General features: G+C 41.7%; 89 protein-coding genes and 2 pseudogenes (2 of these 91 cut by a window edge). 60 read left to right on the top strand and 31 right to left on the bottom strand.

Translation table 11 applies throughout. The features are described from left to right. From JZY04_RS11595 to JZY04_RS11530, 14 genes are all read right to left on the bottom strand, one after another. Positions 1-1,410, bottom strand: partial view of a DUF5687 family protein gene (locus tag JZY04_RS11595; RefSeq protein ID WP_122142876.1) — the 5' portion only. 72 nt of this gene lie to the left of the window's left edge; the window shows 1,410 of its 1,482 coding nt (coding positions 1-1,410); its start codon is at positions 1,408-1,410; its stop codon lies off the left edge, out of view. A gap of 163 nt (positions 1,411-1,573) precedes the next feature. After that, entirely contained in the window at positions 1,574-4,393 is a 2,820-nt protein-coding gene (locus tag JZY04_RS11590) for a pitrilysin family protein (protein ID WP_122142875.1), read from the bottom strand. Between the two features lie 154 nt (positions 4,394-4,547). Next, complete coding sequence (kdsA, locus tag JZY04_RS11585; protein ID WP_122142874.1) at positions 4,548-5,351, bottom strand: 3-deoxy-8-phosphooctulonate synthase; 804 nt, start codon at positions 5,349-5,351, stop codon at positions 4,548-4,550. Between the two features lie 15 nt (positions 5,352-5,366). Beyond that, the gene (locus JZY04_RS11580; protein WP_005810037.1) at positions 5,367-6,293 is read right to left on the bottom strand and encodes a diacylglycerol kinase family protein; all 927 of its coding nucleotides are present in this window, start codon (positions 6,291-6,293) and stop codon (positions 5,367-5,369) included. 290 nt (positions 6,294-6,583) lie between these two features. Continuing rightward, complete coding sequence (miaA, locus tag JZY04_RS11575; protein WP_181996440.1) at positions 6,584-7,504, bottom strand: tRNA (adenosine(37)-N6)-dimethylallyltransferase MiaA; 921 nt, start codon at positions 7,502-7,504, stop codon at positions 6,584-6,586. Between the two features lie 219 nt (positions 7,505-7,723). After that, positions 7,724-8,929, bottom strand: a complete 1,206-nt coding sequence (locus JZY04_RS11570) for an ABC transporter permease (RefSeq protein WP_122142872.1) — start codon at positions 8,927-8,929, stop codon at positions 7,724-7,726. After that, positions 8,926-9,570: an ATP-binding cassette domain-containing protein gene (locus JZY04_RS11565; RefSeq protein WP_122142895.1), complete on the bottom strand. Its 645-nt coding sequence runs from the start codon at positions 9,568-9,570 to the stop codon at positions 8,926-8,928. The genes JZY04_RS11570 and JZY04_RS11565 overlap by 4 nt, the downstream gene beginning before the upstream one ends. Before the next feature lie 10 nt (positions 9,571-9,580). Next, positions 9,581-11,134 carry a DUF4836 family protein gene (locus JZY04_RS11560; protein WP_122142871.1) on the bottom strand — a complete coding sequence of 518 codons (1,554 nt, stop codon included), beginning with the start codon at positions 11,132-11,134 and terminating at the stop codon, positions 9,581-9,583. Between the two features lie 26 nt (positions 11,135-11,160). After that, the gene (locus JZY04_RS11555; protein ID WP_005775763.1) at positions 11,161-11,850 is read right to left on the bottom strand and encodes a 16S rRNA (uracil(1498)-N(3))-methyltransferase; all 690 of its coding nucleotides are present in this window, start codon (positions 11,848-11,850) and stop codon (positions 11,161-11,163) included. Positions 11,851-11,855: 5 nt separating this feature from the next. Beyond that, positions 11,856-12,425, bottom strand: coding sequence for a bifunctional nuclease family protein (locus JZY04_RS11550; RefSeq protein WP_122142870.1), 570 nt, complete (start codon positions 12,423-12,425; stop codon positions 11,856-11,858). Positions 12,426-12,427: 2 nt separating this feature from the next. Continuing rightward, positions 12,428-13,687 carry a nucleoside permease gene (locus JZY04_RS11545; RefSeq protein WP_005775766.1) on the bottom strand — a complete coding sequence of 420 codons (1,260 nt, stop codon included), beginning with the start codon at positions 13,685-13,687 and terminating at the stop codon, positions 12,428-12,430. 339 nt (positions 13,688-14,026) lie between these two features. Beyond that, complete coding sequence (locus JZY04_RS11540) at positions 14,027-15,205, bottom strand: class I SAM-dependent rRNA methyltransferase (protein WP_122142869.1); 1,179 nt, start codon at positions 15,203-15,205, stop codon at positions 14,027-14,029. Positions 15,206-15,232: 27 nt separating this feature from the next. Then, entirely contained in the window at positions 15,233-15,880 is a 648-nt protein-coding gene (locus JZY04_RS11535) for a 3'-5' exonuclease (RefSeq protein WP_005775769.1), read from the bottom strand. Between the two features lie 6 nt (positions 15,881-15,886). After that, a complete protein-coding gene (locus tag JZY04_RS11530) occupies positions 15,887-16,522 on the bottom strand; it encodes a DUF5063 domain-containing protein (protein WP_122142868.1) in 636 nt (211 codons plus the stop codon). Positions 16,523-16,634: 112 nt separating this feature from the next. On the opposite strand from JZY04_RS11530, the pseudogene JZY04_RS21505 reads away from it, so the two are divergent. The 4 genes and pseudogenes from JZY04_RS21505 to trxB all read left to right on the top strand — a co-directional run. Beyond that, positions 16,635-17,367 (top strand): annotated as a pseudogene (locus tag JZY04_RS21505) (DNA translocase FtsK 4TM domain-containing protein); the annotation flags it as partial. A 119-nt stretch (positions 17,368-17,486) separates the two neighbouring features. Continuing rightward, positions 17,487-19,124, top strand: a pseudogene (locus tag JZY04_RS11525) (DNA translocase FtsK); the annotation flags it as partial. Between the two features lie 24 nt (positions 19,125-19,148). Beyond that, a complete protein-coding gene (locus JZY04_RS11520) occupies positions 19,149-19,790 on the top strand; it encodes a LolA-like putative outer membrane lipoprotein chaperone (protein ID WP_122142866.1) in 642 nt (213 codons plus the stop codon). Between the two features lie 56 nt (positions 19,791-19,846). Beyond that, entirely contained in the window at positions 19,847-20,794 is a 948-nt protein-coding gene (gene trxB, locus JZY04_RS11515; protein ID WP_005775774.1) for a thioredoxin-disulfide reductase, read from the top strand. A 335-nt stretch (positions 20,795-21,129) separates the two neighbouring features. On the opposite strand, the gene JZY04_RS11510 is transcribed toward trxB, so the two are convergent. The 3 genes from JZY04_RS11510 to JZY04_RS11500 all read right to left on the bottom strand — a co-directional run bounded on the left by JZY04_RS11510 (position 21,130) and on the right by JZY04_RS11500 (position 27,058). Continuing rightward, a complete protein-coding gene (locus tag JZY04_RS11510) occupies positions 21,130-23,574 on the bottom strand; it encodes a beta-N-acetylhexosaminidase (RefSeq protein WP_122142865.1) in 2,445 nt (814 codons plus the stop codon). 45 nt (positions 23,575-23,619) lie between these two features. Next, positions 23,620-24,321 (bottom strand): Crp/Fnr family transcriptional regulator, encoded by a 702-nt coding sequence (locus tag JZY04_RS11505; protein WP_005775777.1) that lies wholly within the window; start codon positions 24,319-24,321, stop codon positions 23,620-23,622. 547 nt (positions 24,322-24,868) lie between these two features. Beyond that, complete coding sequence (locus JZY04_RS11500) at positions 24,869-27,058, bottom strand: glutamine synthetase III (protein ID WP_005775778.1); 2,190 nt, start codon at positions 27,056-27,058, stop codon at positions 24,869-24,871. Positions 27,059-27,269: 211 nt separating this feature from the next. On the opposite strand from JZY04_RS11500, the gene JZY04_RS11495 reads away from it, so the two are divergent. The 7 genes from JZY04_RS11495 to JZY04_RS11465 all read left to right on the top strand — a co-directional run bounded on the left by JZY04_RS11495 (position 27,270) and on the right by JZY04_RS11465 (position 35,323). After that, a complete protein-coding gene (locus JZY04_RS11495) occupies positions 27,270-29,489 on the top strand; it encodes a DUF5686 family protein (RefSeq protein ID WP_122142894.1) in 2,220 nt (739 codons plus the stop codon). 209 nt (positions 29,490-29,698) lie between these two features. Further along, the gene (locus tag JZY04_RS11490; RefSeq protein ID WP_122142864.1) at positions 29,699-30,814 is read left to right on the top strand and encodes a retron St85 family RNA-directed DNA polymerase; all 1,116 of its coding nucleotides are present in this window, start codon (positions 29,699-29,701) and stop codon (positions 30,812-30,814) included. 141 nt (positions 30,815-30,955) lie between these two features. Continuing rightward, complete coding sequence (rpsA, locus tag JZY04_RS11485; protein WP_005775782.1) at positions 30,956-32,749, top strand: 30S ribosomal protein S1; 1,794 nt, start codon at positions 30,956-30,958, stop codon at positions 32,747-32,749. Between the two features lie 123 nt (positions 32,750-32,872). Beyond that, positions 32,873-33,787, top strand: coding sequence for a ribonuclease Z (locus tag JZY04_RS11480; RefSeq protein WP_005775783.1), 915 nt, complete (start codon positions 32,873-32,875; stop codon positions 33,785-33,787). Positions 33,788-33,859: 72 nt separating this feature from the next. After that, positions 33,860-34,411, top strand: coding sequence for an RNA polymerase sigma factor (locus JZY04_RS11475; protein WP_005810008.1), 552 nt, complete (start codon positions 33,860-33,862; stop codon positions 34,409-34,411). A gap of 17 nt (positions 34,412-34,428) precedes the next feature. Beyond that, positions 34,429-34,842: a hypothetical protein gene (locus tag JZY04_RS11470; RefSeq protein WP_005810006.1), complete on the top strand. Its 414-nt coding sequence runs from the start codon at positions 34,429-34,431 to the stop codon at positions 34,840-34,842. Positions 34,843-34,870: 28 nt separating this feature from the next. Further along, the gene (locus JZY04_RS11465; RefSeq protein ID WP_005775786.1) at positions 34,871-35,323 is read left to right on the top strand and encodes a hypothetical protein; all 453 of its coding nucleotides are present in this window, start codon (positions 34,871-34,873) and stop codon (positions 35,321-35,323) included. 168 nt (positions 35,324-35,491) lie between these two features. Here the strand turns inward: JZY04_RS11465 and mazG are convergent, their stop codons facing one another. After that, a complete protein-coding gene (gene mazG / locus JZY04_RS11460) occupies positions 35,492-36,277 on the bottom strand; it encodes a nucleoside triphosphate pyrophosphohydrolase (protein WP_005775787.1) in 786 nt (261 codons plus the stop codon). Between the two features lie 2 nt (positions 36,278-36,279). After that, positions 36,280-37,344 (bottom strand): DUF3810 domain-containing protein, encoded by a 1,065-nt coding sequence (locus JZY04_RS11455; RefSeq protein WP_122142863.1) that lies wholly within the window; start codon positions 37,342-37,344, stop codon positions 36,280-36,282. Between the two features lie 116 nt (positions 37,345-37,460). Between JZY04_RS11455 and JZY04_RS11450 the strand changes: the two genes are divergently transcribed. Continuing rightward, positions 37,461-40,091 carry a valine--tRNA ligase gene (locus tag JZY04_RS11450; protein ID WP_122142862.1) on the top strand — a complete coding sequence of 877 codons (2,631 nt, stop codon included), beginning with the start codon at positions 37,461-37,463 and terminating at the stop codon, positions 40,089-40,091. 116 nt (positions 40,092-40,207) lie between these two features. Beyond that, complete coding sequence (locus JZY04_RS11445; RefSeq protein WP_122142861.1) at positions 40,208-42,103, top strand: ATP-binding protein; 1,896 nt, start codon at positions 40,208-40,210, stop codon at positions 42,101-42,103. A 23-nt stretch (positions 42,104-42,126) separates the two neighbouring features. Here JZY04_RS11445 and JZY04_RS11440 read toward each other — a convergent pair whose 3' ends face one another. Continuing rightward, positions 42,127-42,708, bottom strand: coding sequence for an RNA polymerase sigma-70 factor (locus JZY04_RS11440; RefSeq protein WP_005775793.1), 582 nt, complete (start codon positions 42,706-42,708; stop codon positions 42,127-42,129). Between the two features lie 104 nt (positions 42,709-42,812). On the opposite strand from JZY04_RS11440, the gene JZY04_RS11435 reads away from it, so the two are divergent. The 5 genes from JZY04_RS11435 (at position 42,813) to JZY04_RS11415 (ending at position 51,200) form a co-directional block, all read left to right on the top strand. Next, positions 42,813-43,835: a FecR family protein gene (locus JZY04_RS11435; RefSeq protein ID WP_122142860.1), complete on the top strand. Its 1,023-nt coding sequence runs from the start codon at positions 42,813-42,815 to the stop codon at positions 43,833-43,835. Between the two features lie 251 nt (positions 43,836-44,086). After that, positions 44,087-47,392 carry a SusC/RagA family TonB-linked outer membrane protein gene (locus JZY04_RS11430; RefSeq protein WP_122142859.1) on the top strand — a complete coding sequence of 1,102 codons (3,306 nt, stop codon included), beginning with the start codon at positions 44,087-44,089 and terminating at the stop codon, positions 47,390-47,392. A gap of 13 nt (positions 47,393-47,405) precedes the next feature. Further along, a complete protein-coding gene (locus tag JZY04_RS11425; RefSeq protein ID WP_122142858.1) occupies positions 47,406-48,926 on the top strand; it encodes a SusD/RagB family nutrient-binding outer membrane lipoprotein in 1,521 nt (506 codons plus the stop codon). Between the two features lie 88 nt (positions 48,927-49,014). Then, positions 49,015-50,043 carry an endonuclease/exonuclease/phosphatase family protein gene (locus tag JZY04_RS11420; RefSeq protein WP_122142893.1) on the top strand — a complete coding sequence of 343 codons (1,029 nt, stop codon included), beginning with the start codon at positions 49,015-49,017 and terminating at the stop codon, positions 50,041-50,043. 83 nt (positions 50,044-50,126) lie between these two features. After that, positions 50,127-51,200, top strand: a complete 1,074-nt coding sequence (locus JZY04_RS11415) for a metallophosphoesterase (RefSeq protein WP_022013001.1) — start codon at positions 50,127-50,129, stop codon at positions 51,198-51,200. A gap of 203 nt (positions 51,201-51,403) precedes the next feature. Here JZY04_RS11415 and JZY04_RS11410 read toward each other — a convergent pair whose 3' ends face one another. Beyond that, on the bottom strand, positions 51,404-51,979 hold the full coding sequence (locus JZY04_RS11410; protein ID WP_005775800.1) for an RNA polymerase sigma-70 factor: 576 nt from the start codon (positions 51,977-51,979) through the stop codon (positions 51,404-51,406). Positions 51,980-52,114: 135 nt separating this feature from the next. Between JZY04_RS11410 and JZY04_RS11405 the strand changes: the two genes are divergently transcribed. The 5 genes from JZY04_RS11405 to JZY04_RS11385 all read left to right on the top strand — a co-directional run bounded on the left by JZY04_RS11405 (position 52,115) and on the right by JZY04_RS11385 (position 61,635). Next, entirely contained in the window at positions 52,115-53,122 is a 1,008-nt protein-coding gene (locus tag JZY04_RS11405) for a FecR family protein (RefSeq protein ID WP_032531813.1), read from the top strand. Between the two features lie 167 nt (positions 53,123-53,289). Continuing rightward, the gene (locus tag JZY04_RS11400; protein ID WP_005818675.1) at positions 53,290-56,670 is read left to right on the top strand and encodes a TonB-dependent receptor; all 3,381 of its coding nucleotides are present in this window, start codon (positions 53,290-53,292) and stop codon (positions 56,668-56,670) included. A gap of 6 nt (positions 56,671-56,676) precedes the next feature. Continuing rightward, positions 56,677-58,317 (top strand): RagB/SusD family nutrient uptake outer membrane protein, encoded by a 1,641-nt coding sequence (locus JZY04_RS11395; RefSeq protein ID WP_005775803.1) that lies wholly within the window; start codon positions 56,677-56,679, stop codon positions 58,315-58,317. 16 nt (positions 58,318-58,333) lie between these two features. Beyond that, a complete protein-coding gene (locus JZY04_RS11390; RefSeq protein ID WP_122142857.1) occupies positions 58,334-59,899 on the top strand; it encodes an arylsulfatase in 1,566 nt (521 codons plus the stop codon). Positions 59,900-60,075: 176 nt separating this feature from the next. Further along, the gene (locus tag JZY04_RS11385) at positions 60,076-61,635 is read left to right on the top strand and encodes an arylsulfatase (protein WP_181996438.1); all 1,560 of its coding nucleotides are present in this window, start codon (positions 60,076-60,078) and stop codon (positions 61,633-61,635) included. A 93-nt stretch (positions 61,636-61,728) separates the two neighbouring features. On the opposite strand, the gene JZY04_RS11380 is transcribed toward JZY04_RS11385, so the two are convergent. The 5 genes from JZY04_RS11380 to JZY04_RS11360 form a co-directional block, all read right to left on the bottom strand. After that, positions 61,729-62,175 carry a hypothetical protein gene (locus JZY04_RS11380; protein ID WP_005775807.1) on the bottom strand — a complete coding sequence of 149 codons (447 nt, stop codon included), beginning with the start codon at positions 62,173-62,175 and terminating at the stop codon, positions 61,729-61,731. A 64-nt stretch (positions 62,176-62,239) separates the two neighbouring features. Beyond that, the gene (locus JZY04_RS11375; protein WP_005818678.1) at positions 62,240-63,340 is read right to left on the bottom strand and encodes a DUF6340 family protein; all 1,101 of its coding nucleotides are present in this window, start codon (positions 63,338-63,340) and stop codon (positions 62,240-62,242) included. Between the two features lie 120 nt (positions 63,341-63,460). Continuing rightward, positions 63,461-66,790 (bottom strand): preprotein translocase subunit SecA, encoded by a 3,330-nt coding sequence (gene secA / locus JZY04_RS11370; RefSeq protein ID WP_005775809.1) that lies wholly within the window; start codon positions 66,788-66,790, stop codon positions 63,461-63,463. A 107-nt stretch (positions 66,791-66,897) separates the two neighbouring features. Next, on the bottom strand, positions 66,898-68,472 hold the full coding sequence (locus JZY04_RS11365; protein WP_122142855.1) for an alkaline phosphatase family protein: 1,575 nt from the start codon (positions 68,470-68,472) through the stop codon (positions 66,898-66,900). Then, a complete protein-coding gene (locus JZY04_RS11360; protein ID WP_122142854.1) occupies positions 68,469-69,695 on the bottom strand; it encodes a DUF4105 domain-containing protein in 1,227 nt (408 codons plus the stop codon). Before JZY04_RS11360 ends, JZY04_RS11365 begins: the two co-directional genes overlap by 4 nt. Positions 69,696-70,240: 545 nt before the next feature. On the opposite strand from JZY04_RS11360, the gene JZY04_RS11355 reads away from it, so the two are divergent. The 19 genes from JZY04_RS11355 to JZY04_RS11265 all read left to right on the top strand — a co-directional run bounded on the left by JZY04_RS11355 (position 70,241) and on the right by JZY04_RS11265 (position 90,840). Further along, positions 70,241-70,972, top strand: a complete 732-nt coding sequence (locus JZY04_RS11355) for a type III pantothenate kinase (RefSeq protein ID WP_005775814.1) — start codon at positions 70,241-70,243, stop codon at positions 70,970-70,972. After that, positions 70,959-72,233, top strand: coding sequence for a hypothetical protein (locus JZY04_RS11350; RefSeq protein ID WP_005818680.1), 1,275 nt, complete (start codon positions 70,959-70,961; stop codon positions 72,231-72,233). The genes JZY04_RS11355 and JZY04_RS11350 overlap by 14 nt, the downstream gene beginning before the upstream one ends. 45 nt (positions 72,234-72,278) lie before the next feature. Next, positions 72,279-73,604: a hypothetical protein gene (locus JZY04_RS11345; RefSeq protein ID WP_005775816.1), complete on the top strand. Its 1,326-nt coding sequence runs from the start codon at positions 72,279-72,281 to the stop codon at positions 73,602-73,604. 4 nt (positions 73,605-73,608) lie between these two features. Next, complete coding sequence (lptC, locus tag JZY04_RS11340; RefSeq protein WP_005809955.1) at positions 73,609-74,226, top strand: LPS export ABC transporter periplasmic protein LptC; 618 nt, start codon at positions 73,609-73,611, stop codon at positions 74,224-74,226. 2 nt (positions 74,227-74,228) lie between these two features. Further along, positions 74,229-75,485 (top strand): hemolysin family protein, encoded by a 1,257-nt coding sequence (locus tag JZY04_RS11335; RefSeq protein WP_005809954.1) that lies wholly within the window; start codon positions 74,229-74,231, stop codon positions 75,483-75,485. A gap of 120 nt (positions 75,486-75,605) precedes the next feature. Beyond that, positions 75,606-77,744 (top strand): peptidylprolyl isomerase, encoded by a 2,139-nt coding sequence (locus tag JZY04_RS11330; protein WP_005775820.1) that lies wholly within the window; start codon positions 75,606-75,608, stop codon positions 77,742-77,744. Positions 77,745-77,921: 177 nt separating this feature from the next. Further along, the gene (gene rlmN / locus JZY04_RS11325; protein WP_122142853.1) at positions 77,922-78,956 is read left to right on the top strand and encodes a 23S rRNA (adenine(2503)-C(2))-methyltransferase RlmN; all 1,035 of its coding nucleotides are present in this window, start codon (positions 77,922-77,924) and stop codon (positions 78,954-78,956) included. 75 nt (positions 78,957-79,031) lie between these two features. Further along, complete coding sequence (locus JZY04_RS11320; RefSeq protein WP_005775822.1) at positions 79,032-80,078, top strand: DUF4837 family protein; 1,047 nt, start codon at positions 79,032-79,034, stop codon at positions 80,076-80,078. A 4-nt stretch (positions 80,079-80,082) separates the two neighbouring features. Continuing rightward, positions 80,083-81,180 carry a 4-hydroxythreonine-4-phosphate dehydrogenase PdxA gene (pdxA, locus tag JZY04_RS11315; protein WP_005775823.1) on the top strand — a complete coding sequence of 366 codons (1,098 nt, stop codon included), beginning with the start codon at positions 80,083-80,085 and terminating at the stop codon, positions 81,178-81,180. A 24-nt stretch (positions 81,181-81,204) separates the two neighbouring features. Beyond that, the gene (locus JZY04_RS11310) at positions 81,205-82,431 is read left to right on the top strand and encodes a sigma-54-dependent Fis family transcriptional regulator (RefSeq protein ID WP_005775824.1); all 1,227 of its coding nucleotides are present in this window, start codon (positions 81,205-81,207) and stop codon (positions 82,429-82,431) included. Beyond that, on the top strand, positions 82,418-82,939 hold the full coding sequence (gene lptE / locus JZY04_RS11305) for an LptE family protein (RefSeq protein WP_005775825.1): 522 nt from the start codon (positions 82,418-82,420) through the stop codon (positions 82,937-82,939). The genes JZY04_RS11310 and lptE overlap by 14 nt, the downstream gene beginning before the upstream one ends. A 5-nt stretch (positions 82,940-82,944) precedes the next feature. Further along, positions 82,945-83,709: a hypothetical protein gene (locus tag JZY04_RS11300; protein WP_005809945.1), complete on the top strand. Its 765-nt coding sequence runs from the start codon at positions 82,945-82,947 to the stop codon at positions 83,707-83,709. A gap of 4 nt (positions 83,710-83,713) precedes the next feature. Next, positions 83,714-84,094: a preprotein translocase subunit SecG gene (secG, locus tag JZY04_RS11295; RefSeq protein WP_005775827.1), complete on the top strand. Its 381-nt coding sequence runs from the start codon at positions 83,714-83,716 to the stop codon at positions 84,092-84,094. Positions 84,095-84,264: 170 nt separating this feature from the next. Then, entirely contained in the window at positions 84,265-85,653 is a 1,389-nt protein-coding gene (locus JZY04_RS11290; RefSeq protein WP_005775829.1) for an MFS transporter, read from the top strand. Between the two features lie 6 nt (positions 85,654-85,659). Then, positions 85,660-86,013: a PqqD family protein gene (locus JZY04_RS11285; RefSeq protein ID WP_005809943.1), complete on the top strand. Its 354-nt coding sequence runs from the start codon at positions 85,660-85,662 to the stop codon at positions 86,011-86,013. A 957-nt stretch (positions 86,014-86,970) separates the two neighbouring features. Beyond that, positions 86,971-87,621: a DedA family protein gene (locus tag JZY04_RS11280; RefSeq protein ID WP_122142851.1), complete on the top strand. Its 651-nt coding sequence runs from the start codon at positions 86,971-86,973 to the stop codon at positions 87,619-87,621. A gap of 18 nt (positions 87,622-87,639) precedes the next feature. Next, a complete protein-coding gene (locus JZY04_RS11275; RefSeq protein WP_122142850.1) occupies positions 87,640-88,287 on the top strand; it encodes a DUF47 domain-containing protein in 648 nt (215 codons plus the stop codon). Between the two features lie 13 nt (positions 88,288-88,300). Further along, positions 88,301-89,317 (top strand): inorganic phosphate transporter, encoded by a 1,017-nt coding sequence (locus JZY04_RS11270; RefSeq protein WP_122142849.1) that lies wholly within the window; start codon positions 88,301-88,303, stop codon positions 89,315-89,317. Positions 89,318-89,487: 170 nt separating this feature from the next. Then, positions 89,488-90,840 carry an NAD(P)/FAD-dependent oxidoreductase gene (locus tag JZY04_RS11265; RefSeq protein ID WP_122142848.1) on the top strand — a complete coding sequence of 451 codons (1,353 nt, stop codon included), beginning with the start codon at positions 89,488-89,490 and terminating at the stop codon, positions 90,838-90,840. Positions 90,841-90,999: 159 nt separating this feature from the next. Here the strand turns inward: JZY04_RS11265 and JZY04_RS11260 are convergent, their stop codons facing one another. From JZY04_RS11260 to JZY04_RS11245, 4 genes are all read right to left on the bottom strand, one after another. Next, positions 91,000-91,527 (bottom strand): hypothetical protein, encoded by a 528-nt coding sequence (locus JZY04_RS11260; protein ID WP_181996436.1) that lies wholly within the window; start codon positions 91,525-91,527, stop codon positions 91,000-91,002. Positions 91,528-91,752: 225 nt separating this feature from the next. Next, on the bottom strand, positions 91,753-92,808 hold the full coding sequence (locus JZY04_RS11255; RefSeq protein WP_005775831.1) for a DUF4831 family protein: 1,056 nt from the start codon (positions 92,806-92,808) through the stop codon (positions 91,753-91,755). Between the two features lie 73 nt (positions 92,809-92,881). Continuing rightward, the gene (locus tag JZY04_RS11250) at positions 92,882-94,393 is read right to left on the bottom strand and encodes an NAD(P)H-hydrate dehydratase (protein ID WP_122142847.1); all 1,512 of its coding nucleotides are present in this window, start codon (positions 94,391-94,393) and stop codon (positions 92,882-92,884) included. Positions 94,394-94,436: 43 nt separating this feature from the next. Further along, positions 94,437-95,777: a DUF5690 family protein gene (locus JZY04_RS11245; RefSeq protein WP_122142846.1), complete on the bottom strand. Its 1,341-nt coding sequence runs from the start codon at positions 95,775-95,777 to the stop codon at positions 94,437-94,439. 247 nt (positions 95,778-96,024) lie between these two features. Here JZY04_RS11245 and JZY04_RS11240 point away from each other — a divergent pair, with 247 nt between their 5' ends. The 18 genes from JZY04_RS11240 to JZY04_RS11155 all read left to right on the top strand — a co-directional run bounded on the left by JZY04_RS11240 (position 96,025) and on the right by JZY04_RS11155 (position 114,714). Next, on the top strand, positions 96,025-96,660 hold the full coding sequence (locus JZY04_RS11240; RefSeq protein WP_005809936.1) for a class I SAM-dependent methyltransferase: 636 nt from the start codon (positions 96,025-96,027) through the stop codon (positions 96,658-96,660). A 700-nt stretch (positions 96,661-97,360) separates the two neighbouring features. Further along, a complete protein-coding gene (locus JZY04_RS11235; protein ID WP_122142845.1) occupies positions 97,361-97,879 on the top strand; it encodes a UpxY family transcription antiterminator in 519 nt (172 codons plus the stop codon). Between the two features lie 169 nt (positions 97,880-98,048). Continuing rightward, a complete protein-coding gene (locus JZY04_RS11230) occupies positions 98,049-98,432 on the top strand; it encodes a UpxZ family transcription anti-terminator antagonist (RefSeq protein WP_122142844.1) in 384 nt (127 codons plus the stop codon). Positions 98,433-98,508: 76 nt separating this feature from the next. Continuing rightward, positions 98,509-99,951, top strand: a complete 1,443-nt coding sequence (locus JZY04_RS11225; RefSeq protein ID WP_122142843.1) for a lipopolysaccharide biosynthesis protein — start codon at positions 98,509-98,511, stop codon at positions 99,949-99,951. Continuing rightward, on the top strand, positions 99,948-101,294 hold the full coding sequence (locus JZY04_RS11220) for a Gfo/Idh/MocA family oxidoreductase (protein ID WP_122142842.1): 1,347 nt from the start codon (positions 99,948-99,950) through the stop codon (positions 101,292-101,294). The genes JZY04_RS11225 and JZY04_RS11220 overlap by 4 nt, the downstream gene beginning before the upstream one ends. A 1-nt stretch (position 101,295) precedes the next feature. After that, positions 101,296-102,018: an SDR family NAD(P)-dependent oxidoreductase gene (locus JZY04_RS11215; RefSeq protein WP_122142841.1), complete on the top strand. Its 723-nt coding sequence runs from the start codon at positions 101,296-101,298 to the stop codon at positions 102,016-102,018. 11 nt (positions 102,019-102,029) lie between these two features. Then, the gene (locus JZY04_RS11210; RefSeq protein ID WP_122142840.1) at positions 102,030-103,211 is read left to right on the top strand and encodes a CDP-glycerol glycerophosphotransferase family protein; all 1,182 of its coding nucleotides are present in this window, start codon (positions 102,030-102,032) and stop codon (positions 103,209-103,211) included. Beyond that, on the top strand, positions 103,198-104,391 hold the full coding sequence (locus JZY04_RS11205) for a hypothetical protein (protein ID WP_122142839.1): 1,194 nt from the start codon (positions 103,198-103,200) through the stop codon (positions 104,389-104,391). Before JZY04_RS11210 ends, JZY04_RS11205 begins: the two co-directional genes overlap by 14 nt. After that, positions 104,388-105,542 carry a glycosyltransferase gene (locus JZY04_RS11200; RefSeq protein ID WP_122142838.1) on the top strand — a complete coding sequence of 385 codons (1,155 nt, stop codon included), beginning with the start codon at positions 104,388-104,390 and terminating at the stop codon, positions 105,540-105,542. The genes JZY04_RS11205 and JZY04_RS11200 overlap by 4 nt, the downstream gene beginning before the upstream one ends. Then, positions 105,532-106,650, top strand: coding sequence for a CapA family protein (locus JZY04_RS11195; protein WP_122142837.1), 1,119 nt, complete (start codon positions 105,532-105,534; stop codon positions 106,648-106,650). The genes JZY04_RS11200 and JZY04_RS11195 overlap by 11 nt, the downstream gene beginning before the upstream one ends. Then, a complete protein-coding gene (locus tag JZY04_RS11190; protein WP_101602845.1) occupies positions 106,647-107,504 on the top strand; it encodes an ATP-grasp fold amidoligase family protein in 858 nt (285 codons plus the stop codon). Before JZY04_RS11195 ends, JZY04_RS11190 begins: the two co-directional genes overlap by 4 nt. Positions 107,505-107,509: 5 nt before the next feature. After that, positions 107,510-108,787: a nucleotide sugar dehydrogenase gene (locus JZY04_RS11185; RefSeq protein WP_181996434.1), complete on the top strand. Its 1,278-nt coding sequence runs from the start codon at positions 107,510-107,512 to the stop codon at positions 108,785-108,787. Continuing rightward, complete coding sequence (locus JZY04_RS11180; protein WP_122142836.1) at positions 108,774-109,907, top strand: glycosyltransferase; 1,134 nt, start codon at positions 108,774-108,776, stop codon at positions 109,905-109,907. Before JZY04_RS11185 ends, JZY04_RS11180 begins: the two co-directional genes overlap by 14 nt. Next, the gene (locus JZY04_RS11175) at positions 109,900-110,679 is read left to right on the top strand and encodes a polysaccharide deacetylase family protein (protein ID WP_122142835.1); all 780 of its coding nucleotides are present in this window, start codon (positions 109,900-109,902) and stop codon (positions 110,677-110,679) included. The genes JZY04_RS11180 and JZY04_RS11175 overlap by 8 nt, the downstream gene beginning before the upstream one ends. Before the next feature lie 54 nt (positions 110,680-110,733). Then, on the top strand, positions 110,734-111,957 hold the full coding sequence (locus JZY04_RS11170; protein WP_022012990.1) for a glycosyltransferase family 4 protein: 1,224 nt from the start codon (positions 110,734-110,736) through the stop codon (positions 111,955-111,957). Between the two features lie 16 nt (positions 111,958-111,973). After that, complete coding sequence (locus JZY04_RS11165) at positions 111,974-112,738, top strand: glycosyltransferase family 2 protein (RefSeq protein WP_122142834.1); 765 nt, start codon at positions 111,974-111,976, stop codon at positions 112,736-112,738. Then, the gene (locus JZY04_RS11160) at positions 112,735-113,754 is read left to right on the top strand and encodes an NAD-dependent epimerase/dehydratase family protein (RefSeq protein ID WP_122142833.1); all 1,020 of its coding nucleotides are present in this window, start codon (positions 112,735-112,737) and stop codon (positions 113,752-113,754) included. Before JZY04_RS11165 ends, JZY04_RS11160 begins: the two co-directional genes overlap by 4 nt. Before the next feature lie 3 nt (positions 113,755-113,757). Beyond that, positions 113,758-114,714 (top strand): glycosyltransferase family 4 protein, encoded by a 957-nt coding sequence (locus tag JZY04_RS11155; protein WP_122142832.1) that lies wholly within the window; start codon positions 113,758-113,760, stop codon positions 114,712-114,714. 133 nt (positions 114,715-114,847) lie between these two features. On the opposite strand, the gene JZY04_RS11150 is transcribed toward JZY04_RS11155, so the two are convergent. Continuing rightward, positions 114,848-115,343, bottom strand: the 3' end of a protein-coding gene (locus JZY04_RS11150; RefSeq protein ID WP_122142831.1) for a PepSY-associated TM helix domain-containing protein. It continues 1,019 nt past the right edge of the window; 496 of the gene's 1,515 nt are visible here — the last part of the coding sequence; the start codon falls outside the window, past its right edge — the gene reads right to left on this strand; the stop codon is at positions 114,848-114,850.

Here is a 115,343-nt window from a genome sequence, read left to right as displayed (position 1 = left end):
CCACATAGGGGAGGTCAGGGTGAAGCCTAATCCGATGATTAATATAACAATGTAGGCCCATGTTTGTCCCAGCAGCATGGGGAGCGTACCATAGAGTGTGGTTGGTACGATGAAAAGTCCGAAACTGATTAACATCTGCATTCCGGTATTCATGCTTTGTTTGCCTGTGATGCTTTCATTGAGTGGTACGGTTTTATGGTTGTATACCGCCAGTTGGAACAAGATGCAATAGACAGGACCTGTTGTCAGAAAGATTAGTGCGACAGCACCCAGCAGGCTGGCTTTTCCCATCACAAAAGCCGGTATCAGCAGGATCAGCGGAATGATTTCCGCCAAGCTATAGATATAATATTTGGCTGTCAACAGGCTTTTGATAGATTCTTTGCGAGTCATCAGTCCGTCGATATAGTTTCCTTCAAATCCCATAAGTTGTATCAGAATCACCATACCGAATCCAAGGAAAGAGTATACCAGGACAAAACTCTTCATGTGGTCATACGTACTGCTGAAACTCAGTATGATGGAGAAGATGATTACGAGCATTGCTACCGATCGGAGTGAGGCCTTACAGCGTTTGTTTCGTAGGAGCATTTTCAACTCCAGGCGCATGTATTCGCCCACCTCTCCGTAACGTTCCAGAAAACGGTATTCGGATACGGTTTTTACTTTTGTGTCTTCTACTTTATTGATTTCGTTGTATATTAAACCGGTCATCACTTTACGGTTGATACACCATATCAGAACAGTGGCTGCCAATGTACCCAGGTAAGCAAGTAGATTTCCTTCGATATAACCTTCTCCCAGATTCATGAAAAAGTCACTTATAAATTCCGTTTTGGGAATAAAAATAGCGATGGCAATTCCACTGTAGACAACGATGGGAAGTAACACCCACCAAATATGTTCGTTAATCAGCGTACGGCAAAGCAGATACCAATATCCGTTGAAAACCATCAGTAACCAAATGCCGATGCTGTAAGTGAGAACTCCTGATATTCCATAAAAAGGAAAGACTGTGAGTGCTGCGAACGGCACGAACAGGAACAGCCAGATAAGATTGAAAGAGCTGAGTCCGTGGCGGAGAAGCAGAAAGTCGAGTATACGGCTTCGTTTTACCGGAAGTAGCAGGTAAGGCTTTACTTCTTGTGTAGGAGTTTTTTGGAAGGGGAAACGTATTACAAAGTCCAGGGCAAGCGCAAATATCAGTCCACTATTCAAAATATGATAGGCTTCCATATTGGGAACTTCTGTGCTGATGGCTTTTGCCAGACCGATGCCAATAAATATAAAGTAAGCACCCCAGAAAATAAAGGAGGCATACATGATGTATTTGCCGATTTTATTCTTTTCGTACATCGGATGCCGTTTGGCAGCAAGTTTACCGTGTCGACGCAATTCGTTGAATAGCATAGTTTGTTATAGTTTAAGGGAGGAGGGGGGAGAGCAAAACCACCACAGATTACACCGGTTTTCATTGTCTGAGTTTCATTCTCGGATTTTGAATGACTGTGATTCTAATCTGTGAAATCTGTGGTGGAAAAGATTTTTTGATGCTCTTTGCTTTTAGGATTGATTATTCATTTTCCGCACTGACCATTGTCACTTCCACCTCGTTCTTTTGTTTGAACAGGTCGTCTGCGAATTTCCGGATATCATTTACCGTAATGCTGTTGACTATCTTTTCGTAGTCATTCACACGGTTAACGCCGGTATACAGGTATTCGTCGATACTTCCCAACCAGTAGCTATTCTCTTTCAGGTCCTCGGTATGCTTTTTCAGCATGTACTCTTTCACCTTATTCAAGTTGGTTTCTGACGGACCGGTTTTCGCTATGTTGGTTATCTCGTCAAAGATGATTTTCATCAATTTCTCTTTCTTATCGGGGGCTGTATCGAAGATAATCTGCAAAAATATTTTTTCTTTGGGATATTTTTGTAACCTTCCACCTACGTATACTCCATAGGTACCTCCCTCGTCTTCACGTACTTTTTCTGTGTAAACCAGATCGAGTATCTGGCTTGTCATGCCGAGCAGAAGGTTGTTTCTCAGATCATATTTGCAGTCTCCGCTATAGTAAACGAATACCGAAGCTTTGGGCGTTTCCTGCTTCTTGGTGAATTCGTTCTTGTAAATGCCCTGACGCACTTCTATTTTGTTATCTTTAAAAGTCTCCTGACGATTGATGGCAGGGAGTGCACCCAGATATTCTGCAATGACTGGTTTCATCTTTTCTACATCTACGTTACCGACAAAGATGAATGTGAAGTCGCTTGCATCTTTAAAACGATCCTGATACATAGACAGAATCTTATTGTAATCCATCTGATCCACCATATCGGCTTTTATGCGTCTGGCTCTCGGATGATTCATATAAATACCGGCTTGTATAGAGTCACTGAATGTCACATCCGGATTCAGTTCTTGATTCTTTAACGTGGCTTTACTACGACTTTTATAAGATGCAAATGCATCGTTGTCTCTGCGCGGGGCGGTGAATGTGAGGTAAGTGAGCTGCATCATCGTTTCAAAATCTTTGGGAGAGCAACTTCCTGAAACGTTTTCGGTCGTGAGTGAGATATTGTAATTAACCGATGCTTTCTTTCCGGCAAGCACTTTCTCAAGATCTACTGCACTGAAGTTACCTAAACCACCGGCGCCGACAGCATCCAGACCACTTATATTAATGATTTCCGAATCGGGGAATAAAGAACTGCCTCCCAGACTGACACCTTTCATACGGATTTCGTCTGCTTTGAAATCGGTCTTTTTTATAATTACTTTTACTCCGTTGGATAGAGTCAGAGTAGTTGTTCCAAAGATATCATCTTTCGTTTCGGAAACAATTTTCCCCCCTTTCGGAGCTTCGGCCATCAAAGGTTCGTCTGATACCTTGTCTACATAAGCAGTCAGTTTCTCCGCTTTTGCATCTTTCAGCAGTTTGTTTATGGTCGCTTCGGAAGGCAGTTTCAGACCTTCTTTTTCAGGAGCGAAAAGAGCTACTACCTGATTATTGTCCGTAATAAGCCCTTTCATCAATTGGTTGATTGCTGCCACCGGAATATTTGGAGCTATCTGATTGATAAAAGTATATTCGTTTTCAATACCCGGTATTGGTTCGTTATCAAGGAAGTGACGGACATATTCGTCCACATATTTATTATTTTTCTGTTTATCCCGTTCGTTGTAAGCCGATTCCAATTGGCGTAAGTATTCTGCACGGGCACGGTTGTATTCTGTTTCGGTGAAGCCGAACTGGCGGGCACGTTCTATTTCGCGCAGCAGGGTGGCGATACCATTATCTATACTGTCTTCTTTGCAGACCACAACTCCGAGAAAGGCATCCTTGGTTTTGGATACGAAAAAGTGACTGTCTTCCGTTCCGGCATAGATATAAGGCGGGTTAGCCGTTTGTGCCAATTCATTTAAACGTGCGTTCAGCATACTGCTGATCAGATCCTTGGCATACTGCTGTATCAGGTAGTCCACATTGCCTTTCTGATTGTCAGGAATTGCTTCGTGCTTATTGAAAAGAAGAACCTGTACATAAGGCTGTTCCTTATCTTTCAGGATACAGATGATCGGTTCTTTATTATCGGCAACCGGATAATAGATACGTTCGGCGGCATTCGGCTGTGCCGGAATATCAGCGAACATTGTTTTGATCTTGGCTTCTACGGCATCTACGTCGATATCACCGACAATGACGATTCCCTGTAGGTCCGGACGGTACCACTTTTCATAGTAGTCTCTCAGTGTTTGTGGTTTGAAGTTCATCACTACGTCCATGGTTCCAATGGGGAAACTGTTGGCATATTTGTCGCCCGGATACATCATCGGTAGAAGTTTCTCTTGCATACGCATCATGGCACTCATACGAGTACGCCATTCCTCATTGATGACACCTCGTTCTTTATCAATTTCCTTCGGATCGAGGGTCAGGTCATTGCTCCAGTCGTGGAGGATCAGTAAACAAGAATCTACTGCTCCGGGAGTGTTGACCGGTACATTGGAGATGTTGTAAACCGTTTCGTCGATGGCAGTATATGCATTCAGATTCTCACCGAACTTTACTCCGATACGTTCCAGATACTGTTTCAGCGCATCACCCGGGAAGTGAGTGGTTCCATTGAAACACATATGTTCCAGAAAGTGTGCCAATCCACGTTGGTTTTCTTCTTCTTGGATAGAGCCCACTTTCTGGGCAATGTAGAAGTCGGCACGGTTGGCGGGCAGATTGTTCTTACGGATGTAGTAGGTCAGACCATTGTCTAACTTTCCGATACGTACGTTCTTGTCGATAGGGATGGGTGGCATTTGCTGTGCAAAGGCCTGCTGGAAGTTGCAGCACAGGATGACTGCAACGAAAAGTAAACCACGGAATAAATGTTTCATTGCTATACTGTTTTTGAATTCTATCTACCGCAGTATACACTGATTACACTCTCGTTTTGATGTTTTTATGTACAAGATTCTGTGCTTTCAGTGCGTTCTGTGGTGAATAATCTTGTTTCTGTTTTTTCTATCAGTCGCATTGCCGGGAAGTAAATCACATAATCGCTTCTCTAATTTTCACCAGTTTAGTCAATAATCCTTCCAATAGGTCAAGCTTCAGCATATTGGCACCGTCACTCTTGGCTACTGTGGGATTTTCGTGCGTTTCAATGAAAAGTCCGTCGACACCGACAGCGATACCGGCTTTGGCCACCGTCTCAATCAATTGCGGCATTCCTCCCGTTACTCCATTTGTCTGATTAGGTTGTTGCAATGAGTGGGTTACATCCAGAATGACCGGATAACCAAAAGATTGCATTTCCGGTATACCCCTGTAATCAATCACCAAGTCCTGATAACCAAATGTTGTTCCACGTTCAGTCAGCATCACGTTCTTGTTTCCGGCTTCTATCACTTTGTCGGCTGCAAATTGCATGGCGAGTGGGGAGAGAAACTGTCCTTTTTTGATGTTAATCGTTTTTCCGGTTTTAGCTGCCGCTACCAGCAAGTCCGTCTGTCGGCACAAGAAGGCCGGGATTTGCAGAATATCTACATAACTGGCCGCTATGGCCGCTTCGTCGGCAGCGTGAATATCTGTTACGGTAGGTATTCCGAAGGTTCTGTGCACTTTTTCGAGAACCTTTAATGCCTTTTCATCACCAATTCCCATGAATGAATCCATGCGTGAGCGGTTAGCTTTGCGATATGAACCTTTGAATACATAAGGAATTCCCAGTTTATCGGTGATGTTTACTATTCTTTCGGCAATTCGCATGGCCATCTCTTCACCTTCGATAACGCATGGTCCGGCCAATAGGAAGAAGTTTCCCGTCTTATTGTTTTTCAGTTGTTCTATCATAACATTTATATTTTATCAATTGGGTATAATCAATGTGGTTGCTTCCGGAATAATTCCTATTTCGATGGGAAAATGACGTGGCAGGAGACGTCCGTCAAGGTCGACTGCGGCATTTTGTGCACGCAATACCTTTACTTTCCGGGTGCGATAAGACTTCACGACTTTATGATTCAGGATACGTCCCTGGATAAGCATCCAAAGTCCGGATATTATTTGCAGGAACTCAGGACGGTAGATGACTGATACATCTAACCAGCCATTATAAGGAACAGCGCTTGGAGTTTGTCCGTATCCGGTAGCGCTTCCTACACAGACTGTCATGATCCGGCCGCGTATATGTTCGTCGTTAATCTTGAGATGTGAGCGATATAGCTTACGTTCGAATATCAACAGGAAAAGAGCTGCCAGGTAGGAGAGGAACTTTACGCCCCAGAAACGTTTGGTTTGATCGGTGATTTTTACGATACGTGCCCCTAACCCTATGTTAACGGCATTCAGGAAATAACGTCGCCGGTGCTTCTCGCCATCGTAAAAATTGCAGTAACCTACATCTATTTTCTTTCGGCGGTTGTTAATGATCCAGTCCACTGCCTGCTTATATTCCAGGTTCAGTTCCCAATATCTGGCAAAGTCGTTTCCAATTCCGTTAGGGATGATACCAATGGCTATTTCGTCTTTTTTTTCTGCATTCGAGCTCATAATGCCGTTGATGGCGTCATTAAGTGCACCGTCTCCCCCCACAACTACGATGGTTCGGTAACCATTGTTGGCCAAAATTCCGGCAAGTCGTTCTACTGAACCGAAACCTTCGGACTGCACATAGTCGTATGACACCCCTTTAGAGTCCATGTACTCTTTAATTTCTTTCCATCGTTTCTGCACTTTTCGTGTGCCTGCTTTGGGATTGTAGATTACACCCCATTTTCCAGGTTCTACGCTCATGGATTTTACATTTATTATTTCGTACTTCTAATTCAATCTCTCTGTCAGCGAACCGGTTTCTTGCTTAAGCGGTAGATCATTCGTTTATTAACAACGGACTTACCGTACTTTAACCGTCTGACATTGGTTATTTATTAGCTTTTCCCTCGTCCTTTAGCTCGTCCCGCATACGCGGACTCATCGTCCCGCCTGCCTGGGCTCATTAGCCCGCGTACGCGGGCTAATGAGCCCAGGCAGGCGGGACGAGTTGATGAACAAAGCAAAGGCTGTTAAGAACTTCGCCAAAGTTACTAAAACTCTTTGAGTTTCTGCTTTACAAAGTTAATCTTTTCCTCCATCGGAAGTGAAGCATTTACCCAATGAATGGTAAAGCCCCTTCGTTCCATTCCCCTAAACCAGGTCATTTGCCGTTTGGCAAACTGATGAATGGCAGTTTCCAAGCCCGTGAACATTTCCTTATACGTCATTTTCCCGATAACATGCAGAGTCAGGTATTTGTATTCCAACCCATAATAAATCAGGTCATCCGGATGGATTCCTTGTGCCAATAAGCGGCGTACCTCTTCTATCATGCCGTCATCCAGCCTTTGCTTCAGCCGGCGGGTGATTTTTTCCCGTCGTAACTCCCGGTCGATGTCCACTCCGATAATCAGGCTGTTCAGTTGTGGAAACTCCCTTTCTTCTATCGGCGTCTTTGCGTAATATTCTTCAATTTCGATGGCGCGGATTGCCCGTTTAACGGTATCTACATCTGTCGAGTTATGAAGTGTCTTATACTGGCTTAATATGCCGGTCAGTTCTTCCAATGGTTTTTCCGCCAGACGTGTGCGCAATTCTTGATTTTCGGGGACGGGAATCAGGCGATATCCTTTCAGTACCGATTCCAGATACAATCCCGTACCTCCACATAGAACGGGAAGGCGCCCTTTTTGTTTAATAGTCTCGTAAGCTGTCAGGAAATCACGTTGATACTCAAAAACATTGTATTTATAACCCGGGTCGGCAATATCGATCAAGTGATAGGGAATTTGCTGCCCGTTGATGGTGTAATCTTCCAGATCTTTGCCTGTTCCGAGGTCCATTCCCCGGTAAATCTGGCGTGAATCGGCACTGATGATTTCAGTATCTAAGTCTGCAGCTAATGCGGCAGCAAAAGGGGTTTTACCTGAAGCGGTGGGGCCAAGTATGGCAATCATATCATAGTCCGGCATGGTCATAACTTTATTAATGATTGGACAAAGATATGAAAAAGGAAGTGAAAAGCAGATGTTAAACTCTTAAATGGTGTTATAAAACATGCTTTTTTTCTTGTATTATTTGCAGATAACCAAAGAGTGCGTATCTTTGCAATGTGTTTTTCATAGTATTAGATTTAAGGTTAACAAAGGTTGGAGCAAGGCGTTGCTCCTTTTTTTATGTCCTGATCTCTCTTATGCGTTGTGCATCCATATAGATAACATCTTCTTTTTCAAAACAATAATATTGATGAATGATACCAGTAAGAACAGCAATATGCCGATAGTGAATGTGGGCCAAAGTGATCCGGAGGGTATCTGTGGGAAAAGTGAGTTTAGTGTTTCGAGATAAGATGCACGTGTCCACGAAACAATTCCTATGGATAATAACATCACTACAATATTAAGTCCTACTGTCAGGGTCTGATAGGGGAGTGCCACTTTCGAAGGGCTGTATCCTATCAGAAGCAGGCTTTCCAGCTTGGTGGTGTTTTTTTGCAGTAACAAGAAAATGCTGAGCATCAATATATAGAAAGAGAGCAAGCTGATGAACAGTCCCACAGCCAGAACGATACCCACAATCAGTCTCAGGAAATAAGTCGTTTTACCGGCATCCAGTTTCCCGTCTTCCGTTTCATAACCTTTCTGCTGAAAATATTTTGCGATAGAGGCGTCAGTCGGGTTGTTTACTTCAACAATCAGTCGTGAAGGATCTGCCTGACGATCCGGTGCGAAGTTCTTGTTAGCCCAATCCATGAAAGACTGTGGAACCAGAATGGTGTTCAACCGGTTGGAAAAGCCGACGATATTCCCCTTGTATTGCTCTACCCGTCCATTCCCCTTCATCAGGATGTCCATCTGGATCAGACTCATCAGGCCTTCCGAGAGTTTAGGCAGGTTTCGGCTTTGGGCAAAACCAAAGTTATACAGGTTCAGATAATTGCGTGGAATGATGATGGGGAGGGTATGGGTATTTTTATCGAAGTACCATTTGTCGAGGTTGACGTCTACGAATTCGTCAGGGACGGCTTCGAAAAACATTTCCGTAGAAAGGTGTACTCCTGCTTCCTGCATTCCCAGACCGGCGGATACTTTAAATTGCGAAGGGGTGAAAGCGCCTACTGTTCGGGTGAATGACTGTTGTTTCAGTTCCTCGATTTCTTTGGGGGAGAAGGTATTATTCTTACCTGCGAAAGTGCCTAATGTGCTGATTTTCTTGCTAGCAATAATATAATCTTTCTTCATGAAACTATCCCCTTCGGTAAAGATGGGAAGTACATCTTTGTAGAATTGTGCGCTGAGCAACACAATGACCATCCCGAAAAGGTTGGCAAAAAAGAAACCGGTCAACTGACCGATGCTGATATGCTGGCGGAGCAGCTTCCAGACTAAGTTGTTCATAATTTTAATATTCTGTCATACTTTAACTCGATATGCTTTCCGATGGACGTCACGATGATACCCGCCCCTTGTTTCTCGGCTTCTCCCGTCACTAACTCTTCCATGATATGTGCGTTGTCATCGTCAAGATGGCTGATGGGTTCATCCAGGAAAATAAAGTCGAAGGGTTGACAAAGTGACCGGATGAACGCCACTCTTTGTTGTTGTCCGAAAGATAGTTTTCCTGCTTTTACATTCAACTTGTCCGAAAGTCCCAGTGCTTCGAACAATGCCAATATCTCTTTCCGGGTTTTATATCCGGTTAGGTTATTCTTTAACCGGATATTTTCGATGGCAGTCAGCTCTGTGAAAATGCGCAAATCCTGAAATAGCATACTCAGTGAATGCTTCCTGAGTTCAACCCATTGCTTCACCGAGTATGCTTTTATATTGGTTTCATCGAAATTGATAATTCCTTGATAGTCGTTTCGGTAGCCATAGATATAGCTGCATAGCGATGATTTTCCGGTACCGGATGCTGCTTCGATCAGGTAAGATTTTCCTTTATGGAAAAAGAGGTCCTGATGCCATACATCCGAAATGACCGAGTTACGGTCAGCAAACACTTGGGGAAGTGTTTGCTGTAAGTGAATGCTGTTCATACGCTGAAGGTTACATGCCGGCAAATTGTTTGGCAAAGTCTACTATCTGTTTTAAAGCGTTGACATCTTTGTTTTTCAGGAGAATGGCTGTTTCAGTCTTACCTTCGCTGTCACTGAATGCTTCAATATAAGAAATCTGTGAAGCAAGTTTATAGTAAGTCTGGTATTCTTCGCCACCGAAACCGGTTATCATTTTCACGACAGGAAGATCTAAAATGGCATCCATGTTGATAACAAAGAACACATTTTTGCCCTTCATATCCGATACATATCCGGCATCTTTGATTGATTTGTCTACCGGCTTACTGATATTCTTGTAGAGGAGCTCGTCGTTGGTGGCATACATTTGTTTGTTACGGATGCCAAAGAACACATTATTGGTGTTGGACTTATAAACGTATTCATTTTCGCCCAGTTGGATGATGTCTTCATTTCTACCTAATTTCAATTCTTTCTTTTTATCGTACAATGCTTTCAGGGCATTTCCGTTCTTTGCGTCGGCATAAGCAGCGAAAGTGGGTGCACTGTTCATGGTTACGTTAATCAGACCGATAGAGATATCACCATCGAAAGATGCGAATAAACTTTTCACCTCCTCGGCTTTTGCAAGGGAAACGTTTCTGCGGAATTCTTCGTTGTTGAGCAATAGGTCATAGAATGCTGCCCCGTTGACTCCTATGTTTAGAAAGGCAAGAGTCGATTCCGGGAAATTCTGGAGGAAAGTTGTATTTAGTTTTTTCACAGCTTGAGCCTGCTTCTTTAGCAGTGCGTCTGTTTCGGCGTTATCCGAATAAGTTTCAATCTGCAGAGCTATCTTTCCTTTCTCAAAGTTGAGATTGCCTACGGCCATTACTTCGCTTAGATCGAGTTGTGAAGAAAGTCCCATACTGATTTGTTGTGAGTATATCTTAGGAACAGCATCCATTGAAGCAAAGAAGTTAATGTCCCCTTTTTGATTTTGCATCTTTTTGAAACCGCTGTTCTTCATGATACTGTTCTCTTCCGTCTGTTTTAGTAAAGTAGAGATGGTTTGTTTGGCAACATCCATTTGTGAAGTTCCGTAGGCTTCTGTCAAGACTGCTGCGTTTTCATTAAAAACCAACAAGCTGTTTTTTTGCAGAGTAGTGAAACTGTATCCGTCTTCTTCTGCTATCGGCTGGCAGATTCCCTCTTTGGCCATTAAGTCAAGAGAAGCACGCAAGTCGTCGATATTGCTAATCTTGGCAACCATAGCGGGGGTAATGAACGTTTTGGAAGTAAACACAAAGACGGGGGCCTTGATATCGATACCCGATTGGGAAGGATCCTTCATTATCTTTTCCAATTGCTGGAAGGCGGCCGCGTTCATTCCGCTTTTCAGGGCTTCCATCATTTTTTGTTTCATTCCTTCGTTTTCTTTATCATTCAGGCCGGCTTTGTCGGCAAGCGTATTCAGATTGACGGAGGCAACAGCCGAAGCGTCAGCAGGAATCACATGGATATATTCCGCTTTCTTTGAGCAGGCTGCCATGAAAACAATCAGTACTCCCAGTACCGAAAGTCGGGAAATCATTCGTTTTACCATAATTACTATATATTTAGTTCTGTAAATTACATATTCATTGTATGGCAAGCCACTAATGCCGCCGTTTCTGTTCGTAGTCGTGATTTGCCTAAACTGATCGGGATGAATCCCTTTTCGATGGCTTTTTTCACTTCCTCTTCGCTGAAGTCGCCCTCCGGCCCGATCAATACTAATGTATCTTCTCCTTTTTTCAGTACATCCTTCAGGAGAGGTTTCTCTCCTTCATAACAGTGGGCTATGAATTTTTGTCCTGAGAAGTCTTTTTCAATGAACGAATTGAAGTCAGTCATTTCGTTCAACCGGGGCAAGCGTGCCTTTAATGATTGTTTGATGGCCGATACCAATATCTTTTCGATACGTTCCGTCTTGATCACTTTTCGTTCGGAAAAGCGGCAGTTCAGAAACGTCAATTCATCGAAACCTATTTCTGTCGCTTTTTCAGCGAGCCATTCATTACGGTCCATGTTCTTGGTCGGTGCCATGGCAATATGCAGATGGCCCTCCCATAAAGGCTCTTGATGAATAGTTTCTTTAATATTCACCAGGCAACGTTTATTGGTTGCTGCACTGATCTCTGCCCGATAGAAGTTTCCTTTACCGTCGGTCAGGGTGATTTCGTCTCCGGCTGTCAGACGGAGCACACGCACACAATGCTGTGCCTCCTCTTCCGGAAGCTCAGCATTGGTTTGTATATCAGGGGTATAAAATACGTGCATATCTTTTATTTATATCGGTTTATCTCATCACGCAGTCGGGCGGCAAGTTCATAATTCTCTTCTTGAATGGCCTTGCTTAAGGCTTCTTCAAGGGAAATAATGCTGACTGCCTCCGTACGTGAGTTATCATCTTCTTCCGGTGAATCAGGACGTTCAGCACCGTCTGTCATCCGAATGCATTCGCGTTCAAGGATAGATTCGTATATAAATATGGGGCAATCTGCCCTCACGGCCAATGCTACCGCATCCGAAGTACGTGCATCTATCCGGATAATCTCTTCGTCTCTTTTAAAGTAGATATACGAATAAAAGACACCTTCTTTTGCTTTATAAATCAGTACCCGGAGCAAAGATGCTCCCAGAACATTCAAACACGAGTAAAATAAATCGTGTGTCAGCGGGCGAGGGGCTTTTATTCCTTTCAGGCAAATGGCTGTGGCTTGCGCTTCGGCTGGTCCTATTATGATAGGTAACTGCCGTTCGCCATCTACTTCTCCCAGTACCATTGCATAGGCACCCACCTGCGCCTGGCTGTTAGAAATGTTCAATACCTGTAGTTCTACTTTCTTATCCATTGTTAATTATTCACTTTCTTAAGTTCTCCCGGTTGATGTTTGTATCTGAAAACAACGGCAAATAAAATGCCGATGGCCAGTGCGTATGCTGCAAATATAAACCAGATGGTCGGCCAATCTCGGCTTACCAACATTCCGTTTTCGTATACGGAGAATGCGTCCACTACAGCACCGCTGGCATATCCTCCGATGACGGCTCCAAGTCCGTTTGTCATAATGAAGAACAAGCCTTGTGCGCTGGCCCTTGTCTCAGGTTTTGTTTCCAATTCAACAAATAAAGAACCGGAAATGTTGAAGAAGTCAAATGCCATACCATATACTATCATGGATAAAATCAGCATCCAGATGCCCGCACCCGGATCACCGAATCCAAACAGCCCGAATCGGAATACCCAGGCGAACATACTGATCAGCATGACACGCTTGATTCCGAAGTGTCTCAAGAAGAAGGGGATGGCCAAGATAAACAGGGTCTCGGACATTTGTGAGATAGATAGTAGAATTACCGAGTGTTTGACACCAAAGGAATCTGCAAATTCGGGTATTTTGGCGAAACTACCCAGGAATGCATCACCATAGGTATTTGTAATTTGCAATGCCGCACCCAATAGCATAGAGAAAAAGAAGAAAATAGCCATCTTTTTTCTTTTGAACAGGCTGAGGGCATCAAGTCCGAAAGAAGATAATAAAGTTTTATTTTCATTCTTCGCCGGTGGACAGGGAGGCAGCGTGAAAGAATATATCCCCAAAAGTAAGGCTGAACTTGCTCCTACATAAAGTTGTGCACTGGAGTTCTTGAATCCTGTAAGGTCTACTGCCCACATGGCACAGATGAAACCGATGGTTCCCCATACGCGGATAGGCGGGAAATCCTTTACTAAATCACATTTATATTGTTCAAGTGCGTTATATGAAACTGTATTGGCAAGGGAAAGGGTAGGCATGTAAACCATCAGGTTGAGTAACATGGCCCAATACATTTGATTATAGTCGGTAGCGGTGGATGCGTAAAACAAACAGCCGGCTCCTAATAAATGACAAATACCATAAAGACGTTCGGCGTTGAACCATTTATCGGCAATAATACCTGTTATTCCCGGCATGATGATAGATGCGATTCCCATTGTAGCGAAGATAGCTCCGATTTGTCCACCTTCGAAATGGAGGCCTCTTTCCATATAGCCACCTAATGAAATTAACCACGACCCCCATACAAAGAATTGCAGGAAGTTCATAATAATCAAACGATTTTTTATATTCATAACTTTATTGATGTGTTTCCCGTCGTGCCAATATATGGCAGATCAGCTGCAAATATAATATTTTTAGTTGACAGAGTGGAAAAAGCACAGGATAAAAGGGAGGAAGAAAGGGAAAAATAGCAAAAGAAAATTGGAAATGCAAAGAAGGAAAGGGTATATAAAAAAAGAAGGCTATCTATCCCAGACAGCCAATCTTTATTAACCTTAAATCTAATACCATGAAAAACACATTGCAAAGATAAAGGGTTTTATGTTATAAAACATAACGATTTGGTGAAAATCTTCTGTTTGTTAACTCATCTTAACTTTGTGGCTTCTGTTTTTATGCTATTAAGGCGGTTATTCGACATACAGTACCAATCCTTTGAGATATTCTCCTTCCGGATGATAGATATTTACCGGATGATCTGCTGGTTGAGTCAACTGATGCAGTATGCGTACACTTCTACCGGACATGGCTGCTGCTGTGAATACAGCAGTACGGAAATTATCTTTGGTCACTACCTGTGAACAAGAGAAGGTGAACAGGATACCGCCCGGTTTGATTTTCTCAAATGCTTTGGCATTAAGTTTGCGATAACCTTGGAGGGCGTTGCGCAATGCGTCTTTGTGCTTGGCGAATGCCGGCGGATCGAGGATGATCAAATCGTATTGGTCGCCCATGCGGTCGAGATATTTGAAAGCATCTTCTGCAAAAGCCGCATGACGGGTATCACCCGGGAAATTTAATTCTACATTTTTATTAGTCAAATCAATGGCCTTGGCAGAACTGTCTACCGAATGTACCTGTTTGGCACCTCCACGCATGGCGTAAAAGGAGAATCCGCCAGTGTAGCAGAACATGTTTAATACCGAACGGTCTTTGGCATAACGTTCCAACAAAGCACGGTTTTCGCGTTGGTCTACGAAGAATCCCGTTTTTTGTCCTTTCAGCCAGTCTACATGGAACTTTAATCCATATTCCTGAGCGATGTTTTCGTTACTTCCTCCTTTGAGGAAACCGTTTTCCGGAAAAAGGTCCGCTTTGAATGGCAAAGTCGTTTCCGATTTATAGTAGATGTTTTCAATCTGCTTGCCCATCACTTCGGACAATGCTTCGGCAATGGCCATGCGGTCTACGTGCATGCCGGCAGAGTGTGCCTGCATTACGGCGGTCCGGGCATAAACATCGATAACAAGTCCTGGCAGGTTATCGCCTTCTCCGTGTACCAGGCGGTAAGTGTTGTTAGTCGGGTTGGTAGCGATGCCGATGCTGCGTCGCATGTCATAAGCCACTTCCAACTTGCGCTTCCAGAAGTCATGGTCGATCTCTTCTTGTTTAAAGGAAAGAACACGTATGGCAATGCTTCCGATTTGGAAATGCCCTTTAGCTATGAATTCTTTTTTTGAGGTATACACTTCCACTACTTCTCCTTCTTCGGGTTCGCCGTCGAAGTGAGCAATGGCCCCGGAGAAAATCCAGGGATGGAACCGTTTCAGTGAGTCTTCTTTGCCGGGTTTAAGATATACTTTATGCATAAATTTATTATGTTGTTTTTATTTTTATCATTGATCCGAACCTGCTTTCACCGTCTCTACGGTTTCTTCTTCCGGGGCCAGTTCGTAGTTACCCGTACGCTTTAGGTCTTGCAGCAAGTGGTATATGTTGAGGCAAGCCCATGCGTCTGTAGCTGCATATTGCTTTTGGGCATCCGTCAGTACATCTGCTTCCCAATTGGAAAGACGTTGTGATTTTGAGATTTTTTCCCTGAATAGGATGCCGTATATCTTTTGCAGGCTTTTATCCTGAATGCCGAACGGACGGACATACTCTTGCAACTCGATGCATGCCTGCTGGTTGAAAGGAGCCCGTTTATGCAACATCATAAAGTCGTCTTTCAACGAGAGTCCTACTTTGATCACTTCCGGATTTTCAAGCAGCTCTATGATGGGTTGGGTCAGCCCGGTCATGTTCAGGCGGAACAGGAAGCAACACTCGTCAGATGAAATCTGGAGCAATGCTACTTTATGGGAATGTCCTTTGGTGAATGAGGGACGGGTTTCGCTGTCGATGCCCAGAATTGCCTGGGATTGCAGATAAGCCACTGCTTTTTCCGCTTCACTTTCAGTTTGTATTACATGAATCCGTCCGGGGAATGCTGCTTTGGGCATCTCCTTCACCTCTTCTTTGCTTATGGTTCTTTTTAAAATCATATTCGTTTATTCATCGTCGTGGCAATGACAGCCATGATCGTGACAATGGCAGTCGTCATCTTCACAGTGACAGTCTTCATTGTTTTCGGGTTCGTATTCATCCTCCTCTTCGTCTTCTCCCCGGGCCTTCGGACTATATTTCACGTCATGCAGGGCACGCATGGTATTTACCAGTTTTTGTCCCCACAAGAGTCCGAAGTTTTCCTGGCAAATGGCAAGGGAGTCATTCATCGTCTCGTTCAATCCCAGTTGAAATACAAAGATAAAATCTTTAATATCCTGATAGATATCGGCCAGGTCTTCCGAAATATTCTTTTTGATGGGTTCATCGCTGTAAGCCATGTCGGGCAGGAATACTTCCAGATAGTCGTCCTTTTCTGCCAATACGGATGCCAGGTTGATGCGCAACACTTCGTATATTTCTTCCGTCACATATATTTCCGGTGCTTCGTCGCCTATCATTTCGCATTTCGGAAGCATGGACGCTTTTAGATAAAGTAAAGGAAGAATTTTCAGGGTGGTGTCAACAAACATACTACGTTTCATGCCTTCGGCACGTTCCAGAAAAGCGCAGAACTCGGCAGCTACCGTAACGAATTCTATCACATTCTTATCAAATATTACTTGGCTTTCTTTTTTCATATCAGCTTGAATTGAAACGCAAAGGTAAGAAAAAGTTGTGGGTAGTCCAATGAAATTCTTTTTTTTACTACTTTTGCATCATTAATCATATAGCTTAAGATTCTTCATCCACATGGCAAAAAAGAAATCAGATAAGGAAGCAGAACAGAAGCCGGCTTCCACTAATAAGTACTTGGCTTTCTTCAGAAACGAAACAATCCACTTTGTGATCGGATTGGTATTGGTCATCTTTTCAGTCTATCTGTTGCTGGCTTTTACCTCCTTCTTTTTCACCGGAGCAGCCGACCAAAGTATCATTGATAGCGGGAATGCCCAAGATCTTGCTGCTGTAAATAATCATGTAAAAAACTATGCAGGTTCCCGGGGAGCTCAGCTGGCAAGTTATCTGATCAATGACTGTTTTGGTGTCTCCTCTTTCTTTATTTTGGTTTATCTGGCTGTAGCCGGATTGAAGCTGATGCGTGTGCGTGTGGTGCGTCTTTGGAAGTGGTTCATCGGATGTACGCTGTTGCTCATTTGGTTTTCCGTTTTCCTGGGCTTTATTTTTATGGATCATTATCAGGATTCATTCATTTATCTGGGGGGATTGCATGGATATAATATCAGTAACTGGCTTATTTCGCAGGTCGGTATTCCCGGTGTTTGGCTTATTCTTTTGGTGACAGGCATTTGTTTTCTTATATATATGAGTGCCCGCACAGTCATCTGGTTGCGTAAGCTTTTCACTCTTAGTTTCCTGAAACGTAAACAAAAAGAAGAACATTCAGAGGTGGAGCAGGATTCCGATCCCCGTGAATATGATAATCCGAAACCTCAGGAAGTGGAATTCGATGTTAATCGCACTTTCCGTCAGGAGGTACCGGTGAAGAAGGTGGAAACTCCTACCGTATCCGATCTGCTTGTCGAGTCTCCTTCTGAGTCTCCAATAGTTACGGAAAGCAGAAATACGGCAACCGATGGTGATGTCACCATGACTTTCGAACAGACAACTCCTGATCCTGTGCCCCCTTTTCGGGCAGAGTCGGCAGATAACGGGCCTGAGTTTGAAATAGAGGCTGCTGCCGATGACGAAAGTTATCAGGGAACGGAAACCGAACCCTATAATCCAAAGTTAGATCTGGAAAACTATCATTTCCCTACTATCGATTTGATGAAGCACTATGAAAATAGTGAGCCTACCATCAATATGGAGGAACAGAACGCAAATAAAGACCGTATCATTAATACATTGCGTAGTTTTGGTATTGAAATCAGTACGATTAAAGCTACGGTAGGTCCTACGGTGACTCTTTACGAAATCACTCCGGAACAGGGAGTGCGCATCTCAAAGATTCGTGGGTTGGAAGATGATATCGCTTTAAGCCTTTCTGCCTTGGGTATCCGTATTATAGCTCCTATACCGGGAAAAGGTACAATCGGTATCGAGGTACCTAATTCAAATCCTAAGATTGTTTCGGGGCAGTCCATCATCGGCAGTAAGAAGTTTCAGGAATCGACTTACGATTTGCCTATTGCGCTTGGCAAGACCATTACGAACGAGGTATTCATGGTAGATCTTTGCAAAATGCCTCATGTGCTGGTGGCAGGTGCTACCGGACAGGGTAAATCTGTCGGTTTGAATGCCATCATCACTTCATTGCTCTACAAGAAGCATCCTGCCGAACTGAAGTTCGTTCTGGTGGATCCTAAAAAGGTAGAGTTCAGTATTTATTCTGTTATTGAGCATCATTTTCTCGCGAAGCTTCCCGATGGTGAGGATGCTATCATCACCGATGTGACCAAGGTGGTGCAGACCCTCAACTCAGTCTGTGTAGAGATGGACAGTCGTTACGATCTGTTGAAAATGGCACATGTACGCAATATCAAAGAGTACAATGAGAAATTCATCAACCGCCGCCTGAATCCGGAGAAAGGGCATAAATTTATGCCTTATATTGTGGTAGTCATCGATGAGTTCGGAGACTTGATCATGACTGCCGGCAAGGAGATCGAGTTGCCGATTGCCCGTATTGCGCAGTTGGCACGTGCCGTAGGTATCCACATGATTATTGCAACCCAGCGTCCGACTACAAATATCATTACCGGTACTATCAAAGCCAACTTCCCGGCGCGTATTGCGTTCCGTGTGTCGGCCATGATGGACTCACGTACCATCCTTGACCGTCCGGGAGCCAATCAACTGATTGGGCGTGGTGATATGCTTTTCTTGCAAGGGGCTGATCCGGTGCGTGTGCAGTGTGCTTTTATCGATACGCCGGAAGTGGAAGAAATTACCAAATATATTTCACGCCAACAAGGATATCCTACCGCTTTCTTCCTGCCCGAATATGTGAGCGAAGACAGCGGAAGCGATCTGGGAGATGTCGATATGGGGCGCCTCGATCCTTTGTTTGAAGATGCTGCCCGCCTGATCGTAATTCATCAGCAAGGGTCAACTTCGTTGATACAGCGTAAATTCTCCATTGGCTACAACCGTGCCGGACGCTTGATGGATCAGCTTGAAAAGGCCGGTATTGTGGGTCCTTCGCAAGGAAGCAAGGCGCGCGACGTACTTTGTGTTGACGAGAACGACCTTGAAATGCGTTTGAACAATATTCAATAATCAAACGTTAAATGAGTGTATACAATGAAGCAGATTATAATTAGCATTTGGATAGCTTTACTGACTTTGCCTGTGTTTGCGCAACAACAAATGCAGGCAAAGGTTGTGCTTGATAAAACGGCAGCCACATTTGAGAAAGCAGGGGGGATTCGTGCGGGATTCAACGTGACGGTGTTCAATAAAGGCCGGATGGCGGGACAATCTGCCGGAGTCATTGAACTCAAGGGAGAGAAGTTCGTGCTGAAAACGGACGATGGTACCACGTGGTTTGATGGCAAGACCCAATGGAGTTATCTGGCAGGTAGTGACGAGGTCAATATCAGCAATCCAACCGGAGTCGAACTGCAAAGTCTTAATCCGTACGCACTTTTGCAGATTTATCGCCATGATTTCAGCTATAAGCTTGGAACACTGAAGAATTTTGGCGGCAAATCGATTTATGAAGTGGTGCTGACTGCTGCCGACAAGAAACGGGATTTATCACGAATTGTGCTTTATGTCAGTAAAGACACTTACCAGCCACTCTTCATTCTGATGGAACAACGTGATAAGAGCCGTAGCGAAATCACGGTGACCAGCTATCAGACAGGATTGAAATATGCCGACAGTATGTTTGTGTTTGATAAGAAGCTCTATCCTCATGCCGAGGTGATCGATCTCCGATAGGTCAAGAGGAGTAACTTCGATCATTTATTATAAATCGTAGAATGTAAAATAGGAATATGGAAACAGAAAGAATTAAATGCCTTATTATAGGTTCAGGACCAGCCGGCTATACAGCCGCTATTTATGCAGGACGTGCAAATTTGTCACCGGTGCTTTACGAAGGAATACAACCGGGTGGACAGTTGACCACGACTACCGATGTAGAAAATTTCCCAGGCTATCCTCAGGGAATCAGCGGACCGCAATTGATGGAAGATCTTCGTACACAGGCCGAACGATTCGGTGCTGATATCCGTTTTGGAATCGCTACTGCTTCCGACCTTGGCCAAGCTCCCTACAAAATCACGATTGATGGTGAAAAAGTAATTGAAGCCGATTCATTGATTATCGCTACTGGTGCCACAGCCAAATACTTAGGTTTGGATGATGAAAAGAGATATGCCGGTATGGGGGTCAGTGCTTGTGCTACTTGTGACGGATTTTTTTATCGCAAAAAGGTAGTTGCTGTTGTGGGTGGTGGCGATACCGCTTGCGAAGAAGCCATCTATCTGGCCGGACTCGCTTCTAAAGTCTATTTGGTTGTACGCAAACCCTATCTTCGTGCTTCAAAGATCATGCAAGAGCGTGTGATGAAGCACGATAAGATTGAAGTCCTTTTCGAGCATAATGTAGTCGGACTCTTTGGAGATAACGGCGTAGAAGGTATGAATCTCGTAAAACGTTGGGAAGAACCGGACGAAGAACGTTATTCGTTGCCTATCGACGGATTTTTCCTTGCCATCGGTCATAAGCCTAATTCGGACATTTTCAAACCTTATCTGGATACCGATGAGGTGGGATATATCATCACTGACGGTGATAGTCCCCGTACCAAGGTTCCCGGAGTATTTGCGGCTGGCGATGTAGCCGATTCACACTATCGCCAGGCTATTACTGCTGCAGGAAGCGGCTGTAAGGCTGCCATTGAGGCTGAGCGTTATCTGTCGGAGAAGGGATTGATCTGATAGTCGTAAGATATTGTTTATTAATATACCGGACACAACCATGCTTAATAAGAGAGAGCTGGTTGCGTCCGGTAGTTTTTTTATAACTTCTTATTTCTTTATTGATTTTGCGAGATCAAGCCCCTATGGCACCCTGCAAATTCGTCTTGTTCAATTCTATATGTTGTATCAGAGTCATCACAAGCTTGATTCTGTTTTATATTTATCACTTATCCGGATAGATGAAGTTCTTTTTCCGGTAGTTTTCATTTCACCACCGATTAACAGATTACATTGAGAAGAAGATAATTGGGATTATTTATTTTTATGTAATTGTCAATCGATGGAAAAACAAATTAGTATACTTCAATTTCGTCCAGATACAGGTTTGCTTGAACCACCTCTTTGCTGCCCGGGTCTTTTACGAAGTCGATGCCGTTTCGCAAAGTACCGCCATTCTGAAGGGTGACTTTGAGATAGGTTACTTCTCTCGGTTCGAAGGCTAAGGTGTCTGTAAATGCCTTTCTGCCTCTTTCCGGATAGTTGCGTTTGAAGGAAGCTTCTGCGACTTTGCTGTATTTTTGTCCGTCGGAAGAGGTTTCGATGGTGGCAACACTCGGAGGGAGGATAACTGACGCAGGGTTGTATAGCGAACCGAAGACTACTTTGCTGACAGTAGTGGGCTCATCGAATTCGACGATGAATACCATCTCTTTGCAGTTATCATCCATCCGGAATCCGCTCCACGGAGTCATAGAGGCGGTGTTCCCGCGTTTACCGTTGGTAAGCCCGAAGGTACTTATGTCCGTGCCGAGAACGTCATTTTCACCAAAGATGTCGCCTTTGGCACCTCCAATGGCCGGAGTGACTGTGAAGCTCTTTCCGCTGATCAGGTTACCGTACAGTTTCTTTCCGGTGACCTTGCCCAGCATCTGTCCGTCTTTGAAAGCGGCTGCTTTCACTTCAATTTCGCCCGAGAGGGTGAAAGGGCGGTTGTAGAGGGGCGATTCTACGGTTGGAGTACTTCCATCTGTTGTATAATGAATTTCCGCATTGGGATAAAAGCTTTCCAGTATCACTTTTAGCGTATCACTCTCGTCTACATGAGTATTTATGTTCACGTCGAAGAAATTACGGCAGGCTTTTACATTCTTCACGTCCATTCGCCGGAAATCTTCAACCATGCGCTGGCAGAAGTCATTCCAGTTTTTGTTTGCGTTCAGTGTCCAACCGGTTTCGGCAATAGCTATTGCGCGCGGGAAAGCTTGATAGTCGCGGTTATTGTCGCTCGGCATGTATTCGGTCCAAATGTTGCCTTGTACTCCGATGATGTGTTTTTTTACCAGGTCGTCTGCATCGTCCGGTACCGGGTTATAACTGTAGGTCTTTTTAAGTGTATTATATCCGCCGATAGTAACGGGGGCTATCTCCGGTTCTTCCTGATATTGATCCAGATAAGCATATGGATTCGGAGTCATAATAGCGTTGTGACCGGCTTTGGCTGCATTCATTCCGCCTTCTACTCCCCGCCAGGACATGACGGTAGCATTCGGAGCCAACCCGCCCTCCAGGATTTCGTCCCACCCGATGATGTTGCGTCCTTTGCTGTTCAGGTATTTCTCCATGCGGGTGATGAAGTAACTCTGTAATTTCTCCTCTTTGGTATGCTTCTTCCCGTCAATAACGTTGGGAGTGACATCGTCTTTCAGTCCCAGTTGTTTAATCAGTGACTGGCAATATTCACTTTTGATCCAGGCCGTTTTCGGACATTCGTCACCGCCTATGTGGATATATTTGCTTGGGAAGAGATCCATTACTTCGTCCATCACTCCTTCAAGGAACTCGAAAGTGGTATCCGAAGGACAGAATACCTCTTCGAATACGCCCCAGGTTCCCGTCACATCGCATGTACTGTCCGGTGTACACGAAAGCTCCGGATAAGAAGCGATGGCAGCTATTGCATGTCCCGGCATTTCGATCTCAGGGATTACAGTGATGAATTTACTGGCAGCATAGTCTACAATGTCCTTGATCTGTTCCTGTGTATAGTATCCGCCATGCTCTTTGCCGTCGAATATTTGCGGATAGTTCACATAATAATAGTCTATCAGTGTCTCTTTGCGCTTGGAGCCTATCTCGGTCAGTTTCGGGTATTTCTTGATTTCAATTCTCCATCCCTGATCATCGGTCAGGTGCCAGTGGAAGGTATTCATTTTATGCATGGCCAGCATGTCAATGAACTTATATACATATTCCACTGGAGAGAAGTGGCGGCATACGTCCAGCATCATACCGCGGTATGCAAAGCGCGGGGCGTCTTCTATCTCGACAGCCGGCACTGACCATTCTGCGTTTTTTACTTTCTCTGTGCCATATACGGCGGGGGGAAGCAATTGGTAAAGGGTCTGTAGTGCATAGAAAAATCCCTTAGGGGTGGAGGCGCTGAGAGTGATACTCTGCGGTGTGACTGAGAGTTTATATCCTTCTTCGGGCATTCCGTCCTGGGGGACAAAGCGAATGACGGGCTCGTCCGTTATGTTTTCGAAAGTCTGTTTCATTGTGATTCCGGACGTCAACTTCAATCGGTTGATAAGGCTGTCGGCAATGGTCTGTACTTCCGGTGTGCAAGCAGTAGTGATGACTCTTACTTTTTTACTTATTTCAAATCGCCCCTGTTGGGGAATCATTTGGTTGGGCAACGGAACGATATTGTACTCGTTCACGATGGCTTCTTTTGACTGTTTACATCCGGGGGCGATGAAAAGTAGAGACAAAAGAAGAAGAGTAATTCCTTTTTTCATGGTCTGATAAATATGTGTTAAGTTATTAAATAGAGACGAAGCGTCTTAGCCGATTTTGCTGATCTTCTTAAGCTTTTCTTCGTCAATGATCTTGATTTTTCTTCCGTCGATGGTGATCAGGCGTTCGGTTGCGAAGTTGGACAACGTGCGTATGGCATTGGAAGTTGTCATATTCGACAGGTTGGCCAGGTCTTCACGGGACAGATAGATACTCAGGGTAGAGCCGTCTTCCTCCAGTCCGTAACTCTCTTTAAGGAAGAGTAGCGATTCGGCCAGGCGTCCGCGGATATGTTTCTGGGTCAGGTTCACAGTTCTTTCGTCGGCGATACCGAGGTCAACAGACAACTGGCGAATGAAAAACATGGCCAGGTCGTTGTTTTGGCCGAGCAGTGTCATGATGGCACTCATGGGAATCAGGCAGATAGTTGAAGGTTCGAATGCGGAAGCAGCGGTCACATAGTCTTCTTTGGCAAAATAAGCCCGGTAACCGAAATATTCCGTAGGTTTTATCATGCGGATAATCTGACTTCTGCCTCCTACACCGTCTTTGTAGATTTTAACTTTTCCGCTAAGGAGACACATCAGATAGGCAGGCGATTCGCCTTCGCAATAGATTGTTTCGTTCTTTTTGTAATTCTGAAGAGTGAAATTATTGGCCAGGAACTCTCTCTGCTCTGCGTTTAGAGGAGCCCACATCTCTGCAATACGTTCGGGAACGTTTATTTCTGACAAATTCATCTTTACCATGACTGCTGCAAAACTGTGTTATAAAGCACAAATGTAGAAAGAAAAAATGAAAAACGGAATAGTTTTGGGAAAAGTTTGCCATGTTGGCATTGCAATACCGCAGATTCCACAGATGTATGCAGGGTTTATTTCTTTCATTACAGAAGTAGAGAGGGCACAGTGAAACTATATTTTTGAAGATATATTCATAAAAGATTAAAACCCTGTGAACTCTGTATCCTTTGTACTGCATTCTTTGGCTGTTCCTTGTATGCCTTTTGATCTCTATATCTAAAACATCCGGGTGTTTATAATGATAACATCCCCATGTTGTTGTGCAAAACATCCGGATGTTTTATGGTAAAACATGGGGATGTTTTAAGGTGAAGGAATTAGTGCTTGTAGTGGAGCATTTATAAATAAAAAAAGAAAGTGTGTCGAAACTCACCACAGAGTAACACAGGGTGAATTTTAAGTCATTGATTATCAGTGTTGATAATCTGTGATAATCTGTGTAACCTGTGGTGAAAAGACTTTTGACAGAGTCCTATTCTATTAAGTATAGGGCTTACTTTGTGAATAGTAGTTCTCTATACTTTGGTAACGGCCAGATTTCGTCGTCGATTTCCATTTCCAGATGGTCAATATGATCGCGTATGCTTTCCAGATAGGGACGTACGGTCTCTTCGTAGGCAAATGCTTTTTCCTTAAAGTTCTCTTTATGGTTTGCCACTTTGCGGGCCTCTGTCATGTCGCGTACCAGTACCTTGATGGCAGATACACGGTGCGAGATTTCTTTGATAAGCTCTTTCCGGTCGGCACTCATGATTTCGTATTCTTCTGCTGGGAAGATCTCTTTCATTCTGCAAAGGTTTTCCAGCAAGCGGTTCTGATAGCTGACAGCAATGGGGACAATGTGGTTGATGGCCAAGTCACCCAATACACGACTTTCGATCTGTACTTTCATGGTGTACTTTTCAAGTTCCACTTCCAGGCGGCAGGCAAGTTCGGTTTCGTTGAAGATGCGTTCACCGATCAATACGGCTCTCGATTGGTTGTCCATGTAGTGCATCAGGGCTTCCGGTACATGGCAGATGTTTGTCAGTCCGCGACGAGCTGCTTCCTGCTTCCACTCTTCCGAATAACCGTCCCCTTCGAAACGGATGGGTTCGGAGGCGATGATATTTTCCTTCAGGATGCGGAAGATGGCTTCATCCTTGCTGATGCCTTCTTCCATCAGTTTGTCTACCGATGCTTTAAATTCGTTCAACTGGTTGGCCATGGCAGCGTTGATGGCAATCATGGCAGCGGCACAGTTGGCCGATGAACCTGCGGCACGGAACTCAAAGCGGTTTCCGGTGAATGCGAATGGAGAGGTGCGGTTACGGTCGGTAGTATCGAGCAAGATTTCGGGGATACGTCCGATGCCCAGTTTCAGGGTAGTCTTCTCTTCCGGAGTCATTTTGGAATTGGTCACCTGGCGGACAATTTCGTCCAGAGTAGCCGACAGTTGCGAACCCAGGAAGATGGATAAGATGGCTGGAGGGGCTTCATTGGCTCCCAAGCGGTGGCTGTTTCCGGCGCTCATGATCGAAGCACGCAACAGGTCCTGATTTTTGTGAACCATCATCAGCACGTTGACCAGAAAGGTGAGGAACAACATGTTTCCTTTTGGGTTCTTGCCCGGTGCAAAGAGATTGACACCTGTGTCAGTACAAAGCGACCAGTTGTTATGTTTACCCGAACCATTGACACCGCTGTATGGCTTTTCGTGGAAGAGTACGGCGAAATGATGCTTGCGTGCGATGCGCTTCATCAGATCCATCACCAGCTGGTTATGGTCATTTGCCAGGTTGCAGTTTTCGAAAATGGGGGCCAACTCAAACTGGTTGGGAGCTACTTCGTTGTGACGGGTTTTCACCGGTATGCCCAGTTTGTGGCATTCTATTTCAAGCTCTTTCATAAAGGCTGTGACACGTGGAGGGATGGAGCCGAAGTAATGATCTTCCAATTGCTGATCCTTAGCCGAAGAGTGTCCCATCAGGGTACGTCCGGTCAGTCGGAGGTCAGGACGCGCATTATATAAAGAGGTGTCGACCAGGAAATATTCCTGCTCCCAACCCAGATTGGTAAATACGCGGGTTACGTTTTTGTCGAAAAGCTGGCACACTTCGGTGGCAGCTTTGTCAACGGCGGCCAATGCTTTCAGTAACGGAGTTTTGTAGTCGAGCGCTTCGCCCGTATAGGAGATAAAGATTGTCGGGATACAAAGAGTGGTGTCTACCACAAAAGCCGGTGAGGATACATCCCATGCTGTATATCCGCGGGCTTCGAATGTATTTCGGATTCCGCCGTTGGGGAAGGAAGAAGCATCCGGTTCTTGCTGGATCAGTAATTTTCCGGAGAAGCGTTCGATGACTTCACCGTCTTCGCCAAACTCGATAAAGCCATCGTGCTTTTCGGCAGTTCCGTCCGTTAGTGGCTGAAACCAGTGTGTATAGTGTGTCACGTTGAGCGATTTAGCCCAGCTTTTCATACCATTGGCTATCAGGTCTGCCATCTCACGGCTGATGGGCGTACCTTTTTCGGTAGCGTCTACCACTGCTTTGTATGCTTCCTTGGGAAGATATTCCTGCATCTTCTTGCGGTCGAATACGTGGCTGGCATAATAATCGGATAGTTTGTTTGAGGGAGTGGTAACTTCTAAGGGCTTTCTGTTAGATAGCTCTTGTAATGCGAAAAATCTCATTTTTGACATAATGGTGTCTTTTTTATCGGTTGTTGGGCACAAAATTATGTGTTTTTTCTGAGATAACCCCTATTTTTATAGGGGTATTTTCTATAATTAGTCTCTTTTTTAAGATGACACCCTGTTTTAAGAAGGTAGATCGGATTCGTATAAATCATTAATTTATTAGTCGTATAATCGGATTTTTTTTATATTTGCCTTGAATAAAGGAGATTACTATTTGAGATACAAGATATGGATATGGGTGTTTGGGCTTGTCTTGCTCTCTTTTTCACAAAAGGGAGTGGCTAACGTTGTTCTTGATCCTCAGACCAAACGTCCGATTTCTGCCGATTCCATTTTAAATAATGTGATGACCTTTGCCCCGTTTTATGAAAAGTTGGTGACCGACTACCGAGCCGACCTCTATATAAAAGGTACGATGGACATCAAACGCAAAAATTTTATTCTCCGGTATGTGCCTTCCATGTTCCGTCTTCAGAAAGGAGTGCGCCAGTATATGGTGGAAACATATAGTGACCTGCATTTTACGGCTCCTAATATTTATGACCAAAAAGTGAAAGCCTCTGTAGGTACGGTACACAATAGCCGGGGAGTGCCGGGTATGCTGGAGTATTTCAATATCAACCTCTATTCGTCTACGCTGCTTTATGATCGGTTGCTTTCGCCCTTGGCCCAAAATGGACGGAAGTATTATAAGTATCTGATTGATTCCATTATGGGTGGGACAGATAACCGGCAGTATAAGATACGGTTTATCCCCAAAAGCAAAAGCGACCAGTTGGTGGGGGGGTATATGATTGTGAGCAGTGATGTATGGAGTGTCCGCGAGATACGATTTTCCGGCAGGTCGGAGCTTTTGCTGTTCAGTTGTCTGATAAAGATGGGAGGAGTTGGAGAAGATGATGAATTTCTGCCTGTCAGCTACAATGTCGAGGGACAGTTTAATTTCTTGGGTAATCGTATCAACGGGGTTTATGTGGCATCACTCAACTACCATGACATCGTACTTGAAGAAAACCAGAATGAATGGAAAGAAAAAGTGAGGGCAAGGACAAAAGGAAAAAGTAAATATGATCTTTCAGACTCTTACAACCTGCAATGTGAGACTGCTTCTTATCATACGGATAGTGCCTACTTTGAAACGTTACGGCCTATTCCCTTGTCGGAAAGTGAGCGTAATTTGTACGAGGAAGATGCGCTGCGTAAAGACACCATTCAGCGCAATATCAAGCCAAAGAGTAAGAGCCAGGTGTTCTGGGGACAGGTAGGAGATGTGCTGATCAGTGATTATAAATTGAATCTGTCCAATTTGGGAAGTGTGAAGTGCTCGCCCATAATCAATCCTTTCTTATTGAGTTACAGTGGGAGTAACGGGCTTTCTTACAGGCAATCGTTTAAGTACAACCGGCTTTTTAAGCACGACCGGCTGTTGCGTGTGGTACCTAAGTTGGGTTACAACTTTACGCGCAAGGAGTTTTATTGGTCTGTCAATTCTGAATTTAATTATCTACCCGAGAAAATGGGTACCTTCCACGTGGACTTTGGTAACGGAAACCGGATTTACAGCAGTGATGTGCTCGATGACCTGAAGGCCATACCGGATAGTGTATTCGATTTCAACCAGATTCATCTGGATTATTTCTATGACTTATACTTTAACTTCAGGCACAGTATCGAGATTATTAATGGATTGGAATTGAGTGTGGGCTTTTCCACCCATAGACGAAAAGCCGTGAAACCCTCCAAGTTGGTTCCACTGACCAAGAGCCTGGAGCTTCCCAACGAAGATATTCAGGGAAAAATCAGGAATACCTATTTAAGCTTTGCTCCCCGGGTCCGGTTGGAGTGGACCCCTTGCCTTTACTATTATATGAACGGCCATCGTAAGATCAACCTGCGTTCTAAATACCCCACTTTTTCAATAGACTGGGAGAGGGGTATCAAGGGGGTGTTTGGCAGCACCGGGCAATATGAACGTCTGGAGTTTGACCTGCAACACCATATCCCTTTGGGACTGATGCGTAATATCTATTATCGTTTTGGTTTCGGTATGTTTACTAACCAGAAAGAAATGTATTTTGTTGACTTTAATAATTTCACCCGTAGCAATCTTCCTGAAGGTTGGAATGATGAAATTGGCGGAGTATTTCAGCTTCTTGACCGACGTTGGTACAATGCTTCACGCAAGTACATACGGGGGCATTTCACCTATGAAGCTCCTTTTTTACTTCTAAAGCATCTGATCAAGTATACACGCTATGTGCAAAACGAACGGTTGTATGCAAGTATATTATCGGTACCCCATCTTCAGCCTTATATTGAGCTGGGATATGGAATCGGCACTCACATTTTCGATTTCGGCGTTTTCGTAGGAAGTGAGAACTGGAGGTATACCGAGGTTGGCTGTAAATTTACGTTTGAGTTATTCAACCGCTAATTTTATTCTTGTTATTATTTGTCGGGGAGGAGAAAACCTTTATCTTTGCCCGTAAGAGGATGAGATAAAGATTTAGCAAAAAAGAGGTGCAGTCGCCTCGTGAATTCAGGGCCTTTCTGGATTTCTTTATTAAGATACTCATAATAAAGAAAAGTAATTACTCTCATCCTCTTTTTTACTTGCTTCTATATATTAATTAAGGTATAAGGATGGAACTACTTTTAGCTATTGTGATTGTCGTTACCGGTTGGCTGGTTTTTAGTATCATTCGTTCAAGTAAAGGCCAGGAAGGATATAAAAGATGGAAAGCCGGAAACTATGCCGGTGAGAATCCTTATGCTAAAGAGAAGAAGGAAAGTGTTTCGTCCCTGAAGAATATTTTTGGTAGGAAAGTCGTGGCTTTCGGCTCAAAGCGGTTCGATGCCGGAGCTGTCAGCTGGTGTGCCAGTTTACTTGGAGTCAAAGAAGACACGTTGAGAGAGGTGCTGGATTATGTTCCGAGGCAATACACCCAGTTCTATATAAAGAAGAGAAGCGGAGGAGTCCGGATCATTACAGCTCCCCAAGGTCAGTTGCGAGCTATGCAGCAGACCATTTACCAACGAGTTTTATTGTTAGCCAATGTGCATCCTGCTGTTACCGGATTCTGTCCGGGTAAATCTGTATCCGATAATGCACGGGTTCATTTGGGACGAAAAAATGTGTTGAAAGTAGATCTTCATGACTTTTTCCCTTCCATACGTTCGCCCAGAGTGAGGGCGACATTCAGGGAGATGGGATATTCACATCCTATAGCGAAAGTACTGGCGGAACTCTGCTGTTGTAACAGGTATCTTCCGCAGGGTGCGCCTACAAGTCCGGCTCTCAGCAATATTATTGCTTATCCGATGGATAAAAAAATGATGGCGTTAGCCGATGAATACGGGCTGGTCTATACAAGGTATGCCGATGACCTGACCTTTTCGGGAGATTTTCTGCCGAAGGATAAAGTCTTGTCACGGATTGATCAGGTTATCAGGGAGGAAGGGTTTACGATGAATGTGAAGAAAACCCGTTTTCTGCCTGAGCATAAACGTAAGATAATCACTGGAGTATCAGTTAGTTCGGGTGCGAAGATGACAATTCCCAAAACTAAAAAGAGGGAGATTCGTAAGAATGTGCATTACGTCCTGACAAAAGGATTAGCCAGTCATCAGGAGCATATTGGCTCCACCGATCCGGTTTATCTGAAGCGTTTATTGGGCAATCTGTGTTACTGGCGTTCCATAGAACCGGATAACCGATATGTATCCGATTCTATCGCGGCTTTAAAGAGCTTGATGTGAGACGTACCGATTGTAGCTCTTTTTGATATTTTTTTTGCTATTCTTTTCTAATTCAAGAAAATAGTTCTATCTTTGCGCCCGATTTATATAATCAATATAATGTCTTATTTAATTAAAGAATTACTAAACAATTAATTATTAATGGAAAACTTAAAGAACGTTGCTCCTATTGAAGACTTCAACTGGGATGCGTATGAAAACGGCGAGAGCTTCGCTGGTGCCAGCCACGAAGAACTTGAAAAAGCTTACGACGGTACGCTTAACAAAGTAAATGACCGTGAGGTTGTTGACGGAACTGTAATCGCAATGAACAAACGTGAAGTTGTTGTGAACATCGGTTACAAATCAGACGGTATCATTCCTTTGAATGAATTCCGCTACAATCCTGATCTGAAAGTAGGTGACACTGTAGAAGTATACATCGAAAACCAGGAAGACAAAAAAGGACAGTTGGTTCTGTCTCACAGAAAAGCCCGCGCTACCCGTTCTTGGGATCGCGTTAATGCTGCTCTGGAAAATGAAGAAATTATCAAGGGTTACATCAAGTGCCGCACTAAGGGTGGTATGATTGTTGACGTATTCGGTATCGAAGCATTCTTGCCGGGTTCTCAGATCGATGTGAAACCGATCCGCGACTACGATGTATTCGTTGGCAAAACAATGGAATTCAAAGTTGTTAAAATCAACCAGGAATTCAAAAACGTGGTTGTTTCTCACAAAGCTCTTATCGAAGCTGAACTGGAACAACAGAAGAAAGAAATTATCGGTAAACTTGAAAAGGGACAAGTTCTTGAAGGAACCGTTAAGAATATCACATCTTATGGTGTATTTATTGACCTCGGTGGCGTAGACGGATTGATCCACATCACTGACCTGTCTTGGGGCCGCGTAAGCGATCCGAAGGAAGTGGTTGAGCTGGATCAGAAGTTGAACGTAGTTATCCTCGACTTTGATGACGAGAAGAAACGTATCGCTTTGGGTCTGAAACAACTGACTCCGCACCCATGGGATGCTTTGGATCCGAACCTCCAGGTAGGTGACAAAGTGAAAGGTAAAGTAGTGGTTATGGCTGACTACGGTGCATTTATCGAAATAGCTCCGGGTGTTGAAGGTCTGATCCACGTATCAGAAATGTCATGGTCACAGCACCTGCGTTCTGCACAGGACTTCATGAAAGTCGGTGACGAAGTAGAAGCTGTAGTTCTGACTCTGGATCGTGAAGAACGTAAGATGTCTTTGGGTATCAAACAACTGAAACAAGATCCTTGGGAAACTATCGAAGAAAAATATCCTGTAGGTTCTAAACATACTGCTAAGGTTCGTAACTTCACTAACTTCGGTGTATTCGTAGAAATCGAAGAAGGTGTTGACGGATTGATCCACATCTCTGACCTGTCTTGGACTAAGAAGGTTAAACACCCGTCAGAATTTACTCAGATTGGTGCTGACATTGAAGTTCAGGTACTGGAAATCGATAAAGAAAACCGTCGTCTGAGCCTTGGTCACAAACAACTTGAGGAAAATCCTTGGGATGTATTTGAAACAGTATTTACTGTAGGTTCTGTACATGAAGGTACAATCATCGAAATGTTAGATAAGGGTGCTGTAGTTGCTCTTCCTTACGGCGTTGAAGGTTTCGCTACTCCGAAACACCTCGTTAAAGAAGACGGTTCACAGGCTCAGATGGACGAGAAACTGGAATTCAAAGTAATCGAGTTCAACAAAGACGCTAAGAGAATCATCCTGTCTCATAGCCGCATTTTCGAAGATGTTGCCAAGGCAGAAGAAAGAGCTGAGAAGAAAGCTGCTTCTAACGCAAAGAAATCTTCTAAGAGAGAAGAAACTCCTGCTATCCAAAATCAGGCTGCTTCTACTACTTTGGGTGATATCGATGCTTTGGCTGCTTTGAAAGAACAGCTGGAAGGTAAGAAGTAATTCAAATCTTTCATAGATTGATATAGAAGGGTATCTCATTCAATGGGATACCCTTCATTTTTTTGTATATTGAATCATTGCGCTGAACTTTAATTGTCTATCTTTGCAAATACAGTTTGAAAGATGGAAAAATTTGAATTACATATATTGGGTTGTGGGTCCGCATTGCCTACTACCCGGCATTTTGCCACTTCGCAGGTAGTCAACTTGCGTGATAAACTTTTTATGATCGATTGCGGAGAAGGGGCACAGATGCAATTGCGTAAGTCGCGGTTGAAATTTTCGCGGCTGAACCATATCTTCATTTCGCATCTGCATGGTGATCATTGCTTCGGATTAATGGGGCTTATTTCCACTTTCGGGTTATTGGGACGCACGGCAGAGTTACATATCCATTCTCCAAAAGGATTGGAGGAGTTATTGGCTCCTATGCTTAATTTCTTTTGCCATACGTTGGCATATAAAGTCATTTTCCATGAATTTGACACCAGACAAGCGTCGGTGATTTATGAAGACCGTTCGATGACAGTCACCACCATCCCGCTCCAGCACCGTATTCCCTGTTGTGGCTTTTTGTTTGCGGAAAAGGCCCGGCCGAACCATATTATCCGTGATATGATCGATTTCTATAAAGTCCCGGTCTATGAATTGAATCGGATAAAGAACGGTGCAGACTACATAACTCCGGAAGGAGAAGTGATTGCTAATGCGCGCTTGACCCGCCCCTCGGATCCTCCCAGACGGTATGCCTATTGCTCGGATACGATTTTCCGGCGGGAGATTGCGGAACAGATCTCAGGTGTTGATTTGCTTTTTCATGAGGCTACATTTGCCGAATCGGAACTGGCACGTGCTAAAGAAACGTACCATACTACAGCAGCCCAAGCCGGCCGGATAGCTGTGGAAGCCGGTGTACGGCGATTGGTGATCGGTCATTTCTCTGCCCGTTACGAAGATGAAAATGTTTTGCTGAAAGAAGCTTCGGCTATCTTTCCGGATACTATACTTGCAAAAGAAAACTTGTGTATAAGTCTTTAATTTCGGGAGACCGATTAAACCTTTGTTGAATAGAATTGTCTAAAATAACATATACGAATTACAAACGAACCTATGAACCCTTATAATGAACGAGAGGTTTTGGCACTCCTTCAGGATGAGAGGACACAGAAGCAGGGATTTGAGCAGATCGTTTCGCAGTATAGCGAACAATTATACTGGCAGATCAGGCGGATGGTACTTTCACATGACGATGCCAATGACCTTCTTCAAAATACTTTCATTAAGGCATGGATAAACATTGACTATTTCCGGGCTGAGGCAAAGCTGTCTACCTGGCTTTACCGTATTGCCCTGAACGAATGTATCACTTTCCTGAATAAACAACGGGCTATGAATACAATTGCCATTGACGATCCGGAGGCCGACGTGACTCAGAAACTGGAGAGCGATCCTTACTTCTCGGGGGATCGGGCAGAGTTATTGCTTCAGAAGGCATTGCTGACCCTTCCTGAAAAGCAACGGATGGTGTTCAACCTGAAATATTATCAGGAAATGAAATATGAAGAGATGTCGGAGATATTCGGCACTTCGGTGGGGGCTCTGAAAGCTTCTTATCACCATGCCGTGAAAAAAATCGAGAAGTTTTTGGAGGAGGCTGATTAAACCTTTTAATATGCATAATGTCTAAGAAGAAGAGAGGAGAAGAACGTATGAAAGAAGAAGATAACATATTGAAGAAAGTGGGGAGGGAGAATTCCTTTAAAGTACCTGAGGGATACTTTGAAAACTTGACTTCAGAGGTGATGGGTAAACTTCCGGAAAAAGAGAAGCCTGCTTTTGAAGAAGTGAAGCAACCCACAATGTGGACCAGGGTGAAACCTTTATTCTATATGGCGGCTATGTTCATAGGAGCTGCATTGATTATCCGTGTGGCTTCTTCAAATCACCAGCCGGCAACGGTGGATGATCAACTGACTGCAAATGATGCAGGAACCGAAGTTGTTTCGGATGAATATATTGATGTAGCACTGGATCGCTCGATGCTGGACGATTACTCTTTGTACGTCTATCTCAGTGATGCTACAGCTGAATAAGTAAACTAAACTGATTTAATAAAGCAAAATGAAGAAACTGATTATTCTATTGATTATAGTTTGTAGTTGTATCCCGGCACTGAATGCCATGGGAGATCCTAACCAACATTTGTCACCCGAAGAATTCAGGGCCAAACAACGAGCATTTATAACAGAAAAAGCCGGTCTGACTAAGGAAGAGGCAGCAAAGTTCTTTCCGGTTTACTTTGAATTACAGGACCGGAAAAAACAACTGAATGACGAGGCCTGGAAGTTGCTTCGTAGCGGTAAAGATGATAAAACCACTGACGCACAATATGGAGAAATATTGGAAGGGGTATACGATGCCCGTATCGCTTCAGACCGTCTGGATAAAACTTATTTTGAGAAGTTTAAAAAGATACTTCCGTGTAAGAAAATTTATCTGATACAGCGAGCAGAAATGCGTTTTCACCGAGAGTTGTTGAAAGGGGTTCGTGATAACAAAGGAAAGAAAAAATAGAATGAAAAATTGCTCTCCTGCAAGAGGGAGAATTTACCACAGACTTAACGGATTGCACAGATAAACACTAATTGGGGATATTTATTGATCCGTCAATTACATACTCTGCGCAATCCGTTAGTTTGCAGTGGAATTTTGGTATTATCCTTTTAGAGGAGAGAGGACTTTTTACAGTCCTTTCTTTTTGGCTTCATCCCAGATTGCATCCATTTCTGCGAGAGACATCTCTTTCAGGTTTTTGCCTTCCTTAATGGTGTGTTCTTCCAGGTAGTTGAATCGGCGGATGAATTTTTGGTTTGTACGTTCTAAGGCATTGTCCGGGTTGATCTTGTAGAGACGGGCAGCGTTGATGAGGCTGAACATGACATCACCGAATTCGGCTTCCGCCTTATCTTTGTCCATATGGGCTATTTCTACCTGAAATTCTGCAATTTCTTCTTTGACTTTTTCCCAGACTTGCTCTTTTTCTTCCCAATCGAATCCTACATTACGTGCTTTGTCCTGCATCCGGTAAGCTTTGATAAGTGAGGGTAGGGCAGTAGGGACTCCGCTTAATACAGTTTTATTTCCGTCCTTTTCCTTTAGTTTCAGCTGTTCCCAGTTTTCGGATACTTGTCCGGCTGTGTCGGCTTTTACTTCTCCGAAAACATGTGGATGGCGGAAAATCAGTTTTTCGCAGAGTTTGTCACAAACATCTTTCATGTCGAAATCACCGGTTTCTGAGCCTATTTTTGCATAAAAGGCCACGTGCAGCAATACATCTCCCAACTCTTTACAAATATCTTTTTTGTCATCGCGCATCAATGCGTCGCACAATTCGTAAGTCTCTTCGATAGTATTGGGGCGCAGACTTTCGTTGGTCTGTTTGCGATCCCAGGGACATTTTACCCGAAGTTCGTCGAGTATATCCAGGAAGCGCCCGAAGGCTTCCATCTGTTCTTCTCTTGTATGCATGTTTATTCTTTATTTGATTCTTTTTTCCATTCGTTGTATGAAATCAGCAGACCGATGACTTCCGAATAGTTTTTCCGTCCGCTTTCTATTTTGTTTCCTTTCAGATATAAGTCATATATCCAATCTTGAATATCACCTATCAACGGGCTATATTTAGCCATCCAATACTCTTGATCCTTCCGGGCGAGTTCGATGATTTCCGGACGTATCCGACTGAATAATTCCCGGTATTCATTTTCTGTCATCAATCTGCGGGCATTAGCAAGCACATGTCCCAGGATAGAGAAGTAACCGCTAAAGCGGATTTCTCTATTTGTAGAACGTGTGCAGACCTGATAGGCGTAAAAGTTGGCTTCCGCTTCACTGGTGATACCCAATAAGTGGGCCAGTTCATGCGTATAGGTTGCCGGATATTGTGGAGGTAACAAGTCACCATTCAGCGTGAACTCACAGAAAAACGGTCCCATGCTTCCTGTTACTCCTACCATTGAAATAAGTGGAGTGAACAACATTGTTTTGACCTGTGGCATGGAGTGTGGAGGATGGTGTACGCCGAGACTGTCACTGATCAGACTGTACTGGCTGACTGCTTCTTTACAGATGGTTTCCTTATTGATCCGGGTTATGGGAACGTATGATTCATTCAGTAAATAGATGTATTGGTTTACAAAGTGGTCAAAATTTTCCGGAGTATAGGTAATATATGGTATCCCTGTACGCTCGTAGAAGTTTCTTTGCGAATAGTTGAGTCCCCATGCCAGGTAAAACCATACATAGATCCATGCCAGATATTCCGTATCCCTTCTCAGGATTGTTTTCCAGCTTAACTTTTGGCGGATGCGTGCGTATACCGGATAAAGAATAATCCCTGTAATACTGAATGCAATGAACAGGTCACCCAAAGCAAAAGGAAAGAAATTGGAAAAACCGGACAGGACGTACGAGATAACAGGATAGACCGAGCGTGCATATCCTTCCCCCATTGCCGGGATCGCCTGAGTGACCCAGACAAGGATAATTAAAGTTCCTAAAACAGAGTACCGTATGACTCGCTTTTTGCTTTTCATTGCTACTTCTTTCTTTCGAGGAACAAAAGTACATATTCCTGTCCCTATATTCTACTTATTTTTATTAATTTTGCGCCAATCTTTCGCAATAAACTAATAAAATAGATATATACAACATGGAATTAGCAAGTAAGTACAACCCTGCTGACGTGGAGGGAAAGTGGTATCAGTATTGGCTGGACCATAAATTATTCAGTTCGAAACCCGATGGACGTGAACCTTACACCATCGTTATTCCGCCCCCTAACGTCACCGGTGTGCTGCATATGGGACACATGCTTAATAATACCATTCAGGATATCCTCGTTCGTCGTGCACGTATGGAAGGCAAGAATGCTTGTTGGGTGCCGGGAACCGACCATGCCTCTATCGCTACCGAAGCAAAGGTGGTGAATAAGTTGGCTGCACAGGGTATTAAAAAGACTGATCTGACTCGTGACGAGTTTCTGAAGCATGCTTGGGCATGGACAGATGAACATGGTGGGATTATCCTGAAACAGCTCCGTAAGTTGGGGGCATCCTGTGACTGGGACCGTACTGCTTTTACTATGGACGAAAAGCGTAGCGAAAGTGTGCTGAAAGTATTTGTAGACCTTTACAAGAAGGGACTTATTTACCGTGGCGTGCGTATGGTAAACTGGGACCCGAAGGCATTGACAGCTTTGTCTGACGAGGAGGTGATTTACAAAGAGGAGCATGGAAAGCTGTATTATCTGAGATATAAGGTAGAGGGTGAAGACAGTTATGCCGTTGTTGCGACTACTCGTCCGGAGACGATTATGGGCGATACCGCTATGTGTATCAATCCGAATGACCCGAAAAATCAGCACCTGAAAGGTAAGAAGGTTATTGTTCCGCTGGTAGGCCGTGTCATCCCAGTGATTGAGGATGATTATGTAGATATCGAATTCGGTACAGGATGTCTGAAAGTGACTCCGGCACATGACGTGAATGACTATATGCTGGGTGAGAAGTATAACTTGCCAAGTATTGATATTTTCAATGATAACGGGACTATCAGCGAAGCTGCCGGTATGTATATCGGTATGGACCGTTTTGAAGTTCGCAAACGGATTGAGAAAGATCTTGAAGCCGCCGGATTACTTGAAAAGACGGAGGCATATACCAATAAAGTCGGCTATTCTGAACGTACCAATGTAGTGATAGAGCCTAAACTCTCTATGCAGTGGTTCCTTAAGATGGAGCATTTGGCTCAGATTGCCCTTGAGCCGGTGATGAAGGATGAGATTAAGTTTTATCCTGCCAAATATAAAAATACTTATCGTCATTGGATGGAGAACATCAAAGACTGGTGTATCAGCCGTCAGTTGTGGTGGGGACACCGCATCCCGGCTTACTTCCTTCCGGAAGGCGGATATGTAGTAGCCGTTACTGACGAAGAAGCATTGAAATTGGCTAAAGAAAAAACAGGAAACGATCATCTGACAATGGCTGACCTTCGTCAGGATGAAGATTGTCTGGATACTTGGTTCTCTTCCTGGCTGTGGCCTATTTCTTTGTTCGATGGTATCAATAATCCGGATAACGAAGAAATTAACTATTACTATCCTACCAGTGACCTGGTGACCGGTCCGGATATTATCTTCTTTTGGGTGGCCCGCATGATTATGGCAGGCTATGAGTATGAAGGTAAAATGCCGTTTAAAAATGTATATTTTACGGGTATTGTCCGCGACAAATTGGGACGTAAAATGTCCAAGTCGCTCGGCAACTCACCGGATCCGTTGGAGTTGATAGAGAAATACGGAGCAGATGGTGTACGTATGGGGATGATGCTTTCGGCTCCTGCCGGAAACGACATTCTTTTTGATGATGCACTTTGCGAACAGGGACGTAATTTCTGCAATAAAATATGGAATGCTTTCCGACTGGTGAAAGGTTGGGAGAATGGAATGGGAACAATCGATATTCCGGCGGATGCACACCTGGCTGTACAATGGTTTGACCAAAGACTGGATGCTGCCGCAGTTGAGGTAGCCGATTTATTCAGCAAGTACCGTTTGAGCGAAGCGTTGATGCTGATTTATAAACTGTTCTGGGATGAATTTTCTTCATGGTTGCTCGAAATCGTGAAACCGGCTTATGGACAGCCTGTAAACGGATTTATCTATTCAATGACTTTGAGTGCTTTCGAACGTCTGTTGGCTATGCTCCATCCCTTCATGCCATTTATCACGGAAGAATTGTGGCAGCAGTTGCGTGAGCGTGAGCCGGGGGCAAGTCTGATGGTAGAACCGTTGGCAGAAGTCGGAGAAGTGAACGAGGAGTTTTTGAAACAATTTGAAACGGCTAAAGAGATAATCAGTAGTGTGCGTGCCATCCGTTTGCAAAAGAATATTGCAATGAAAGAACCGCTTGAGTTACAAGTGGTAGGAGTAAACCCGGTAGAGAAAATGAACCCTGTTATCTTTAAAATGTGTAACTTGTCTGCTATTCAGGTAGTGGATGTAAAAGCTGACGGAGCTTCTTCATTCATGATCGGAACGACTGAGTTTGCAGTACCCTTGGGCAATATGATCGACGTGGAAGCTGAGATAGCACGTATGGAAGCCGAACTGAAACATAAAGAGGGCTTCTTGCAGGGCGTTTTGAAGAAACTCAGCAATGAGAAATTCGTGAGTAATGCGCCGGCTGCCGTTATTGAAATGGAACGCAAGAAACAGGCTGATGCCGAAAGTATCATTAAATCGCTCAAAGAGAGTATTGCGTCTCTGAAAAACGCGTAAGAAAATCTTTTTAGAAGATAAATATAAAAGGGCACTCTAAAATAATAGGGTGCCTTTTTCTGTATACGAATAATAATGATACCTTTGTTACCGATTTTAGCAATCGACCGTTACAAATGAAACAAATACAATTCAGATACTTCTGTTTCCTTCTGATTCTGTTGGGAGGAATGAACTGTCGGCTATCGGCTCACAAGGACAGGTCCGGTGGAGATGTGTTGTTTCTGAATTCTATTAACTTTAATCTTCCCTGGGCAAAAAGTATATATTGGTATGTACATCAGGAATTGCAGAAGGAAGACATTTCCGTAACGGCCGAATCTCTGTCTGTACCGGCCCTTTGTAGCCGTAAAGAGGCAACTGCAATTGTAGAACAGTTACGTCGAAAGCATGATATACCTCCTCGATTGGTTGTTTTTATAGGTGACCCGGGATGGATTGTCTGTCGGGAGCTTTTTGATGATGAATGGAGAGATGTGCCGGTCATCATTACTAATGCTCGGGACCGCTTGCCGGCAACACTTGATGTTTTGCTGTCTCACGAACCGCTGACTGAAACCAATACCGTTCCGGCTAAAGAATGGCGCAAAGGATATAATGTGACTACATTGGGGCAAACGTATTATGTAAAAGAGACTATCGAACTGATGCGGCAAGTGATGCCTGGGATGAAACGAGTTGCTTTTATATCCGATGACCGATATATCAGTGAGGCAGTTCGTGGTGATGTTAGTCAGGCTGTGGGCAGATACTTCCCGGAGCTAAGTCTGGAACAGTTGTCAACCAAAAATATTTCTACTGAAATGCTGCTCGATACTTTGAGCGGATATGATAAAAACACCGGATTGATTTATTATTCGTGGTTTGAATCGCATAACCAAGACGACAATAACTATTTGTTTGATCATATTCAAGAGATTATTACCCGATTTGTGCACTCTCCCCTGTTTTTGCTGGCTGCTGAGGATTTATCTAATAACACATTTGCGGGAGGGTATTATGTATCGGTGGAGTCATTCGGAGATTCATTATTGCAACTGATTGAACGTGTGTTGGAAGGAGAGCAACCTCGCGAAATTCCGTCTGCATTAGGGGGTGAGCCGGCCGCTTATCTTTGTTATCCGGCTTTGCAGTCCTACCAAATCCCTGTTTCGCTTTATCCGGAAGAGGCTGTATATGTAAATCTTCCTATGAGTTTCTTCGAGCAATATAAAAAGGAGATTTTACTAACGGTATTTGTCGTGCTTCTGGTAGCAGGTGCCATTGGCTTTTATATTCATATTCTTAAGAAAACTCATCAACGCCTGGAAGAGGCCCGTCTGAAAGCGGAGGAGGCTAATCAATTAAAATCAGCTTTTCTTGCGAATATGAGTCATGAAATACGTACCCCTCTGAATGCTATTGTCGGCTTTTCAAACCTGCTTTTGCAGGTAGAGGATAAAGAAGAGATGAAAGAATATGCCGATATCATTGAAACCAATACAGATCTTCTGCTTCAACTGATCAGCGATATTCTGGACATGTCGAAGATCGAGTCCGGAATGTATGATTTTCATATAACCCGTGCGGATGTCAATCAAATGATGTCGGAGATAGAACAAGTGGGTAAATTGCGTATCAAATCGGAAGAACTCGTTCTAACTTTTGACGAACAATTGCCCCAATGTATTTTATATACTGATAAGAATCGGTTGACACAAGTCATTATTAATTTGTTGACCAATGCGATTAAGTTCACTTCCGGAGGGGAGATACGGATGGGATATCGGTTGAAAGATGCCGCAACATTATATTTTTATGTGTCTGATACAGGCTGTGGCATGTCTACCGAACAGTGTGAGCATGTGTTTGAACGTTTTGTCAAATATAATCCTTTTATACAAGGTACCGGGCTGGGGCTATCTATCAGCCGGATGATTATTGAAAAACTGGGAGGTGAGATCGGGGTTACCTCCGAGGTTGGTAAAGGCTCTCTTTTTTGGTTTACTTTACCCTACCGGACTTCTGTATAGTATTTGCTGAATGCTCCGCTGTTTTAACGCAGCAAGAAGGATAGCAGGACGGGCAGATAATCTTTCAGATCGATGCGCAGTTGTTTCAGTGCCTGCTGAATCCGGTAATCTATCGTTTTGGGAGATACTCCTAAGCGTTCGGCTATTTCGTTGTAGGTCAGATTCTGGAAACGATTGAGCTCGAATGCTTCGCGGATATTTTCCGGGAGTCGTGCCAAAGCTTCTTCTATTTTTTCGGTTAATTCTTGCATGACGTAGAAATCGGGATCATCATACTGTGATTGGAGATTGTCGAAAATCATCTTTTCGATTCTTTGTTTCACTTCGTTCCGATTGATAAGAGTCAGGCAACGATTTTTAACAGCTTTGAACAAGTAACTTTTCAAAGAAGTTTCAAATGCCTGCATCTCTTTATTTTCCCAAAGCCAGACCATTACATCCGATACAATCTCCTGTCCGTCGTCCGGTTCCACAAACAGCCTGGCGTAAGCGCACAAGGCGGGATAGTGCCGGAGAAACAGCGCTTCAAATGCGTCTTCATTTCCCTGTTGTATCTGATAAAAAAGAATTTCGTCGCTTGTTGTATGCGATGTATTGTTGTGCATGTAAACCCTCGTTTTGGGCAAAAATAATATTTTTTTCAAAAAAAATACGTTTTTAGGTTAGGAGATTTCTAATTTCATTCGTCTTATCTATAAAAGCACGAATTATGGATGAATCCTATTACATAAATGAGTCAATTCTTTTAAGCTATTTTGCCGGGGAGCTTCCTGCTGACAGACAAAAGGAGGTAGAAGAGTGGATCGCTACTTCGGAGGAGAATACGAAGACAGCACGGGATATTTTTCAGCTTTACCGGGCAGCCGATACATTGAACTACATGAAGCATGTAGATTCTGTTGGGGCTTTCCATCAGGTAAAGGACCGAATACACAAACATCAACATAGAATTTCATGGATGGTGTGGGGGCAGCGTATTGCTGCTTGTTTAGCTTTGCCGCTGCTTGCCACCACCCTTTATCTGATTTTGAAAAACTCCCCCGTGGAGTATGTGGAGATACGGACAAATCCCGGTATGGTTGCTGAAGCGAATCTGCCGGATGGAACTAAAGTTTGGCTGAACTCGGGATCTTCACTTAAACATCCTACCAGGTTCACAGGAGATATACGTAACGTAGAACTTGATGGAGAGGCTTACTTTGAGGTGCATAGAGATAAGAGTAAGCGATTTATTGTTAATACGCCTTTCCGTATTCAGACTGAGGTTTTGGGTACGGAGTTCAATATAGAGGCTTATCGGACGGACAGTGTGGTAAGAACTACCTTAGTATCGGGCTCTGTGAAATTGTCATTTCTGGGTGAGGGTGACAAGCAACGGACCTTTGTGATGAAGCCTGATGAGGAGTTTATCTATAATCCGAAAACACGTACAGTGAGGACCGACAAACCTTATGTGAAAACTTATACGGCCTGGAAAGACGGTCAGGTGGTATTTAGGAATACCCCGCTGTCTGAGGCTTTGAAAATACTTACCAAGCGGTTTCATGTGGAGTTTATCGTAAAAGATTCTACTCTTTATGGAAATTCATTTACCGGAGTATTCAGCGAACAGCACTTACCTCTGATTCTTGAACACTTCAGGCTTGCTTCGGGCATACAGTATAGATTTATAGAACTGGAACATAACACACAGCAGACAATACAGCAGAAAATGAAAATAGAGCTATATTGACCATTTGAATATTAAACTTTTAAAATCTGATACCTATGACAACACGTCCACCTTAAAACAAAAAAACATACAGGAAAATATTGGCGTATTTTCCTGTATGAAAGTCCACCGTCCGCTTGTTTGGCGACAAGTTGTGCGGTTAATAGAATTTTTTAAATCAAAATCACTACAAATCTATGACAATTTACTTAAACTTCCAATTTTTCGGGAGGCAGAATATCTTTTCGCTTCTGAAAAAAATACCTTTGTGTATGAAACTATCAGCGATCATGTTGTTTGTCTTTGCCAGTATGGCATTTGCGGCTAAGGGTTATAGCCAGTCAGTACGTGTGACATTGAATGTCAGCAACAGCAGTCTTCAGAAAGTGCTGGATGAAATAGAGAAGCAGTCGGAATACCACTTTTTCTATAATAATAAGCAGGTGGATATCTCTCGGAGTGTGACTATTAAAAGTACTCAAAAAGAGATCAGCCAAGTTTTGAATCAGCTGTTTGCCGGTACGGATATCGGTTATAAAATATTGGAGAATAGTATTATCCTGTCTCCTAAACAGATTTTGGAAACGACTGCTGCACAACAGCAGACCACTAAAAAGATAAAGGGGCTGGTTACTGACGAGGCCGGTTTGCCCATTATCGGAGCTAATATTAAAGAAAAGGATTCCGGAAACAACGGGACGATTACAGATGTCAACGGTAACTTTAGTCTTTCTGTAGGAACTAAAAGCTCAATTATCATTTCGTATATCGGGTACATCACCAAAGAAGTTCCCGTGGGTAATAATACTTCACTTACTGTTCGGTTGGCCGAGAACACGAAACTGCTCGATGAGGTTGTTGTAACGGCATTAGGTATCAAGCGCGAAGAGAAGGCTCTGGGGTATGCCGTGCAAAAAGTGGACGGAGATCGGCTGGCTGCTGTAAAAACAGTGAATGTTGCTACTTCGTTAACGGGCAAGATTGCCGGATTGAATGTAAAAAACAGTACAGAGTTCAATACAGCTCCTTCACTCTCGTTGCGTGCATCTGCCCCCCTGTTAGTTATCGACGGTGTACCTTATGGTAATGTGGGATTGAATGATATAGCAGCTGATGATATCGAATCGGTTGATGTCCTGAAAGGAGCTACGGCTTCGGCACTCTATGGTGCCCGTGGAGGTGCCGGTGCAGTGATGATTACCACTAAAAAAGGTAAGGAAGAAGGGTTGAATGTGACTGTAAACAGCAGTACCATGTTTGCAGCCGGATATCTGAGAAAGCCGGAGGTACAAACTTCATATAGTTCCGGGTCACAGGGGACTTATTCCACCGGAGGATATGTATGGGGAGACAAACTGGACATCGGACGTACAGCATTGCAATATGATCCGTATACTCACGAATGGGTGGATATGCCTTTGGTTTCGAAAGGTAGAAATAACTTAAAGAACTTTCAAGAATTGAGTTTGGTGACAAACAACAATGTAAGTGTATCCCAGAAAGGTAAATATGGTAGCGTACGTACTTCATTGACCCATGTATATAACAAAGGGCAGTATCCGAATCAAAAATTGAATAAGATTACTTACTCAGTATCGGGCGATATGAAATGGAAGAAATTTTCTTTTGACGGAGGTCTGACTTATAACAAACGTTTCTACCCCAACGATATGGGAGCCGGATATGGTGGAAGTGGTTTCCTTTATAATTTGTTGGTATGGTCAGGGGCTGAGTATGATATACGGGACTATAAAAATTACTGGATTAAACAGGATGAACAGCAGAACTGGATGGATACCAAATGGTATGATAATCCATATTTCATTGCGAACGAAATTACGCGTTCAAGCGATTATGATTTGATTAACGGATATCTTTCTGCCAATTATGATTTTACTCCTTGGTTGAACTTATCATTACGTTCGGGGCTGGACTCGTATTCACAGAAAAAAGAGTGGCGGAATGCTGTAAGTGCTGTGGGTGGTTGGCATAAACAGGGTTATTATAGTCTGCAACGCTTAGGCGGATATAGTTTAAACAATGACTTGATACTGTCTGCCGATCATAAATTCGGTAATTTCAATGTCGATGGTTTCGTGGGTGGAAACGTTTATTACTGGAAGAGTGATAATATTTTGGCTGAAACACAAAATGGTCTGAAAATTCCGGGATATTACTCATTGAAATCATCTGTAGACCCGTTGAAAACAACCAGTGGTATTACTAAAAAACTGGTGACCAGTGTATATGCAAAAGCTTCTGTTTCGTGGAAGAGTACTTTATTTCTGGATGTAACGGGACGTAATGACTGGTCATCTTCCTTACCGTCGGAGACACGATCTTATTTCTATCCGTCTGTGGCCAGCAGTGTTGTGCTTTCGCAGTTTATCCCAATGCCTAAATTTATTGATTTCTGGAAAGTGAGAGGTGCATGGACACAAACTAAGAGTGACCTGGGAGTATATGATACTAACAATACTTATAGTGTGTCTACCGATTTGTGGAATGGTGAGAGTGCTGCATATTATCCCACATCTATCCGTGGTGTTGCGGTGAAACCTTCGGCTACACGTTCTTATGAAATCGGTACGGCAGTCCATATGTTTAAAAATCGTCTGAAAGTAGACTTTACTTATTATAATAAGCTCTATTACAATCTGACTCGTAGTGCCGGCATCAGCAACTCTTCCGGATTTACGTCTACATTGATCAACATTGATGAAGAATATGTGGGTCGTGGGGTAGAATTGACTCTGTCAGGCGATATTATCAGAACAAGAGACTGGAACTGGGAGTCGGCTTTCAACTGGTCACGTGACCGTTGGTATTATACCAAAATAGACCCGGTATATTCTACACAGAAGCCTTGGGTAGCGGTCGGTAAACGTTGGGATTGGTACGGAATTTACGATTGGGAACGCGATCCTCAAGGAAATATTATCAATTACAATGGTTATCCTAAACAGAGCGATTACCAGTCGGTTATCGGTTATGAATATCCTGATTGGATATGGGGCTGGACGAATACGATAACTTACAAAAATTTCACTCTCTCCTTTACACTTGACGGACGGGTAGGAGGTATGGCACACTCGAAAACCAATCAGGCGATGTGGAACTCGGGGGCACATATTGATTCGGACAATCAGTGGCGATATGATGAAGTGGTGAATAAGAAAACCAATTTTGTAGGTACCGGAGTGAAAGTCGTTTCCGGGAGTGTAGATTACGATTCGAACGGAAAAATTATCCATGACGACCGAGTATTTGCTCCGAACGACGTACAAGTATCTTACGAGTCGTATATGAAGAGTACTAACCCGTATATAGGTACCGTGACACGTCAGAATGTATTTGACGAGACGTTCTTCAAACTGCGTGACCTCTCGCTGAGCTATCAGATGCCTAAGTCTGTTTGCAACAAACTGCATATGAAAGGTTTGACACTGGCCTTTGTCGGACAAAATCTGTTTGTATGGACTAAAGAGTTCCGCTTTACCGATCCCGACAGTGACTCCGATAACCTAAGTTCTCCGTCCACCCGTTATTTAGGCTTTAATGTAAAATTGGATTTTTAAAAGATAGAATAATATGAAACGAATTAATAAATACATATCGTTGTTATTGGTAACTACCTTGTTGGCTTCTTGCGATAAGTTCGATGAAATCAACACAAATCCCGATGCAACCACTAAGGTTACCTCTTCACTGCTGGCGACCGGATTACTTTTGGATATTACATCGTCCAGTGCCAGTAAATCATTTATATATGACGATCTGCTTGCCAAACAAATGGCATGGGGCGAAAGTATGGAAGATTACCAGTATAATGTGTTCGGACGGTCCGGTTTCGGAGGATACACGACACTGATTAATGCACAGAAGATGGTCGAATCTGTTACGGATGATAATGTGAATGCATACGATGGTCTGGCACATTTTATAAAGGCCTACAAAATATTCTATATGTCGATGGAAATGGGAGACCTTCCTTACGAGGAGGCTTTGCAAGGTGAATTAGGGTTGGTACGCCCTAAATACAATACCCAAAAGGAAGTGATGGGGTTTGTTTTGAGTGATCTGGAAAGAGCATACGAACTATTTTCCTCAGCTAAAGATTTTGATGGTGATCCGATTCTGGGAGGTAGTATCAGCAAATGGAAGAAAGCGACTACAGCATTTCAGTTGAAAGTTCTGATGCATCTTTCGAAGAAAGAGAGTGATGTAGATTTGAATGTGAAAGAACGTTTTGCCCGGATTGTGGCATCGGGTAGCTTAATGGAATCAAACGATGATAATCTTCAGATGAAATATGCGGATAAAGCGAATACTGTATATCCTTTCCATAACACAAATACTAAACACGCCGGTTATGCCATGCTTTCTACTATGCTGATTGATAAGTTTAAGGCAACCGGAGATATCCGTATGTTCTATTATGCCAAACCGGCAAAGGCTAAACTTGATGCAGGAGTGACCGCTGACAGTTGGGATGCTTATATCGGGACTGATCCATCATTGCCTTTTGAACAGATAGAGAAGGCTTATGCCACAGAACAATATTCTGGATTCAATGCGCGGTATACTGATTATCCTTCCGGAGAACCGGTTGTCCGATTGGGATATGCCGAACAGAATTTCATTCTGGCAGAAGGCGCCGTGAGAGGATGGATTTCGGGTGATGCAACTATTTATTACAAGAAGGCAATCAGAGCTCACATGGAGTTTATAGCTACTAATACTCCGGATGAAGAGATCTATCATCATGGACATCCGTTGACGCAGGAAGCGATTGCGGCTTTTCTTGAAACACCGGCTATACAGTTAAGTGGTGAGAGAGAGGGAGACCTTGAGAAGATATTGACACAACGTTATCTGGCATCGTTCATGCAACATCCGTATGATGTTTATTATGACTACCGTCGTACAGGGTATCCAGTATTACCGATCAATCCCGCAACCAACCGGAATACGATGAATGACAGACTGCCTATGCGCTGGATGTATCCGAAATCAGAGTCTGATTATAATCTGGAGCATCAGAACGAGGCTTTGCAACGTCAATTCGGGGGGGTAGATGACGTTAATAAACTGATGTGGATTTTGCAATAAAATAGAGTTTTAGAAGAGGTGTGTGCAGAATGGAGAGAAATACTTTCTGTTCGCACCTCCTCTGGTTTTTAATACATTTATTAATATGATGTTGAGATATAGTTTATTAAGTATAGTCTTATGGCTATCTACTGTAATGGCTTATGGCAAGGGAAACGAAGTTAAAGTCCTCCAAATGAATATCTGGCAGGAAGGTACCATGGTGAAAGGGGGCTTTGAGGCAATAGCTGACGAGGTGGCTCGTCTGGAGCCGGATATCGTGATGTTTAGTGAAGTGAGAAACTATCATGGAAAACAATTTATTTCGCGTATACTACAGGCTTTGGAAGAACGTGGAAAGAGATATTATGGTGAAAACAGCAAGTTGGATGTAGGTATTTTATCTAAATATAAAATTGAAGAACAGGCTCCTAATTGTCCCTTGGAAGATGATGCCGGTTCCGTACTGAAAGCCCGCATACGCATTAATGGAAGAGATGTTGTTGTATATTCCGCACATTTGGATTATACACATTATGCCTGTTATCTGCCAAGAGGATATAGTGGCGTTACATGGAAAAAGTTGGATGCACCGGTACTGGATGTAGCGGTGATTGAGAAAGCCAATAATGAATCTTTGCGTGATGAAGCGATTCGTCATGTGATAGAAGATGCCCGGAAAGAAAAGGGGAATATTGTTTTATTAGGCGGTGATTTCAATGAACCTTCACATTTGGACTGGAACGAAAGTACGAAGAATTTGTGGGATCATAACGGAACGGTAGTTCGGTGGGATTGTTCCGTTCTCCTTGAAAATGCGGGATTTAAAGATGCCTACCGGACAAAGTATCCTAATCCGATCACACATCCGGGATTTACTTTCCCGTCTGATAATGAAGGTATAGCTGTAGAAAAGCTGTCGTGGGCACCTGACGCTGATGAACGGGATCGTATTGATTTTATTTATTTCAGGCCTGACAAAAAAATGAAATTGAAGGATGTATCTGTGGTAGGACCTTCAAAATCGATTGTCCGCAGTAAACGTATAGAGGAGAGAAGCAAAGATTTATTTATAACCCCGTTAGGGGTGTGGCCGACAGATCATAAAGCTGTAATGGCCACTTTTCTTCTGAAATAATTAGGAGAATACAGGGGTTATTGCCAGCGAGTATTTATATCTTTGCTACTTAATTTTATTTGAAATATTTAAATGTAATACTTATGAACAGGAAAAACTACTTATTAGCTTTTATTCTTTGTATGCAGACCTTATTTGCTTCTGCGCAAGTTTATCCGGTACGTGCAAAACTTACCGATAAAAATTCTTTTTCAATGATTCTGTTGCCCGATCCACAGAGCTATACAAAGTTCGATGCCAACCAACCTCTTTTTGAGCTGCAGACAGCATGGGTGGCTAATAGCATTGAGTCTCTGAATATAAAAGGAGTGCTTTGTACCGGTGATTTGGTGGAGCAGAATGAAATACGTATTCCGGATGGAGTGAACGGGAATCAGACAAGTGAAGAACAATGGCGTGCCGCCTCGCGTGCATTTGAGCGCTTGGACGGAAAGCTGCCTTATGTGATTTGTACCGGCAATCATGATTATGGATATCAAAAAGCAGAAAATCGTTTGTGCCATTTTCCTGATTACTTTCCTTCAGAGAGAAATTCTTGCTGGAGAGAAAGTCTGGTTGCTGTAGGAAATAACTATCAGGGTATACCAACACTGGAAAATGCTGCTTATGAATTCGTGACTGATACCTGGGGTAAGATTTTAGTTGTTTCTCTGGAGTTTGCTCCTCGTGATGAAGCTTTGGAGTGGGCGAAGAAAGTGGTGGATTCACCTCGCTATAAGGATCATAAGGTGATATTGTTGACGCATTCATATCTGGCATGGACAGGAAAAATAATTGAAAAAGAGAATTATAAAATGACACCTGCCAATTATGGACAAGCTATTTGGGACAAGTTGGTCTATCCTTCAAAGAATATTTGTATGGTGATTTGTGGACACGAATGTGAGATAGCCGATTATAAGGATAATGTCAGTTTCCGGATTGATAAAAATGCATCCGGTAAAAATGTTCCTCAAATGATGTTCAATGCACAGACAGCAGATGGACAATGGTTTGGTAACGGTGGAGACGGGTGGCTGAGAATTATGGAATTTATGCCTGATGGAAAAACGATTAAAATCAAGACTTTCTCTCCTCTTTTTGCTCTCTCTCCTCTGACTTGCGATAAATCGTGGAGAACAGATTCTTATGATCAGTTTGATATTACGATAGAATAAACAGTACATGTAAAGGAGGGTGTGTCGAAACTCACCACAGAGAACATAGAATAACACAGATGTGTCTTTAAGTCGTTGATGATCAATGTGAATAATCTCTGCTACTCTGTGTCCTTTGTGGTGAAAAGACTTTTGACACAACTCCTTCTTTTTATTCGGTAACTCTGCCTCCTTTTATAATGTCTATCTTTCGTCTGTGCGAACTACGCTGCCAGAAAAATTAATGCCAATGATAAGAATTCCTTGAGTTCCTTGCGTAGTAATTTCAGTGCCTGTTGTATACGATAATCTACGGTCTTAGTAGATATATTAAGGAGCTCTGCAATTTCTTTGTAACTCATATCCTTGAAGCGGTGCATGATAAATGCTTCTCGATAAGATTCCGGTAACGCTGCTATGGCTGTGTGAATCCGTTTTGTTAATTCTTCTATCTGATAGAAGTCTACATCGTAAATCATTGCCTGATTTTTTTCATAAAATAGTGTATCTGCGCGATATTTTACCTCTTTCTGCGCGATGCGGTTTAATGCACGGTGATATATCATTTTTAGAAGATATTGGCTTAGTGATGATTCAATAAGTAATATCTCACGATTCTCCCATAGCCAAAGCATCACATCCTGTACAATTTCCTCCGCATCCTCCAAATCCACAAACCGGTGGGCGTATGCACATAACGTTGGATAGTATTTTCTGAACAAGGCGTTAAAAGCCTTTTTATCCCCTTGTTGAAGTTTGGAAAGCAATAAAATCTCTTCTCTTGTCCGGTTTGGCTTCATAGATTTAAGAATTTAATTTATATACAAAGATAGTCTTTTCTTATTAAAACAAAGATTTTCTAAAAAAAAATGGAATTAAGTTTAGGAATCCTATTTTCCCACCTGTCTTATTAATAAAAGAGTTGAGTTATAAATATGAATCAAGAAGATATAGACCATTTACTACCTCGTTATTGTGAAGGACTGGCTACGGAAGAAGAGTGCAGGCAGGTGGAAGCCTGGATAGGAGAATCGGAAGAGAACCGGAAGATGGTTGATCAGATGAATACTCTTTATCTGGCAGTAGATACAGTTAACGTAATGCGTAAAGTGGATACGGAGAAGGCCTTGGATAAGGTTAGGAGTAGAATGGTTGTAAAGAAAACAACTTGGTGGGAGTGGATACAACGTACCGCTGCTGTTTTATTCATTCCTTTGTTTATAGCTTTTGTGGTGCAATACACAAACAATAGTAAACCTGTCTTGAGTCAGATGCTTGAGATTAAGACGAATCCGGGAATGACAACTTCGGTGGTACTACCAGATAGCACGGTCGTTTATCTGAATTCGGAATCTTCTTTACGTTATCCAACTTTTTTTGAAGGTGATACACGAGATGTGGAGTTGCGGGGAGAGGCTTATTTTGCGGTAGCAAAAGATTTAAAAAAGAAGTTTTTCGTCTCTACTCCACATGCATCAAAGATAGAAGTATTGGGTACCCATTTTAATGTGGAGGCTTATGAAGATGAACCGGACGTCTCGACCACGTTGGTAGAAGGACATGTTTGTTTTCATTTTAATGATAGAGACTATCGGGTTAAGAAAGTTGTTATGAAACCCGGACAAAAGCTTGTTTATAGTTCGACAAGCGGTGATGTGCAGCTATATGCTACATCTGGTCTGTCGGAAACCGCCTGGAAGGATGGCAAGATCATATTCAGTAATACGCCGTTGGAAGTAGCGTTGAGAATGCTTGAAAAACGTTTTAATGTAACTTTCATTATAAAGAATATACGTTTAAAGACAAATGCGTTTACGGGTACATTCACCGAACAACGGCTTGAACGGATATTGGAATACTTTAAAATTTCGTCCAAGATACAATGGAGATACCTGGAGAGTCCTGATATTCAGGATGAACGGAGTAAAATTGAAATTTATTAATTAACCATTAAAAGAAATGCTTATGAAAAACAAATCTCCCTGAACTACTAAAAACGTACGGAAAGATATTGGCGTATCCTTCCATACGTAAAAGAGTAAACCTTTTGAGCTTGTTTAGCGACAAGCTAAGATAAACTATTTTTTTAACTTTAAGTCAATACAAAATTATGCAAAATTATTTTAGCATCCAATTATTGCGGGTGGTAAAGTCTTCGCTTTGGCTGACCTCGAATAAAATACCAAGAACTATGCGACTATTTATTCTATTCCTAATTTGCTCTATGAGTTTTGTGCATGCCACAGATGTTTTTGCACAAAAGGTGGAGATCAGTATTGATATACATAATCAAACTGTAGAGAAAGTTCTGAAAGAAATAGAAAAGCAATCGGGCTTTGGCTTTTTCTTTAATAACAAACATGTTAACCTGAAAAGGATGGTTTCCGTTTCAGTTGACAAGAGTGATATATTTAAAGTGCTGGATGAAATCTTTGAAGGGACTAATGTGAAGTATTCCGTTTTGGATAAAAAGATTATTTTATCTACCGAAATGACATCGAAGCAACAACAAACGGTAAGAGTTTCGGGAAGAGTGACGGATGTGAACGGAGAACCGGTGATTGGTGCCAGTGTCGTTGAGAAAGGGACAACAAACGGTATCATAACTAATTTAGAGGGAGAGTTCTCCTTATCAGTGAGTTCGGAGAAAGCGGTGATTGAGATTTCTTATATCGGATATCAGACTCAGGAACTGAAAGTTGTTTCGGGAAAACCATTGAGTGTTACGATGAAAGAAGATACCCGGGCTTTGGAAGAGGTGGTCGTGGTTGGATATGGTTCACAGAAGAAAGTGAACGTGATTGGTTCGATTGCTGCGGTGGATAGTAAGAAACTTGAATCCAGAACCGCTCCCAGCGTTTCGAATATGCTGACCGGACAACTATCCGGAGTAACAATTACACAATCGAGCGGTAATCCCGGACAAGATCAAGGTACAATTCGTGTACGTGGTGTCGGTTCTTTTGGAGCAACCCCCGATCCTTTGGTGTTGGTTGACGGACTTCCCGGTAGCTTGAATGATTTGAATCCAGCTGATATTGAGAGTATTTCAATCTTGAAAGATGCTTCCTCTGCTGCTATTTACGGTTCGCGTGCTGCGAACGGCGTTGTACTTGTGAAAACCAAGGGTGGTCAAAAGGGCAAGGTTACTGTAAGTTATAACGGTTATGTCGGATTTAATCAGGCTACTGAATTACCTGAAATGTGTGATTCGTGGGAGTATGCCGAACTGTACAATAAAGCAATGGGCAAGGAGGTTTATACGGCAGAAGAGATTCAGAAATATAAAGATGGCTCCGATCCGTACAATTATCCTAATGAACACTATCTGGACAAATTATTGGGTAACAAAGGGCTGCAAACCGGACATGAACTGACTGTGAACGGAGGCAATGATAAAACACAATATATGGTTTCCTTTGGCTATGTAAAACAGAACGGATTGATGAAACACAATCACTATGATCGTTATAACGGCAGAGTGAATCTGACGACAGAATTGGCTAAAAACCTTACATTAACCACACGTTTAGGCGGTGTCGTTTCAAAAAGAAGCGAGCCTTCTACTCCGGGTGGAATGGATTCTGCAGGATTTAAAGCTTTTTCAAGCAATGCACTTCGTTTCCCAGGATTGTGGGCTACCAAATTGGAAGATGGTTCGTACGGTTTAGGACCCAAGGTGCTTGGTACACCGTTGGCATGGTTGGATAGTGGTTCTTTTTATGATGAAAACTTTGATAAATTCCGTTCTAATGTAGAGTTGGCGTTTACACCGGTGAAAGGTTTAACTTTGAAAGCTATCGGAGGATATAATTATACCGGTCAGCAGATTCGTCACTATCGTTCGGCTATGGAGATTACAGGCGGTAAAAAGTTGGGTCCTTCTTCTCTGTCGGATACTATGTATAAAACGGTCTATAAAACGTTTCAGGCATTGGCAGATTACAATGTGAAATTCAGCAAGAATGATTTGTCTGTATTAGTCGGTTATACTTGGGAAGATGAATCGCAGAGAACCGTAGGAGGAAGCCGCCTGAATTTCCCATCGGATGAAGTCCCCTACCTGAACGCCGGAGGAGCTGATGGGCAAACCAATTCCGGTGGAGGCTACGATTGGGCCATTATGTCTGTTTTCGGACGTTTGACTTATAATTATGACCAACGCTATTTGTTTGAAACCACGATGCGCTATGATGGTTCTTCCCGTTTCCCGACAGATAATAAATTTGGTTTCTTTCCATCTGTTGCCGCAGGATGGCGTTTATCGGAGGAGCAATTTTTCAAAGAAGCAGAGTCACTGAGCTTTATTGATAATCTGAAGCTGAAAGCATCATACGGTATTCTGGGTAATAACAATATTGGTAACTATCCTTATCAGTCTACTTATGCTCTTGGAAAAGCAATGAACTATGTATTCGGGGGTGTTTATACTCAGGGTGCCGCAGTGACTACCTATGTTGATCCGACTCTAAAATGGGAAAAGACCCGTACTACGGATGTCGGTATCGAGACTGCTTTCTGGAAGAACAAACTGACGTTTAATGCAGCTTATTTCTATCGTAAGACAACAGACATCCTGTATAAACCGAGCGCAAGTTATTCTTCTATTTTTGGTCTTGCACTTTCGCAAGTCAACACAGGAAGTCTTGAAAACAAGGGATGGGAGTTTGAAATAGGGCACCAGAATAAGGTTGGTGAATTTAGTTATCATGTTAACGGAAACTTTTCCATTATCAAGAATAAAGTGATCAGTCTGGGTGTAGGAGATGTGGAGCAAAAGAGTGGAATGATAGGTAATGGTAGCAATCTGTTCCTGGGTTATCCGATGAATATGTTTTACGGTTATAAGACGGATGGCGTATTCTTGACTGATGAAGAAGTAAAAGAATGGCATGATCAGAGTAAGATTGCTCCTAACTCCAAAGCGGGTGATTTGCGTTATGTGGATATTTCCGGTGACGGAAAGGTGGATGAAGCCGATAAAGCTTATTTGGGATCGAAGATACCTCAATATACATTTGGTTTAGGATTGGGTGCCGAATACAAAGGATTCGATTTTAATATATTGCTTCAAGGAGTGGCCAAAGTAAAAGGACAGTTGACTAATTATGCCGGTTATGCTTTCTTCCAGGAAGGTAATATCCAGAAATGGCAGGCAGAAGAGACCTGGACGAATAATCAGTCGAACCGGTATCCTAAGTATCCCCGTCTCGAGGTGATGTCGAATGCGGGTAGCAACAATACGCTGGGCTCTGACTTCTGGATTCTGGATGCCTCTTATCTCAAAGTGAGAAATATCCAGTTAGGATATACATTGCCCAAACATATAACTCAGAAGTTCGGTTCCTCCAACCTTCGTTTTTATATATCACTTGATAATCCATTCTCCATCAGCGGATATCGTAAAGGCTGGGATCCGGAAATTAATACAGACGGTAGTTATTATCCTATTCTGTCAACTTATACATTTGGTTTAACCTTAAAATTTTGATGTAAGATGAAGAGTTTAAAATATATAGTAGCATTGGCATTGGCGGCAGGACTGTTTCAAGCTTGTGATTTAGAGCGCTATCCACTGACAGACTTGTCTGAAGAGACTTTTTGGAATAGCGAATCGAATGCGGAACTGGCATTGACTTCTCTTTATAGAGGAAGCCTGACAGACGGCGTAGAGTATAACCCTTCGGATTGGTGGTCCTATCACGGAATGATTATGATGGAGCATCTTTCGGATAATGCTTTTGACCGTCGGGGGGAGAATAATCCTTTCTTCAAGATTTCAAGTGGCAATTTGACGGCTGATAATGCATTTATTAAAAGATATTGGGAAACGTCTTATAAGAGAATAGGTTACTGCAATCGTTTTCTTGTTGGCATTCAGAATAGTTCCGAATCGGCAAAAAAGACACGGATGATTGCTGAGGCCCGCTTTTTACGTGCAACCCAGTATTTTTATCTTGCCAGCTACTTCAAGGATGTTCCTTTGGTAGAGAATGTGCTGACGGGTGAAGAAGCCAACAATGTGACAAAGACTTCACAGGCCGATATCCTGAAATGGTGTGTAACCGAATTTACTGCAGCTGCGGCCGATTTGCCCCGTTTCTCCGCCATTCCGGCGGGAGAAGCCGGACGTGCTTGTAAACAGGCGGCCCTTGCTTTTCTCGGACGTACCTGCATGTTGCAGAAAGACTGGAAAAGTGGAGCAAAGGCTTTCCACGATATTATGGAATTGGGAGATAATGCGATAAACGCCAACTATCAGGAGCTGTTTTATCCTTCTACCGGAACTTCGAACAAGGAGAATATTTTCTACATCCAGTATCTGGAAAACTATCTGGGTACCGGTCTGCCGCAGCATGCACTATCTGCCAAAGACGGGGGCTGGAGCTTGGTCAATCCGGCTGCTGATTTATACGAATCGTATGAATTTAAGGATGGAACTCCTTTCAGCTATGATGATCCGAGATATGACCCATCTAATTTAGGAAAGGATCGCGATCCGCGTCTGGATTATACAATTTACTATAACGGTGCCATCTTTATGGGTACAGAGTATAAGATGAGTCCTGACTATAGTGCAGCCAAGAAAGAGAAGCTCGATTATACGAGCGAGGCTTCCAGAACCGGCTTTATGATGAGGAAATATTTTGAAGAATCGACACCTATAAACGATGTACAGAGCGCAAACGGACTGACTCCGATTATTCGTTATGCCGAAGTGTTGTTGGGATATCTGGAATGTCTGGTTGAAGATAATCAAACGATCACTCAGGGAACATTGGACGAGACAATCAATGCAGTGAGAGGTCGGGCCAGTGTGAAGATGCCTGTTATTACCGAAGTGAATCCGGCTAAACTTCGTGAGATCGTGCGTCACGAACGTCGCATTGAGTTGGCTATGGAAGGCATTCGCTACTGGGATATCATGCGATGGGGGATTGCACATGAAGTGTTGTCCCAGAAAATATGGGGTGCTCCCTATCCAAATTCAACTCAGTATGCAACAACGACCAAGGAGGTTGATCCGACAGGGAAGTGCCGTTGGTATGTTGGAAAACGTGCTTTCCGCAATCCGACAGATTATACATGGCCGATTCCACAGTCTGAACAGAATATTAATCCTAATTTACGCGACTAATTTAATAGCTTAAGCAATGAGACAATATGTATTATTGGCTTGTCTCTCTCCGGTAGCATGCCTGATGGCTGCTACCGGTCAGAAGGGAGGGAAAGCCCAACAAAAAGTAAACGATCGGAAACTCCCCAATGTTGTGTTTATCTATGCTGATGACCTCGGCTATGGTGATTTGGAATGTTACGGTGCAAAGAATGTGCAGACACCTCATGTAAACCGTTTGGCAGCTGAAGGGATCCGCTTTAATAATGCCCATGCTACAGCAGCTACAAGTACCCCATCCCGTTATTCCATGCTTACCGGAGAGTATGCCTGGCGTCGTCCGGGCACGGATATTGCGGCAGGCAATGCAGGGATGATTATCCGCCCCGAGCGTTATACGATGGCTGACATGTTTAAAAACGCCGGTTATGCTACTGCTGCTATCGGCAAATGGCATTTAGGATTGGGAGATAAGGATGGGGAACAAGATTGGAATGCTCCGTTGCCGACTGCTTTAGGAGATATCGGTTTTGATTATTCCTATATAATGGCTGCAACCGCTGATCGTGTTCCGTGTGTTTTTATAGAAAATGGCAAGGTAGCTAATTATGATCCCTCTGCTCCGATTGAGGTCAGTTATCGTAAACCGATTGAAGGAGAACCATTGGGAAAGGATCACCCGGAGTTGTTGTTCAATCTGAAGTCAAGCCATGGACATGATATGGCTATTGTCAATGGCATTGGTCGTATCGGATATATGAAAGGGGGAGGCAAGGCCTTGTGGAAAGACGAGAATATTGCTGATTCGATAACTTCACATGCCATAGGTTTCATTCGTGAGCATAAGGACGAGCCGTTCTTTATGTATTTTGCGACAAACGATGTTCATGTCCCTCGTTTTCCGCACGATCGCTTCCGTGGTAAAAATCCGATGGGATTGCGCGGAGATGCAATAGTCCAGTTTGACTGGAGTGTAGGTCAGATTATGGATACGCTTGATAAGCTGGGATTATCAGAAAATACCCTCATTATCCTGTCCAGTGATAACGGGCCGGTTGTTGATGATGGCTATCAGGATCGGGCAGAGGAGTTGCTGAACGGGCATAGTCCCGCAGGACCGTTACGTGGTAATAAGTACAGTGCTTTTGAAGGTGGAACCCGTATTCCCGCTATTGTCCGGTGGCCGAAGGGAGCTGCTTCAGCCGAGGTTTCCAATGCTGTAGTTTCACAAATTGATTGGTTTGCTTCTTTGGCTTCATTGGTTGGAGCAGGGCTACCCAAAGGAGCGGCACCTGACAGTTTTAACTTTCTGGATACTTGGTTAGGCAAGAATCAGTCCGATCGTCCATGGGTGATAGAGCAGGCTTCAAATCACACTTTGTCGGTCCGTACCAAAGATTGGAAGTATATTGAGCCGAATGACGGACCTGCCATGATTACCTGGGGACCTAAAATAGAAACCGGTAATTTGAGTACCCCCCAATTATATCATGTAGCAGATGATGTGGCGGAACGGAAGAACGAAGCTTCTTTATATCCGGAGCGGGTTTTTGAATTACAGAATATATTAAGGCATGTCCGGATGAAAAATTTGAAACCTTAGAAAACTTCTTGGCAGAAACAGGATGCCGTCTTAATGATAATATCGTTGAGGCGGCATCTTTTTTAGATGTGCTTTATATTTAATTTCATTATTTTCATGACAGAACAAGATTCTTGCCTATCTTTGTACTCAGGCTCCATTGACCTCATCAGAAATTACTCTTGAACAAATTTAATATGACAAACGAAAAAATGAAGTTGCTAAACTGTACCTTAGGGGTGGTAGCGGGGGTATCTTTGCCGGCTACTGCTTTGGCCGGAGTGCCGCAGTTTGCACAAGAAAAAACAGAAAAACAGCCCAACATTATCCTGATTGTTGCCGATGACTTGGGATACGGAGACTTAAGTTGTTATGGTGCCCATCGAATACAGACTCCGGGCATGGACCGTATAGCCAATGAAGGTATTCGGTTTACACAGGGATTCTGTACCGCAGCTACGTCCACTCCGAGCCGTTATTCGGTCATGACCGGGAAGTATCCCTGGAGCAATGTCGAAGCTAAGATTTTGCCGGGTAATGCCGCGTTGATTATTGATCCACAGAAGATAACATTGCCAAAGCTGATGAAGCAGGCAGGGTATACTACCGGTTCTGTCGGTAAATGGCATATCGGTCTGGGAGACGGGCATGTAGATTGGAATAAGGAGGTACATCCCGGTGCTGCCGAGATCGGTTACGATTATTCATTCATTCAGGCAGCGACGAATGATCGTGTTCCTTGTGTTTTTCTGGAAAATGGAAAAGTGGTCGGGCTGGATCCGAATGACCCTCTTTATGTGGATTATCGGAAAAATTTCCCTGGCGAACCCACCGGTAAAGACAATCCGGAGTTGTTGCGTATGCACCCCAGTGTGGGGCATGCAGGTTCCATCGTGAATGGGGTGCCTCGTATTGGTTTCCAGAAAGGCGGTAAGGCGGCACAGTGGAAAGATGAAGAAATGGCAGGATTATTTCTGGATAAAGCCAAACAATTTGTTGATGAAAACAAGGATAAACCTTTCTTTCTCTATTATGGACTTCATCAACCGCATGTACCTCGTGTGCCTAACGAACGTTTTGTCGGGAAGTCGGGTATGGGGCCTCGTGGCGACGTGATTCTGGAAGCTGATTGGTGTGTAGATCAATTTCTGAAAGAATTGGATAAACTGGGATTGGCAGAGAATACCATTGTGATTCTGACAAGTGACAACGGTCCGGTACTTGATGATGGCTACAAAGATGATGCTGTTGAATTGGTGGGTGATCACCAAATAGCCGGGCCCTTACGCGGGGGTAAAACAAGCATGTTTGATGGGGGAACCCGTATACCATTTATGCTTCGCTGGCCGGCCAGGGTGAAGCCTCAGGTATCAGATGTATTTGTTTGCCAGATGGATCTATTAGCTTCATTTGCTTCACTTCTGGGACAAAGTTATCCGGATAAAGTGGATAGTCAGAATACGATGGATGCTTTTTTAGGTAAGAGTAAAAAGGGGCGTAAAGAGTTAGTGATCGAAGGGATGTTCAATTATGCTTATCGTCAGGGTGACTGGGCGCTGATTCCCCCTTATTATAATCCCTATAGTAAGGAAGACGGTGACTTTATCGGTTTAGGCTATGGCTATAAACTCTATAATCTGAAATCGGATATCGGTCAGCAGGAGAATCTGGCAGAGAAGTACCCTAAGAAGTTGGGTGAACTAATCAATCGTTTTGAATACCTGAAGGCGCATTCGGACAAGGTGACAAGGTATTGATTATCCATATGTCCGTCATGAACCCAATCCAAAAGAGGCTATTCGAATTATTCGGATAGCCTCTTTCAGTTATATCACAAGGAGGGGGCGGAACTATTTTTCCAATAAGTTTTTCAGAAAATCGTCCAGTTCTTTATCCAGCCCTTTCAGAAGTTCATCATTTACTAACAGTGTATCATCGTCTACAAGCAAAAGGTCGGAGATCGTCTCTTTATCTTCGTCTACCAATACGAAAGAATAAGGTTTAAGGATAGTCAACTTATCGAAACTTCCACCTTCTTTCATACGGCAGAGCATGGTGCGGAAGATTCTTTCAGCATCTTCGTAAAAGTCATCTCCCTCGTAGGCTGTCCATTCATCAATGGTTACACTGGATAATTCTTCATCTTCATCATCATAGATGAAGAGCTCACCGGAATTTTGGTTCGGTTGAATATGGATATCTGTGACGATGGTTTGTTCGCATCCACAGGTATATTTGTTAATTGCTTTTTGAATCGCAGATTCGATAATGGCTTGTGACTGCTGACTAAGTTTCATATCTTTTAGCTCTTTTTATTTAGCTCAAAGGTATAAAAAAAATAAGAACCCTTGCATGATTTCTTTAAAAATCATCATTAAATCTACTCATTTGGCCTTTAAGTTTGCCTAATCCCTCGGCCCTTTCCTTCAATTCGTTCACATAAAGGCTGGTCAGGTAGTAGTTGGGAATTCTGCTAAAGTCTATATCACTGCTCTTCAGTGAATCGATTTTATCTATTTTACGTGCAAATTCCTGTGCTTTGATAGCCCATTTTTCTGCTTCTTCCACACTATCTTTCATTTCGTGGTATAGGGCCAGATTGAAAGCTGCACGCATTTTCTTTTTGTCATTTTTAGTTGCTTCGAAAGCTTGTTCCCAAAGTTTTGATGCTTTGTCCCATTCATTTTCTTTCACATAGACGGCTGCATCGCGCATTGCTACCGAGCCACTGATGAAGTAGTAACGATAGGCTGTTTTCCAGTACGGCAGTATCTTGCTTACCGGGATGCTACCGGCAAACTCAGAGGATTCGCGAATCATTTGTTTGTCATCCGGGAGACGTGAGCGGACAAACGCTTCGGTATTTCCGTACTCTTCCCAAAAAATGCTGTCGTTGCTGTTGATCGTTACCATCGGGCTTTTCCGTCCCGGAAGATAAATCTTTACCGTAGGATAGATTTTAGTATCTAATGTACCATAATAGGTGTTCCATTCGGGAATATAGCTGAAAACACGTGTTGATTTCATTTGCAAGTTTTCAAGTGAAATGATGAAATCAACACCTAAAGTCTGTGTCAAGGTCCGGACCTCTTCTTGGCTGAGAGTTGATTCACGAGGTCTGAAGTCCCGTGCGCGCAGAGCCGAATCACAAATAACGACTTCGTTAAAATAATTCTGCTCAGCTATGGCTTTGGCCAGTGCCTCGGTAGTGAGCACGGGCTGGCCGTCGTGATAGGATACTGCCCGGCTGAGTTCATTTTTATCTTTTATTTTATTTTCTTTGGGAGGTAAGGTATTATCAGGTGTGGCACTGACATTATTTACGATTGCCACCCGTTTCAACTCGTTAGGAAAACTGATTTCCGCAGGGAGCATATAATCAATGGAAAGTTGCTCAACAGTCTGGCAGGAACTGAAAGACACAAGGAGCAATACGAACAGAATATACGGATATTTTGTCATAGCCTGTTTTTTTACTTTTCTGAAAGAACAAAAATACGATTTTGATTGAATATAGAAAAGCCTCGAACAGTTTTTAACCGTTCAAGGCTTTTATTAAGGAGTTACGGGTTCTTTATATACTTAACTGTTCCGTCCGTGACAATTTTTATATTTTTTTCCGCTTCCACATGGGCAGGGATCATTGCGTCCTACTGTTTTTTCGGCACGGATGGGTTCACGTTTCACGGCTTCGCGCGTATCTTGCTGGGCAGCGGCTTGCTGATTCGGATCACTCAGATCTTGTTTTTGTTCCCGATATTTGCTCATGTCCTGACGTTGTTCCGGAGCTGCCTGGCGTACTTCTACGCGTCTGGCCGCTTCTTGCTGTTCTTCAGTTGGTTCGGCTACAGGAATCTGACCACGCATCAGGATGGATACAGTCTGATTATTGATCTTGTTTACCATATTATCAAACAAAGTCACCGATTCCAGTTTATAGATCAATAGCGGATCTTTCTGTTCGTAACTTGCGTTCTGTACCGAATGTTTCAGTTCGTCCAGTTCACGTAAGTTTTCTTTCCAAGACTCGTCGATGACATGGAGCAAGATTGATTTTTCGAATGATTTCACTACTTCTTTCGATTCGCTTTCGTAAGCAGCTTTCAGGTTGCAAGAGATATTGTACATACGTTTTCCGTCCGTGATCGGAATCAGGATGTTTTCGTACATATGTCCTTGGTTCTCGTACACTTGCTTGATCACCGGATTGGCTATCTGTGCCAGACGTTCTGTCTTGCGCTTGAAGTTAGCCATTGCCACATCGAATGTTTTGTCTGCCAGTTTATCCTTTTTCTCGTTGCGGAACTCTTCTTCTGTGAAAGGAACCTCCATTGCGAGCGTTTGGAGCAAGTCCAGCTTACATTCTTCGTAGTCTGCATTGTTCTCGATAGCGGCGGCACAACGGTCCCAAATCATATTAACGATATCCATTCCGATACGTTCACCCATCAGCGCATGGCGGCGTTTGGTATAAACAACCGTACGTTGCTTATTCATTACATCGTCATACTCCAACAGACGTTTACGGATACCGAAGTTGTTTTCTTCTACCTTTTTCTGTGCACGCTCGATGGAGTTGGAGATCATCTTGTGCTCGATCATTTCACCTTCCTGGAATCCCAGTTTATCCATCACGCTGGCGATACGGTCGGAAGAGAAGAGGCGCATCAGGTCGTCCTCGAGTGAAACGAAGAAGACAGATGAACCCGGGTCACCCTGACGTCCTGCACGTCCGCGCAACTGACGGTCTACACGACGTGACTCGTGACGTTCGGTACCGATGATTGCCAAACCGCCTGCTGCTTTTACTTCAGGACTCAGCTTGATGTCCGTACCACGACCGGCCATGTTTGTAGCAATGGTTACCGTACCGCTCAAACCTGCTTTAGCAACGATGTCTGCCTCCCTCTGGTGAAGTTTCGCATTCAATACGTTGTGTTCGATCTTGCGCATGGTCAGCATCTTGCTCAGCATCTCGGAGATTTCTACCGAAGTAGTACCCACCAATACCGGGCGTCCTGCCTGTACCAGTTGTTCTATTTCTTCGATTACGGCTTTATACTTTTCGCGTTTTGTTTTGTAAACGCGGTCATTCATGTCTTTGCGGGCAATCGGTCGATTGGTCGGAATCACGACTACATCCAGTTTGTAAATGTCCCACAACTCACCGGCTTCTGTTTCGGCCGTACCGGTCATACCCGAGAGTTTATGATACATACGGAAGTAGTTCTGCAGAGTGATGGTGGCAAAAGTTTGTGTGGCAGCTTCTACTTTCACACCTTCCTTCGCTTCGATGGCCTGATGCAGTCCGTCTGAGTAACGGCGGCCTTCCATGATACGTCCTGTTTGTTCGTCAACGATCTTCACTTGTCCGTCGATTACCACATACTCATCATCCTTTTCGAACATGGTGTATGCCTTCAGCAACTGGTTGATGGTATGTACACGTTCTGACTTGATGGCATAATTGGTCAGCAAGGCATCTTTCTTTTCAAGCTTTTGTTCGTCGCTCAATCCATGTTCGTTTTCCAATTCCGAAAGTTGGGCGGCTATGTCCGGCAATACGAATAAAGTCGGATCTTCCGAGTTACCGGTGATCAGGTCTACACCTTTATCTGTCAGGTCTACGCTGTTCAACTTTTCGTCAATCACGAAGTACAATGGATCTGTTGCTTCATGCATGCGTTTGTTGTTTTGCTCCATGTAGATCTCTTCCGTTTTCAGCATACCGGCTTTGATTCCCTGTTCACTGAGGAATTTGATCAATGCCTTATTCTTAGGCAGTGCTTTGTGGCTGCGGAACAGAGCGAGAAATCCTTCTTCCACTTCTTTCTTATCATTCGAGTTGATAAGTCTCTTAGCCTCCGATAAGTATTTAGTTGCTAACTCTTTCTGTTTCTCCACAAGGCGTTCTACCAATGGGCGGAGTTGCTCAAAGAGCTGGTCTTCGCCTTTGGGCACGGGGCCTGAAATAATCAACGGAGTACGCGCATCGTCAATCAATACAGAGTCCACCTCGTCGACGATGGCATAGTTGTGCTGGCGCTGTACAAGGTCTTTCGGGCTGATAGCCATATTATCACGCAGATAGTCGAAACCGAATTCATTGTTCGTTCCGAAAGTGATGTCTGCCAAATAAGCCTGACGGCGTGCGTCAGAGTTGGGTTGGTGACGGTCGATGCAGTCCACGCTGAGTCCGTGGAACATATAAAGCGGTCCCATCCATTCGGAGTCACGTTTAGCCAGATAGTCGTTCACGGTTACTACATGTACGCCGTTTCCGGTCAGGGCATTCAGGAATACGGGAAGCGTAGCTACAAGAGTCTTACCTTCACCGGTCGCCATTTCGGCAATTTTCCCTTTGTGCAGTACTACACCGCCAAACAACTGTACGTCGTAGTGAACCATGTTCCATACCGTGTCATTTCCACCGGCATTCCAATGATTCTGCCAGATGGCTTTGTCACCTTCGATGCGTACGAAGTCTTTGGTAGCCGCCAGGGTGCGGTCGAAATCTGTAGCTGTAACTACTATTTCTTCGTTTTCAGAGAAACGTTTGGCAGATTCTTTCACGATGGAGAAAGCTACCGGCAATACTTCGTCAAGTGCTTTTTCGTATATCTCTAATATTTCTTTTTCAATTTTGTCGATCTGAGCGAATACTTCTTCGCGGTCTTCCAGTTCCACGCTTTCGATGCCTGCTCTGAGTTCGTCAGCTTTAGCACGTTCTTTGCTTGCCGAGTTGCGGATGTATTCTTTAAGTTCCTCTGTTTTTGCACGGAGGCCGTCATTGTCAAGCTTAGCAACCTCTGGGTAAGCGGCTTTGATCTTGTCTACCCAGGGTTGAATTTCTTTCATGTCTCGTGTGGATTTGTTTCCGAAAATCGAGCTTAAAAATTCATTAAATCCCATTATCTATTATTTATGTTTATTATTTACTAAATTGAATCAACTGCGCAAAGTTACATTAAAATGCTGATTTATTTGCGCTTTGCACACTGTTTTTTGTGTGGAAAGTGTCACCGGATGTCGGTAATCGGAGTTGCAGTGCATGCGTTCGGAGCCCGTATTCTCAGGATGTGAGCTACGGTAGGAGCTATGTGGTCGACGGTTACGGGCGTGTTGATTACGGCCGGTTTTACGCCACTGCCCAGAAAAATAAGCGGAGACGGAATATGTGCTTTCCGGACCACTTTATGGTCGGATGTATTTTCATTGACGATGGTCCAGCCCGGCAATACGTCGATCAACAGATCGCCCGAGCGTTTACGGTGGAAACCATTCCGTATCATTGAGATGTCCGGTGTCCAGGCCCCCAATAACAGGCGTCTACCCGAATAAACCTCATTTACTCCACTAAACTGGATCAGGAATTCAGCGGCTTTTTCCTGAATATCTGCCAAATCCAGTTGTTTTTCTTCTATCAGTTTATGGTTGAGATAAATTTGCTGGTCGTAGTAGGCTTCCACGTATTGTCCCTGACCGTAAGTAGCCATCAGATACATGTTCAACAGGGCCGCACAACGGTTCAAGTGAAACTCTCCGGTCGGAACCCGGTAGAGTCCCCGGTCTGCCGATTCAGTATCGGTATATCCGGTGGAAGTGATAAAGAAGACAACGTTCTGTAAGCCTACTTTCTTGTCGATGATATCCAGCAAAGAAGCAATGCTGCGGTCGAGGCGAACGTAGGTGTCCTGCATCTCCATAGCGCATTCCTGTACGCTCTTGTGAGCATAATTGCCGGCGTAATAGGTGAGTGAGAGCATGTCGGGAGTATTGTCTTTTCCCATTGTGCTCTTATCCAGAAGCTCCTCGGTCAGCAAGTTAACTTCATCGTTGATAAAGGGGCTTGTAATCAGCCGTTTGTATTTATTGATGCGGTCATCGTCAAATTTATATTTAAAGGCTGCGTCCCTCCATTCGGGTAGGAATGTGTAATTTTGCATGGGGTGGACAGGAGTCCACGTCATATCGGCAATGCGGAAGTCTACGGCATTCCGATCGTTATATTGGCTCACCCACCATGGAAATTCACTATAATAAGTTGTTCCGCACCATTTTCCGGTAGTATTGTTGAGCCAGAATGCGCCATTTCCGGCATGTCCGGCTGCAAGAATGGCAGCGTCACGGAAGGGGGCGATGGCATATACTAATCCCTCGTTGCGGGTAGCTATTTTGAGTTCGTCGGCAATTGTTGAGGTCAGGAGATGTGAAGGAGAAGAACTTTCATTCGTGTAATTACCCATGAATGAAGGATCGTCTACACAACTCACGGTGCGCAGGATCGATACATCCATCCAGCGTTTACCGATGATTCCGTTGACCGAAGGAGTGGTGCCTGTATAAATGGCTGCGATGGCCGATGCGCGGTCTGTGCCACAGAAAGTATATTCGGCATTCCGGAATACGCGTCCTTCTTTCCAAAGCCGCCTGAAGCCTTTGTCGCCATACAAAGTTGAAAAAGCTTCCAGATAGTCCGTACGTAACTGGTCGATTGTAAGTCCCACCACTAATTTCGGAGTAGTGGGAAGTGGCTGGGCTTGCAGCCCGGTAAAAGTAAGTACGGTCAGTATGGAGGTTAATAGTCCTTTCATTTAGCTTTTTTGTATGTCAGTATAAGGTTGCTTGCAGAACGTATCAGCAAACTGAGTGCCAAAGGTAATACTGCTAAGTCGAAATTTTGTGGTATTACAGGGAAAAACGCTATAAAAAGTGTTAAAACCATGCAATTCAGCAGATGATACCTGCTTTTGCGCTGCTTTCGTTCATCGTTTATGAAGAAAGGGAGACAGAGCAGATGTCCCGGGTGAAAGACAAATAACAAATAATTGGCTCCCACCGTAGGATGCTCGGAGAAAAGAGCAAGGAAAGCAATAATGCATCCTGCGATACCTGCTGCGGCGAATACTGCTATATCCAGCCCCCAAAGACTTTTCTTTTTTCGCAGGCCATAGACCGTAGCTATGCCGATGCCGATGAAAAACAGAAGAGATAGGCGGATGGGTGTAAGTGTATCCCAGATATCACTTTCTGCAGGTGTGGATACATCCGGTTCGCAGTCGATAATTTTTTTTGTGGCGGTCACTAATGGTCTGTTTTCGGATGCGTTAACGATGCGCGCTTTGTCAAAAGCATCCATCAGATAGAATGGTGAGAACATCATTTGTCTTTCGCTGATGGGGCGGTCGGCTTGGCTGCCAATGCAGAAGTCGATTCCGAATTGTGCCCAGGGGTGTCCTTTCGTGTATTGGTGAACAATATCCCGATAAGATTTAGTTTCGTTATTTTCGGTATATGTATTGCTGAAGAGCAGTTGGCTGCCACTTTTTTGCAGGCTCTCTTCCACTTTGTCCCGTGGTCGGGTAGCACAATTATCGTAGAAAAAATTATAGCGGTATATCCGGTTTTCCGGGCGGTAATTTTCTTCCAGAAGGGTGATTAACTGTTGTTGTTCTTCGGCTGTCAGATTGAGCGTCTGCTGCCATACACTGCGTCCGAAGTATTCATATTCGACGGCAAAATGGCGGTAATCTTCCACTCCCAACCGGTAGTCGGCATTGCCGAGTGCAAAACGTAGCGTAAAGTTAGGAGTGTTGAAACTGAACAGGCCGTAGTTGTACACCCTATCGATACCCCGTGCCGGTTCTTCGTAGCGGATGGCAGTATGTCCGAATAACGAATAGATTTCTTCCCCCGGAGCGCACGTCAGCAGGCTGATTCGGACAGAATCAGGCGAGGATGGACTCTCTGTTCCCCATGTCAGGATGGTGAAGAAAGAAAAAAATATCAGGAGCAAATGTCGCAACTTTGAGTTCATGTGGCAAAGATACTGCTTTTGTGGGATAAAATACTCGATTAAGTGAATAAATCTGTCACTTTTTCCCGACCGCCGGGCTGTTTGTGTCGGAGCGCCGGGCTACAGATTGCGGAGCGCCGGGCTGCATACATCCGACCGCCGGGCTACGGGGACCGGAGCGCCGGGCTATAAATCTTTTTGTGATAAGTTTACCGGGGATGGCATCGGCAGCGGCGGTATCTTGTTTCTTCTGTTATTGTTATGTTCTGTATTGTATTGTTCTGTATTGTATTGTTCTGTATTGTATTGTAGGTTTTTCTGGGTTTTTATACATACGTAAGGCTTTGTTAATCAGTGGTGAAAACTGGATGTTTGGTTTTGGGTTTTCTATCTTCCTTTTCGTGTGCTTTTTTAGGCGGGTTTTCTGTTTTTAAAACGTGTTTCTCCGATAGCTCGTCAAGTCGTCTTTTGGGGGCTTTTCTTTGCCTCCCAATACTTTTTTATTTCTTATTTCAGTATGCAAATAAATTTTATCCCTTATCTTTGCACCCTCAAACAGAGAGAAAGTGAACTTAATTATCGATATTGGAAATACAGTAGCCAAGGTAGCGCTTTTCGACCAAACTTCTATGGTAGAAGTTGTTTACGATTCTAATCAATCTCTGGATTGTTTAGAGGCAGTTTGCAGCAAATATAATGTTCGAAAAGCAATTGTTGCCACTGTTATAGACTTAAACGAATGTGTGTTGGCTCAGTTGGGTAAGCTCCCTGTACCCATTTTATGGTTGAATTGCAATACGCCGCTTCCGGTAACGAATCTGTATGAAACACCTGAAACTCTCGGCTATGACCGGATGGCTGCTGTTGTAGCGGCCAACGATCAGTTTCCCGGTAAAGACATTCTGGTGATTGATGCGGGTACATGTATCACTTATGAATTTATTGACTCTTTGGGGCAATATCATGGTGGAAATATTTCGCCCGGATTATGGATGCGTCTCAAAGCGCTTCATCAGTTCACCGGGCGTTTGCCTTTGATCAATGCGGAAGGACGCCTGCCGGATATGGGAAAAGATACTGAAACAGCCATTCGTTCCGGAGTGAAAAAAGGGATAGAATACGAAATTGCAGGGTATATTACGGCTATGAAGCATAAATATCCTGAACTTTTGGTTTTTTTAACGGGCGGAGATGATTTTTCTTTTGATACGAAATTAAAAAGTGTCATCTTTGCAGATAGATTTTTAGTGTTGAAAGGATTAAATAGAATATTAAACTATAATAATGGTAGGATATAAACAGACACTTTGTGCGCTTCTGCTCACGATATTATTACCCGGAGTGGCAATCGCTCAAAATAATACAAACTCTCCTTATACACGATATGGCTATGGTCAGTTGGCTGATCAGGCATTTGCAAATAGTAAAGCAATGGGAGGGATTGCTTATGGGTTGCGCAATGGATCACATATTAATCCGTTAAATCCTGCTTCTTACACAGCGATTGATTCGTTGACTTTTCTTTTTGACGGAGGGTTTTCGATGCAAAATACCAACTTCAGTAGTGAAGGTACAAAGCTGAATGCGAAAAATTCAAGTTTTGACTACATCGCCATGCAGTTCCGTTTGCAAAAATGGATAGCCATGAGTATTGGTTTGTTGCCCTATTCGAGTGTCGGCTATAGCATGGCAAAAGCAGATAAAGACGTTGCGTCGGAAGATGCGCAGAATGTGACTACATTTTCCGGAGACGGTGGGTTGCATCAGCTTTATGTAGGTTTTGGAGTGAAAGTGCTTAAAAATTTGTCTGTCGGTGCGAATGTGTCTTACTTTTGGGGCGAAATAACACGTACGGCACGCATTGCTTTCCCGAATAATGAAAATGCTTTTGCTTTTCAAAATGTTGATTATTTGTCCGTTCGCGACTATAAATTGGATTTTGGGGCACAGTATACACAACAGTTTGGCAGAAAACATGCTGTTACTTTAGGAGTTGTGTTCTCACCTAAAAAAGATTTGCATAATGAAGCTTATGTGCAAAGGGCAACACTTACCAATTCCAATAGTAACCAGACAGTTGCTGTGAGCACTATCGATACGGTGGCCACCTATGGGACACCAAACAGTTTTGGAGTGGGACTCACCTACGAATATGACAAACGTCTGATCATTGGTGCAGATTTTAATTTGCAGAAATGGGGAGATGTAACCTATATGAATCAGCCTAACGCCTTTTGCGATGCAATGAAAATTTCAGTAGGTGCCGAATATATGCCGAATCGTTTTTCACGCAGTTATTTGGCACATATTAAATATCGTGTTGGCGGATATTATTCGGAACCCTACTATAAGATAGGGGGAGAGAGAGCTTCTCGTGAGTATGGAGTGACAGCCGGTTTGGGGTTACCGCTTCCGGGGTCACGTTCGCTAATCAATGTTTCAGCCCAATACATTAAAGTACACGGACTGAGAGCTGGTATGGTAGATGAAAATACATTGCGGTTGAGTCTTGGAATTACCTTTAATGAAGGCTGGTTCTTCAAACGTAAAGTAAAATAATAGAAAGAATAGACGGTATTATATAACAACTAAAATTTAGATACAATGAAAATTAAAACGCTTGTGGCTGTGTTGTTTCTTTCGGCGGGAGCAACAACTGTGGTAGCACAGGACGACGCTAATTGTAATTCGAACAGTAGTATTTCTCACGAAGCGGTGAAAGCAGGCAACTTTAAAGATGCCTATACTCCGTGGAAAGCTGTTTTGGAGAACTGTCCGACTCTTCGTTTCTATACCTTCACAGACGGTTATAAAATTCTGAAAGGGTTGCTGGGACAGATCAAAGACAGAAATTCTGCTGAATACAAACAGTATTTTGACGAGTTGATGAATACCCATGATCTTCGTATGAAGTATACTCAGGAATTTTTGGGAAAAGGTGTGAAAGTATCATCAGAGGACGAAGCTTTGGGAATCAAGGCTGTTGATTATATTGCCTTTGCTCCTAAAATGGATGTAAACCAAGCTTATGAGTGGCTGAAAAAGTCGGTAGATGCTGTAAAAGGTGAATCTTCGGGAGCTACTATATTCTACTTCCTGCAAATGTCACATGATAAATTGAAAACAGATCCTGCCCACAAAGAACAGTTTATTCAGGATTACCTGAGTGCATCCGAATATGTGGACGCTGCCATAGCTGCTGCTGATAAAGAGAGTACAAAGAAAGCGCTTACTGGTATCAAAGACAATCTGGTAGCTCTGTTCATCAATAGCGGTACAGCCGATTGTGAATCACTGCAAGCGATCTATGCTCCCAAAGTAGAAGCTAATCAGACAGATTTGGCTTATTTAAAGAAAGTTATCGACATTATGAAGATGATGAAATGTACAGATAGTGAAGCCTATCAACAAGCTTCATTCTATGTGTATAAAATAGAGCCTTCAGCTGAAGCTGCTACAGGATGTGCCTACCAAGCTTATAAGAAGGGGGATATTGAAACTTCTGTGAAGTTCTTTGATGAAGCGATTAATCTGGAAACGGATAATGCGAAGAAAGCGGAAAAAGCTTATGCTGCTGCCAGTGTTTTAACTACTGCTAAGAAGTTATCTCAGGCAAGATCATATGCTCAGAAAGCAATCAGTTTCAATGAAAACTACGGTGCTCCTTATATCCTTATTGCTAACCTGTATGCAATGAGTCCGAACTGGAGTGATGAATCAGCATTGAATAAGTGTACTTATTTTGTGGTTATTGATAAGTTGCAGAAAGCTAAATCTGTAGATCCGAGTGTTGCAGAAGAGGCTAACAAAATGATCGGTAGATATTCCGCTTATACTCCGCAGGCTAAAGACTTGTTCATGTTGGGTTACAAAGCTGGTGACCGCATCACTATCGGTGGCTGGATTGGAGAGACTACAACGATCAGATAAATTTATGTTGCGACAACAAAGTAACAGTTTATTAAATAAAAGTTTGAGCATAACAATTGTCTTCGGGGCAATTGTTATGCTTCTTTTATTTTCTTCCTGTGGCGGAAGAAATAAGGCAATGGCCGATGCCATTACCGAACGGGATTCCCTGCCTGTCATGGACACGCGAGGGGTGACGACTCTTATATCCGATTCCGGAGTTACGCGTTATCGGGTCAATACTGAAGAGTGGCTGATTTTTGACAAGAAGAAACCCTCGTATTGGGCCTTTGAGAAAGGAATTTATTTGGAGCAGTTCGACTCCTTGTTTCATGTAGATGCAAGTATAAAGGCAGATACGGCTTATTATTACGACCGTGACCGGCTTTGGAAGCTTATTGGGAATGTAGACATTAAAAGTCTGAAAGGAGATCATGTCAGTACCGAATTATTATACTGGAATGAAGCCACCAAGAAAGTATATACCGATAAATTTGTCCAGATGGAGCAGCCCGATCAGGTGATAACCGGATATGGTTTTGAGTCGGATGACCGATTTCTGAAGCCGGTTGTTCACAATATTGCCGGTATATTTTATGTTGACCAAGATGCCGAAAAGGCAAAAACAGATTCTGTAAATTAGTTATGAGTATCATTATTTACCTGTTGATAACCATGGCATTCTCCGCCTTCTTTTCCGGTATGGAGATTGCTTTTGTTTCGGTAGACAAACTTCGTTTTGAAATGGATCGGAAAGGGGGAGTGTCGTCTCGTATTCTTTCGCTTTTCTTCCGGAACCCGAATGATTTTATTTCTACCATGTTGGTCGGGAATAACATTGCTTTGGTTATCTATGGTATATTGATGGCACAGATTATCGGTGATAATTTGCTGGCCGGGTGGATTACCAATCATTTTGTGATGGTATTGATACAGACCGTTATTTCTACATTGATTATCCTGGTAACAGGAGAGTTCTTGCCAAAAACGCTTTTTAAGATCAATCCGAATCTGGTTCTGAACGTATGTGCGCTTCCTCTTTTTATCTGTTATATCATTCTTTATCCGATATCCAAATTCTCGTCGGGAGTTTCTTATCTTTTCCTTCGCTTGTTCGGGATGAAAGTGAATAAGGAGGCTTCGGCAAAAGCTTTTGGAAAAGTAGACCTCGATTATTTTGTCCAGTCGAGTATAGATAATGCCGAAAGCGAAGAGACCCTGGATACAGAAGTGAAAATCTTTCAGAATGCTCTTGATTTTTCGACGGTTAAAATACGAGATTGCATTGTTCCCCGTACGGAAGTAGTAGCCGTTGCATTGGATACCTCGCTTGAGGAACTTAAAAACCGGTTTGTAGAATCCGGAATATCAAAAATAATTGTTTATGACGGAAACATAGACAATGTCGTGGGGTACATTCATTCGTCGGAAATGTTCCGTAACCCGAAAGACTGGCGCGACCATGTGAAAGAGGTACCTATTGTGCCCGAAACAATGGCTGCCCATAAGCTGATGAAACTGTTTATGCAGCAAAAGAAGACTATTGCCGTAGTAGTGGATGAGTTCGGAGGAACTTCGGGCATTGTCAGTCTGGAAGATCTTGTTGAAGAAATTTTTGGTGACATAGAGGATGAACATGACAATACTTCCTATATCTGCAAGCAAATCGGAGAGCATGAATATGTGCTCTCGGCCCGTCTTGAAATAGAGAAAGTAAATGAAACTTTCGATTTGGACCTCCCGGAGTCCGATGACTATCTGACAGTGGGAGGATTAATCTTGAATCAGTATCAGAGTTTCCCAAAATTGCACGAATTGGTATCCGTGGGTAAATATCAGTTTAAAATAATTAAGGTTACAGCAACGAAAATCGAACTTGTTCGGCTGAAAGTGATGGAATAATGATCGATAACTGTAATTTTTTAGCTAATAAATAGATGCATATTAGCATTTTTTGTATCTTCGTGCGCTAAAACCAAAGATGAAGAAAATAATAATAACAAATAAATCGTATTAATCAAAATGGCAACATTACAAAACATTAGATCCAAAGGACCCCTGTTGGTGATCGTTATTGGTTTGGCTTTGTTTGCTTTCATTGCGGGCGATGCCTGGAAAGTTCTCCAGCCACACCAGTCGCATGATGTAGGCGAAGTCAACGGAGAAACTCTTTCTGCTCAGGACTACCAGAATATGGTAGAAGAATATACTGAAGTCATCAAGTTCTCCAGCGGAATGAGTTCATTGAACGATGAACAAACCAATCAGGTGAAAGACGAAGTATGGCGTAGCTACGTGAACAATAAACTGATTGAAAAAGAAGCGAAAAAGCTGGGGATTACAGTTTCAAAGGCTGAAATTCAGTCTATCATCAACGAAGGTGTGAATCCGTTGCTGCAACAGACTCCGTTCCGCAATCCGCAAACGGGTGCTTTCGATAAAGATATGTTGAAGAAATTTTTGTCTGACTATTCTAAAATGGACAAAACTAAGATGCCGTCTCAATATGTAGAATACTATGAAGGCATGCATAAACTTTGGTCATTCGTTGAAAAAACTCTGATTCAGAGCCGTCTGGCTGAAAAATATCAGGCATTGGTGACAAAGGCTCTTTTCTCTAACCCGGTTGAAGCACAAGATGCTTTCGATGCAAGAGTGAACCAATCGGATGTACTGTTGGCTGCTGTGCCTTATTCTTCAATTGTTGATTCTACCATTACAGTGAAAGAGTCAGAGCTGAAAGATCTCTATAATAAGAAGAAAGAACAGTTCAAACAATATGTTGAAACACGCAATATCAAATATATCGACGTACAGGTGACTGCCAGTGCGGAAGATAAAGCCGCTATTCAGCAGGAAGTGACTGATTATACAAATCAGTTGGCTACTGCTAATGGTGATTATACTACTTTCATCCGTTCGACAGGATCTGAATATCCTTACGTTGATTTGTATTATACTAAAAGAGCTTTTCCGTCAGATGTAGTTGCACGGATGGATTCAGCTTCAGTGGGACAGGTATATGGTCCTTATTATAATGCCGGTGATAATACCATTAACTCTTTCAAGGTTTTGTCTAAAGTGGCTGCTGCCGATTCTGTACAGTTCCGTCAGATTCAGGTTTATGCTGAAGATGCTGCTAAAACAAAAGTTTTGGCTGATAGTATTTATACAGCAATTAAAGGTGGGGCCGACTTCACCGCTTTGGCTAAAAAGTATGGACAGACAGGTGAATCCAACTGGATTTCTTCTGCTAACTACGAAAATGCACAGATTGATGGTGACAACCTGAAGTTTATCACCACGATCAACAACCTGGGAGTGAACGAACTCTCTAATGTAGCATTGGGACAGGGTAACATCATTTTGCAGGTTACTGACAAGAAAGCTGTGAAAGATAAATATAAAGTTGCCGTAATCAAACGCGCAGTTGACTTCAGCAAAGAAACTTATAATAAGGCATATAATGACTTCAGTCAGTTTATCGCAGCCAATCCGACGGTAGAAAAGATGGCGGCTAATGCTGAAGAAGCAGGTTATAAATTGCTTGAAAGAAATGATTTGTATAGCTCGGAACACGGAATCGGTGGTATCAGAGGAACCAAAGAAGCTCTGAAATGGACATTTGCTGCAAAACCCGGTGAAGTTTCCGGTTTGTATGAATGTGGTGAGAGCGATCGTATGTTGGTTGTCGGCTTGGTTAACGTGATCGAAGAAGGTTATCGTCCTTTGGCTCAGGTTCAGGATCAGTTAAGAGCAGAAATCATTCGTGATAAGAAGGCTGAAAAAATTATGGCTGACATGAAGGCTGCCAATGCAACTTCTTTCGATCAGTATAAATCAATGGCCAATGCAGTGAGCGATTCAGTGAAACACGTAACATTTGCGGCTCCTGCCTATGTAGCTGCTTTGCGTAGTAGCGAACCGCTGGTAGGTGCTTATGCATCGGTAGCCGATATTAATAAACTGAGCGCTCCTATCAAAGGTAATGGCGGTGTATTTGTATTGCAGGTATATGCCAAAGATAAGTTGAATGAAACATTCGATGCCAAGGCAGAGGAGGTTACTCTGGAAAATATGCATGCCCGTCTGGCTGCCCGTTTCATGAACGATCTTTATCTGAAAGGTGATGTAAAAGACAAGCGTTACCTGTTCTTCTAAAAACAAGATTCGTTTTTTATTAAAAATAGTTTTATAGATAAAAGGTCATTCCTTGTGGAATGGCCTTTTCTTTTTGTTCTCTCTTTCCTTCTTCTTATTAACTTTTGTCCTTTCTCTTTTCAAAAATCAACTTTTATTCCTTACATTTGCATGAATAAATAAATATTTGTAGTAAATATGCCCAAATATCCGCTTTTAGGAATGACTCTTACCGAATTGCAATCTGTTACCAAAGACTTGGGGATGCCGGCTTTTGCGGCCAAACAGATAGCTTCCTGGTTGTACGATAAAAAAGTGACTTCTATTGACGAAATGACTAATTTGTCGTTGAAGCATAGAGAATTGCTGAAAGGCGAGTACGATTTGGGAGTAGTCGCACCCGTGGATGCTATGTACTCCATAGATGGTACGGTGAAGTATCTTTATCGCGTGGGAGAGAACCATTTTGTTGAAGCGGTATATATTCCTGATGAAGACCGGGCGACACTGTGTGTGTCTTCCCAGGTGGGGTGTAAAATGAACTGCAAATTTTGCATGACGGGCAAGCAAGGATTTACAGCAAGTCTGGCTGCCAATCAGATTTTAAATCAGATCGCGGCATTGCCGGAGCGGGACAAGTTGACCAATGTCGTTATGATGGGGATGGGTGAACCGCTTGACAACTTGGATGAAGTTTTAAAAGCATTGCATATCCTGACAGCTTCGTATGGATACGGTTGGAGTCCAAAACGTATAACTTTGTCGTCGGTGGGGTTACGGAAGGGACTACAGCGTTTTATTGAAGAAAGCGAGTGCCATCTGGCCATCAGCCTGCATTCTCCCTTTCCTTCACAGCGTTCAGAGTTGATGCCTGCCGAAAGAGCCTTCTCGATAAAAGAGATGGTCGATCTGTTAAAAAACTATGATTTTAGTAAACAACGCAGACTTTCGTTTGAATACATTGTTTTTAAAGGCGTCAATGATTCGTTGATTTATGCCAAAGAGCTGGTAAAGTTACTTCGTGGGCTTGATTGCCGGATGAATCTGATTCGCTTTCATGCCATTCCCGGAGTGGATCTTGAAGGTGCCGATATGGAGACTATGATGGCATTTCGTGATTATCTGACGTCGCACGGATTGTTTACTACGATTCGCGCTTCAAGGGGAGAAGATATTTTTGCTGCCTGTGGTATGTTATCGACTGCCAAGCAGGAAGAGAGTGACAAGAATTAATATAAATTATCAGCTTCGTAGACTATATGTATACGGTGATTTCGTAGTTTTGTGAAAACATTAAAATTGATGCATATGAAAAAGTACCTGTTTTACCTCAGTATGGCTCTTGTAGCAGTAGTATTGTTTTCTTGTAAAGGCGGCAAGAAAAGTGTGTTTACTCCAACTTCCAGCGGACGTGCTTACGAAATCCTGGTGGTCGTTGATAATCCTGTGTGGGAGCGTCCTGCCGGTAGAGCTTTGTACAATGTGCTTGATACAGATGTACCTGGACTTCCGCAATCGGAACGTTCGTTCAGAATCATGTCTACTTCTGCGAACAATTTCGATGCTATCCTGAAGCTGGTACGTAATATTATTATCGTAGATATACAGGACATCTATAGTCAGCCTAAATTTAAGTATGCCAAGGATGTATATGCATCTCCTCAGATGATTCTGACTATTCAGGCTCCGGACGAAGCTACATTTGAAAAGTTTGTGAATGAAAACAAGCAAGCAATTATCGACTTCTTTACCCGTGCCGAGATGAATCGCCAGATTTCCTTGTTAGAGAAAAACCACAATGATTTCATTTCGAAGAAGGTTAACAGTATGTTCGATAGCGACATCTGGCTTCCGGCTGAGTTGGGCAGTTCAAAGACTGGAGAGGATTTCTTCTGGGCAGGTACGAATACAGCTTCCGCTGATCAGAATTTTGTGATCTACTCTTATCCGTATACCGATAAGGATACGTTTACGAAAGAGTTTTTCATCCATAAACGCGATTCTGTGATGAAAGCTAATATTCCGGGAGCTAAAGAAGGTATGTATATGTCGACAGACTCGACTACAGTCGAGGTTCGTCCAATCGATATTCATGGCGACTATACAATGGAAGCACGTGGGCTTTGGCGTATGAAGGGTGACTTCATGGGTGGTCCGTTTGTTTCGCACACTCGTCTGGACAAGGCTAACCATCGTATTGTCACTGTAGAGGTATTTATTTACTCACCAGATAAATTGAAACGTAACCTGATGCGCATGTTGGAAGCATCTCTGTATACTTTGCAACTTCCTACTGAGAAGAAGCAGGAGCAGATTCCGATGGGCATAGAGCAGGAGGAGAAAACTAACAAATAACAAAATGGAAGATAACAAAATAAAAATTGGTATCACTCAGGGAGACATAAACGGGGTAGGATACGAAGTAATCTTGAAGACTTTTGCCGACCCCGTCATGTTGGAACTTTGTACACCGGTCATTTACGGTTCGCCGAAGGTGGCTGCATATCACCGTAAATCACTCGATCTGCCTACTAACTTCAGTATTGTCAATACTGCTGCAGAAGCTGCACACAATCGGTTGAGTGTAGTCAATTGTACGGATGACGAAGTGAAAGTCGAATTTTCAAAACCCGATCCGGAGGCCGGTAAAGCAGCTTTAGGGGCACTTGAAAAAGCGATAGAGGAGTTCAGGGAAGGGTTGATTGATGTCATTGTGACAGCTCCTATTAATAAGCATACAATTCAGTCCGAAGGATTCGCTTTCCCCGGACATACTGAATATATTGAAGAGCGTTTGGGAGACGGTTCGAAATCTCTGATGATCCTGATGAAGGAGGATTTCCGTGTGGCTTTGGTGACCGGTCATATTCCGGTTCGGGAGATAGCTTCTTCGATAACCAAAGAGCTGATTCAGGAGAAACTTGTCATTTTCAACCGTTCGTTGAAACAGGATTTTGGAATCGGCGCACCTCGCATTGCAGTGTTGGCACTGAATCCACATGCCGGAGATGACGGGTTGCTCGGTACGGAAGAACAGGAGATCATTTCTCCGGCTATCCAGGAGATGGCCGCTAAAGGAATCTTATGTTATGGTCCTTATCCGGCTGACGGCTTTATGGGATCGGGTAATTTTACCCATTTTGACGGAGTGCTCGCTATGTATCATGATCAGGGACTGGCACCTTTCAAGGCATTGGCCATGGATGAAGGTGTGAATTATACGGCAGGTCTGCCTGTGATACGCACTTCTCCAGCGCACGGTACAGCCTATGATATTGCAGGAAAAGGGGTTGCTTGTGAAGATTCATTCCGGCAAGCCATTTATGTAGCGATTGATGTATTCCGTAACCGCCAGCGTGAAAAGGCAGCACATGCCAATCCGTTGCGTAAACAATATTACGAAAAAAGAGACGACAGTGATAAACTGAAGCTCGATACAGTAGATGACGATATTTAATCAGGAAGGGAGTTTAGTGCGAATATGACAAAAGCGGAAATACAACAAGTAAAACTAAGGTTCGGTATTATTGGTAACACTGAAGCCTTGACGCGTGCGATAGATGTTGCCATACAGGTAGCGCCTACCGATTTGTCCGTGCTAATAACCGGAGAGAGTGGTGTCGGCAAGGAAAGCTTTCCTCAGATTATTCATCAGTATAGCCGTCGTAAACATGGCCAGTATATTGCCGTGAACTGTGGTGCTATTCCTGAGGGGACCATTGATTCGGAACTATTTGGGCATGAAAAAGGGGCTTTTACAGGTGCTATTGGTGAGCGGAAAGGATATTTTGGCGAGGCCGACGGAGGGACTATCTTTCTGGATGAAGTCGGGGAGTTGCCTTTGCCTACTCAGGCGCGTTTGCTTCGTGTGCTTGAAAGTGGAGAGTTTATAAAAGTAGGTTCTTCCAAAGTGCAGAAAACAGATGTCCGTATTGTGGCTGCTACCAATGTCAATCTGACACAAGCCATTGCTGAAGGGCGTTTTCGTGAGGATTTGTATTACCGTCTCAATACGGTACCCATCCAGATTCCTCCTTTGCGGGAACGTGGAGAAGACGTGCTGTTGCTGTTCCGCAAGTTTGCAAGTGATTTTGCGGAGAAATATCGTATGCCTGCGATACAACTGACCGAAGATGCCAAACAGGTTTTGTTGTCATATTCATGGCCGGGTAATGTGCGCCAATTGAAGAATATCACGGAACAGATCTCCATCATTGAGACAAATCGTGAAATCAATGCTTCTATTTTGCGGACCTATCTGCCTGCCCAGAATACACAACGACTGCCGGCTTTGTTCGGTGTAAAGGCCGGGAAGAGTTTTGAAAGTGAACGTGAAATTTTATATCAGGTTCTCTTTGATATGCGGCAGGATGTGACCGAACTGAAAAAGCTTGTGCACGAAATCATGTCCGAACGCGGAGCTGTAGCTTCCAATGTTGGTACGTTTTATGCCCCGGCTCCTGTTGTGACGCCTCCGCCTTCTGTACCTGCCCTGATCCATCCGGTCAAGCCTAATTGTCCCGATGACGATGACATACAGGATACCGAAGAGTATGTTGAAGAGTCTCTTTCGCTGGACGAGGTAGAGAAAGAAATGATACGTAAAGCCCTTGAGAAACATCATGGCAAACGAAAAAGTGCGGCAAAGGACCTCAATATCTCTGAGCGTACCCTTTACCGAAAAATAAAAGAATATGGATTGGAATAAAAAGATAATGCGAATCTCACTACTGGTTGTCACGCTGGTAGTGGGCATCTCGTGTACTGTTTCTTATAAATTTAATGGTGGTAATATCAATTACGATAAGGTAAAGACTATTTCTATAGCCGACTTTCCTATAAAGTCGGACTATGTTTATGCACCGTTAGGTACTAAATTCAATGAAGATCTGAAAGATATCTTCCTTCGCCAGACTCGCCTGAAGCTGGTGAATAATAATGCCGACCTTCAGATTGATGGAGAAATCACCGGATACAACCAGTATAACCAAGCTGTTTCGGCCGATGGATACTCTTCTGAAACGAAGCTGACGATTACGGTAAATGTTCGTTTTGTGAATAATACGAACCATGAGCAGGACTTCGAACAGCAATTCTCGGCTTTCCGTGTCTACGACTCAAGAGAGTTACTGACAGCTGTTCAGGACGGACTGATTGCGGAGATGACCAAAGAGATTACAGATCAAATATTTAATGCAACGGTAGCAAATTGGTAATTGGGATGATTTCTGCTAATTTACAACAATGGATTCAGCATCCTGAAACGCTGAATAAAGATACTTTGTACGAGTTGCGGACACTTGTCACACGCTATCCTTATTTCCAGTCGCTGCGTTTACTCTATCTTAAAAATCTTTATCTGTTACACGATATCTCTTTCGGTGCGGAGCTTCGTAAAGCTATATTATATGTGGCAGATCGCCGGAAGCTGTTTTATCTGATTGAAGGTGAGAGGTATATTTTGAAGCCCCGTAAAAAGAATATGCCTTCCGAAGCAGAAGTGTTGGAGGAAGAGCCCGGTCTGGATCGTACACTCTCCCTGATCGATGCTTTTTTGGCCACTGTGCCTGAAGAGGTTTCCGGGCAGACAAGTCTGGACTATTCAACGGATTATACTACTTATCTGTTACAGGAAGATGAAGAAGATTCCGCTCCGGAACAGTCGGAGATTCCGAAACTTCGTGGGCATGAATTGATCGATGGCTTTATCGAGAGAAGTGAGGGAGAAACATCCATTCGTCTGCAGCCCGCAGCTAACAATGAAACGCTTCCCGTGGAAGAAGAGGGGGAGGCGCATCATGAAGAAGATGAAGATGATAGCTGTTTTACCGAAACATTAGCCAAAATATATGTCAAACAGCACCGATATTCCAAGGCACTTGAAATTATTAAAAAATTAAGTTTGAAATATCCAAAAAAAAATGCTTACTTTGCAGACCAAATCAGATTTTTAGAGAAATTGATTATTAACGCTAAATCAAAATAACAAAATGTACTTATTATTAGTTATCTTAATGGTTATTGCAGCCATACTGATGTGCTTCATTGTGTTGATTCAGAACTCAAAAGGCGGTGGTCTTGCTTCTGGGTTCTCGTCATCTAACCAGATTATGGGTGTACGCAAAACTACAGACTTTCTGGAAAAGGCAACTTGGGGCTTAGCTGCATTTATGGTTGTGATGAGCATTGCTACTGCTTATGTTGTTCCGACTTCTTCTTCTAAAACGCAAGATGTCATCATGGAACAGGCTCAGCAGGAAGAACAGACCAACCCGTATAACCTGCCTGTAGGTACTACTGCACCGAAGACGGATGCTGCTGCTCCGGCTGAAGCACCTGCAACAGAAACTCCGGCAACCCCGGCAAACTAACAACAGATTCTTTTTAAGAAACGATAAGTGAAGCTGCAATTTCAAACCGAAACTTGCAGCTTCACTTGTTTTTAGCCGTAAAATGTATCTTTTTGTTAGGCATACAAGGCGGATTTAGTTACCTTTGTTCGCTATAACACTTTTACTAACTTCTGAGTTTAAATATTACAATGACAGAACAATTGAGAAACAAACTGAGTGACTCCAAAACACTTCGTTGGAGTGTGCTCGCTCTGGTCGCTTTTACTATGCTTTGCGGCTATTTCCTTACCGACGTAATGTCTCCTTTGAAACCCATGCTCGAAAAAGAGCTCCTTTGGGATAGTTTGGATTATGGATTCTTTACCAGCGCTTACGGGTGGTTTAATGTATTCCTGCTGATGTTGATTTTTGGTGGTATCATTCTCGATAAGATGGGAGTTCGTTTCACCGGAATGGGAGCCTGTATACTGATGGTGCTGGGTTGTGGACTGAAATATTATGCTATTTCTACAACTTTCCCCGAAGGCGCTTTGATTATGGGCTTCAAAACTCAGGTCTTTCTGGCTGCTTTAGGATATGCTATCTTTGGTGTAGGTGTAGAGATTGCAGGTATCACGGTTTCCAAGATTATTGTAAAATGGTTTAAGGGCAAAGAGATGGCTTTAGCCATGGGACTTGAGATGGCAACCGCACGTATCGGTACTACTTTGGCAATGGTACTTACTGTTCCTATTGCCGATTATTTTGGCTATACGGATGAAAGTGGCAGTTTCCATACCAATATTCCGATGCCTATTTTGTTGTGTCTGATTATGCTGTGCATCGGTACTATCGCCTTCTTTATCTATACCTTTTATGATAAGAAACTTGATGCTTCTTTAGATGCTCAGGGAGAAGAACCGGAGGAACCGTTCCGTATGAAGGATGTTATGCTTATTGTTACTAATAAGGGATTCTGGTTGATTGCTTTATTGTGTGTATTGTTCTATTCCGCTGTCTTCCCCTTTATTAAATATGCAACTGATTTGATGGTGCAGAAGTATAACGTAGATCCTAAATTGGCCGGAAATATCCCAGGATTACTACCGATAGGGACCATCTTCCTGACTCCGTTGTTTGGTACTCTTTATGACCGTATCGGTAAGGGAGCTACATTAATGATTATCGGTGCCGTTATGTTGATTGGCGTACATACTTTGTTTGCGCTTCCTATCCTTAATGTATGGTGGTTTGCCACTGTAATTATGATAATTCTGGGTATTGCCTTCTCACTGGTGCCTTCTGCCATGTGGCCTTCTGTTCCGAAAATTATTCCGGAGAAACAACTGGGTACAGCCTATGCCCTGATTTTCTGGGTACAGAACTGGGGATTGATGGGTGTTCCTTTGTTGATCGGATGGGTACTGAATACTTATTGCAAAGGTCCCGTTGTAGATGGTGCACAGACCTATGATTATACTTTGCCTATGTCTATCTTTGCTTGTTTTGGTGTTTTGGCACTGATTGTGGCTTTGATGCTGAAAGCTGAAGATAAGAAGAAGGGATACGGATTGCAGGAAGCGAATATTAAGAAATAACAGAATATGGCAGACGCGAAAGAGAAAATAAATCTTTTGGATGTAATTCCTTTCCGTAGTGAGAATATTACAGCCGAAAAGGGAAGCGATGGTACCGTTACCATTGCTTTCCCCCGGTTTAAATATGAATGGATGCGGCGTTTTTTATTGCCCAAAGGAATGTCTCCGGATATTCATGTCCGGCTGGAAGAACATGGTACTGCCGTATGGGAGTTAATTGACGGGAAGCGGACTGTACGCCAGATTATTGAAGAACTTGCAGAGCATTTTGATCACGAAGAAAATTACGAATCGCGTATTACTGCTTATATCACCCAGTTGCAGAAGGACGGATTTGTGAAATTAGCAGTTACGAACTGACGGTGTTTGAAAAGCACAATTTAAGAAAATAAAAAAGGGGGTGTGCCAAAAATGAAGTGCACATGCCCCATTTCCATAACAATAGCCGCCAATATTTCCGAAGAAGGTTGTCGGTATGGATACCGAGATATTGTTCCGAGCGGTATGAGGATATCAGAAGGACATCCTCGTAAAACTTGCCGGAGCATAATCTTACGTTAGTGATTGCGAACGGACAGATGATGATGTTTAAACAGACACTTCATAACTTTTAACGCAGACTATCCTTGTCATGTAGAAGATGTCTCGTCGTCTGATATCGGTATCATGCCTTTTGAAAAGTCTCTATAATATCCGAAATGTTTCGCCCAATCCATAAAACGTGACAAATAACAGAAGCCGCCCGGAAATTCAATCCGGAAAGATGAAAATAAAAATCCGGCAAGGTTCCCACACTTAAAAATACTTTCTATCTTTGCAGTCGCTATGGCGAAGTATATCTTCTATATGTTATTAGGATTGTTCCTCATATTAAAGGTGGTGTCAGCCTCCGATGATATAAAGGAATACAAGGTGTCGCATACCATAGATATCCGGCATGTTTCCGGAAACCAGCACGGTTTGTTTGAGTTAGATCTGGATCGCCATGAAACAGGAATATGGTGTGGATCCTACAATGACAGGACGGACAGAGTCTGTATAGGAAATAACTTTTCGTTCCGTTGTATCTCCCCTTCCAAGATATTGAGGGACAATACAGCCTTGATCATTGCCAGAATGGTGAAATCTCTGAAGGTTTTACTTCCTGAAGAAAAAACGATCTCCTTTTCATTCAGTATAAGGCCTTTCAACTTCTCCTATAGATATTATGTCTATACACTGAGGCGCATTCTTATTTAGTGCTTTTTTTCTCTTTTCAAAGGGATCTTTATCTCTTTGTATCTTTCTTCTTATTTAAGCACTGATAAATGATACAAAATGGATTTTTTATTGGATTTCATTCTTCATGTCGATCAATATATGATTGACATCGTACAAGAATACCATACCTGGGCGTATGTCATCTTATTCTTAATTATTTTCTGCGAAACCGGTCTGGTGGTTACACCGTTCTTGCCGGGTGACTCCCTGCTGTTCGTGGCGGGTGCCATTGCTGCACTACCCGATATGCTTGTCGAGGTGAATGTGCTGGTCTTAATTTTATTTGCTGCTGCTGTTTTGGGGGATTCTTGCAATTATATGATAGGGTATTTCTTTGGGCGGAAGTTGTTCCGTAATCCCGATTCCAGGATATTCAAGCAGAGCCACCTTGAGAAAACACATGAGTTTTATAAAAAGTATGGCGGTAAGACTATTATCCTTGCACGCTTTGTGCCCATTGTCCGTACATTTGCCCCATTTGTGGCGGGAATGGGTAAAATGCACTATTACTATTTCATGCTGTACAATCTGACGGGCGGAGTGTTGTGGGTTGCCATTTTCTGCTACGCGGGATATTTTTTTGGAGACCTTCCTTTCGTACAGAAAAACCTTAAACTGCTGATTGTCGCTATCATAGTAGTATCAGTATTACCTGCTGTGATCGAGGTTATACGTGCCCGTCTGAAAACTCGTAAACAAACGAAATAATTTTAAATACACACATTTATGAAAAATTCTTTTTTTAGCAGATTTACACCCAAAGAACCCAAGTTTTTTCCTTTGCTGAAACAGTTGTCTGAAATACTGACTGCTTCATCGGAACTTTTAGTGGAAGGGATGAAGCATGATTCACCAGAAAAAAGGGCCATTTTCTATAAGCGGATCAAGGATATGGAACGTGAGGGGGATAAGCTTACCCATCGGATTCTGGACGAACTAGGAACCACTTTTATTACGCCATTTGACCGTGAGGACATCCATGATCTGGCTTCAGGTATTGATGATGTGATTGACGGTATAAACAGTTGCGCAAAACGTATTGCCATCTATAATCCGCATCCTATCTCCGAAAGCGGGAAGGAACTGAGCCGTATGATTCAGCAAGAGGCGGAATACATTGTCAAGGCAATGGACGAGCTCGAGACTTTCCGTCAGAATCCAAATACTTTGCGTGGATATTGTTCGAAAATGCATGATATTGAAAACCATGCGGATGATGTGTACGAATTATTTATCACCAAACTTTTTGAGGAGGAGAAGGACTGTATCGAACTCATCAAGATTAAGGAGATTGTGTACGAATTGGAAAAGACCACCGATGCTGCGGAGCATGTGGGCAAGATATTAAGAAGTTTGATTGTGAAATACGCATAAACAGGCATAACACATGGAACTATTAGTGATTATCATCGTATTGGCTCTGATATTTGATTACATCAACGGTTTTCACGATGCAGCGAATTCAATAGCCACTATTGTATCTACTAAAGTGCTGACTCCTTTTCAGGCCGTGATATGGGCTGCATTCTTTAACTTTTTAGCTTTCTTTATAGCCAAATACGTCATTGGGGGCTTTGGTATAGCCAATACCGTATCGAAAACGGTAGTAGAGCCATACATCACATTGCCCGTTATCCTGGCAGGGGTGATAGCTGCCATTGTTTGGAGCCTGTTTACCTGGTGGAAAGGTATTCCTTCGTCATCATCGCATACCCTTATAGGCGGTTTTGCAGGAGCAGCCATTATGGCTCACGGTTTTGAAGCCATTCAGTTGAATATCATACTGAAGATTGCGGTTTTCATCTTTTTGGCTCCTCTGATAGGCATGGTCATTGCATTCGGGGTTACTTTGCTGGTGTTTTATATCTGTAAACGGGCGCATCCCCATACTGCCGAGGTCTGGTTCAAGAAACTGCAGCTTGTTTCTTCAGCTATGTTCAGTATCGGACACGGATTGAACGATTCCCAGAAAGTGATGGGTATTATTGCCGCTGCCATGATAGCGGGACATTCTGAAAGTTTGGGAATGGGGATAAACAGTATTGATGATTTGCCGGACTGGGTGGCATTCTCTTGTTTTACGGCCATCTCACTGGGTACGATGTCCGGTGGATGGAAAATTGTAAAGACGATGGGAACCAAAATTACCAAGGTAACCCCTTTGGAGGGAGTCATAGCAGAGACAGCCGGTGCCTTTACGCTGTATCTAACGGAATATCTGAAGATCCCAGTGAGTACGACACATACTATTACGGGAGCTATCATCGGGGTAGGGGCCACTAAGCGGCTGTCAGCGGTTCGCTGGGGAGTTACCAAAAATCTGATGACTGCCTGGGTGCTGACCATTCCGGTAAGCGGATTATTGGCGGCGGCAGTTTATCTCATTGTAGCTTCTTTTTTGTAACTAGGATGGTATAATGACGAAGATATATTGTCACGGATCATATCCATATGTTCCGCTCTTTTTTGAAAAAGTGCCGTTATCCTGATGATAGGCAACTGAAAGTCCAAGTCTATATACTTCATGCAGAACACAGATTAATGAATCTTTTAAACATTAACATATATAGATAAATGAGTTTTAATATTGCAAGAAATCATAACCAGAAAAGAATTATTATCGCAGGTGGAGGATTCGGAGGTTTGAAACTAGCTGGAGAACTCCGGAAGTCTGATTACCAGGTCATTCTACTTGACAGGAACAATTACCACCAGTTCCCTCCGCTGATTTACCAGATCGCATCCTCCGGATTGGAGCCGAGTTCGATATCATTCCCTTTCAGGAGGATATTCAGGAAAAGGAAGAACTTTTATTTCAGAATGGCCGAATTGCGGGGGATTTATCCCGAAAAGAAAATAATTCAGACATCTATCGGAAAAATCGACTATGACTACCTGGTACTGGCCTCAGGCACAACCAGCAATTTTTTCGGGAACAGCCGGATCGAGGAAGAGGCCATGCCCATGAAGACGGTTTCCGAAGCGATGGGACTCAGGAATGCGTTGCTGTCCAATCTGGAAAGAAGTATCACATGCTCCACCGAACAGGAGAAACAGGAGTTGCAGAACATAGTCATTGTGGGTGGGGGAGCAACCGGAGTTGAAATTGCAGGGGCACTCTCGGAGATGAGGAAATATGTAATTCCGGCTGACTATCCGGATATGGACAGCAGCAGAATCAATATATTTTTGATAGAGGCTGCGGGTAGGCTACTTTCGGGCATGTCCGCGGAATCCTCCGCAAGGGCCGAGCAGTTTCTCCGCAATATGGGGGTTAACATATGCTTGCACAAGCGTGTAGTTGACTATAGGGACCACAAAGTGATACTGGAGGACGGAATGGCCATACCCACACGCTCTTTCATCTGGGTAAGCGGTGTAAAGGCAGTCCCGGTGGGCAACATGCCGGCAGAATGCATAGGACGTGGCGGACGCATAAAAGTGGACGCATTCAACCGAGTAGAGGGGGTCGAGAATGTTTTTGCAATCGGAGACCAGTGCGTAATGACTGCTGACAGGAAGTATCCGGAAGGGCATCCGCAGCTGGCCCAAGTAGCCATACAACAGGGGCGGTTACTGGCCGCCAACCTAAAAAGAATGGCAAGGAAAAAGCCGATGAGACCGTTCGGATACAGGGATCTGGGCTCCATGGCCACTGTAGGAAGAAACCGTGCGGTAGCGGAATTCAATAGGGTGAGGACACAAGGATTGATGGCATGGGTGTTATGGCTGGTTGTTCACTTGCGCTCCATCTTGGGAGTGAGGAACAAGGTCAACGTGCTGTTGAACTGGATGTGGAACTATTTCACCTATGACCAGTCACTGCGTATCATCGTATATGCGCGCAAGGCAAAGGAAATACGTGAGCGTGAGGAACGGGAGGCAAAGGCGCACTGGGGGGACGAGATGAAAGTCCCCAGACGATAAGTGCCCCGTATAAGGATAACAATCCCCGTAATCCTGGTTCGGAGAAAGGGTTACGGGGAATCGTACCATATAGCTCTGTGAAAAAAATGTCTGCAATAGTGGAAGTTTCTCGATCCTGGACCTCAGGGATTCAACTAGTGTGTCCGCCGGGATACTAGTTTATCGGTTATCGTGCTGATGGTGGCTCTGGGTAGTATAACCCGCGCCAAAGGGGACCTGAGCAGTTTGAACTTGGGGCTGATCTCCTCCATCCTGTCTTTCAAAAGAGGATATGCCGCCAATAAGTCCTTCAACAAGGTAGACGGGGTACTGGTTCTGTTCCGGATTTGTCGGGTAAGGAGGGGGGACCAGCCCCTCAATTGAGGGCAGGATTTTACGTAACTCGTCGTTTCCACGATAATAATACATGACAGAATACTCCGGGGGTAAATCGGGGCGTGAAGTGTCCATTATGCCGTTAAAAAGTTCCAGCATGCGCTGAATATCCTCCTTGCGGCACTCATTCTCCTCCCCTCCCTTCAGTTCCTGTTCAGCAAACGTTATTTCATATAGTTTCAAGACTACCACTTTCTCCTTAAGAAGTTTACGGGCATCTTCAAGAGAGAGCGTCCCGCAGTTATAAGAATTCTTTATATCAAGTATAGTCCTTAGTTTTGAGAGATCCGCTTCCGGTAAAAACTTCTTCATATCCTCCATATTTGTTCCATTTTATTTTTATAGCTTTTAATATCAACGGTTGGAATACCTGTTTTGATACCGAAGATTTTTCCGGTGCAGGGTGAACATTTTTCATCCTTTAGCCCTTTATAATGCAGTGGACGTATTCACCGGCCATCTGACGCATAATTGTAGTTTGAAATGGAAAAGCATATGAAAAAACTGGAACTGATGAGGTTGTGTCAGTTTTATGCTTTATTCTCCTTCTTCCCTATCTACTTTAATCAATCCTCCTGTAGCCGGATTGAAAGTAACTTGTACGGTCGATTTTTTATTGAAAAGAGCCGGAGCCAGATATTCAATTGTTCCGAACTGTGTAACGGGAAGTTCACCGTTAAACCATTCTTTTTTTCCTTCTATGAGCGTCACTTGCGCCTTACCGGGTACGTTATAAGCTATGCCGTCTACTTTCTTTTTGCCATCGTCTTCCGGTACATTGACTGTTTTCAGATTTTTCAGAGTAATGTAAACCGGTTCTCCTGCCAGATCATTATTGGCAACTATACCCAGTTTCCTGGAAAAGCGGAAGGCCACTTCGTTATCCATCTCTTTTTCCGGATTCAGGCGGATAGTAAATATCCGCTCGTCTTTATTCAGTGTACCTGAGAACATTTCGGTCATGGCAGCTTCCTGTTCTTCCAGGTTGGCAAGCATTATCTTCAGTTGTTCTCCGTCTTTAGGCATGTTGTCTGCCTGGCCGCGTACTAAGGCGTTTTTGCTTTCGCGGATGTTGTAGATTTCTTTGGCGACCAATTCAGCCATTTTAGCTGTAGAACCCGCCATCAGAATCTCTTCTGTCAGAAAATCGCGTGGATTTACTTTTTTTCTCAGCGTAGTGGCTGGTTGTATAGGTGCAGACTTCTTCGGACTTAACGGTACATTGATCGATTTAACAATACCGTCTTCGGTCAACTCTATCAACGGAGCCACTGTTTTGTCCTTCAGTTTGACGAAATAGGTATGGTCACTATCGGGGATACCGACAGATTTGGCTTTGACGCTGACCAGTTCCCAATATTCCTGAGGCTCTCCCGACACATCGGTCAGCCGCAGATAACGGTCGGCATATTTGCTGAATTCTCCCGGAGTGTATGTCACTTTATTGGCTTTGACTTCAATGTCGATTGCTGTTTTAGGAAGTGCATAGGTCACCCCGTAATCTTTTCCTCGGGTAACTCCTGCTGTAACTTCTGTCTGGGCATATGCCGAGGCAGAAAGTAACAGTCCTGTCAGTATAATTAGCTTTTTCATTTTCCGGTTTATTTTAACTGGTTTAAAAAACAAAGTTAATGAAGTTATTTGGAAAATCATAAGTTGTTAACCTTTATTCGCTTACCAGACGCCAGGCCATTGGCAGATAATTGACAATATCTCCGGCTGTCATACCGATAACGCCCTGCTTTTTGCGTGCGAAATCGCCGGCCAGACCGTGTACGTAAGTACCTATTTTAGCTGCTTCTTCAGCCGGGTATCCCTGTGTCAGTAAAGCCAGTACGACACCCGTCAACACATCTCCACTTCCGGCTGTCGCCATGCCCGGATTACCTGTGGAGTTGAAATAACATTTGCCCGAAGGGGTGATAATTGCTGAATAAGCTCCTTTTAATATAATATGTACTTTAGCGGTACGAGCCAGTTCACAAGCTTTCATCAGTCGCTCGTACGAATTCTGGCATTTGCCCACCATACGTTCCAGCTCCTTGGGGTGAGGGGTCAGAATGGAGCCTTTGGGGAGCGTGGTCAGTGCATGTCGGTGGTTGGCTAATATATTCAGTGCATCGGCATCCAGCACCAAAGGAGTCTGGCATCCACTGAGTTGCTCGAGCAATGCGGCTTCTGTTTCTTCTGAGCGTCCGATTCCCGGACCGATACCTACTGCCTGATAGTCATCTGTATCCGTGGGAAAAGCAAAGCAGGAATCACTGGCATCGAGTTCGATAATTGCTTCCGGGACGGAAATCTGTAGGATGTCATTGTTACGCATGGGTGCGTGTACAGTCAGCAACCCTACCCCCGAACGCATACAGGCACGGGCCGCCAGCACTGAAGCCCCTGCCATACCATACGATCCGGCAATCAGCAAGGCGTGTCCGAAATTTCCTTTGTGTGAAAAGGGGCTGCGGGGTTTGATCAAAGCATGTATCTCTTCTGCTTCCAGTAAGGCATAATTGCTTTCTGTTTCTTCGATGGCTTCATGGCTGAGGTTGATATCCAGCAATTTCCATTCACCAACGAATTCGGCATTCTCTGCGAAGAGAAAAGCCAGTTTGGGCAATTGCAGGCTCAGTGTCAGATGGGCACGGATGATATTGGCTTTTACGTTAAATGTGTTTTCTTCTCCCATCAATCCCGAAGGGATGTCGATAGCAACCACTGTAGCAGGCGATGCATTGATATATTTCACTACAGCCGCGAAACCGCCGCTTAACGGTTTATTGAGTCCCGAACCAAAAAGTCCGTCCACTACCAAATGATCCATTGTCAGGGTAGGAGGTACGAATTGTGTGCTTACTTCACTGAACTTCACATTATCCATCATTTCCACCAATTCTTTGTTGGTCTGACAGTCGGCTGACAGTTCTCCTTTCGGGTTGAACAGATAGGCTTCAACCTTATATTCCTTTTCCGCCAGCATGCGGGCCACGGCAAGGGCATCTCCGCCGTTATTACCCGGTCCCGCAAATACCGTGACAGGAGTTGTGATGTCCCAACGTTCAGTGATGGCTTTTGTCAGTGCCTGCGCTGCCCGTTCCATCAGGTCGATCGATGCAATCGGTTCATGTTCTATGGTGTAAGCATCCAGTTTTTTGATGCTGCTACTTGGAAAAATCTTCATGGTGAACTTTTATTTTAAGTTTTTTGACCCACAAAGATAGCAATTAATATACGAAATCAGGAACTTCTTTTTCTTCTTCTTTTTTTCTGAATGCGCCTGTTTTTCCGTAGTTCTCTCTACGATAACGTTGGTGCAGATAGATAAATGAACATACGAAAGCGACAAAACAAATCACTCCTACATAGCCGGCCATCAGGTTGTAGAAAGTAGTCCAGTTAATGTCAGGTGAAAAGAATTCCTTGACAGCCAATACGATAACCGTACCCGTATAACCGAGAAAATCATTCATGGCAATAAAGAAACCTACATTACCCCGGATTTTAAAGCATGCGATGAATCGGTCGAAGAAAATGGTCTGAAAAGTGAGAAAAGCCAGATAAAGACAGAGGCTCTGAATGAATAACCAGACAATAGCGTTTAATTGCAATTGTTCGTAGCCAAATGAAACCACTGCCATCACTACCATGCTGATGATGATCAATCCCAGTAATATCGATAATGCTTTCAAGTTGCTTCGTACAAAAACCATCAACCCGAAAATGACAAGGATAATGATAGTTACTACGCTGTCTACCTGAGCAAACATCCACGAAGAGTATTGGGATACATCGATAATCTTCACCAGGAAGTCTTCTTTGATATCCCTTAAGATTGTCAATACTACATTGGCAATGAAGAGCAGGGTGAGAAATGGCATAAAATTCTTGAAGATATCCCAACGCTGTTTGCCGTTCAGTGTCTCCCGTTTCGATTTCATGGCTATATCTTCGGCCGTGGGTTGTGGGAGCCGGTTCAGAGAATAACCCAATAGGGCGAGTATGGGTAAAGCAATACCTCCGATCAGAGCCGGCATCCAGAATTCACTTATGTTTAAAGTGTCCATAACAAACAAGCCGGCGGACTTAGCTGTTCCCGAGCTGATAACCATACTGACACCCAACAGGCTGGCGAGTATGTCCGTCATGCGGCGTCCTTCTATAAAACTAAAAATGATTCCCCACATACATCCCAATGAAAGACCGTTCAGAAACATAGCTCCTATATTATAAGGTGCAGGTAGTAGTCCGAACAGTATCAACGAAGCTTCTGCCAGTACAATGGAGATCAGGATGAATTTCATCCGGTTTTCCCGTTTCAACTCTGAAATAAGTTTGATCCCAATGAACTTGGAAAGTACGTATCCTAATATCTGTGCGATAGTGACCACTACTTTATAATCCATTCCAAATGCCTCAAGTCCATCGAATCCGGCAGCCGTATAAGGCTTTCTTAGTGCATAAACCAGTGAGTAGGAGAGCAATGCAGCACCACCTGCCCAAAGAATGAAAAGGAAATCGGAAAGTTTCTTTTGTGAATTAGTTTTTACTTGTTGTACATTGTCCATAACATCTGCTTGTTGTTTTCTGGCGCAAAAATAGGTCCCTCGTATTACAGACCTGTTACTGAATATATGAATATTTATTATTAATAGATATTGATAATGAAAGAGTTATGTTGTAATGTTTATGTAACATTTATGAAATAGAAACGAAATTCATGCTGTGCTTCTATCGAATAAATTCCCTACTTTTAGGTATTGCCTGTTTATGTGGAATCTGTAACTTTGTTTGCGAAACCAAAACAAATAATAAATGAAAAGGAAAAGCCTTATTAACAGAATCTTGCAGAATGTCCGTAAACCCGAAGGATTCTTTGGAAGAATGATACTCTGGGGAATGAATCAGGGACATGCTTCGTTGGCTCATTGGGGAATGTCTTGTATGGAGTGGCATCAGGGATGGAACGTGCTTGATATAGGTTGCGGTGGTGGTGCCAACCTGGCGCAAATCCTTAAATATTGCCCGCAAGGTAAGGCTTTTGGCATAGACATTTCACCGGAAAGTGTTGCTTTTGCGCGAAAAAGAAACAGAAGGCAACTTGGTACACGTTGTTTTGTAGAGCAGGGGAGTGTCGATCAACTTCCATATTCCGATCACAGTTTTAATGTGGTCACCGCTTTTGAGACCATTTACTTCTGGAGTGACTTACAGCATACTTTTACTGAAGTGGCACGTGTCTTGAAGCCTGGCGGTGCTTTTCTTATCTGTTGCGAAATGAGTGATCCGACGAATGAAGTATGGACCAGTCGTGTCGAAGGAATGGTGGTGTATTCCGATGATCAGCTGAAGACTATTCTTGTTAATGCCGGTTTTACCAATATAGCCATGTACCGCCGCAGAAAAGAGGAATTATGTATAATAGGGCATAAGAAGATGATGCAGTTGTAAAGGATACCGATGGTTAGCTTACTATTGAATGTATTAACAATGTTAATGGTAAGAAGAGAAGTTTAATTACTTACCGATAACTTATTAACTTCGTATTTTTATGAAGTTAATATCCTATGGTTACGAAGTTAACTTTAACACTGTGTTAAAGTTAACTTCCTATAATCATTTTATTAATACCCTGTTTGCAGGAAATCAGATGATTATATGTTTGTTGTTTAGTTCAGGTAGAATCATCCTTTTACATTTAAAATATGAAGTTGTCAATTTATCAAGTTAGCATTAATACTTCTTGTTACTTAATTAAATGCTTGTTTTTATATTTTTCTATAATACATATATTATAGTACTTCCCTTCTTTATGAAGATTTGAATTATACTTTTGATTTACATGGGTATAGCCATGTTTTGTGAAAATAATCTGTGAAAAGTTTTGGAGACTCGAAAGAAGGTTTTACCTTTGCAACCGAAAATATATATGCGTGTGAATACTCCTTTTTGAATCGAATATATATTTCAAATAAAATAATTCAACGTATCAGATGGTTCTCAAATCTGATGCGAATACTTTTTCTATATCCAATCATTAAAAAACTTAATTTTTAAACTGCTGAGGATCAGACTTCTTTTTTGAGAATTTTTGTTTTTAACAAATTTTTATTTCTACTCATTATTCAAACTTATTCTTACGGACGTAGCGTTGGAGGCAACAGATAACGATAAACATTGGTATGTCGTATTGACACGAACTAATTCGGAACGTAAAGTTCGGGATTATTTTCAGTTACAGGAAGTAGATACTTTTCTCCCTGTTCAAAGTCGTGTCATCGAACGTGAAGGAAAGCGCATCGAGCGTGAGCGCCTTCTCTTGCCTCGTATGGTTTTTGTTCGCATCTCTCGTCAGGAAATGTTTGCCGTGCGAAATACCCTGAATGTATACGACTTCCTTCGCGATCGTTCTACCGGGGCTCCTACCTGTATTCCTGATAGGCAGATGGCTGATTTTCGTTATATGCTCGATTATTCCCATGATCAAGTTATTCTGACCGGTGAAACCATTCCTCAGGGAACTCGTGTAGTAGTAGCTAAAGGTGACTTGCAGGGCTTACGTGGTGAGTTGGTCCGCTACAATAATAAATATCACATTTTAGTGCGTATCGATATGTTCGGTAGCGCCATGGTGACTATTCCGGCCAGTTACGTCCGAAAGGATAAATAAAAACTATAAATGTAAAGAAAATGCCATTATATGTAATGGCGATAACAATATATGTAACGGGTAATAACAATATATGTAATGTCCCGTTACGTCATTAGACACAATTCTCTTTTATATAAGTCAAAAACCGAAGAAAGAATCGACGAATCATAATTCATTCCTTTTTAAAATGAAAAATTCTCTGTGTAACTCTGTGTCCTCTGTTGTGAAAAAGCTTCTGGAGTATGGTGAGGACGGTACTCCTGTCTATGTGAATGAACTTACTGCGTTAAATCAAGAACTCCGTAATTTGTGTGCCGATCTTCTTTTCCGGAAGGGGGAATCTCCCGAAGAAGAAGCAGAAATACTTGTCACTTTGTTCAAGGGTTACAATACCATGCTGTTTAATGTCTCCGCAGAGAATGAACAGGTTATTCAAGAGTTATTGGATCGTTCAATGGCTGTTTTAGAGAAACTTCCTGCCTCTGTTTTGAAATGTCAGTTACTGTTGGAGTGCTTTGAGCAGACGGGAGATGAGGAGCTGATAGGAGAAGCTAAGAAGTGCATTGAATAGTTGAAATCAGTGGCTTTATGCTATTGTGGTAAAAAAAATGATTCTTATATATTGATAATAAGACAATATAATTTGAATGTCTCTAAAAGATAAAACAGTAAGTAGTATTGTATGGAGTGGTATAGAACGATTTTCTACTCTTTTCATACAATTAGTCTGTACTATAATTATAGCGAGATTATTAACACCAGCTGATTTTGGCTTAGTTGGTATGTTAACTATATTTATTTCTTTAGCTCAGACTATTATTGATAGTGGATTTGGGCAAGCTTTGATACGGAAACAAGATGCAGATCAAGTTGATTATTCTTCTGTTTTTTATATTAATTTGGTGTTAGGAATAATTGTATATATTGTATTATTTCTATGCTCTAGTTCTATCGCATCTTTTTATGATATGCCAGAATTAGAATTGGTGTCTAAAATTTCTTTCATCGTACTACCAGTAAATGCTTTAGGATTGATTCAATATACTATCTTATGTAAAAAAATAGATTTCCGATCAATATCTCAAATTACAATCTATTCTAGTATTTTATCCGGTATTTTGGGTATATGTATTGCTTTTTATTTTCAGAATGTTTGGGCCTTAGTAGTTCAAAGTGTATCTTTTTATATTTTTAGGACAGCTTTATTATGGTTTATAAATAGTTGGAAACCATCGTTGGAGTTATCTTTTAACTCTATAAAAGCAATGTTTGGTTTTTCAATAAATTTATTATTGACAGGATTAGTAGGAAGCTTCTTTATGAATATTTATAGCCTAGTGATTGGTAAGTTTTATACTCCAACGGAATTAGGATATTATTCTCAGGCTGATAGAATTCAAAAAATTCCTGCTACAAGTATAACTGAGGTTATTCAAAGAGTTACTTATCCTGTCTTGGCAACAATACAGAATGAAGATGAACGCTTGAGAGAAAGTTATCGAAAAATAATAAATATGGCCATATTTATTATTACCCCATTGATGACTTATTTTATATTAGTAGCGCCTGAATTCTTTGACCTGATATTGACAGATAAATGGAGAATAGCTGCTAAATATTTTCAAATTTTATGTTTAACGGGTATTTGTTATCCTCTAAGTTGTATTAATTTGAATATATTGACAATTAGAGGGAAGACAAAGTTGTTGTTCTATCTAGAGTGTTTAAAAAAAATATTGTTACTGGTAATATTGATTATTAGTATACATTTTGATATAATAGCAGTTGTTTATGGACAGTTATTGTATGGCATATTAGCTGTAGTATTAAATCTATATTTTTGTGGTAGAGAGATAAAATTAAGTATAAAACAGCAATTATTGGATGTCTTTCCTGTTATTCTTTCTACCTTTCTTATGTATTTATGTGTCTTTTATTTACAGCATTATCTTAAGGAAACCCCATTGATTATTTATCTTTTAATCTCGTTATTGGTTGCTCTGATTAGTTATTTCTTAATCTCTTATACTTTTCATATAAAATCTTTGAATGAAGTGAAAAATATTATCTTAATAAAATTGAATAAATGAAAAGGGTGATAACTTATGGTACATTTGATTTGCTTCATCAAGGGCATATCAATTTGCTAAGACGTGCAAAACAGCTAGGGGATTATTTAATAGTTGGAATAACTTCTGACAGCTTTGATAAGGAACGGGGAAAATTGAACGTTTGTAATAATGTTTTGGAGCGTGTTGAAGATGTACGAAAGACTGGACTTGCCGATGAAATTATTATAGAAGATTATGTTGGTCAGAAAATAGATGATATACAAAAATATAATATTGATATTTTTGCTATAGGATCTGATTGGCAAGGGAAATTTGATTATTTAAAAGAATTTTGTGAAGTTGCATATTTACCGCGCACGAAAGGAGTCTCTTCTACGATGCTTAGAGAAAAGCAACAAAAAAATTATAGACTAGGAATTATTGGAACTGGACGTATTGCAAAAAGGTTTGTGACAGAGATACAGTATGTTAGTGGCGTGGAACCTTATTCTGTTTTGAATCCTAATATGGAGGAGGCTAAATCATTTGCTAAGAAATATAATATATTAGAGGTATATTCTGATTTTAATAGTTTCATTCGGAAAATTGATGCTGTATATATTGCTTCTCCCCATCTTACTCATTATGCATATATAAAGCAGGCACTATTAGCTGGTAAACATGTCTTATGTGAGATCCCTATGGTTTTATCTGCTCGGGAAGCTCAAGAGTTATATTTATTAGCTGAAGAAAAAAAACTAGTTTTGTTGGAAGCGAATAAAACTGCACATTGTCCAGCTTTTACACATTTAGTAACGTTAGTTAAAAGTGGAGTAATTGGTGAAGTTGTAGATATTCGTTCTTCTCTGTCCAAACTATTGCTGGGAAACTTACGAGAATTGGATGTTGAACAGGCTGGTGGAAGTATAACGGAATTGTCCCCTCTGCCTTTATTATCAATAATTAAAATATTAGGTAAAGAAATAAGAAATATGCACTTTTATTCAAAATTACAAAATAATGTCGATATTTTTACTAAGGGTGTCTTTAATTATGATACAGCTATTGCAACGATAACATTAGGACTAGGAGTTAAGACAGAAGGTAATTTAGTAATTTCAGGTACCAAGGGATATGTCTATGTTCCAGCTCCTTGGTGGAAGACAGATTATTTTGAATTGCGCTTTGAAGACCAGAATCTAAATAAAAAATATTTTTATTCATTTGATGGTGAAGGTTTGCGTTATGAACTTCAAGAATTTATTTCAATGATAACTAATTCCCGATTGAGTTCTTATAGATTAAGGAGAAGTGAGTCTATTTTAATAGCATCTGTTATTGAGAGTTATAGGAAAGGTAATAATGTTATAATTATGAAATAAAATGAAAAATGCTATTGTTACTGGAGGAACAAAAGGAATTGGACTTCAAATAGTAAAGGATCTTTTAGCAAGAGAATATTTTGTTTTTCTTAATTATGCGAATGATGATCAGACTGCATACTTAATAGAACAAGAATTGAATAAGATTAGTTCAAACTTTAAAATAGTGAAGGCGAATCAAGCAAACATGGAAGAGTTTGACTCTTTTATCACATTGATAAAAAAGAAGGTGACTGCTGTTGATTGTATTATTTGTAATGCAGGGGAAACATTACGTAAGTCAGCTATGTCCATAACAAATGATGAATGGGAAAGAGTTATGCAAGTTATTGTTAACTCACATTTTTATTTAATTCGTGAGTTATTCGAATTGATATCATCTAACTCTCGAATTATATTTATTGGATCTATGATGGGAATTTATCCACATAGTGTTTCTTTACCTTATGGAGTTGCTAAAGCAGCTATCCATGCCTTAGCCCAAAATTTGGTGAAAGTGTTTCAGGGGACTGGCACTACTATTAACACTATAGCTCCAGGTTTCGTAGATACAGAATGGCAAAAAAGTAAAGCAAAAGATCTGAGGGATAGAATCTGTCAAAAAACAGCGTTAAAACGATTCGCAACTGTGGAGGAGGTTGCGTCAGCCTGCATGTTTTGCCTTGAAAATGATTTTGTGAATGGAAGTGTTTTAGAAGTTAATGGAGGATATTGTTTTGAATAGATATTGCAAATATGAATAAAATAAAAGAAAAAATAAAATATTTATTAATAGGTATATTAATTTACCCTTTTAAGAAAATATTTCCTATTCAAAAGGGAATATGGATATTCGGCGCTCAAGGGGGAGAAAAATACGTTCAAAATTCGAAATATTTGTTTGAGTACGTATTGAGGCACTCTGCTAATGCCTTTTGGGTAACTCAATCTAAGAGTGTATATCTTAGTTTGAAGGAAGCAGGGCTACCAGTTCTTTATAATTTGTCTTTCAAAGGAATCAGGTATGTTTTAACAGCGGAGTATGTGGTGTTTTCAACTGAAATATCGAAAGATATATTATATACTTGTAAACGTGATGGTAGGAAGATTATTAATGTATGGCATGGAATGCCCATGAAAAAAATAGGCTTTGATCATACTGGATCTCCAAATTCTCTTTTGGAGAAAGTTCATTCTTGTCTGTGGAATATATTCATTGGATCACTTAGACCCAAGGATATTGATTTTATGTCTTCTACATCCCCTTTTTTTACAGATATTTTAAAAAAGAGTTTCAGAATATCGAATGTCTTTGATTTTGGAGAGCCCCGTACAGATGCCTTTTATTCTTGGAATTTGAATCAAATACGAAAAAAAATGGGATTTGCTGAAGAAGACTATGTTATATTGTATATGCCTACTCATAGGAATTTTGGACGTGGGGAAATGAACCCTTCCATTTTTAAATCGAATGGAACGGCTATTGACTATTTTAAAGAAAATAATATTACTGTTATATGGAAATTTCATATTAATATGCTTCGAAATTATAAATCTGATAATCAGTGCAGTAGCGTTTTTAGAGATTTTTCCCTATCATCTTATGATCCACAGGAGCTATTATTTGTTGCAGACATGCTAATTACAGATTATTCAAGTTGTTATATTGATTATTTATTATTGCATCGACCTGTCCTCTTTTATCTATATGATGATTATGAAACACAAGATAATGAAATATACTTTTCTTCATTAGATCATAATTTAGGTGATGTGTGTCATACAGAAATACAACTATTAGAGGCTATCAAGAAACGTATAAAACTTCCAAATCAATTTATTCCTAATATTATTTATCATTCACATCATGATGGAAAATCTTGTGAGCGTATTTATAATTATATAATTGAGGCTGAAAATAGGGATGAGTCAATCTAAAAATACAATAATAGTTTTATTACTGTTAGGATGTTTGGTGTTTTCTCCTTTGGGGTCTACCATTGCTTTAGACTTCTTTCATTTTCCTGTTTCTGTGCCTGAATTATTTTTATTATTATTTATTCCTTTTTTGAAGGAGAGATTTCACTTTAAAAGTCTAAAAAGGATTCATGTCTTTTTTATTTTAACAATTTGGTTAATCCTAATTTGGGAGGCATTTTTAATTGGGACATATTCGTATTATGCAATTCTTTCAACAGCACGTTCATATATGTATGTTTGTATATTTTATTTCTTGTTTAATCAAGAAAATAATGTGCAATTAGACGATATTTTATGTGTTAGTTTAGGATGTCTTTTAGGGTGGTGTATTGAATCTGTTATTCAATTGTATTATGCGATTGTTTCTGGTAATGCTCCAGCTTCTTATGGTACAATGTTATGTATACCTTTACTTTTTGGAATAACTATATTTGAAAAAAGATATAGGCTTTTAGTATTTGTCTTGTTGCTTTGTGTTGTTCTTTCTTTAATAGCAGGTATTCGTAGGCAAATTGCAGTTTCTGTTGTTAGTCTATTTTTAATTTATAGTTTTATAGGATTGCAGAATTATCACAGATTTTTTAAATTAGCTTCTTGTTCCCTCTTATTTTTGGGTGTTTTATTTGTTTTTATGCCTTCAATAGAAAAACAGACTGAAGAAATTTCTCCTCTTTTACATCATCGTATTTTTGTTAAAACTCAAGCTCTATTGAATGGTGATGCTGAAAAAAGTGGTGATGATATTCGTAAAAAATCAATTCAAATGTTATTTGATAATTTAAATGATTACTTATATCCACGTGGGTTTGTAAGTAAACAGACAAACACAGATATTAACACTGGAATCTATAATGATTTACCTCTATTGGAATTATGTTATTCTTTTGGTGTAATTATTACTTTTGTTATTCTTCTGTATTTTTTGTATGCTTCTTTTCGATGTATCAAATTTTACTTTCTCTTTCATGAAAAAGAATCGATTTTATTTGTTATTTCCTTCTTTATAATGGTAATGTTGCTATTTCTTGAGGGTGGCTTTATTTCTTATCCTTACGCAGTCCCTATAACTGGATTATGTTTAGGTAGATTACATTATTTTTCACGAATACATTTTAAAAAGAAATCTCATTTAATATGACCTTCTTGATTTTTGACTTAGATGCTAAAGGACATCATTTAGAGTATATACATCATTTATATAGTTATGGTGGTATACATCTAGTTGGGCATCGGATTGTGTTTGTATTGCATCCAGATTTTAAAAATATGTATAATTTTAGAACTTTTTGTCCTCAAGAGCATATAGATATCATTTATCTAAAAGAAGAAGAAGTGGCAAATCTTAGTTCATATTCTTTTAAATCTGCATACAAAGCATCTTGTTTACTTAAGAAATACATCAATTTGGTGATTCCAGATACTGTGTTTTTGAATACTATAATATCGTTTATGCCATTTCTCCCTATTATGGTTAGAAATAGTCGATTTATTTCGGGAATAGAATATACTATTCCTGATAGGCGGATTAGAGCCAGTAATAGAAAAAAAATAGAAGATCATTTGAAATTATTTTTGTATGCTTATGCTCCTTGTTTTAAAAAAATTTATTTGCTTAATGATTCTAAATATCCAATTGTTTACAATAAAAAATTTCGAGTAAATAAGTTTTCGTTTTTACCTGATCCGTATGTACCTATATACTCTGTTGAAGAAATTTATTCTATTTCAAACTTGATTACAGACAAATCAAAATGTGTTTTTCTTCATTGTGGGGGGATGGGAATGCGAAAAGGTACTTTTAATATACTAGAGGCTATAGAAACGTTATCTATAAAAGAGAAAAATAAATCTGTTTTTGTGTTTGCAGGCGTTATATCAGACACTAATATGCGCGAAAAGTTTGTTCGTATAGTAAAAGAACTTTCTAGATCAGTACAAATTATTTTTATAGAAAGATTTTTGAAATTTGAAGAGCTTGCGTATTTATTTGAATTAACAAATTATGTACTTGTACCATATCAAAATGTAGAGCAAAGTAGTGGTATTATTGGTTATGCGGCTCAGTTTAATAAACCTGTTATAGGACCTTCTGAAGGTCTATTGGGAGAATTAATATCTTCTTATAATTTAGGCTATACTATTACTAACATTAACGCCGACAGATTAGCAGAGATAATCTCTAAATTATTAAAAAATACTCCTCGTAAAATAGATGGTACGAGTTATTTAAGTATTTCTTCTTTGGATAATTTTTCAAAAATAATTTACGGTGTAAAAGATGAAAAATAATTTAAGATTATTCTTTCTCGGAGACTTTTATTGCAATGAAATAGATAGAATTGAGATTGCTGATGAGATAAGGACTATCATTTGTTCTAGTGATGTTAACATCTGTAATTTTGAGGCACCTGTACTTTCGCAAGGAAAGCCTAGCTTAAAAAGTGGTCCAAATATTCGTCAATCACGAGATGCACCCGCTTTTCTTGAAAAAATAGGATTTAATGTCTGTTCTTTGGCTAATAACCATATTATGGATTATGGGGAAGAGGGCTTAAAAAAAACTATTTCTTTATTTAAAAAGTCCTTACTAGTTGGTGCTGGTACTATTGATAATGCTTATCAGGTGAAAACAATGGTTATAAAGGGATATACCATTGGATTTTTGGCTCTATCACATAATGAATTTGGGGTACTTGATGATGATAATCAAAACAATATAGGTTGTGCATGGATAAACCATCCTTGTGTGAATCATGTGATTGCTAATGCTAAAAAGATGGTAGATTATCTTTTTATTTTATCTCATGCAGGCGTGGAGAATATTAGTATTCCTTTACCGGAGTGGCGTCAACGTTATCAAGATTTAATAGACTGTGGTGCAGACGCAGTAATAGCTTCTCATCCCCATATTCCTCAAGGATGGGAGAGATACAAAGAAAAACCTATATTTTATAGTTTAGGAAATTTTTATTTCGATAGACCATCTAAAGTTCCTTATGCCAATATTGGACTAGGAGTATTATTTGAGATTAATGATAAAGGTTATATCAAATATACGGTTTGCCCATTAAAAAAGGAGGGTTGGGATCTGAATTTGAGTAATGATCCTAAAATTTGGGCATATCTTAAGGAGTGTGAGGAGATACTTAAGCAAGATAGTAAATATTTATTGGAAGTAAATAAACAGGTTGTAAATTTATGGACAAATATATATAAATATTATTTTTATTATTCCTTAAGGAAAATATCTTTTCAATTTGGCTTTTATAATTTGCTAAAGACTATATATAGGGCTGTTTTTTACTCAAATAATTATGTTTTATTATTGAATAATATCCGTTGTGAAAGTCATCGATGGGCAATTGTTCGTGCTATTAAATTATTGTATTTAAAATGAATGTAAATTCTTGCAAGCGTTGGGCTGCTGATTTTGTTTGTAAAATTAGCATAAAGTTATATTATCAATTGAGTTATTTGCATAATAGAAAAAGGCTTTTAAATTTTGCTTTTCCACATAATCTTAGTGAATTTATAATAAAGAAGATAGTTAGTGGTGAAACAGCACAGTATGCTGTTTATGCAGATAAATATGCTGTTAGAAAATATGTTGAAGAAGTAGGGCTGGGGAACATTCTTCCAAAAATTTTGGGTGTTTGGAAGGATGTTGATGAAATAGAATTTGATTCTCTTCCGGACAAGTTTGCACTGAAACTCAATTATGGATCGGGAATGAATATAATTTGTAAGAATAGAAGGAATCTTAATACTGCTGAAATAAAAGAAAAAATATCAGGTTGGATGTCTAAGGATATTTTCTGGAGAGCTGAGCCTCATTATGATTTGATTCCTAAATGTATTATTTGTGAAGAATTTATAGAGGATCATATGGGCTATTTTCCATTAGATTATAAGTTTATGTGCTTTAATGGAGTTCCGAATCATATTTTAGTGTGTTCAGAACGAAATGTGAAGATGAAACTTTTTACTTATGATTTGGACTGGAATAAGATAGATTTATTAACGTCTGATTATCGCTCAACAGAGGATATTCGTAAACCCCAAAATTTAGACTTAATGATTCAGTATGCGACACAATTATCCAAAGGGTTTGATTTTGTGAGGATTGATCTTTATGATACAGGTGAACATGTTTTTTTTGGAGAAATGACTTTTACTCCTGAAGGTGGAGTTTTACGATATTATAGTCTATCTGCATTGTCTATGATGGGAAAGCTGGTTTATTTAAAATAAGAAATATGGATAATATTAAGATTGCCGTAATAGGTCTTGGTTATGTTGGGCTTCCCTTGGCCCGATTGTTTTCGACAAAATATGAATGTATTGGTTTTGATCTGAACCAGTCTCGTGTTGATGCTTTAAATTCCGGTCATGATATGACTTTAGAGGTTTCTGACGACTTACTTCGGAAAGCGATAGAAAATGGTTTCAAATGTACCAGTAATATTGACGAAATAAGGAATTGTAACTTTTATGTTGTAGCTGTACCAACCCCTGTGGATTTGAATAATCGCCCCGATCTTACACCCTTGATTGGTGCGAGTACTACAGTTGGAAAAGTTATTTCAAAAGGGGATATTGTTGTGTATGAATCTACTGTATATCCGGGAGTAACTGAGGAAGAATGTCTTCCGGTAGTCGAAAAAGTGTCAGGGTTAACATACAATGTAGATTTTTATGCAGGTTATTCACCGGAACGTATAAACCCGGGTGATAAAGAACATACTGTTGAAAAGATTAAGAAAGTAACTTCCGGTTCGACTCCTGAGATTGCTGACATTGTTGATTCTATATATAATTCAGTGTTGGTTAACGGTACTCATAAAGCCCCTTCTATTAAAGTGGCTGAAGCTTCTAAAATAATAGAAAACTCCCAGCGCGATGTGAATATTGCCTTCATGAATGAACTTTCAAAGATTTTCAATGCAATGGGCATTGATACCAATGATGTTATTGAGGCTGCATCTTCCAAATGGAATTTTATCAAGTTGAAGCCGGGCTTGGTCGGTGGACACTGTATAAGTGTTGATCCTTATTATCTTATTCAGAAGGCCCAGGTTTATGGGGTACTCCCACGAATCATGTCTGCAGCAAGGCGCTTGAATGATGGTATGGGAGACTATGTCGCTAATCAGGTGATTAGATTAATGAATAAAAAAGGTATTCTTGTCAAAGATTCAAAGATTCTGCTTCTGGGTTTTACTTTTAAAGAAGATTGCCCTGATATTCGAAATACCAAGGTGATAGACATTTATTCTACCTTACATGAGTATACTTCTGACATTACCGTTTATGATGCTTGGGCTAATTCGGCTAAAGTGGCACATGAATATGGTATATCGATCCTGACTGCTGGTATTGATAATTTGGTTGGACAATTTGATGCAGTGGTGTTGTGTGTTGGACATAAAGAGTTCCGGCATATGAATATTCGCGGCTTTCTCCGTTCTGATATGGGTGTTGTTTATGATGTTAAAGCTGTATTGAGTAAAGATATAATAGATGGCAGATTATAATTCTTCTATTTGTTGTATTTTTAATATAGGGACTCACTATCGCAATCCTATATATTCAAAAATGTCTTCGGAGCTTCCCTGCGATTTTTATTTTGGCGATCGTCTATTGACACCAATAAAGAAAATGGATTATACCCAATTGAACCATTTTCGCTCAGAATTGCATAACAAATATTTATTTTCTCAGTTTTATTGGCAATCTAAATCTGTCCGGTTAGTCTTTAAACCCTATACTTATTATGTATTGGATGGAGAACCTTATTGTTTGTCTTCATGGATTATCCTTTTCTGGGCAAAACTTTTAAATAAGAAAACAGTAGCTTGGACTCATGGTTGGTATGGCAGAGAAAGTATTGTAAAGAGGGTTATAAAAAAGTTGTTTTATTCTTTGTTTTCTGAGTTGATGGTTTATGGCGAATATGCTATTTCCCTGATGTCAAAAGAAGGCTTTGATAAATCAAAGATGGTTTGTATTGCAAACTCTTTGGATTATGATAATCAGTTGAAAATCAGACTCGATTTGTCGCTTTCTTCTATTTATTCTACTCATTTTTCCAACTCCTATCCTGTATTATTCTATATCGGGCGTGTGCAAAAATCGAAGAAATTGGAATATATAATCCAAGCTATGGATATCTTGAAACAGAAAGGGTTTCCGGTAAATCTTGTTGTTGTCGGTAAAGATGTGGATGGGGTTCATCTTGATTGTGAAATAGCTAAATATAATCTTGGCTCTCATGTCTGGTTATATGGACCTTGTTATGACGAGATGCGCATAGGAGAGATGTTCTATAATGCGGATGTCTGTGTGTCTCCAGGGAATGTTGGCTTGACTGCTATCCATTCTCTGACTTATGGTTGTCCTGTTATAACCCATAATAATTTTCCTTTTCAGGGTCCTGAATTTGAGTCTATAATTCAGGGGAAAACCGGTGATTTTTTTCAGGAAAATGATGTAAATAGCCTGGCTGATACTATTCAGAAATGGTTAAGTCAGAATTTGCATAGTCGAGAGGCTATTCGGCAGTTTGCCTATCAGACAATTGATACTAAATGGAACTTGTATTACCAGATGAATATTCTCAAACAAGTTTTTCTTAAACAAGCTAAGGATGAATGACTTTCGGAGTTTAATAAGGAATAGTGTTTTGGATATTTTAGGGATATTTTCCCGTCCTCAAAATGGTATTCATATATTGAATGGACATATGATATGTCGTGGAGTGGCTAATGATCAAGCTAAATATTATTTTTCTCACCAATTAAAAGAACTTTCCCGACATGTACGTTTCATAAGGGTGGAGGAGGCCACTTCTCTAATTCTCAATCATGAAAGTGTCGATGAACCTTTGGTTGCCTTTACATTTGACGATGGTTTTATGGAATGTCATTCAATGATAGCACCTGTTTTGGAACAGTTTGGGGTGAATGCGGCTTTTTTTATCAATCCCAATTTTGCGAATGGGGATGATGTGTATATTCAGAATTTTACAAATAACATAGTTCTCACTCCCGGTAAAACTCCAATGCGGTGGAAAGAGATAAGGGAATTGCATGAGAGGGGACATATTATTGGTGCACATACAATGGATCATTATATGATTAATGATAGTAATTGGGTGGAATTAGACAAGCAAATAGGTTGTTGTAAATCGGTAATAGAACAGGAACTCTCTACTTCTTGTGAATACTTTGCCTTTCCATATGGACGCTTGGAACACGCTAATCAATCTTCGATTGATATTGCATGTAAGTATTACAAATATGTGTTTTCTCAATCGGACTATAAACATTACTTTTCTTTTGGCGGTCGCGTAATTAACAGACGGCATTTTGAGCCTTTTTGGCCCGTGAAACATGTTTCTTATTTTTTGAGTTGCCATAAAAAATAGGGGACTTTAATTAGTCTTTTCGATCTTGTTCTCTTCTATTTGATCACTACGATAGTGAAAACTCTCTTTCAAATAAATGTTGTTGCTAACTCTGGTTCCACCGGCCATATTGCAGAGGAGTTAGGGCGTTTGGTTATTGCTTCTGGCTGGAAAAGTTATATTGCTTACGGTCGTTGGGCCTGTCCCAGCCAATCTATGTTGATTAGGGTTGGAACTAGATTTGATCTCTTTGTCCATGGCTTGAAATCCATGTTGTTTGACAGGCATGGTTTTGGTTCACGGAGAGCTACCTTGCACTTAATTTCAAAAATAGAGAAAATAAAACCGGACATAATCCATTTGCATAATCTTCATGGCTATTATTTAAACTGTGAGGTTTTATTTGACTATCTATCTACAGCTAAAATACCTGTTGTTTGGACTTTGCATGATTGTTGGAGTTTCACGGGACATTGTGTCCATTTTCAGAATATCGGGTGTGAGAAGTGGAAGACAGGTTGTTTTGCATGTCCCAATATACGAGATTATCCCAAAGCTTTAGGTTGTGATAACTCTCGTATGAACTATATAGAAAAGAAGAGATTGTTTACTTCGGTTGAACGTATGATGATTGTACCTGTTTGCAATTGGCTAAGTGATATGTTGAGTAAGTCATATCTTTCTCAAATAAAACGGCAGACTATTGTTAACGGGATAGATTTGAAAGTGTTTACTCCAAAAGGTAATCGTGATGTGATAAAAAGTAATTTAGGTGTAGGGACACGATACATGATTTTAGCTGTTGCTACGGTTTGGGGGACTACGAAGGGATTTGATGATCTTATATACCTAAACTCTTTATTACCAGATAAGAGTGTAATTGTTGTGGTGGGGCTAACCACAAAACAAATAAAAAAATTGCCTGGTAATATGATTGGTATAGAGAGAACGGAGAATATTAATCAGTTGGTTGAAATATATTCTGCTGCAGATATTTTTATAAACCCAACATATCAAGATACATTACCTACAGTCAATATTGAAGCGCTTGCTTGTGGTACTCCTGTTATAACTTATGATACCGGAGGCAGTGCTGACATTGTAGATTCTGATACGGGAATGGTTTTAAAACGTGGGGATATTCATACGTTATTAGAAAAGATTTTAGAAATAAGAGAAAGAGGTAAAGAGTCTTATATAACAAAATGTCGCCAAAGAGCATTACAATTTTTTGATAAGTCAAAGCAGTTGAGTTACTACTTGTCTCTTTATGATCAATTACTAAATAAAGAAAGATAGTTCTTCTTTCATAGTTATGAAAATATCCCTTGTTACTGTCACTTTTAATAGTGCTAAAACGCTTCGTGATACGATTCATTCTGTTCTTTCACAGTCTTATACTGATATAGAATATATAATAGTGGATGGTTTGTCTAATGATGAAACCGTTGCACTTATTAAAGAATATGAACCTCTATTTCAAGGTCGTTTGAAATGGATAAGTGAGAAAGATAAGGGACTCTATGATGCTATGAATAAAGGGATTCGAATGTCTACTGGGGATATTGTCGGGATTATTAATTCGGATGATTTTTATCATAGAGAAGATGTTTTAGAGAAAGTTGTTCAATCGTTTGAAGTTGGTGAAACAGAGGCTATTTATGGCGATATACGTTTTGTAAACCCTGATAACTTGGATAGGACAGTTCGCTATTATTCTTCTAAAAGGTTTGTCCCATCCTTGTTTCGATTCGGATTTATGCCTGCCCATCCAACATTTTTTACATATAGAAAATATTTTGACCTGTTTGGCTATTATAAAACAAATTATAAAATAGCTGCTGATTATGAATTGCTTGTTCGTTTTTTATATGTACATCGGTTAAAAAGTAAATATTTGCCTTTGGGTTTTATGAAAATGAGAACAGGAGGTGCGAGTACAGCTTCTATTAAGAGTAATATCTTATTGAATAAAGAGATAGTAAGGGCATGTAAGGAGAATGGAATATGGACTTGTTATCCCTTGCTTTTATTAAAATATTTAGTAAAAGTGTTTGAACTGATTTTTATAAAAAAATGAATATACTTATTTCTGGAATTCATGGTTTTATAGGCTCTAATTTTATTGGGGCTTTGAAAGATAAACATACTTTGTATGGGCTTGATATTGTTTTTCCTGCTAAAGATGGGGTCGTTAATACTTTTTCTTGGCGAGATATCGAACCCACATCTTTCCCTTTTCAAACTCTTCCCCAGTTCGATGCCATTATTCATCTTGCCGGAAAGGCCCATGATACTAAAAACCAATCGGCTGCTCAGTCTTATTTTGATATCAATACCGGTTTGACTCAAAAGATATTCGATTTCTTTTTGGAGTCTTCTGCCAAGAAATTCATTTTCTTTAGTTCGGTGAAAGCTGCTGCCGATAGCGTAGTGGGAGACGTACTTACTGAAGACGTGACTCCGACCCCGGTTGGTCCTTATGGGGAGAGCAAGATTAAGGCGGAAGAGTATATAAAAGGGCATTTTATGTTTCCAACTGCTTCTATTGATGAGGATCAGTCTTTGCGGTTGGGGAAAGATAAGGGGAGGACGGCTATGAATAAACAGGTATATATCCTTCGTCCCTGTATGATTCATGGCCCTGGAAACAAGGGAAATTTAAATTTATTATATAACGTAGTGAAGAAGGGAATCCCTTGGCCTCTTGGCGATTTTGATAATCGCCGTTCGTTTACTTCAATCGATAACCTTTGTTATGTGATTGAGGGGCTTTTGAATCAGGATGTACCTACGGGCATCTACCATATGGGAGATGATGAAGCTCTGTCAACGAATGAACTGATTAGCATCATGTGTGAAGCAATGGGAAAAAAGCCGCATATCTGGAAGATGAACAAAGGGCTTATGGAAGGATGTGCCGGCTTGGGTACTCTGCTGCATTTACCTTTGAATACGGAAAGACTTCGTAAACTGACGGAGAATTATGTAGTAAGTAACGCTAAGATCAAAGCCGCTCTCGGGATTGATAAAATGCCTGTGACAGCTAAAGAGGGGTTGATGAAGACCATTCGTTCATTTGAAGAAACTAAATAACTTATGTACTATCTAATCATCTTAGTTCTGCTATTCCTGGCAGAACTTTTTTATTTCCGTATTGCGGATAAGTGTAACATTATCGATAAGCCTAACGAACGTAGTTCACATACCCGGATTACACTGCGTGGGGGAGGGAGCATCTTTTATTTTGGGGTGTTGGCCTATTTTCTCACAAACCACTTTGAATATCCATGGTTTATGCTGGCTTTGAGTCTGATAACTTTTATCAGTTTTATAGATGACATTCGTTCTACTTCGCAAGGATTGCGTTTAGTCTTTCATTTTACGGCAATGGCTTTGATGTTTTATCAATGGGGATTGTTTAGCTTGCCTTGGTGGACAATCCTTGTTGCCCTGATCATTTGTACTGGGATTATTAATGCTTACAACTTTATGGATGGCATTAATGGCATAACAGGCGGATACTCATTGGTCATTCTGATAGCATTGGCCTATATAAATAGGGTATATGTTCCATTTGTTGAAACGGACTTTATTTATACTATGCTTTGCGCAGTATTGGTCTTTAATTTTTTTAATTTCCGCAAACAAGCGAGATGTTTTGCCGGTGATGTTGGTTCGGTCAGTATAGCTTTTGTAATCCTGTTCCTGATCGGAAGTTTAATTATCAAAACAGAGAATTTTGGCTGGCTTATATTGCTTGCTGTATATGGAGTAGATAGTGTGTTGACGATCGTTCATCGATTGATGCTTCACGAAAATATTGGTTTGCCTCACCGGAAACACTTATATCAGATAATGGCTAATGAACTGGGAATACCGCACGTAGTAGTATCGTTGGTGTATATGATTGCGCAAATTATAATTATCATCGGATATTTATATTGCCAAAATTATGGTTATTGGTATTTATTGGGTTGTATCATCTTGCTGAGTGGAATATATATTGTTTTTATGAGCAAATATTTTCACTTGCATCTTTTACCTAAAAGATAATTATTATATTTATGATAATCTTGGTTATGGTCGTTATTAATCCTTTCATAGTTGGAGGATACGTCTGATAATCCCTTCTATAAGCTATAACTTACTTTTCCGGTTTCTATAAACTGTTTTAATAAGGATGCAATTAATGCATCCTTATTTTTTTGCTTCGTTTATGGTGTCTTTTATACACGATATATCCCGAAACGAGGATCAACGTTAGCAGAAGTCCGGAGATAAAAACGAATAGATCCGAGAAAACACCTAAGAAAGGTGAATAGCAGCGACCGACATGGAGTTCTAAGCAGAAACTCCATAATGACATGGGTTGCTGTTGCATAAAAACAGGCATTGCCGGCAATGCTAAATTATTCTCTTTATTGCGTGCTCCGTTGTCGTATTCGAAGATTACCTCCCGTGTGATTAAATCGTCGGTGAATCCGTTAACGAGACTGCCGCCGAGTGGTCTCCCGTAAGTTGCTGCCGGGGGGTGCCCTGTATAATAATCGAGAACACTTCCTGTAGATGGATTCCAGACAAACAGTCCGCTGAAAGAGCCGATTAACCATTCGTCCGGGTTTTTCGGATAAAACACATTAACTCCCATAGGACTTACCGGTGGGGTTCGTTTTAATTTAACC

The sequence above is a fragment of the Bacteroides sp. 11BF genome (assembly GCF_019633765.1).
Classification (GTDB): Bacteria; Bacteroidota; Bacteroidia; order Bacteroidales; family Bacteroidaceae; genus Bacteroides; species Bacteroides hominis.
This window is presented reverse-complemented; position numbering and strand designations above follow the sequence as displayed.

Excerpts from the sequence above, each read along its gene's own strand:
- JZY04_RS11560 (WP_122142871.1), bottom strand. The coding sequence starts at position 11,134 with ATGGTAAAACGAATGATTTCCCGACTTTCGGTACTGGGAGTACTGATT.
- rlmN (WP_122142853.1), top strand. The coding sequence starts at position 77,922 with ATGCCCAAATATCCGCTTTTAGGAATGACTCTTACCGAATTGCAATCT.
- JZY04_RS11180 (WP_122142836.1), top strand. The coding sequence starts at position 108,774 with ATGGCAGATTATAATTCTTCTATTTGTTGTATTTTTAATATAGGGACT.
- JZY04_RS11190 (WP_101602845.1), top strand. The coding sequence starts at position 106,647 with ATGAATGTAAATTCTTGCAAGCGTTGGGCTGCTGATTTTGTTTGTAAA.
- JZY04_RS11550 (WP_122142870.1), bottom strand. The coding sequence starts at position 12,425 with ATGGATAAGAAAGTAGAACTACAGGTATTGAACATTTCTAACAGCCAG.
- rpsA (WP_005775782.1), top strand. The coding sequence starts at position 30,956 with ATGGAAAACTTAAAGAACGTTGCTCCTATTGAAGACTTCAACTGGGAT.
- secA (WP_005775809.1), bottom strand. The coding sequence starts at position 66,790 with ATGGGATTTAATGAATTTTTAAGCTCGATTTTCGGAAACAAATCCACA.
- JZY04_RS11410 (WP_005775800.1), bottom strand. The coding sequence starts at position 51,979 with ATGAAGCCAAACCGGACAAGAGAAGAGATTTTATTGCTTTCCAAACTT.
- JZY04_RS11420 (WP_122142893.1), top strand. The coding sequence starts at position 49,015 with ATGTTGAGATATAGTTTATTAAGTATAGTCTTATGGCTATCTACTGTA.
- JZY04_RS11215 (WP_122142841.1), top strand. The coding sequence starts at position 101,296 with ATGAAAAATGCTATTGTTACTGGAGGAACAAAAGGAATTGGACTTCAA.
- JZY04_RS11400 (WP_005818675.1), top strand. The coding sequence starts at position 53,290 with ATGCAAAATTATTTTAGCATCCAATTATTGCGGGTGGTAAAGTCTTCG.
- JZY04_RS11160 (WP_122142833.1), top strand. The coding sequence starts at position 112,735 with ATGAATATACTTATTTCTGGAATTCATGGTTTTATAGGCTCTAATTTT.
- JZY04_RS11165 (WP_122142834.1), top strand. The coding sequence starts at position 111,974 with ATGAAAATATCCCTTGTTACTGTCACTTTTAATAGTGCTAAAACGCTT.
- JZY04_RS11255 (WP_005775831.1), bottom strand. The coding sequence starts at position 92,808 with ATGAAAAAGCTAATTATACTGACAGGACTGTTACTTTCTGCCTCGGCA.
- JZY04_RS11210 (WP_122142840.1), top strand. The coding sequence starts at position 102,030 with ATGAATAAAATAAAAGAAAAAATAAAATATTTATTAATAGGTATATTA.
- JZY04_RS11220 (WP_122142842.1), top strand. The coding sequence starts at position 99,948 with ATGAAAAGGGTGATAACTTATGGTACATTTGATTTGCTTCATCAAGGG.
- JZY04_RS11250 (WP_122142847.1), bottom strand. The coding sequence starts at position 94,393 with ATGAAGATTTTTCCAAGTAGCAGCATCAAAAAACTGGATGCTTACACC.
- JZY04_RS11510 (WP_122142865.1), bottom strand. The coding sequence starts at position 23,574 with ATGAAAAAAGGAATTACTCTTCTTCTTTTGTCTCTACTTTTCATCGCC.
- JZY04_RS11200 (WP_122142838.1), top strand. The coding sequence starts at position 104,388 with ATGACCTTCTTGATTTTTGACTTAGATGCTAAAGGACATCATTTAGAG.
- JZY04_RS11555 (WP_005775763.1), bottom strand. The coding sequence starts at position 11,850 with ATGCACGTATTTTATACCCCTGATATACAAACCAATGCTGAGCTTCCG.
- JZY04_RS11320 (WP_005775822.1), top strand. The coding sequence starts at position 79,032 with ATGAAAAAGTACCTGTTTTACCTCAGTATGGCTCTTGTAGCAGTAGTA.
- JZY04_RS11205 (WP_122142839.1), top strand. The coding sequence starts at position 103,198 with ATGAGTCAATCTAAAAATACAATAATAGTTTTATTACTGTTAGGATGT.
- JZY04_RS11290 (WP_005775829.1), top strand. The coding sequence starts at position 84,265 with ATGACAGAACAATTGAGAAACAAACTGAGTGACTCCAAAACACTTCGT.
- JZY04_RS11405 (WP_032531813.1), top strand. The coding sequence starts at position 52,115 with ATGAATCAAGAAGATATAGACCATTTACTACCTCGTTATTGTGAAGGA.
- secG (WP_005775827.1), top strand. The coding sequence starts at position 83,714 with ATGTACTTATTATTAGTTATCTTAATGGTTATTGCAGCCATACTGATG.
- JZY04_RS11430 (WP_122142859.1), top strand. The coding sequence starts at position 44,087 with ATGAAACTATCAGCGATCATGTTGTTTGTCTTTGCCAGTATGGCATTT.
- pdxA (WP_005775823.1), top strand. The coding sequence starts at position 80,083 with ATGGAAGATAACAAAATAAAAATTGGTATCACTCAGGGAGACATAAAC.
- JZY04_RS11470 (WP_005810006.1), top strand. The coding sequence starts at position 34,429 with ATGTCTAAGAAGAAGAGAGGAGAAGAACGTATGAAAGAAGAAGATAAC.
- JZY04_RS11535 (WP_005775769.1), bottom strand. The coding sequence starts at position 15,880 with ATGATTTTAAAAAGAACCATAAGCAAAGAAGAGGTGAAGGAGATGCCC.
- lptE (WP_005775825.1), top strand. The coding sequence starts at position 82,418 with ATGGATTGGAATAAAAAGATAATGCGAATCTCACTACTGGTTGTCACG.
- JZY04_RS11385 (WP_181996438.1), top strand. The coding sequence starts at position 60,076 with ATGACAAACGAAAAAATGAAGTTGCTAAACTGTACCTTAGGGGTGGTA.
- JZY04_RS11425 (WP_122142858.1), top strand. The coding sequence starts at position 47,406 with ATGAAACGAATTAATAAATACATATCGTTGTTATTGGTAACTACCTTG.
- JZY04_RS11490 (WP_122142864.1), top strand. The coding sequence starts at position 29,699 with ATGGAACTACTTTTAGCTATTGTGATTGTCGTTACCGGTTGGCTGGTT.
- JZY04_RS11245 (WP_122142846.1), bottom strand. The coding sequence starts at position 95,777 with ATGGACAATGTACAACAAGTAAAAACTAATTCACAAAAGAAACTTTCC.
- JZY04_RS11540 (WP_122142869.1), bottom strand. The coding sequence starts at position 15,205 with ATGCATAAAGTATATCTTAAACCCGGCAAAGAAGACTCACTGAAACGG.
- JZY04_RS11310 (WP_005775824.1), top strand. The coding sequence starts at position 81,205 with ATGACAAAAGCGGAAATACAACAAGTAAAACTAAGGTTCGGTATTATT.
- JZY04_RS11545 (WP_005775766.1), bottom strand. The coding sequence starts at position 13,687 with ATGAATATAAAAAATCGTTTGATTATTATGAACTTCCTGCAATTCTTT.
- JZY04_RS11590 (WP_122142875.1), bottom strand. The coding sequence starts at position 4,393 with ATGAAACATTTATTCCGTGGTTTACTTTTCGTTGCAGTCATCCTGTGC.
- JZY04_RS11230 (WP_122142844.1), top strand. The coding sequence starts at position 98,049 with ATGAAAAATTCTCTGTGTAACTCTGTGTCCTCTGTTGTGAAAAAGCTT.
- JZY04_RS11345 (WP_005775816.1), top strand. The coding sequence starts at position 72,279 with ATGAAAATTAAAACGCTTGTGGCTGTGTTGTTTCTTTCGGCGGGAGCA.
- JZY04_RS11445 (WP_122142861.1), top strand. The coding sequence starts at position 40,208 with ATGAAACAAATACAATTCAGATACTTCTGTTTCCTTCTGATTCTGTTG.
- JZY04_RS11520 (WP_122142866.1), top strand. The coding sequence starts at position 19,149 with ATGAAGCAGATTATAATTAGCATTTGGATAGCTTTACTGACTTTGCCT.
- JZY04_RS11185 (WP_181996434.1), top strand. The coding sequence starts at position 107,510 with ATGGATAATATTAAGATTGCCGTAATAGGTCTTGGTTATGTTGGGCTT.
- JZY04_RS11195 (WP_122142837.1), top strand. The coding sequence starts at position 105,532 with ATGAAAAATAATTTAAGATTATTCTTTCTCGGAGACTTTTATTGCAAT.
- lptC (WP_005809955.1), top strand. The coding sequence starts at position 73,609 with ATGTTGCGACAACAAAGTAACAGTTTATTAAATAAAAGTTTGAGCATA.
- JZY04_RS11240 (WP_005809936.1), top strand. The coding sequence starts at position 96,025 with ATGAAAAGGAAAAGCCTTATTAACAGAATCTTGCAGAATGTCCGTAAA.
- JZY04_RS11505 (WP_005775777.1), bottom strand. The coding sequence starts at position 24,321 with ATGGTAAAGATGAATTTGTCAGAAATAAACGTTCCCGAACGTATTGCA.
- JZY04_RS11395 (WP_005775803.1), top strand. The coding sequence starts at position 56,677 with ATGAAGAGTTTAAAATATATAGTAGCATTGGCATTGGCGGCAGGACTG.
- JZY04_RS11475 (WP_005810008.1), top strand. The coding sequence starts at position 33,860 with ATGAACCCTTATAATGAACGAGAGGTTTTGGCACTCCTTCAGGATGAG.
- mazG (WP_005775787.1), bottom strand. The coding sequence starts at position 36,277 with ATGCATACAAGAGAAGAACAGATGGAAGCCTTCGGGCGCTTCCTGGAT.
- JZY04_RS11155 (WP_122142832.1), top strand. The coding sequence starts at position 113,758 with ATGTACTATCTAATCATCTTAGTTCTGCTATTCCTGGCAGAACTTTTT.
- JZY04_RS11530 (WP_122142868.1), bottom strand. The coding sequence starts at position 16,522 with ATGAAAAAAGAAAGCCAAGTAATATTTGATAAGAATGTGATAGAATTC.
- JZY04_RS11260 (WP_181996436.1), bottom strand. The coding sequence starts at position 91,527 with ATGAAGAAGTTTTTACCGGAAGCGGATCTCTCAAAACTAAGGACTATA.
- JZY04_RS11415 (WP_022013001.1), top strand. The coding sequence starts at position 50,127 with ATGAACAGGAAAAACTACTTATTAGCTTTTATTCTTTGTATGCAGACC.
- JZY04_RS11330 (WP_005775820.1), top strand. The coding sequence starts at position 75,606 with ATGGCAACATTACAAAACATTAGATCCAAAGGACCCCTGTTGGTGATC.
- JZY04_RS11285 (WP_005809943.1), top strand. The coding sequence starts at position 85,660 with ATGGCAGACGCGAAAGAGAAAATAAATCTTTTGGATGTAATTCCTTTC.
- JZY04_RS11175 (WP_122142835.1), top strand. The coding sequence starts at position 109,900 with ATGAATGACTTTCGGAGTTTAATAAGGAATAGTGTTTTGGATATTTTA.
- JZY04_RS11360 (WP_122142854.1), bottom strand. The coding sequence starts at position 69,695 with ATGAACTCAAAGTTGCGACATTTGCTCCTGATATTTTTTTCTTTCTTC.
- JZY04_RS11380 (WP_005775807.1), bottom strand. The coding sequence starts at position 62,175 with ATGAAACTTAGTCAGCAGTCACAAGCCATTATCGAATCTGCGATTCAA.
- JZY04_RS11435 (WP_122142860.1), top strand. The coding sequence starts at position 42,813 with ATGGATGAATCCTATTACATAAATGAGTCAATTCTTTTAAGCTATTTT.
- JZY04_RS11265 (WP_122142848.1), top strand. The coding sequence starts at position 89,488 with ATGAGTTTTAATATTGCAAGAAATCATAACCAGAAAAGAATTATTATC.
- JZY04_RS11365 (WP_122142855.1), bottom strand. The coding sequence starts at position 68,472 with ATGAAAGGACTATTAACCTCCATACTGACCGTACTTACTTTTACCGGG.
- JZY04_RS11565 (WP_122142895.1), bottom strand. The coding sequence starts at position 9,570 with ATGAACAGCATTCACTTACAGCAAACACTTCCCCAAGTGTTTGCTGAC.
- JZY04_RS11225 (WP_122142843.1), top strand. The coding sequence starts at position 98,509 with ATGTCTCTAAAAGATAAAACAGTAAGTAGTATTGTATGGAGTGGTATA.
- miaA (WP_181996440.1), bottom strand. The coding sequence starts at position 7,504 with ATGCCGGACTATGATATGATTGCCATACTTGGCCCCACCGCTTCAGGT.
- JZY04_RS11280 (WP_122142851.1), top strand. The coding sequence starts at position 86,971 with ATGGATTTTTTATTGGATTTCATTCTTCATGTCGATCAATATATGATT.
- JZY04_RS11500 (WP_005775778.1), bottom strand. The coding sequence starts at position 27,058 with ATGTCAAAAATGAGATTTTTCGCATTACAAGAGCTATCTAACAGAAAG.
- JZY04_RS11580 (WP_005810037.1), bottom strand. The coding sequence starts at position 6,293 with ATGAGCGTAGAACCTGGAAAATGGGGTGTAATCTACAATCCCAAAGCA.
- trxB (WP_005775774.1), top strand. The coding sequence starts at position 19,847 with ATGGAAACAGAAAGAATTAAATGCCTTATTATAGGTTCAGGACCAGCC.
- JZY04_RS11465 (WP_005775786.1), top strand. The coding sequence starts at position 34,871 with ATGAAGAAACTGATTATTCTATTGATTATAGTTTGTAGTTGTATCCCG.
- JZY04_RS11480 (WP_005775783.1), top strand. The coding sequence starts at position 32,873 with ATGGAAAAATTTGAATTACATATATTGGGTTGTGGGTCCGCATTGCCT.
- JZY04_RS11570 (WP_122142872.1), bottom strand. The coding sequence starts at position 8,929 with ATGAACAACTTAGTCTGGAAGCTGCTCCGCCAGCATATCAGCATCGGT.
- JZY04_RS11450 (WP_122142862.1), top strand. The coding sequence starts at position 37,461 with ATGGAATTAGCAAGTAAGTACAACCCTGCTGACGTGGAGGGAAAGTGG.
- JZY04_RS11390 (WP_122142857.1), top strand. The coding sequence starts at position 58,334 with ATGAGACAATATGTATTATTGGCTTGTCTCTCTCCGGTAGCATGCCTG.
- JZY04_RS11335 (WP_005809954.1), top strand. The coding sequence starts at position 74,229 with ATGAGTATCATTATTTACCTGTTGATAACCATGGCATTCTCCGCCTTC.
- JZY04_RS11300 (WP_005809945.1), top strand. The coding sequence starts at position 82,945 with ATGATTTCTGCTAATTTACAACAATGGATTCAGCATCCTGAAACGCTG.
- JZY04_RS11350 (WP_005818680.1), top strand. The coding sequence starts at position 70,959 with ATGGTAGGATATAAACAGACACTTTGTGCGCTTCTGCTCACGATATTA.
- kdsA (WP_122142874.1), bottom strand. The coding sequence starts at position 5,351 with ATGATAGAACAACTGAAAAACAATAAGACGGGAAACTTCTTCCTATTG.
- JZY04_RS11440 (WP_005775793.1), bottom strand. The coding sequence starts at position 42,708 with ATGCACAACAATACATCGCATACAACAAGCGACGAAATTCTTTTTTAT.
- JZY04_RS11455 (WP_122142863.1), bottom strand. The coding sequence starts at position 37,344 with ATGAAAAGCAAAAAGCGAGTCATACGGTACTCTGTTTTAGGAACTTTA.
- JZY04_RS11375 (WP_005818678.1), bottom strand. The coding sequence starts at position 63,340 with ATGACAAAATATCCGTATATTCTGTTCGTATTGCTCCTTGTGTCTTTC.
- JZY04_RS11270 (WP_122142849.1), top strand. The coding sequence starts at position 88,301 with ATGGAACTATTAGTGATTATCATCGTATTGGCTCTGATATTTGATTAC.
- JZY04_RS11275 (WP_122142850.1), top strand. The coding sequence starts at position 87,640 with ATGAAAAATTCTTTTTTTAGCAGATTTACACCCAAAGAACCCAAGTTT.